A 115,343-nucleotide genomic window follows, 5' to 3' on the forward strand; every position below is an offset into this window, starting at 1 on the left:
CAATGCTGGGAAAGCCATAATAGCCACCTTCCTCAGCTCCTAGCGTGAAGCCAGGGAAGTTACCGGCTGCAAAAGCAGGTGAGCTCTCAAACCAGCCCACAACTTTGCGGATCGCCTTGATTGGCAAATGCACAAAAGGCGCTAACTCTCCAAACCAGGCTCCGGCACTAAGGATAGCTGACGCTCCGTGATAATCGCCGTTTGTTGTATGAACTGTTACACTGCTTTCGCGGGCGGTGATGTTTACTACCGAAGTGTTCGTCAACAGTTCCGCACCCTGTCCAAGGGCAAGCTGGCGGTAGGCGGTGATACAGCGCTCGCTGTACAAATACCCGGCATCTGGTTCATACATTGCTGCGAATGTTTCCGGAATGTTCAATCCCGGCCAGCGCCGCCGGATCTCTCCGGCATCCAGTTGCTGGACCTGCACCTTCCGTTTCTTTGCTTCCGCGAGACGACCGCTGAAGGAATACACTGTACTATCTGCGAGATTCAAAACGCCCGAGCGGACAAGCAATTCTATTCCGCTCAACTGCTCGGCTTCTTGCCATAAATGATCTGCCCGTAGAGCCAAATCAATGTAGGCGGGATCACCACTGTAAGCATGCCGGATCAGCCGCGTTTCCCCGTGATGGCTTCCCTGTGTATGTGGAGGATCAAAGGCATCAATTAGCAGCGTCTTCACTCCGCGCTTCGCAAGATAGTAACCGGCACTCATGCCCATCGAGCCTGCGCCGACGATAATTACATCGTAACTGTTATGTTCAGCTATAATTCTGCACCTCCATCGGGACTGTACTGCACTAGGGATCGTACAGCTACATCCGCAAGGAAACGTGCTGCCACAGGGAGTGCACGTTCATCCAGATTGAAGGCCGGATGATGCCATTCCTGGCTTCCTTCAGTACCTACAAAAACGAACAGTCCGGGTACCACGCGCTGATAGAATGCGAAATCCTCTCCAGCCAGAGAAAGCTCTGGCTGAATCGCTCGGTAGCCAAGAGCTTCGACCGATTCAACTCCAAGCGCTGCTAGGGAGGGATCGTTGATAACCGGAGGTGGCCCTTCTATCCAGCGAACGGTAGCTTCTGCTCCAAGAGCCGCTGCTACACCGACCGCCACTTCTTGAAACCGCTCCAGCACTTTGCTGCGCACCGTTTCATCAAAGGTGCGGATCGTCCCTTCAAGCACCGCTTTTTCGGGGATAATGTTCCATGAATTGCCGCTGTGAATCTGCGTCACACTGACCACCGCACTCTGCAGAGGACTGACATTGCGACTTACAATGGACTGGAATGCCGTCACAATATGCGAAGCCGCTACAATCGGGTCTATGCCAGCTTCCGGAACGGCAGCATGAGAACTGCCACCCTGCACTTCAATCACAAACCCGTCAGCTGCTGCCATTAAAGGACCACCCTTAATACCGATGGTTCCGACTGGCAGGTCTGGCTTGTTATGCAGCCCGATCACTGCCCGGACGTCTTCTAGTGCCCCGCTAGCAATGATTCGTTGTGCACCCTGCGCCTTCTCCTCGGCTGGTTGGAATAACAGGCGCACCGTTCCCTGTAATTGCTGCTCTCGCTGTTTCAATTGATAGGCGGCACCAATCAAGGCAGCCGTATGGAAATCATGCCCGCAGGCATGCATTTTGCCGGAATATAATGAAGCGAAGGATACTCCGCTTTCCTCCTGGATTGGCAAGGCATCAATATCTGCGCGCAGTGCGATGACCGAACCGGGCTTTTTGCCGCCAATCTCTGCGATCACGCCGGTAGACAGACCGTATTCTACGATCCTGACTCCTGCCCGCTCCAGCAGGGAAATAATATATTCTGTTGTGCCATATTCTTCATTGGACAGTTCCGGGTGCCGGTGCAGATGACGGCGTATCCCGATTAATTCTTCTTCAAGCGCTTCCGCACTCAACTCTTTAGCTTTACTTGTCATATACAGTCACCCTCCTTTACACGATTTCCTGTGTGATACCGAGCCCGCCCGCTTTATGCCTCTGCAGCCACTTCAGCGATTGCTTCGCTCAGTAGCTCAAAGGATCGGAGCCGTTTGTCAAAGGGCTGTACATTCGTCGTTATGATGAACTCCTCGACACCGGACGCCTCTGAAAGTTCCAACAACTGTTCACGGACAGATGATTTTGTTCCCTTGGTAATCTCCGGTTCCAGCTCTTCAATCGTGTAGGCTTCATTGCTCTGGCGGGCAAATTCCTCCGCCTGTTCCAAGGTCCCTACTGTCAGCTTCTTCCCGCTCGCCAGTTGAATCCGGATCAGCTTATGCGCACCTGCCAGTTCTTTCGCTCCCTCCTCAGTCTCAGCCACCACTAACGCTAAAGCGATAATCGCTTGCGGTTGTCTGCCCTGTGAAGAAGCGAAACCGCTGCGGTAAGCACGAATGGCATCTAGCGCTACCGCCTTATCGCTGTTAATAAACAGGGAGAATACGTACGGTAACCCCAGTTCAGCGGCAATTTCCGCGCTGCTTACACTCGCGCCAAGGACATACAACTCAGGAGGAATACCAGGAAGGGGACCTGCCTTCAACCCTGCCAGCGGATGGTTTTCTTCGAGGCGGTTATGTACATATTTTTCCAGCTCGATGATTTTATCCGTCAGGTCTGGGGTTTCAGCTTTTCCCTGCTGTAGTGCCTGTGTGCTACGTGGGAGTCCACCGGGAGCACGTCCCACACCGAGATCCACTCGTCCAGGAGCCAGTGTGGACAGCACATTGAAGTTCTCCGCTACCTTATATGGGCTGTAATGCTGGAGCATGATGCCACCGGAGCCAATGCGGATTCGCTCTGTTTTAGCCAGAAGATGTGAGATAAGTACTTCCGGGGAAGAGCCGGCTACCTGCTCGGAGTCATGATGCTCCGAAACCCAGAACCGGTGGAATCCAAGCTCTTCGGACAATTGTGCCAGCTTGATCGTATGCTGGAATGCTTCCTCCGGCGTTTCTCCCGGATAGATCGGACTTTGATCAAGTACGCTGATTGTAATAGCCATTGTTTTTCCTCCTATATGGAATAGTTAAATTCAGGTGTGATCCGCTTCAGGAACTGCTTCGTTCTTTCTTCGCGCGGATGGTTAAACAGCTCTGCCGGAGTCCCTTCTTCAACAATGACGCCTCCGTCCATAAAAACCACATGATTCGCCACATCGCGAGCAAAGCCCATTTCATGAGTCACCACAATCATTGTGATGCCTTCCTTGGCAATTTTACGGATGACGGCCAGCACCTCACCCACTAACTCTGGGTCCAACGCCGATGTGGGTTCGTCGAACAATATAACCTCCGGCTCGAGCGCCAAGGCACGGGCAATGCCAACCCGCTGCTGCTGGCCTCCGGACAGCTGACTTGGATAGGCGTCCAGCTTGCTGCCAAGACCAACCTTTTCAAGCAGGGCAATACTCCGATTTTTCGCTTCGTCCTTCGGAAGCTTTTTGACAATCAGCAGTCCCTCCATCACGTTTTCCAGCGCAGTTTTATGGCGGAATAAATTGTACTGCTGGAACACCATTGCCGTTTTTTGCCGGAGCAGATGAATCTCCTTTTTGCGGGGATGTTTGCAGTTCACTTTGAAATCGCCGATGGCGATCTCTCCGCTGCTTGGCTTCTCCAGATAATTTACACAGCGTAAAAGTGTCGTTTTTCCTGAGCCGCTGGGACCGAGAATGACGACAACTTCACCCTTCGTCACCGTTAAATCTATATTATTGAGCACCTGATTCCGACCAAATGACTTCGAAATTTGCGCAAGCTTGATCATGCTACTCCACCTCGATTGTACAGATTAATTCTTTTTTCAATCAGCGACGTCACGCGTTCGATTAGGAACGTAAGTCCCCAGAAAATCAGTGCTGCCGCCAGATAAGCCTCAAAAAACTTCCAGTTCGTTGAAGCTACAATTTGCGCCTTAGCATTGATATCCACCACCGAAACGGTAAAAGCAAGGGTAGATCCATGCAGCATACCAATTACCGAATTTGACAGATTAGGCAGACTCGCCGCCAGCGCCTGAGGAAAAACAATCCGCCGCAGTGCCTGGGGCGTGGTCATTCCGATAGAATGGGCCGCTTCCAGCTGACCGCGATCCACAGCAAGCAGACCGGAACGGACGACTTCGGACATATAGGCTCCCGCTGTAATCGAGAACGAAATATAGGCAAAACCGATCATCGGAATGGCTACCGACCTGAAGCTCCAGCCGAACTGCACTGCCAGACCATCGATTAACACGGGAAGTCCAAAATAGATAAGCAAAAGATGCGTCAGCATGGGTGTCCCGCGGATGAACGTAACATAACCGACAGCCAGCGGATACAGCAGCGGAATTCTGTATATCCGGATCAACGCTACAGCCACACCAATCACAAATCCAATGAGTACTGAGACAGCAGTAATAGATAAGGTCACAGGAATTGCACTTAAAATTTGCACCAGAGCAGTCCAGATAAAAGATGGGTCCAGCTTCATAATCCGCTACCTCCTTTACCCGGTCCAAGTTCAGCAATGATGCGGCGGTAGGACCAGCTTTTGTTGATTTTGAACGTTTTTTTCTCCGGTGTATTCCGTTTCTCATGCCGCAGCAGCCGGCGTTCTGCTATAAGCAGCAGTTTCTCGATTGTAAAGCTAATGACCAGATAGATTAGCGCAAGCGCGATATACGTTTCAATAAAGTGCTGAGTTAAGCTGCCTAGCGTCTGTGCTTTACCTGACATTTCCATCACCCCAAGAGTAAAGGCCAATGACGTATCTTTCAGTAGAGCAATCACCAGATTGGAGAATACAGGAACTGCGATTCCGAGCGCCTGCGGCAGCACGATTCGCGTAAAGGCTTGAAACCCCGTCATCCCTGTAGCATAAGCAGCCTCTACCTGCCCCTTATCCACCGCCATTACAGAAGCCCGGATCATTTCGGACATGTATGCCCCCGTATGCAGCCCGTAAGTAAGAATCACAAAAACAAGCACCGGAGTCCGGGTCATATCGACATGAACCAGCTTCATAATTTCGGGCAGACCATAATAAAACAAGAAGAGCTGGATAAGAATCGGAGTTCCCCGAAAAAAAGAAATATAGATTTCGGAGATGGTTTTTAACACAGGCACTTTATAAAGTCTTGGCAGAGCTACGAGAAAGCCGACAAGAATTCCTGTCAGTAGAGAACAGGCGACAATCAGAAGCGTGGTGCTTAAAGTCCCTAGTAACTTAGGCAAAAACGAAAATACAAAGCTGATATCAAACTGTGCGCCCATATATCCCCCCCCTTCCCGTGCTCACCGGCTCAATCATTTCACCGAATCCGCTGTAACATCCGCACCCAACCATTCCGTACTAAGCTTGCCTAGTGTGCCGTCTGTCTTCAGCTCTTTAATCGCACTGTCAATCGCATCTGACAGCTTTTGTGAATCGGCATCATCCTTACGGAAAACATAGAGAATGTCCGCGGAGGATAGCTCGTCGCCCGTAGCTTTTAGCTGACTCTGCGGATCAATGATCGGCAGGACAAAATCTGCAGCCAGCGTAGCGTCCACACGCCCAGTACTAATCTGTGCGACGGTATCATTCGCTGCACCATTCTGATACACGATATCAATCGCATTGTCATTCTCTTTATTGTAGTTCTCGAGTATTTGTGCTTGTGCACTCGTTGCACCTACAAGCACCTTTTTCCCTTTGAGATCATCAAGCGATTGGATTGAATTATTATCCTTTGCCACTACAATGCGGTTTCTCCAGTGGGCATAGGCTTCTTTGTTAAAAGAGTATTTCAGCTCCCGTTCCGGATTTTTCTCCATGACATGGGCGACCAAATCGATTTTTTTGGTTTCCAGGCTCAGCAGCAGATTGCTGAAATCCATGGTTTGAAATTCGAATTCATATTCTGGCAGCTGCTTATCGATTTCTTTGAGCAGTTCCACATCAAATCCGGTGAGTTTACCATTCTCATCTATGAAGCAGACTTTCGGAAAAGCAGTACCCGTGCCCACAATGATCTTAGTTACCTTTGCCGAATCCTTTGCCGGTGCCGCAGCTTCTGCTGCATTTCCATTCTGATTGCTGCTAGCGCTGTTACTGTTGTTTCCGCAGCCAGCAATCGCCAGTGTCAATACCGATGCAAATACTAGTGAAATGGACTTTTTCATTGTTTTATCCCCTTTAAATGAACTGTGGTTTGTCTGTAAGTGTTTTTTTCATCAGATACATAATGCCGTCACCGTTCTGCTGATCCAGTTCTAAAAAACGTTCGTACCCCCGGCGTTCATACATTTGAACCAACCACGGATGTTTCTTCGCCGTTGCCAGCGTGACTGCAGCCGAACCTAACTGACCAGCAATAATGTTCTCTTCCACCCAATCCAAAAGTTTTCCACCATAACCTCTGTTACTATAATCTGGATGGGCAGCAAACCATTTGATAAAAGGCAATGGGCTAATCTTCTTAATCTCTTCTTCCTTTGAAAGGGTTATGGTCGCAACTATCGTTCCGTCAACTTCAAGCACATAACACTCATTCGTAGCTATATTGTCTTCAATAAGCGCAAGTCGGCTGTGGCCGCCGGCCAATGCAGCCCGAGTTCACGAATCAGCTGATAGGCACGATATGTAACATCTAGCAATTGCTCCGCATCCTTCAGTTCTGCCAGCCTGTATACCTCACTCATCACATGCCCTCCAGCCTTTCGAAAAGTAACTTTATAATCCCTATCGAAATAGTCGTGATTATATGCAATTAACTTTATCACTGCATGTGTCCATGCGCTAATAGAGTTTTTTAATACATCTATACAATTAGTCGATCTCCCACTTTTCCAAACCCGAGTTCAAGCAGGGTTTCGATGAATTCTGCGTTCTCTCCATTTAGCGAAATCAGGCTGGTTCGCAAGGAGATACCTTCCGTCTCCGCAATATCCACCCGGATCAGTGACCCAACTGCCACTTCCTCCTGCACACTGAGGGCGGGAAGGAAACAGATGCCTGCTTTTTTCAATACCAGCTTTTTGGCTGTCTCCAGGTTATCTACCTGATATTCAATCTTCGGTGGTTGTTCCATACTCTCAAATACACGATGCAGCCGCATCCAATCCAAAGATCCGCATTCAAAAAAAACCAACGTTTCCTGGCGGATATCCTCCAGTGAAGCCCGCTGTGCTTTAGCAAAGCGGTGTCCCTCATGTACATACAGTGAGATGGGGTCCTCGCAGAAAGGAAAGGTTTGAATTGCCGGATTAACGACCTTACGGATAAAAGCCAAATCAAGCTCCTTCGATTTTAACTTTTCAGTCAATACTTCCGTAGAAGCTGTCATCAGCTTGATTGTGATATGAGGATATCTGCGCTTTAAATGAAGCATCAGATGGGGCATTAAATAATTGGAAACCGAGACCGTACTGCCGATTCTCAGTTCATTTGGAATGTGCCCCTTAGCCTGAACCTGATATTTTCCGTTCTGATAAATCTGGAGAATCTGCTGGGCATAGGGTAGAAACTGTTTACCTTTATCCGTCAGGTTAATCTGCTTCCCCAACCGATCAAACACTTTGCAATCCAGTTCCCTTTCTAGCGATTGGATCCGGGCCGTTACTGTCGGCTGTGAGATATATAGGACTTCGGCCGCCTTATTGAAGCTTCCATAATGATTGATGTAGACAAAGGCCTCAATATTTTCAATGTTCATCCCTAATCCCCCTATGCTTTTATTAATTTTACTATTCCGATGAAAAAACAATGAATTATAGCGATGCTTACCTATAGATTTTGTTTATATCTTAGTCATCGCCCTATTTTTTGTCAACTATTAATTCCGTGTAAATCAATCGGATTTTGAATCAAACATTATGTTTATTTCATATAGAACTTTTCTATTCCTATATCAGAATTATAAAAACCCTCTTATTCAACTGGGAATTATCATATATAATAATTTCATTCGAATGAACATAACATTTGTCTGAAAGGGGATAGCAAAAACATGTCACAAAAGATCATTATCCGTGAAGCTGAGAATAAAGATTGTAATGCTATCGCCGAAGTGCTGTTAGATGCATACCATCAATATTCGAAGATCATGCCTGAGCCGTTGTGGCTGGAGTATCGGAAATCGCTTCTTGATTCCGTTCATGGTGATACCCCGCTCGTACGGATCATCGCAGAAATCGACAAGAAAATCGTTGGTAGCGCACTCTTGTTCAGCTCCTCGGAAACGGCTTACGGGAAACCGGAGCTAGGGATTCACTCCCCTATCCTACGTCTGCTAGCCGTATCTCCATCCGCTCGTGGTCTTGGCGTTGCAACCCTTCTGATTCGCGATGCTGCACGGAGATCACTACAGTTGGGTGCCACCACCTTGAACCTGCACACCTCGGAAATGATGTCTTCAGCCATCAAACTGTACCAGCGCTTAGGCTTTAATCGTGCGTATGAGACTGATCTTATGAATGGCGAAACCCTGGTTCAAGGCTTCCGACTAGACCTGCTGTCCTCCGTTCATTCTACAGCGGGACAAATATAGAATTCGAGAATTCTTAAATATTTGTCTTTTAAATATAAAAAGAAGCCTCGGAAAGCTTACCCAATGATCTTGTGTGATCGTTACGGTGAACTCCCGAGGCTTCTTTATTTTTCTTTTTTATAAGTAATTTCTTTAAAACTCACAGTGATTTTTCCCGTATTATCGGCATCGCCCATTCGAAGATCTGTAGTAACGGTAGCACGGGAAGGGATGGACGAAAAGCTTGCCCCCTTCTGCTTCTTTTTTACATCATAGAGATAATAAGAAACATCCTTAACATTAAGCCCTACATTATCCTTGTGTATAAGTTCTACAGTATAGGATTTTATCACGGCTACATTAGCGTCCATCCACCCCACAACTTCAATAGCTGTATCTTCATGGTTGCCTTCAGTCTTAATGGAGCCGATGGAATGACCATCCTGATTATAAAAATTAATTTTTTGTGCAGCTATTTTCAGATAATCGATATCGATGTCAAGAATTCGGTTTTCGTTGATCTCTGCTGAATCCATCCAGGCAATCGTACCCGCGGGGTTCCACTTTATTTTCTCAGAAGGCACATATTGCTCTAGTGGTAACGGAACAGTACGAAGAGAAACTCCTTTATTATCGTAAAAGGTTAATTCGCCGCTCTCATCATCATGTACAAATCTTTTAAAAGTTGGTGAGAGGAACAGGGATGGCGCCCCGGTCGTCGAATGTGGGATTACGCGATATTTCAGAAGATGGACATCGTCCTTTCCTGTTTTCAGATCAAAGATCCATACATTGCCGAGATAACTCTGCATAAACAATTTTTGCTCATCAGCTTTCCATTGAAATTTATAAATGTAATCATAATCATCAGAAAGCGGCCAGAAGTTTTCCCGAAGTCGTTCAATCTTTCCTGTAAGAACATTATATGAGGACAAATGATATTGCCCTGCTTTTTTCGTCACATCCGATTCCAGAAATAATAGATGATCCTCATCCAGCGGGATTAGCATATTATAGTTGCTCATAAAAGCATTATTCCAGCGATTATTGGAATCGTTGAGCTCGTCGCTCCATTTCACCTTTACCTCATCCGTAGCAGGATCATGGGCTAATACAGCGTTGACAGCATTATGGTCGCCATAGAAAAGATGAATGGTATGATAAGAGATCCCTTGCAGTTCAACTACTTCTCCACCGTTTAATAGATAGTTATTTTCGGATAGGCCAATCGGTTTGGCCACCAGATCTCCAATAGAGTTCCGTTCTGTATTAAACTCCAAACCATTAAATTTTGCTTCCGACAACAGAATCTTTTTTAACTCGGCAGTTGATTCCTTAGTAAGTGTGTAGCCTGTATCCGTTTCGTTCACATTCATTAACATGCCCTGCTCGCTTGTCTCGTTAATCCATAAATGAAAGGCATATTTATTATTATCTGAAATTAGAACGATATAGTAGTTAGGCGTTGCGGTATTTAAATTCCCTGGTATTTGTTCAGCGGTACGGATGGCTCGGACGAAAATATCTATGGTTTCATGATCTGTGTATTCATCCTTTATGTTAGCATTCACTGAACCATGTGCTAGAGAGTTTGCTAATGTGATTCGCTTGATGGTCTCATCTATCTTTAGATTATCTGATTCTACTTGTTGTTCATTTGATTGAAATAAGGTAAGCAAAGCAGTCTTATCCGTTTCTGATAACTTGTAATGCCCATTTACTCCTGATTTGGTGAAAAGACCATTATTATTGCCCATAATCCAGAATGAGAATTTTTCGTTTTCTTTATTCTTCAATTCAACAATAGCCTCATAATCAGGTGCTGCAATATCAAGCTTCGCGTTGTCATACTCAGCAGTATGTATAGCTTTATTGAAACGTTCTATTAGCTTTTGGTCCGTTATGGTTATTAATCCGCCGCTATCATTATGGATTGTAATGGAGTCCACAGAACTCAGATCGATTAGCGTTTGATTCCCTTTATCTTTATTCCCTGTATTGACACATCCAACAAAGATTATTGAAATAACTGCTAAAAGGGCTAGTAAATTCAACTTTTTCATATAGGCTCCCCCTTCTTATTCTCTCTTCTTTGACGCCGGATAGAGGATAAAGTTGCAAAAAATGAGATTTTACACCTATTTAAAAAGATCTAATTAAGCCATATCTAGCCTGTAGCCATTGGATCAGATTCTTGGCCTGAGCAAAGTTACAGTGTTTGTAGCGATAAAAAAAGCCACCGCACAGGCCTGTTCTCCTGTAAGGCAGCTTCTTCTTTATCTCAATATATCTCTTACAGCACTCGTCAGTACACCAATAACTTCTTGCTCGGAGGCCAGCGGAGAATCTCCTTCTACTGTGTGGGCTAGCATTCCGGCCGTGGCCGCAAAGGCTACAGTATGCTGAGGATCAAAACCTTCCAGCTCACCATGAATTATACCACTGGCATAAGCATCTCCAGCCCCGACTCTATCAAGCACCGGAAAGCTTAAGGTCTCGGAATATGCGAAGCGACCGGCTTTGAAGATATAACCGCGCAATGAATGGCGGTTATCATCATGAATGGACCGATGCGTTCCTGCTACCGTACTTAGACTGTAGCGTGAAGCTACTGTGGGAATCAGCTCCTGAAGTTGTTCTTCTCTTGAAGTTCCTTCGGGCTTCATACCAAGGATTAGCATTGCGTCTTTTTCATTCATCAGCACGATGTCGGCCATATGCAGCATGTCTTCGTAATGGGAGCGCGCCAGCTCATAGCCTCTCTCCCCCCAGAGCGATGGGCGGTAATTGCAGTCAAAAACGACTAGACCACCGTGTTGCTTAACCGTTTTTGCATAAGTTTTCATCGCTTTTCGCACATCATCGTTCATTGCCAGTGTTATCCCGCAGAAATGAACAGCATCCGCGAGGTCTGCCAGCTCTGCGAATGGATAAGTACCCGGAGGAGCAGTATTGAAGCTGCTCTCCGGGCGACCGGAATAAGTCACTCGGGAGGGTCGAGCCCCGAATCCGTTTTCAAGAAAGTACATCCCTATACTTGAGCCCCCGCGTTGGATATGCTCCGGCTGGATGCCCAGTCGCCGAAGATAGGCTGTTGCTGCGTCACCAATAGGATTCGCAGGCAGTCTGGACACCAAAGTCCCCCGATGTCCGTATCGGGACAATGCGGACAGTACATTGACTCCGGTGCCGGAGAACGAATACTTCAGCAGGTTACCCTGAGATAACAGTTCAAAGCCCGGTACCTGTAGCCGCATCATTATTTCACCAAAAGCGGCGATATGTTTAGGCATATTGATCCGCCAGCTTTTTCATCGTCCGATACAGCTGTTGTATGTCCGCCACTCTCGTTCTTCCGCTCTGCGGATCGATGATCGATGTATAGACATGGGGAATCACCTGCGGCACTCCCGCTTCCAATATAATAGACAAGATCTCTTCAAAGTTGTCCAGATCGATACCGCCGGTCGGCTCCAGCGCAAAACCCTCTTCCGCACAGGCTTTGGCCACAGCGATTAGCTCCGCTTTACGGCTCAGCCCCTGCATCGGAAAATACTTTAAAGCATTTCCGCCCATATCCCGAACCAATGCAATCGCCGCATTTACGGGAATTACAGCGGGTACAGATTGTGCCGCACTGGCCGGGCCGGTGGAGATATTCACAAAACCAGGTTGTCCCGTTGGTGCGATCATGCTGTTAATCCAACTATCTTTCGCTCCAAGGTTAGCACGGGTCGCACCAACTGCTGGGAATACCTGATTAATGTGGCTGCCAGCATAGGATTTGACAATCTCTGCAACAACAGCAGCTTGCCGATTATCACCCGCACCTAGTCCTATTGATACCGCACCGTCAATTTCCCGCCCATATGCCTCCATCGCCTGCACGGCTTCTTCTACCGTTGCATAGTCTTTGGACAATACACCGACCAGTACATAACCTTCGGCAGCAGCAAACACCTCTTTGGCATTTTCTATATCCTTAGCCAATACGTTTAAGGCCACCCGACCTTTATAGAACCGCTTGTTAATTTCAGACATTGCTTGCCCCTCCTGTCAATTCCCTTATCCTCGCTGTAATCATTTCTATGTCATCACCCATTAGCGGACGCGGGTCAATATCAAAATAACCTTGCCTTACCCCATAGTCTCTAGTGTAAATAGCCACTTCACCTTGTTGAAGCTGCTGGGACAGCTCAAGTGCTGTTATTGCGCACTGATTCGGGTCCACATGGATGCGTCCACGGTAAATCGCCCGGCCTGCTTCATCCTGCACGATAGTTACCCGAATTCCGGGAAGCCCATCGAGCGGCATCAGCAATTGGAGCGTAGCTTTTTCCTTTTCGCTTGTATCCTGTTTGTGAGCATATTCATCCAACGCTTGCATCAGGCCGAAGGATGTTTCCTTACCAACCTTCATGCTGCGTCCAATGCCGTGAAGCTGCACTTTTAACCATTCAATATAAAGACGTTTTCCCGCCACAAGTCCGGATGTTGGACCTTCTATGGCTTTGGAGCCACTATAAATGACCAGATCGGATATTTGCACGTATTTCTGCAGATCCTCTTCCGCTGCAGCATCTACAATAAGCGGGACGTTATGAGTTTGAGCCACAGCCCAAGCTTCCTCTACAGAGATCATATTCTTCTGAACGGCATGATGAGATTTGACATACAAGATAGCCGCAGTCTGATCCGAGATCGCAGCAGCCAAATGCTCCGCCCGTCCTTCATTGGCATAACCTGCTTCCACCACTTTACCGCCGCCGAGATAAACCATGGTTTCCACTGGTGCACCGTATTGTACGTTATGACCTTTTAACATCACAATTTCATTTCTAAAAATGCTATCCTGATGGAGCCGTAGACTTGTACGAATATTACCGCGGGTTACCAGCGCCGCCACGGATAAAGCAATTCCACTGGAAGCCGAGTTCACGATCACCGCTGCTTCAGAACCTGTATGACGTGCAACATAATCCCCCGCTTTATCCACCAAATCGGCGATTTCCACATAACTCTGTCCGCCTTGACGCATAGCTTCCATCACCGTATCGGTCGGTGCCGATACCCCGAGGATGCTCATCCGGCCGCTTGCATTAATAACTCTTTTCAGGCCGTATTTCGCATTCCATGTATTTGTCACCTATGATCACTCCTATTGCTTGAATGGTTTGCTGTGCTACCCGGCGTTCCCCCTCAGAATCTACCAGTTCAATCTTCTTATCCGTCACACGAAAAAGGGTCAGATTCGCCTTGTTATTGATCCGAATCTCCCCAAGTTCCGGGCGTCCCAGCCACTGGGCTGCTCTGCTTGTCACCCGTGCAATTGTATCTTCAAGGGAATATCCCAGTGCAAAGAATTTGTTCAACAGATTCGCCATTGAGTAGACGGGACCATTGATACGGTTGCCTCTGTATATGTCTGTGCTGATCGTATCCGGATCAATACCGTTTTGTTTGGCCGCCTCGGCCACAGCGAACGAGAAGCTAGCCGTACCATGTCCCACATCCAAGTGAACTCCACGCTCAATAGCATCTCTCAGCACTTGGAGCGGTCGATTCTCCTTATCGAACAAATTGTTGCTTTTACCATTTAGATAATGGGTTATCACGTCGTTGCGTTGAAGTAGCGGTAAAACCTCACGGATATCCGGCGGTGCGGAGCCTATATGTACCATCAGCGGCAGCCCGGTCTTTTCCGAAAGCTCCAGTGCATGTTGAAGCGGTTGAATGCCATTGTCACCCACTACGCTTTTGCTGATTCTGGCCTTCAAGCCTACGATAAATTCAGGATAAGCAACTACCGCCTGAAGCACCTTTTCATGATCAATCCACTCTAGTTGGGACAACTCGTCAATTCGCATCAGGCCAATCTTTGAAATGTTAAGAAAAGCAAGCAGTTGCGTTGCCGACTTTTTCCCCGCCTCTGCCAGTTCACCAATACGCTCCGCTCCGCAGCTACCTGCGTCCACGAGCGTAGTCACGCCACATTTGATTCCGATTTCATCGATCTCGTCTCCATACGGATTCAATTCTGCAAACGCATGTACATGCAAGTCGATCCAGCCGCTAGAGACATACGCCCCATTGGCTTCCACGACCTTGAAACCATGGTCTTCGGCGGTGCCTCCGGGAACAATCTGGACTACGTTGCCATCAGCTATGACAATGTCCACTTCCGCTCCATTCAGGACTTTCGCCCGGCGGAGGAGCAAACGTTCTGCTGTCATCGTCACACCTTCTTTCCAAATTCAGAACATTACCGTCCTAGGTCTTTCCCGCACAATCTATAACACAAACAGTCCCAATGGATGTAGGATCTTTTTTCACAGGGACTGTTTGGATGAACTATTTATTCTTTATCACTACCGTGTTCAGACCCGAAAACCCTTTAAAAAATTCACAGCCTGGCGGATATCTTCCTCCGGATTAGTGCCAACTTCCCGTTCTATGGTCAGGAATCCTGTATAACCGATGTCGTTCAGTGCTTGCAGATAGTTGTTCCAATCAACAGAACCCGCTCCGAGCGGAACTTCACGGAATGCCGAGCCGGTCTCGGCCATTTCAGCGATTTTCTCATGGTCTAATGCTGGTGCTTCATAACCATATTGACCGTAAACATCGCGTGGATCGATATCGGCAAGCTTGAGACCATCTTTAGCATGGGTGTGTACAATGTAGTCTTTTAGAGTATGAACACCTTGCACCGGATCATCACCAGTCACCATGACCATATTGGCCGGATCAAAATTAACGGAAACCCCTCTGGAACCCAGACCGTCGAGGAACGTCTTCAGACGTGCAGCGGGTTCTGGCCCAGTCTCAATCGCAAAATAAGAATTCATCTCATGTGCATATCTGCTAAGTTCCTCACAGGCAATGTGCATGGTTTCATAGATTTTACTGGCAGGGTTAGAAGGAACAATACCGATATGTGTAGTTACGATATCTGTACCTAGCTCCTTGGCCAGCTCCATAATGCGCTTGGACTTTTCAATTTTGGCACGGTTCTGGGCAGGGTCCTGAAAGCCATGTCCGCCTAAATCTCCAACGAGGGCAGAGATTTCTAAACCCAGCGATGCAATGTAATCCTTCCATTCACGGCGTGCTGACTGAGAGAGAGTAGCGGGATCAAATTCGCCTTGTACCGCATAAATCTGAACTCCATCTGCCCCAGCTTCTTTTGCCTTGCGCAATCCCTCTTTCACTCCAACCTGAAAGCTGTCTACGATAACACCGATTTTATTAGTGATAATTGGTTTAACCATGGCATAATCCTCCAGTATAATGAATTAGATTTGGTTCCAAACCCGCTTGATGTATTCCAGCCCCAGTCTTGTTCCCTTACGGCACTCTTCCATTCCCTCAAATTCTACAGAGATATATCCATCGTAACCGCTTTCCTTAACGATTCGAATTACACTCGGCATATCGATGTCTCCTTGACCAACGATGGCACCTCTCAACCAGTTCCCACCGGAGGATTGGAACCAACCTTCGCCAGGCTGGCGGTCTTGCGGACGAATATAGAAATCTTTGAAATGCACCATTGAAGCAAGCTTGATGTTGTTAGGTACAGCTATTAGCGGGTTCTCATCTGCGCACAGGAAGTTCCCAATGTCGAGTGTTGTACGGAAGTTGTCTCTACCCACCGCATGAACCAGCGCCTGTACACGATCGCTGTGCTGAATAAAGTATCCATGATTCTCCACACTGGTCGTAATGCCTAAACCTGCGGCATAATCGGCAATTTCTCGGCAGGCTTCAGCCAAACGTGGAAGCTCTTCCAAAAAATGCGTGATGGATAGATCGTTTGAGGAGGCTACATCATGCCGCATCCGCTGAATGCCTAATGCCGCGCACACGTCTACTTCCCGCTTTACCCGCTCGACTTCCCGCTGCATTTCCGCTGTCTCCAGCCCGGCAAAGTTCGCCCCGATAGCATAATTGGATAACTCTAGTCCACGACCCGCTGCTGTTCGTACAATCTGATCAATTAGCTCAGGATTTTCAACCAAATTGATACCCAAAGGTACAATCTCCGCATGTTCTGCGCCCAGATCGGCGATCGTCTCAATGACTCCTTCAAGCGTGAGCTCACCCGTTGAAAAAGCCGAATGCAAACTGTAAGTGCTGATTCCTAACTTCATAGTTTCACCTCTTCACCTTTGGCTGCGGATTCATAGATCGCGCCGAGTATCTTCATGATTGTAACGCCGTCTTGCACAGGACTAATTGGTGTAGAGCCGGTACTGATGTTGCTCGCAAAATGATTAATTTCATTCTGGAATGCACTGTTGAACTCAAACCCCTTATTATCGGTCTGCGGATAGGTATTGACGATCGTATCCGCCTGTTCTTTAACAATGACTATCTCAGGATCAATTTCAAAACCACCCTTGTCACCATACAGGCGTACCGAACGCTCGTCTTCTTTGGCATGCAGTGTAAAGCTGACATCGACCATTAGCGAAGCTCCATTCTCAAAGCGAATCAGTGCATTCGCTAAATCTTCCACCGTATTGTTCGCTGCGTCGTAATCGGCGGCTTTATAGAATGAGAGATTCTTAATATTAGAACGATTGCCGAGCTTCCGGTAGGTATTAGCACTTACCGATACTGGATTCGGACGGCCCATCAAATACCAGCATAGATCAATCACATGGACACCAATATCGATCAGCGGTCCGCCGCCGGAGCGTTCAATATCACTGAACCAGCCGCCGGGATTGCCTAGTCTCCGGAACGTCGTTGCTTTTGCATAATAGATTTCGCCGAATTCTCCTTGTTCCACCAACGTCTGAAGGAGCTGGGCATTGGAGTCATAACGTCGTACAAAGCCTACTTGCAAAATCTTGCCGCTCTTTTCCACTGCTTGCTGTACCTGAAGCGCTTCTTCAACCGTACGGCAAAGCGGCTTTTCCACAAGCACATGCTTGCCTGCCTCAAGCGCCGCGATGCTGATCTCGGCATGAGAGTTGTTCCATGTGCAGATGCTTACTGCATCTATTTCGGAATTGGCCAGTAATTCACGGTAATCCGTGTATACTTTCTCGACGTTATATTCTGTAGCCACTTCGCGTGCACGTTCTTCATTCAGATCACATACCGCATATATGGTTGTCTGCGGATTATTCCGATAAGCACTTAAGTGCATGCCGGAGATAGAGCCCGTACCTATTACGCCAATTTTGATCTTATCCATTAACACTCGCTCCTTTATTTTGCATAGGTTATGATTCGTATTATAATGATTTCAACCCTAAACACCATGCAGAGCCTTGCGGTTTCATTTGTACAATTGTGCTATAGGAGGTGCAGTCTATAAATGTTGGACTATGATAAACATCTACAGGAACCCATGGACATGCCGGATCCCGAGTTTCCGATTAAAGTACATACCCAGCGTTTCAACCAAGAAGGAGTTATGTTGTTCCCACATCATTGGCATGAGCATCTTGAGTTTATATTTATTGAAAGTGGTGAGGCTGTTTTTGAGTGCGGACGAACACCGATCAACGTTCGGGCTGGCGATTTAGTTGCTGTGAACAGCAACGAGCTGCATTATGGGGTAAGCGCTTCTTCTGATTTATTGTATTATGCGATTATTGCAGATACTTCTTTGCTGCATAGTGCGGTAAGCGACGCTGCCGAAACCAAGTTCATCGCCCCGATTCAGCGGAACCAGCTGCTGTTACGTAACCATATCCGGGGGGATCAGCATATTACTGACTGTGCTTTGGCGATTATTCGGGAACTGGAACGTCGCGAATTTGGTTACGAGCTGGCTGTCAAGTCCGAGCTATACCGCCTGTTAACGCTGTTGTTGCGCAGACATATCGTCACCGTACTCTCACAAGCTGAGCAAGAGAGGCGTATTCAGACCGTTGAACGCTTCGCACCTGTTTTGCGTTATATCGATACCCATTACCAGGAACCGATTCAAGTTGACGAACTTGCGGCGCTAACGGGGCTAAGCCGCTTCCATTTCAGCCGTCTCTTTAAGGAACTAACTGGGCATACGATATCGGAATATGTAAATGCTGTCCGTTTAGACCGTGCAGATTATTTGCTCCGCCATACCCAGCTAACGATTTCTGAAATCGCTACCACTACCGGCTTCAGCGATATCTACTATTTCAGCCGCACCTTCAAAAAGCATAAAAAAGTAACCCCTAGCAGTGTGAGGGGATTCTAGTTAGAGTGAACAAAGGACTGCCTCTTGGCAGTCCTTTGTTAGTGTATACAGCGTTCCTCTAGTTAAACTATTATTGCCACACAAGCTGTCCCTTTCTTATTTTTGCTGCATAGATGATTTGGCCTGTATGATAATGGACTTCTCTCACCATCGCTATCATGAGATTAAGAGCAGTGGTCTCGTTATTTACTTGGCTATATGTAAGTGGTGGCAAATTAAGAAAGGGTTGTGACATCAATAACTCCGGGTTAGATTGGAGCCGTTCAAGATATTGGATAATAATATCAAAAGCATCCCTGGTCATGGTTATAGCTTGTTCTTTAGTCATTTCTAGACCTCTTTCAAACTCCCTCTCTCTATCTCTTGTATCAGGAATATCTAAAAGAATGGTTTCAATTCGTGAGTGTACTGCCCCGCTAATATGAGCAACCAAATTTGCAATACTGTTACTTTCCACGGTTGGGGACCATGTAATATCCTCTTGGGTACATTGCTCGATTGCTTGGAGCGTCCATTTCTTTTCCGATCTAAATTTAACCAACATACTTTCAATTAACTCAATGGCGATATCCATTGCTAACCTCCTATTGATATAACCTATGTAAATTTTACCAAACTCATCTCTACTGTCAAATGAAATCCAGTACCAATGCTATTTTTATGCCACAATGTTTTGTTACATTCTTATCCGAGCTCCTGAGTAGAGTTAATTGATAACGTTTGTTGGCCTTAAAAGAAGGAGTTGGTATATCACACTGGATCATTCAGATTAGTACAAAAGAGACTGATGAGATTATCTACTATTTTTAGAAAAAGGAGATACGAAATGAAACTTAAAAAATGGATTGCCCCTATCCTCACATGTTCTCTGATGAGCCTCTCTTTCGCTACAGGATCTGCAAGTGCAGCAACTAACAGCGAGTATAGCTTGAAATTCAATGCGACTAACTATACTACAAAGACCATAACGGTGGATGGTCAATCCGTCACTTATCGGGCATATGAGAATATCGTTTATGTAAAGAACCCTGTAGATATTAATTATGAAACTATGAACGTCTATGTCCCTGAGGAATACTTCCAGGGTAAGTCGATCGGTAGTTACACCGCCGATACCGCACCTATCTTCTTCCCAAACCAGGTTGGCGGGTATATGCCTGCTCAGCCAGGTAGTACTGAAACAGGTAAAGGAATGGGTATGGGGGCAGGTCCACAGAACGGCGCTCCGAAAACAGACAAGGAATCCGCAGCAGCCCCAGGCGCCGATACAGGAACGGAATTGAATAAACCCGCTGCGGGTAAAGACGAAAACGCAGGAACACCTTCATCTGAATCTCCCAGTGCTATCGCAGTTGCCCTGTCCAAAGGTTATGTGGTCGCATCTCCAGGCGCTCGCGGTAGAACTACAAAGGACGAAAAAGGTGTTTACACTGGTAAGGCACCCGCAGCTATCGTAGATCTGAAGGCGGCTGTCCGCTACCTTCGCTTTAACGACGACATTATGCCTGGTGACGCCGAGAAGATCATCTCTAACGGCACAAGTGCTGGCGGCGCGCTCTCCGCATTACTGGGTGCTACCGGCAACAATGCGGAATATGAGCCTTATTTGGAAGCGATCGGAGCAGCTGATGAGCGTGACGACGTTTTTGCCGTTTCGGCCTACACGCCGATTACGAATCTAGATAACGCAGATGCAGCTTATGAGTGGCAATTCAACGGAATTAACACTTATGAAAAACTTGATTTCTCCGGAAATACGGATTTTAACATGGAAAGAACGTTGGTAGAAGGAACATTGACGGAGGATCAGATTCAGGTATCTAACGAACTGGAAGCTATGTTCCCTGAATACGTCAATAGTCTAGGACTTACGAATACTGACGGAACAGCTTTGAAGATGGATGCGGACGGCAATGGCACCTTTAAAGATTACATCAAAGCTTTTGTGATCGCTTCAGCGCAAAAAGCGTTAAAATCGGGTACAGATCTGTCCGACAAAACCTGGATCACCATTGAAAATGGCACTGTTACGGATATCGACTATGATCAATATCTCGCATACTTGGGCAGAATGAAACTGCCTGGAGCCTTTGACGGTTTAGACCTGAGCAATGGTGAAAACGATCTATTCGGCACAGCGAATGTCGCTGCCCAGCATTTTACTCAGTTCGGTTTGGAGCATGATATAGCGGGGGGAACACTTGCTGACCAGAATCTAGTGAAAATGATGAATCCAATGAACTATATCAGCACTGAGGGAACAACCACTACAAATAATTGGCGGATTCGGATGGGAACCAAGGATAGTGATACCTCCCTCGCTGTTTCTACTATATTGGCAACAGAGCTTGAGAACAAAGGTTCAAACGTTGACTTTGCAATGGCTTGGGATATTCCACACAGCGGAGATTACGATCTGGATGAGCTTTTTGCTTGGGCGGACAAGGTTAGTGCTACTTCACCAAAAGCATCCGCAGCTGCCATTCCTTCCAAATCATCATTGTTGGTGAATAGTAACAAGATATCTGTTAACGCGTACAATATCGACGGCAGCAACTATTTTAAATTACGGGACATTGCTATGGTTGTAAACAACACTACACAACAGTTTGAAGTGACATCGGATGAAAATACAAATACTTTAAACATTACATCTGACAAAACGTACACTCCGACGGGCATTGAACTTTCAGCATCTGTAAATACTAGTTCAAAGACCGGTGTTATGACAGCCACTAAGATAACTTTGAACGGACAAGAAATTTCAGTAACGGGCTATAATATCGGCGGTAGTGAGTATTTTAAGCTGAGGGATATTGCAAAATCACTTGATTTTAATTTGGAATGGGATGCTGGAACGCACACCATAAGTATAGATACTTCTAACATCTATAAGGACAGTAATAAATAATAGAACAGTAACTTATTCTGGTTACAAGAGGCCGATCCTTCAATCGGTCTCTTTCCATTCCATGTAGAATGCGATTATTTCCCTCACGAACATGCAGTCTTCCTTGCTCCTTTTAGACAATTTACATACAATAAGGTCCAAGATATCGGAATAAAGGTGGTAGCTATGCAGGGTAAAGTGAACATACTAATTTGTGATGACAATATAGCTGTACATGAGAGCATATCTGCTTATTTACAGGCGGAAAATATGGAATATGAATCCGTATACAATGGTGAGGAAGTTCTTTACAAATTGGAAGATCAGCATTTTGATCTCATAATTCTAGATATTATGCTGCCTGGACTTTTTGGGACAGAGGTCTGCCGTAAGATTCGCTTGACTAGTAACGTCCCGATTATAATGCTGAGCGCAAAAGGTGAGGAAACTGACCGCATATTAGGCTTGGAAATTGGTGCAGATGACTATATTACAAAACCGTTCTCCCCCCGGGAGGTCGTTACAAGAGTAAAAACCATTTTAAAACGCACTCATTACACCTTTCCAAGTGAAGACGCCATCCTGACGCTGGGAGAAATGAAGATTGACCGAAATGCTTTTAATATCAAAATTAATGGATCACGAATGGAATTTACACCTAAAGAGATCGAATTGCTTATCTATTTTACAGTTAATAAAAACAAGGTGCTTTCAAGAGAACAAATCTTAAATAAGGTCTGGGGTTATGATTATTTCGGTGATACAAGAGCCGTTGATAATCTCATTAAAAGAATGAGAAAAAAACTGCCTGAAAAGAATTTGGGATTTGAAATCAAGTCTGTTTATGGGATGGGCTACAAAATGGAGACTTCCACATGAAAAAAGTAACTTCCAACAAAAAAGTGATATATCTGGCCATCCTCTTTTGTTTCATTTTAGGACAACTTGGAGGAACCTTGATTATTAAACAGCTTTTTTTGAATTATAAATTAAAAGATATGCTGCCTCAGGCCTCTGCTATAGCTGCTGAAATGGCACAAAATGAGATGAGCATTCGAGGTTTTAAACCGTATCTTATGAAGGTGTATGATTTAGAGGGAAATGACCTTTCACCTGGTGACGAAAATAAGCATCTTTTTTTCAATGTTACATCGGAAGAATTCAAGGATGCCCTTATAGATTATATTCCCGAAGTAATTAAGTACAATAAATTCGCTGCGATTAAAAATATTAATGGGTTTCCGAGTAAATCCATTGTCGTAGGCGCACCTATTATTCAGGATAAACAAGCGGTCGGAGTCGTCTTTTTATTAGAACCTGGCAGTGAATTTCAGGCGGTATTGAATGGCTTCTATTACGTTTTTACAGGTACCCTTTTGTTAGGCACACTAATAATCAGCTTCTTTATATCCTCCTATCTAAAGGAGATGAAGCAGCTTGAAAAGACTCGTCGGGATTATATAGCGAATATTAGCCATGAGCTGAAATCTCCCATTGCCTCTATCAGAGCTTTAACGGAGACGCTGGCAGATGGAATGATTCAAGATGAAGAAAAAACAAATAAATACTATGGAATTATTTTATCCGAATGTGCGCGCTTGCAACGATTAATTTATGATGTACTGGAATTATCAAGAATGCAAAATAAAAAAGAAACTTGGAATAAAGAAAAAATAGATACTCAGGAATTAGTCATGCTTATTGAGTCTAAATACTCTTTCTTGTCCGATGAAATGGGCATTGTATTTGAGATTACAGATAACGCCAGAAACCTTCCAGATGTTTTTTCTAATAAAGATAAAGTGTTGCAATTAGTCAATATTTTGATGGATAACGCCATGAAATACGTTCAGGAGGATGGGAAAATAACTTTTGATGCTATTGTGCATTCGAGGGTTGTAACTGTGCAGATATCAGACAATGGACCCGGCATTGCAAAAGAGCACCTCCCTTATATCTTTGAAAGATTTTACAAAAGTGAACAGTCCCATAATGAAAAAGGAAGTGGTCTTGGGCTTGCTATCGCCGAGGAAATTGTAAATGGTCTGGGAGAAAAAATATCGGTTACAAGCAAACCGGGAAAAGGAACGGCTTTTCAATTTACCATTAGACGGTTCAAATAATAACTCTCTCATTTAACACCAAGAAGGTCAGGTAAGGGTATTTCCCTCTACTGACCTTCTTATATTTTATTAATTGTGTAAAAGAAACTATCTTCCATCTTATGGGTATAATTAACATAAAGCTCTATAGGAGGGAAAATCATTGAGAAAAATAAGGAAGCTGATTCTTTTAGGATTTTGCATCATGATTTTACCGGGAACCGTGATTTATGCTGCAGCTGGCTCATCTGAAGTATCATTATATTTGAATAATGTGCTTCAAAAACAGCCCGCAATATTGTCCGAAGGTTCGATTTCCTTGACGACTGAACAGTTGTCTAAAGATTTATTTGCACTATTCGCCTTGGATGAATCAGGTAAAACCGTTCGAATCTACAAGCCTAATATAAACATGGTTATGCTCGATAATAACGGAGAGATTTTTGGTAAAGTAAAAAGCCCGTCACGTTTTGCATTTTCGACTCTATTACAGGTGGATCATTTAAAAACAGAAATTTCAGATATTAAGGTTGTGATCACCGATCCTGCGGATAAAACAGAAACCATTGATGCTCAACAAATTAAGAACAGCGAAGAAAACTTTTGGTTCAAAACCAATGAGTATACATATTCCTTTACTACAAAGGGCACCTACACTATTCAAGTATTTTTTAAAGATGTGGCTTCGAAAAAGTGGTTTCCTGTCTCCGAAATCGATATATTTGGCATTTGAATTCCAGTTATAAGGGACTCCGCTCATTCTATTCTTATCGCGATATTACCAAATTGTTCTCCCTGCTGCATTCGGTGAAAGGCTTGAACTGTGTCTTGTAAAGGATACACTCGATCAATGATAGGTCGAATCGAATGGTGTTCCATAAACTGAAGCATATCCGCAAACTCTTCACTACTTCCCATTGAACTACCTATGATACTAATTTGCGGGAAAAATATGGCTCGCGTCGGGATTTCGATTCGATCTCCTGAGCTTGCACCAAACGTAACAATACGTCCATTGGGTTTAATAATATCAAAGTAATGTGGGAACGTCGCAGGCCCAATGCTGTCGAGGATGAGATGAACGGTGTCTCCTTTCATGCTTTCCTTCCAGTTGCTATGACTGTCAAACGCATGATCAGCTCCATGAGCGAGTGCAGCTTGTCTTTTCGTTTCACTGCGTGAAGTGACACTGATACGTGCACCCACCGCTGAAGCCATCATCATGGCATAAGTCGCAACCCCACCACCAATACCAGGTATAAGAACATGTTCACCTTTCTTTAAGCGGCCTCTAGTGAATAGCGCCCGATAGGCTGTTAAGGCAGATAAGGGCAGCACGCCGGCTTCTTCCCATGACAGGTAAGCTGGCTTGCTGATGGCATTTTGCGCAGGAATGATGATTGACTCAGCGAATGTGCCTTCTGAAGGTCCCCCTACAATAGCTGGAACGTTTGAAACATTATCGGTATGTTCCCATCCGATGCACGGATTAATGATGACATCTTCACCTACATTATGATCAAGCACACCTTCACCTATTGCTTCAATTCTCCCCGCACCATCAGAACCAATAATCAAAGGAACATCCTGTTTTGTTCTGGCATCCATGATAAACAAGTCCCTGTGGTTTAGCCCTGCAGCCTTTAACCTAACCTTCACTTCTCCAATCCCCGGTCTTTTATCCATAATCTCTTTATAGTTCAAGCCCTTCAGGCCACCTTCTCCAGCATGTATAATGGCTTTCATCATCTAAGCCCCTTCCTCAAGTTGTTATTAATGAATCTATAATAAATTTTACATAGTGGGTGTAATCCAGTAAAATGATCAAAACTGAAGGTGACTATCATAAATCATCATACCAAGAAGGTGCAAAGGAAATGGAAAGTGGAGATTTGAGAATATTTCAAGCGGTTGCTCGCGAGGGTAGCATAACGAAGGCTGCTCAAGTCTTGAATTATGTCCAATCAAATGTGACGAACCGGATTCAGTATCTAGAAGCTCAGCTGAAAATCCCCCTATTTCGTCGATCCAATCGAGGGATGACGTTAACGCCGGCAGGTGAGAACTTACTGGTATATACAGACAAAATATTATTACTAATGGACGAGGCTGTGATAACCACACAATACTCTGAGCACCCTGCTGGTCCGCTCCGTTTAGGTTCCATCGAAACAACAGCGGCTACTCATCTAACGCCTCTGCTAACCGAATATCACTTACGATATCCCGAGGTTAATCTATCGCTTATAACGGGAGAAACGCATAAACTCTTACAAAAGGTGCTTGATTACCAACTAGATGGAGCCTTTGTTTATGGGCCCATTGACCAGCCTGATATAGAACATGTTGTTGCTTTCGAAGAGGAGCTGGTGCTTATCTCACAACCAGGTAAGAGCGATATGCGCGAATTGCTTACAAAGCCAATGTTGTTTTTCGACGTTGGATGTACACATCGCGCCAAAGCTGAGAGTTTCCTAAATGAAAGCGGGATGAGCTCTTATAAGATTATGGAATACGGAACGTTAGATGTAATTCTAAGTGGGGTTACCGCTGGACTCGGCGTGTCTATGCTGCCCCAATCTTCGATTTCCAAGGCTGAAGAGGCGGGAGTAATTACTTCCCACCGTCTGCCTGAAGGATATCGAGATTTGCAGGTATGGTTTGTGTATCGCCGGAACGCGGTTTTTTCTAGTGCTTTGTCAAAACTAATCCAAATGATCGAAGAAATATAGCAAACATACATATTGGGGTTTGGTTATATTCGAGCGCAAAGCTTGTTTATTAATCAAACCCTTTTCAGCTTTTTCCGATTATACTTGGTATGTCTTGTTCCCCTCTACTCACCACGAATTACTCGAAAACCTTGATCAGGACCCATACCATTCGCTTCGAACTTTCCCCGAAAAGAAATCTCGTTGTTGCTGATACCGCCGATCCACCCGCCACCCTTTACAACCCGGAAAGAACCGCTCTTACTATCTATATCTCCGTACCAGTTCCAACACCATTCCCTTACATTCCCTGACATATCGTAAAGACCTAGCTCATTAGGTTTTTTGCCACCGATAGATTTTGTTTTGTTGTGGTTGTTTTCTATGATCGGCCAGTTCCAATCTCCTGATAAGTATTTGTCTCCAGCATTTTGCCAATACCATGCTACTTCATCTGCTTTATTGCTTCCACTGTAGGTGTAACTTTTGCTCAACTGTCCTCCACTTGCAGCATATTCCCACTCTGCTTCAGTAGGCAATCGGTAACCATTAGCTCCTGCATTGAGCGTTACTGTCCATTTTAAATTATCGTTATCACTCTTATTATTCGGATCTTTTTTATTTTTATCTATATTGTAATAGGGTTTGAACCCCTCTTTTATACTTCTTTTATTACAGTAATCTATTACGTCATACCAATTAACCATTTCTACTGGCAAGTTGTCGCCTTTGAATGCTGAAGGGTTGCTTCCCATTATTTCAACCCACTCTTTCTGAGTCACTTCATATTGGCCGATATAGAAATTTGATATAGTTGTACTTTTGTAGTTGGAATTTGTGTTAATGAAAGTCCCGCCTTTGACTAATACATAAGTATCCTTATGTTCAGGCTTTTCTTGCGAACAAGCGCTGATAACAACTACTATTAAAAGAGAAATTAATAGTTTTCTCATGGATATATCTCCTTTCCAACCACTGGTATGTAGTTAAGTATCATTGTTGAATGATCTAGAATGATCTAAGGCTGCCGGCTGTGGACCGACAACCTTAGCAATGATAGTGATTAATAGTTATTTTAATAAGCTGGAGATGCCTGAGCTGGTCCGATGCTCAAGTTACCATACTGTTACGTTTGAGCTCCCGCTACTTTGATATCCTTCTGTCGCTAACACCTGATAAGACCAACTGCTGCCCAGATTCATTCCGTAACTTTTCCAAGCATTAACGTGGTTGGCAAAAGTGATCGCAACATTGCTTCCAGTTGCTCGCTTGGATTGTCTTACACTCCAAAACTGTGTGAAGGTTGCCGTACCATCAATAGAAGGGGCGTTCGTTCTCGTAGTCGTATATATATCATATGTGCCTCCATCACTGGTCACGGTACCTTTATAGGTTCCAGTAGGTCTATAAGTGCCCCAGCTATCAACGACGTAATATTCTATGAGGGAGTTTCTCGTCCACCCATAAAGAGTTAAATACCCATTCCCGGATGGTGCCCAGACGCCTGCATTGTAGTTTATTGTCCTAGATGGAGATCCAGTATTCCAACCTTTACCAACAACAAAGTTACCAGTATTTGACCATGTAACACTGTAATTCCCACCAGATCCATTAGTAGCATTTACTGTCCCGCCACCATCGGTCCAATTTTGCCAATAGTCTGTCGCTGCACTCGAGGTTGCTGCAAACAAGCTGAAACTCATTGTAGCTGCCATAATTACAGTCACGATTTTCTTGTTAAATTTAAACATAATCTACCTCCTGAAATTTTTTGTCACTACATACCTACATACTGCTTGTCTGTATTTCTAGTAGTCGAAGCAATTCCTTATTGGGGCAGATTCGCAACACCACTTCCTTCCATATATATTAATGTAAGCGATTTCATAGAAAATCTTATCATAGATCGTTTACTATTTAATCTCTTCAAATTAAAGATTTTACCCTAAAAAGTATTGTTCTTTTGGGATACCTTATTCACTGGATTTTTGTATCTGCCACAATTACAATCCAGTATTTTTTAGTAACACGTTCATAAACCAAGGCTTAATCAGTGGTAAGACTACTGCTGGTTGCATAGCTTTTGTATGGTCCATCTCGGCTCCCGTAAGGATTTCAACATCCCAACCTAAATCAGCCAGCGTCTCCTTATTTCTTTTTAACAACCCGACGATGTCAACGGTAACGTTCCCGAAATTTTCACCGTAAACGATCCTATCATTTCCACCTGCAAAAGCTAGTTTAGGGAGACTAAGCAAATGTTGAATACTGCGATCATCAAAGGCTGTAAGGCTCTGATATAGAGTGACAAATTGTGCTGTAACACGGGTATCTATGGTAACCTTTATATTGTCCCAATCCATTTCGTTTGGACTCTCCGGTCCTGCTGGGCTTTCCACAGGATCATTTTGGTTACTCAAAGCTTGTGTATGTGTTTTATGGGTCACAACCCTCATTTCTTGATAGGGGCCATTATAGGGTGGAAAACCTCCCATTACCAAACTCTCCAAGCGATCTGTTCTTATAGCCATTTGCAATCCAATCAACGCAAGCCAGGAATAACCGTAGTAACTAAAGCTTGTAACATTCATTTCATCCGCAATGTGGAGAAGATCCTTCACAATATGATCTGCTGTTAGATTTTCCTCTGGATATTGAAATAGATGACCTTCATAATCGAAATAAAGCACTTGAAAAGTGTCCGCTAATCCTTCAACAAAATGTTTACCTAATTCGGGATCTACTCCCCACAGCTTTAAGTTTTCTGCTTCCTGATTGTACACAGATTTTTTAGCGATGGGTAACATGAGGGTTGGGCAATCTGGAAGTCCTGCCATACCTACTTCTATTTCTGATTGATTTGCTAATTGTATTATCTTTTTCAATGAACTCACTCCTTTATGTTCTATAAAAGTATCATATAACATTCATGCAATCTTTCGGTTTATCCCTCTACCTCCCTTGATATATCTACCTAAATTCGATTTAATATTGTTGTAGCACTTGAAGGTTCAACTTTAATGTTTTGGGGTGATGATGTTTATGGAAGAGATATATACACCTACACTGATAGCTAAGCAATTAAATGTGAGTACCACTACTTTAAGGAGATACGAAGATCAAGGCTTAATTCCAGATGTACCAAGGACCGCCAGCAACCGCAGATGTTACACTTCCATCCATGTGCAAGCTTTTATTACCATTCGGGCATTATTGCAGGGATATGAAATTCCGGTTGTGTACGATGTGATGAGGAAGATAAAAGGCCAGCAGATGGAGTCTGCTCTTTGGGCAATCAATCAAGAGCAACATAATACCCAAGTGGAAAAAGAAAGGTTAGAGGAAGTCTTACGCATGTTTCGGGATGTTGATTTATCTAAATACAAAGATTTAACTGTATCAGATTCAATGACGATTGGTGAAGTTGCACAAATGGCAGGAGTTAATCCATCAGCTATTCGGCATTGGGAACAAGAAGGGCTAATCTCTTCGAATAGGAACAAAGATAATGGCTACAGAGTCTTCACTTTAACGGAATTAAGAAAAATTATTCTTATCAGCAGTTTAAGGAAAACTGTTTATTATATCGAGAATATGAAACAGCTTTTGAATGAAATAGAAACACATAACTACAAAAAAGTGGAGATATCCTTTCAGCTTGCCTTACAAAAATTGAATTCTCAATTAATGAAGCAATTTTTCGCGATAGCTGAACTTACAAACTATGTGAAATTGTATAAAAGTAATGCCGAGTAACATATTGATCATAGAAAATGGACTACCTTGCGGTAGCCCTTTTGTGCCTATTTGAACTTGATGTCAACAATCTTCCCGCTTTCCACAAAACCAATATTTCGATAAACCTTATTCGAGTCAGGATTCTTTAAATCAGCATAAAGCATGGGCACTAAATTCTCCGATAAAAGAACGGAACATAACTCTGCTACTAGTGCACTTGCATAACCCTTTTTCCGGCAAGAAGGTGGTGTGTATACCGCATTTAATCTGGAATATCTTGCCGACCTATGTGCAATGTACGCCATCGATACAGGTTTATCGTCTACAAACCATATATACAAGTCCCCTGTCTCAATCATCCTCTTGGCATCTAGAATTTTAGCTTCTGGGTTCACCCTAACCCCATAAGCCCCCTCTGAGAAACCCGCCAAAAACTCTGCTACAATGGCCAGGTTTTTTCTCGTTGCTTGTTGCATTGTACCCTTTACGTTCAACGGTTTCTTTGGATCTGTACAGAAATAAGATTCTATAGTCATCGTGGACTCATATTGAAGATGATTTGCCTGAGAATACAGCTGTGCAAAACGTTCTGTTGTTTTTGGTTCTCCAGATACTCCCGGTAATGTAGTCTCTTTAAGAAATTCTATAAGTTCTTCGTAGAGAACGGCCTTCTTATCCTCGACAATATCCTTAGAACTCCAAAGCCATGCGTTATGTCCCGTTGACTAGGCATAAATCATTGTTTCATCAGAATCTTTTAAGCAAGTAGAACTCTTCGACTCGCAAATAAGGTGAATCAGGTTGTATTGAACCTCATCAGCAATAAATATATCCTGGCTAAGTATTCGATCGGAGACATTGATTTTTTGAAACATTGTTACTCCTCCTTATTTATTTATAAGAACGCAAAAAACTCCGTCCCATTAGGGACGGAGTAGATTCCGCGTTACCACCCTGATTGGTGTATTTATGAATACACCCTCTCTGCTGCCATCGTCCAACAACGATGCTTCTTTGTAACGGCAGAATCCCGGGCCCGCCTACTATGATTTCGGGAGCCAGCTCTGAGGCGATTGTTCGATTCGGGTGTCCTCTGCCTCGCACCAACCGGCAGTTCTCTGATCGACATATCCGGATTTACTTGTCCTCTTCGTCGCATTTGATTGCAATGTAATTAGATACAATATAAAGTAATAGGGATTTTATGTCAATAAAAAATATGTAAGTTGGCGACGTTAAACAATTATTATTCACTGCGAAAAAAGACTAAACACCAAATTGTCTTAAATGATGGTCTAGATGTTTATAAATCCCTTTACCCCATTGCTCCGGAGTGAATTTTCCGAAAAAAGGATGTGGATGGGATGAACAATTCTCCGGACCGTTACTTTGAAAAGTTATAATCTTTTGTTTCAGTATTTCTTTTTCTTTTCCAAAATCTCTATCATCTAAAATAAGTATGGTCGGAATTGTTGACATATTATGTGGTACTGGCTTGTCATTGTAAAAAATAGATTTCACAAACCCTCCTATTAATATTCCTAGCCAACTTCTAGGAGGAAAGGAGTTTCCATTTGCGATGTCTTGAAATGCTGAACAGTGAGCCAACATTTGAGAAACATTCATTTTTCCCCACTGTGGGTTTGAATTAGGACTTAAATTCTCGATACGGCTCAGTATTTCCGCTGTATGTAATTTGTTATATATATTTTCCATAAACACACTTCCATTACGTTTTTTGGGTTTTCGATTTTTTCATTATTAGTTCTGGTGATCCATATATCACGATAAGCTATTGTATTCATGATTGCATCATAATAATTTTACAGTATACTGCCGATCTAATATTCGCCATTTCCATTATTCTATCCTTTATTCACTATCATGTCCTTTAACGTAATAAAGCTATCCATCATGGAGGTAGCTCCTCGTCATAAACTGTCTTTAAATATCGTTTCCCGTCAGTTCAACAACCTACGGATTTCTGCAATACAGAAATACTTTCCTTTAGGAACGCCCTATTCTTTTCAATCCCTCTATTTTTACACCAGACAACAGCACCAAAAGCATCGTAAAAATCATAAAAGGGTAGTATTGTTTCCAAATCCATTGGAGGACGAATTGTTGAATATCCCTCTTTATACGAAATTCTACTTTGAGGATTCACTTCCCAAACATATCGGTTAATTTTTGTGAAATCAATTTCAGAGGATCCACCCCGTGCACTCTCAAAATCAATAATTCCAACAACCATATTATTATTTGTTAGTATATTACCTTGTCGAAAATCCATATGAACAACACACGGGCCATCAGGAGGAGGTAAAACTGAGAAAGCACCCTCAAAGTAATTAATACATTTTTCGAAAAGTCCTCTCTCAAGGACTTCCTTGCAAGGTTCTATAAATTTTTCAAAGCTATTTCTTATATAAAGTCTCCAATTGTTCTGATTGAAAAATTGAAAACCGTCTAATCCTTCCACACCATATCCCGGCATTTTAACTTCATGCAGCTTTGCGTGAAGTACTCCAATTTGAAATGCTAATTCATCGTCAATAGCACCTGTACATGGTATACCTTTAATCTCAGATAAAAGTAATGCACCAGAAATTAAGTCATCCCCACTCCAGAAGTCTAACACCTTTGGAACCGGTAATACCTCCCTCAACAGTTCAAGCATACGATATTCGCGATATAGTTTATCCCTGTTATAAGGGATCTTCGCATACAGCGTTTCTCCATTAGTAAGATTCAGCTTGTATACTTGTGAACTAAAGGACTCAGGAACATTATCTATACTTAATACATTAAGGTTAAATCTTTTTATGATTGTTTCTACTAAATTCAATTCGCACCTCACATGTTTTGAATGAATAGTAATTAGTTCAGCTATCTTATTCTTAATTTTATTGAACTATCCTAACCATTAGTGTAATAAAATTACACTTAGCCCTTTTTCCTTCTTGCTCTCAGGTAAATGACCGAAATCACTACTAGTCCTATTGCAATTACAATATACAAATCAATATCCTGCTCAAACATTAACCACATCTTGTATTCTAGGTGTACTTGCTGTTTGGGTCGAAGTCCTTCACCGAATAGTTCTGTTGCTTGGTTAAGGTTATTCATCTCAATTGTTGAACTGCATGGACTACTGCTTGATTCGCCATCCACTTCACTAATGTATATTAAGTATTTATTACCTTCCTTAAAATCAAAACCCCAAGTGTAGTCTGTTCTCACAATAATTTGAGAGTCAACTTCAGTTTTCCAACTTCGTTCAACATCCACTAATATATATCTGATTTTCTCTTTTGGCCCCGTAAATCCTTCTTGTTTCAAATCGACCTTTATTTGTTTTACTTCACCGTAAATTGCTCCACCGTAGACCTCTAGGGCTTCTTGGGGACTTCCTAACTCGACACAGGATAAAGCTTTAGCATCTTGTCCATTTGCAATAAAGAATGCGAATGTGAATAAACATATTAACGTGATTAAACGAAGTTTCAATTTACCACCTACTCTTATGATTTTATTACATAACTTCTTTATTGACATAAGTTATAGGTGAAATGTTGCACTAATTTTCCAATTCCTTCAATGAAATAGGGAGTACACCTCGACGGTATGCTCCCTATTTGGGTTGACAATAGTATTTCGTTGGCCGTGGATGCAGTGCAAGCGCCGCACCCCAGAATATAGAAGTTAAAGTTCTTTCTGGGAGCTGAAAGCTTTGAAGAAATATTCCCCACGGATTTGACAACTTTATTCCCTAATACATTTACAATTAGATGTAGAACTGAGCTTTTATAAAAAAACGCACCTGTTAGCTCAATAGCAATAATCTGCAACTCCTTACTTCTCCCAAAGCTCGATCAGTCGACCTTCTGGGTCTTCAATCCAAATAAACTTTCCAAATTCACTAATCTCTATTTTCTTTGCAAGAGGTACACCAATCTGTTCAAAATGCTTAATCGTCTCATTTAGATCATACACTTGGAAATTTAACATCACTTGTTGTTCTATTGGAAAATAACTGTCATCCTCGGTAAAGAAAGAAAAAATAGTCTCATTTCCCACTTGAGGTTTTATCACAGTCCCATTCCAATTCTCAATGTCAAGCTTCAACACCTCACTGTACCACTTTTTTGTAGCTTCAAGATTTTTAGTTCTCCAGAATATTCCTCCGAAACCTTTAATCATCGTATCTACACTCCTGTCTGCATTGAAGTTTCTAATAATATACCCTTTAGGATTAAGGAGAATCCACCGTTAACCTCCAGTCATTACACTGAAGGTTAGTACTAACGGGGTATTCAAAATCACATACACAATAAACGAGAAGCCTAGCTTATGAAAAATGATATTGGAAGCAGGAGTGAAGTGTATCGGACCCTATAGTCGCTATTAACCATAATTCGGCTCATTTGAGAACCTATCGGACTCTATAGTCGCTATTGGCTCGAAAAGCCCTCATATCGCGCATGTTTGGAACAAATAACGCCTCTGGGGTCCGAAACACTTCTTAAAAGTCAAAATTCAGCCGAATAGCTGCATCTGAGTCCGATCGCTCATGGTGAAGAGAGCGTGTGGGAATACAATACGCACAACAAGCAGCATAGTCGCACATCCGGTATCACAGACGCCAAACCAGCAGCCAAATAGCACATCCGGTAATCCAGACGCCCAACAGAGAAGCACCAATCAAGTATCCGAGTGTTCGTGTGTTCGAGTGTTCGTGTATTCGTGTGTTCGTATGTTCGTGTGTTCGAGTGTTCGTGTATTCGAGTACGCAAATGTTCAAGGAGATACATCATGCATCTTCCATGTGGAGAACATTCCTCTTAGCCCCACGCAGTGTCCGTTGCTCATTACTTCTCCTTCTTATGTAAATAATCTTCATTTTAGATTCTAGATTAGAATTATTTGCTATAATGATCTCATGAAAAATAAAACTATCCTAAACAAATTAGCTATCATTCTACTTTTTATAAGCATTCTCTTTGGCCTACGCTGCATTTGGTTGAGTGTATTTAAGGTTTCCAACACTGTACCCGTGATTAACAATGGGGTACTGGATTTACGCGGCCAGGATCTGGAGCAGGCTAACTTATTCAGGCTGGATGGTGAATGGAGCTTCTATCCTTCGCAATTCGTTTCTTCGAAGACTTCTACTCTACCAAAGCTATCCCACTCGCTTCAAGTTCCTGGAAATTGGAGCCATGTTATGGGAAGCGATAAGAATTCTTCTTATGGTTATGGTACGTATCGTTTGCGAATTTTGGTAGACCCGCTTCAGCAACCTGTCTCTTTCTGGATCAAACAAATTTATTCCGCTTCCAGTGTGGAGATTAACGGCACTCCTATTCTCAATAATGGGGTAATAGCTCTTGATGCCGATACATATGTACCCAAAACCACCTCATATACAGCAGCTTATTTTTCAAAAAACACCACAGTGATAGATGTATTTATTCACGTAGCTAACTTTGATCACCCCTATAAGGGCGGTATAAAAGGCCCTATTTTCTTTGGCTCTCAGGAACTCATTGACCGGACATACTTTTACACTGTCGGATTTCAAATGCTTACAGCAATTATCTTACTACTGCATGGGCTTTATGCCTGTATTCTGTACTTATTTAATCCTAAAGAACGTGCTCTGTTTCTTGTAGGATTAATGACCTTATCTGTAGCTGTAATCCTTTTAGCTCGAAATGACAACTTAGTGCTTTCATTACTGCCGATTAATTATACTTGGTCCTTAAAAATCCGTTTGATCGCCTTCTTATGGCAAAACCTTTTTATTCTGCTTGTTTTCAGGAAATTCACCTCAGGTACCAAAGTCAACAAGTGGTTACGTGCTTACACATGGTGTCTTTTCCTTTATACCTTGTTTATATTTATTGTCCCTGCTTATTTAGTCAGCACATCCATTCATTTGGGAATCATTCAAGTGTTCCAGTATATTCCCTTCATTTGGTTGCTCTATAGCTTAGGGCGCTTATTGTTCAAAAAGCAAGATGATAAAGATGTTGTTTTTCTGCTGTTATCAGGTGCGGCGATCGTTTCTAATTTGTTATGGAATTTGTGGGATAGTAACGGACACTATTCAATTGTCTATTATCCTTTGGATATTATCGCAGCCATCGTGGGCTTCTCAGCTTATTGGTTTAAAAAGTATTTTCAAAATGCTAAAGAGAACATGGAACTAAATGAGCAGCTGAAAAAAGCAGACAAACTTAAGGACCAGTTTCTCGCTAATACCTCACATGAGCTGCGTACACCGCTTCACGGAATCATGAATATCGCGCAAAATATTGTCACAAAAGAAAAGGACAGACTTTACGAAAGTAGCCGTCAAGATATGGAACTGCTGATTACAATCAGCCGCCGTATGTCTCATATGCTTGGTGATCTACTGGATGTGGTCCGTCTTCAGGAGCATCGTGTTATTTTACAACAGGAACCTATTTCGGTTCAATCGGTAGTTCCCGGTGTGATTAGTATGCTTCAATATATGATTGAAGGTAAGCCAGTCCAGCTATCTATGGATATCCCGGAAGCTATGCCGCCAGTTCTTGCGGACGAGAAAAGACTGGTGCAGGTTTTATTAAATCTGGTGCACAACGCGCTCAAATACACCGAAGCAGGACTTGTAGCTGTTAAGGCTGAGGAACAGGACGGACAGGTTCTTATCTATGTGACAGATACCGGAGTAGGCATGACTGAAGAGACTATGGAACGGATATTTCTACCCTATGAGCAAGGCCCTCACGGAATAAATGACGGGCGTGGAATTGGGCTGGGATTAAGCATATGCCGGCAGCTGGTAGAACTGCATGGGAGCAGCCTAAGCATTCAATCTGAGCTTGGTAAAGGTTCAACTTTTAGTTTCACACTCTCTCTTGCCGATTCTTACAGCGAACAGATAATAAGACAGACGGAACCTACAGTTTCGTATATGGCAGATGAGATTCATAGACAGATGGCTGAGTGGGGAATTTCCGAACACCAGCCAAGTAATCACTCTGAAAAAATTCCGCCGCTTTTTACAGAGATGAAGGTAAATATTCTGGTGGTAGATGATGATCCTGTCAATCTGAATGTACTAAAGGGTATTCTTGAAACCGAACCTTATATCATAACTACCGTGAACTCAGCCCATGAAGCATTGGAATTGTTGGATAAAAGGAACTGGGACTTACTTATTGGCGATGTTATGATGCCACAGATGTCGGGATACGAATTAACACAGAAGGTTCGTACTCGTTACTCCTTATATGAGCTCCCGATTCTACTGCTTACTGCCCGTAGTCAGCCTGAGGATATTTATACTGGATTTTTGTCCGGTGCCAATGATTATGTCACAAAACCTGTAGATGCAGTGGAGCTTAAATACCGTATTCGGGCTTTAACTGCGATGAAGCTATCCTTCAATGAACGGGTGCGGATAGAAGCAGCCTATCTACAAGCACAGATACAACCGCATTTTTTATTCAATACATTGAACTCTATTGCCGCACTCAGTGATTTGGATACTAAAAAAATGCAGGAGCTCATTGGTGCGTTTACTTCTTTTTTAAGAATCAGTTTTGACTTTTTAAATATCGGAGAGCTCGTGAACCTCTCCCATGAACTGGAATTGGTAGAATCTTATCTGTATATTGAACAGACTCGATTTGCAGAAAGGATATCTGTTGTCTGGAAGGTAGATCCGAATATTGACATCCTAATTCCTCCTCTATCCATCCAACCGTTGGTAGAAAATGCTGTTAAGCACGGTATACTTAAGCGCCAACAGGGTGGGACTGTTGAAATACGTATTATCCGTCTGCACAACGCTGTAAAGATTGAGGTGGAGGATAATGGGCAAGGTATGGATTCCGGGACCCTCTCTTTACTGCTGAAGCCAATGATGGAAGGCAAAGGTGGCATCGGGCTGGCCAACACCCATCGGAGGTTAAGTCAATTATATGGTCAAGGTCTCTCGATCCAGAGTAAGCCTGGAGAAGGCACCTTGGTATCCTTTGTTATACCAGAGGACAATGATAACTTTTCAAGCAAAAAAGCCGCTCCATAAGGAGTGGCTTTTTTGTATCGTTATCTATATCCTTTTAGAGTAAGCTTAAAAAATAGTCGGCACCATTCCCCCATCCATGCGAATTGGAGAACCTTTAAATGCAGAGGCATAAGGACTGCATACAAATGCTGCTAGTCTGCCTATTTCAAAAGGTTTAATAAATCGTTGTATTTCAGATTGAGGAAGATTTGTAGTCATGAATTTTCTTTCTTTTTCTGAAAAAGTCATATCTTCATTGGAGTATATCCCATCGATAATTTGATGCACATTTTCAGAAAGTGTTGGTCCTGGCATAATTGTATTGACTGTAACTTCAGTTCCTATCGTTAACTTAGATAAGCTTTTTGACAATGATAATAACATTGATTTGGTCATTGCATATTGAGGCATTTGGCCTGAAGGCATAATGGCTTCTTCACTAGCAATAAAGAGAATGCGGCCATAATCTTTTTGTAACATTTTAGGTAAATAGAATTTTGTTAATCCATTCGCAGCAAGGACATTAGTACGGAAGTATTTTTCGAATATTTCGTCGTCAACGTCCTCATATTTCATAATTTCATAGATACCCATATTATTAACTAAAATATCTATATTAGGGTATTTTTCGAATAAGGCTTCTCTTTGTTCAATATTCACAATATCCGCTGTAGCATTTTGTGGAGAGGTAGCCGGGAAATTTGACTTTATTTCATTTACAGTTTGTTCTACCTGATCATAATTCCGTCCATTAATCAGTACATTAACTCCTTCTTTAGCAAGTTCAAAGGCGATTGCTTTGCCAATACCTTTTGTTGATCCTGTAATTAAAGCTGTTTTATTATTTAATCCCATATCCATATTACATTTCTCCTTTTATCACGGCGTGCTGAGTAGTTGTCATTTTAAGAACAGTCCTGTGTGCCGGCTAGGATTATATTATCGTACCGGGGTTGTTCAGTAACTAGCGGATTGCGCCAAAGTTCTTGTTTAACACGCCAATGATAAATCTCTGAAAATACTGTCTTTATGAAGAGGGTACCGAGTTTAAACCTAAATGTTCAGTACGCCAATTTGAAGGAGTATCACCTTCCCAAAGACGGAAGGCACGGTAGAACGAGTTCTGGTCTTCATATCCAATCAAGAAAGCTACTTCTTTAATATCAAGCGATGGATCTGCCAGATACTCTCGTGCTTGCTCATGTCTAGCTTGTGTCAGCAATTGCTTGAAGCTTGTGTTTTCTTCAGTAAGCCTGCGTTGCAACGTACGGTCACTCATACTTAATGCCTTCGCAACAGCTTGAATGTCAGGGCGTCCTCCGCTGAAGCTGCGTTTCATGATCCATTTGACCCTCTCGGTTATAGAGCGAGTGCCCTTCTGTTCAGCAAGCGTCCGGTCCAAAACGGGAGTCAGAATCTCCAGCAGCTCTTCGTTGTACGAGATAAAAGGCCGATCCAAATCATTTCGACGCAACGTCAAACGATTATATTGAGCACCTATCTGAATTCGGCAGCCGAAATAAGCTTCAAGAATCTTTACATTTCCTATAGGCTGTGAAAACTCGACAAGCTGTGCTGTCAAAGGTAGACCTGTGCCTCGCCGCCCAAGCTCTAGAAGAAATACCAAAGTGAGGCCGAGCAGCAGCGGTGGACCAAAATGCCCGGGATGCTGCCATTCCAATTCGATTGTACATAGCTCGCCTTCTTCGGTAAAACGCAAGCTTTCAGGAGGGCACATTTGTTTGTATCGTACCATTCGCTTAAGAGCATCGCGATAGTCCTTAGCATGGTATGTTGCTAAGACCGTAGGCGGATATTGTGTAGTTTCAAAGACGGTTGCAAGCTTAATGATTCCTTCGGCTGTATCCCCAATGAGATCGGAATATGCCTGCCAGACTGCGAAATATTGGGCGGTGGTGACTTCTGACTCTGTGATCTGGCTAAGTGGAAGATTTGCTTTGCTGGCTACATCTTGTGCAGTTATTCCTAATTGACTTAATCCAGCCCAAAATCCTGGTGGGATTTTAATTTGATCAGAGGTATGAGACTTCATACATATGGACCTCCTTTATTAAGAACTCCAGCACGCTTGGGCAAGCAGCTCGAACGAATGTAACCGTTTCTCATAATCTGGAATCATGGTAACGATAATGAATTCATTAACTCCATACAAAAGAGATAACCGTTCCAACTTACCTTTAACACTTTCCGGAGTACCTACCAGCAGCTTGCGTTCCAAGGGCTCAGACTTCGCTTCGGCAGAACCTTCTTGTTGGAATAATGTCGTACCAGATGAGGCCAATCGCTCTGCCTCTTCCTCAGTCTCGGCGCAAATGACGCCAACAGCAACCATGGCCTGCGGTTCAGGAGAAAGTGAAGAAGGAGTAAAGGTTTCACGGTAAGCCTGCAAAACCTCCTCCCCTGCTACATCGCTCATGAACTGGCCGAACACATAACCTGCTCCAAACTCGGCAGCATATGCCGCGCTTTTCTTGTTTGTACCCAGCAGCCATAGCTCTGGAGATACGGGAGGGACCGGACGGGCGGTTATTGAACGTCTTTCATAGGAATAGTTACCCTGCAATAATTCAGTGACGCCTTTAAGCAGTTCTGGCATTTTCCAAACATTTTCGAGAAAATTGCCACTCAGTGCTAAACTTACTTCAGCAGTACCGCCGGGAGCTCTGCCTAATCCAAGGTCGATGCGTCCCGGGTACAAACTGGCCAACAAATGAAATGCTTCCACCACCTTTAGCGGCTTATAATGTGGCAGCAATAAAGCGCCTGAGCCAAGGCGAATGTGTGCTGTTTTCGCTCCAATATGCGATAAAAGCACCTCCGTAGAGGTACATGCTAATCCTGGCATATCATGATGTTCAGCAACCCAATAACGAGTATATCCCAGTCTTTCTGCTGTCTGAGCCAGCTTCACTGCTTGTCCCAATGCGATACTAGCATCCACCGTATTAAAAACAGGTACAAGATCTAATACACTAAGCTTAATGGATGTTCTTGTCATGATTAAGTCCTACTCGAGGGTTTCGGTAAAATTCGATCATATCGATAAAAATAAGCTTGTAATCAACTGTCACCGCAGCCAGATCATACATTCGGCCATGGCCGTCTTCTTTGGAGGCAAAAACAACATCGTGCCGCAGCTTGTCCATAATCATTTTGCCGATGAACTGATGCTCGTATTCCGCGTACTTCTTTTTGAAAGCTTCATTAAATTCCCACACCTCTTGGTAAGACCGCTCTAGCATTGCGTTTACCAAAGTCAGCTCGTTGCCCTCTTTTTGTACAGCCACGTAATAATTTCCGCGCTCATCCTTGATCAAATCCTTATATAACTCAACGTTCAAAGTTAACGTCTCCTCTCTGATTACCTAGGACTCAATTTTATAGGCTTGCAGTCAGCACCGTTGGCTCTGTCGTGATTTCTACGTTTCCTGCAACGGCTCTGGAGATCATGCAGGAGCCTTCTGCTTTATGGGCAATTCGGATGGTTTTATCGATATCGTCCTGTGACGCATCTTTGGTAAGGGTGATTAGGGGTGAATGTTTGATGGCTTCATATGTAAAAATGTTATTCGTTACATCGACCGTCGCCTCTGAGGTTAACGTCAGCTCTGAAGTCGTAAGCCCTGCCCGCTCCAGCATTGCTGCAAGTGTAATGAGATAACAGGTTGCTGCTGCTCCCAAAAGCATCTCATCCGGATTCGTTCCTACTCCGGGTCCTCCCATTTCCTTCGGAATGGAAATTTGAGTCTTAAGCTGTCCAGCTTCAATAGTTCCGTCACTGTTACGGCCACCGTTCCATACGGCGTTCAATATAAATGGGTGCTTCATTTTTATATATCCTCCCTAGCTTGATATTGCATGCTATATTTTTCATCGAATACTTTACATGCTAACATAGAAGAATGTGGTGAACAAACAGGCTTAGGCCTACTATTCATGAAACTTATCTATAAATTAAAATTCAGGAGGTTCTACCATCATGATAAACGACACGGATATCAAACATCTTAAGCGTTGTATTGAACTTGCCCAATTTGCACTCGAAGCTGGGGACGAACCCTTTGGTTCCGTCCTTGTATCAGCAAGTGACGAAGTGCTGGCGGAAGACCGCAACCATGTAGGTAGCGGTGACCATACTCAGCATCCCGAATTCGCTTTAGCCCGCTGGGCAGCTCAGAATATGACACTGGAAGAACGTAAGCAGGCAACAGTGTATACCTCCGGAGAACATTGCCCTATGTGTGCAGCGGCACACGGGTGGGTTCATTTAGGACGAATTGTATATGCCAGTTCCTCGAAGCAATTATCGGCGTGGTTAAATGATATGGGAATTGCAGCATCACCCGTCCGTAATTTAAGTATTCAAGAGGTTATTCACGATGCGTTCGTAGATGGTCCTGTACCTGATCTTGCAGAACAAGTACGGGAGCTTCATCTACAATTTCACGAGAAAAGACTTCATTAGTATGACGAAACAAAAATAATTGATTTTTCCGTAAAAAAAGAACCTTTGTATAAAGGTTCTTAGGCTGTCGAGAAAGTCTCGACAGCTTTATTTATGTCCAGAAAAGGGTGATTTCACATCCCTTTACCTTTTATTATTCTTAATTACTTCGCTAAAGCGGTCAGGGAAATTTGTATGTACACCATCTACACCCCAAATTACGGCTTTATCCATATTCACTTGATAATTCACAGTATATGGAAACACCTTTAGCCCTGAATTTTTTGCCTGCGCGACATATGCCGCATTTATTTTTTGAAAGTTAGGACTTATGCCTACCGCATAAGTTTTTAATCTATTCACATAGGATTCTGATATTTTATAAACAGGGAAATCATACCATACAATTTGATAAAGAGGGACTGCTGGATTTATGGAATGGAATCTACGCAAACTCGCTTCACTAAATGAATGAATAGCAACATGAGCCGACAGATCATAATTTAAGATTTCTTCGTTTAACAATGCCTCGATGTTCGAATTCGACGTGGGATCTTTAATCTCAATCATATAGTCCACTTCTTTTCCGAACCTTTCAAATACCTCTTTTAGTGTCGGAATACGTAAATCTACATATTTATCTCTAGCGAACATGGGATATTGTTCATTAAACCATGAACCCGCGTCTAATTTTGAGATCTGCTCTAAAGTAAAATCCTTTACATACCCTTTAGCATTCGTGGTACGATTTACGGTCCCATCGTGAATAACAACAGGAACATGATCTTTTGTTAACTGAATGTCTAACTCGATATAATCGGTCTTCATATCAATGGCTAGCTCGAATGCAGGTATTGTATTCTCAGGAGCATATCCTGAAGCACCACGGTGAGCGATGGTATATACTTTATCCGCAGGCATGATAATTTCCTTTACTTTAATGCGAATCCAGGGGGAATAAGCATACAAAGAGGTGAACAATAAGATTAATAAAAGCACATGTATACCTATAAAGTAGATTCTGGAATTTTGAATTTTTTGCATTAAGCTGACCTCATCTTTTTAAAAATATAATGTAGAATACTTGGTGTCTTTCGCTCTAACATTCATTCTTGTGTAAAATTATGATTTATATTCCCTTATGTTAATCTCACCTCATCGTATTTGTAAGGTCAAAGTTTGGAGATTTCTATTGTACCAGATTATCTAGAGAAAATATTGTGAGGCAGCATAAATGGAAAAGGGTCTGCAAGGTCAAGAAAGCAACATCTAAACTTTGTGGGGTATAAACTATAGTTGCTATATATACAGAGTCCTAAAGTTCTTATACCATTAACTTTGTAAGCGATTAACTTTATAGGAGGAAATGACTTGATAAAGCCAGTGCAACCCAATGAACCTCTCGTAACTCATATTTATACTGCGGACCCTTCTGCTCATGTATTTGAAGGCAAGATTTATATTTATCCCTCTCATGACCTGGATCACGATATGATCTCCAATGACAACGGTGACCAATATAATATGGAGGATTACCATGTTCTGTCTATTGATGGAGATGGCTCCCCTTGTATCGACCACGGTGAAGTGCTTCATGTGAAGGATGTCCCATGGGCTAAACAGCAAATGTGGGCTCCGGATGCAGCATACAAAAACAATACCTACTATTTGTTTTTCCCAGCCCGAGACCATGACGATATTTTCCGAATTGGGGTTGCAACCTCAGCGTCACCTTCCGGACCCTTTACACCTGAACCGAACTACATTCCCGGCAGTTATAGCATTGATCCCGCTGTTTTCGTTGATGATAGTGGCAAATCATATATATACTTTGGGGGTCTTTGGGGCGGTCAACTTGAAAAATGGCAAACCGGCTCATTTGTTGCGGATGCCGAGGGACCGGCTGAAACGGCACCTGCTCTAGGACCTATCGTAGCAGAGCTGAGCGAGGACATGCTGAGCTTTGAAGGTGAGCCTAGAGAAATATCCATCGTCGATACGAACGGAAATCCGATTCTTGCTGGAGATGAAGAGAGAAGATATTTTGAAGGTCCTTGGGTTCATAAATATAACGGTTATTATTATCTTTCTTATTCCACGGGTACTACCCATAATATTGTATACGCTATCAGTAAAGATCCGCTTGGGCCTTTTGTATATCAAGGAAAAATACTTACACCCGTCCTGGGCTGGACAACACACCATTCTATTGTTCAGTTTAAAGAGAAATGGTATTTATTTTATCATGATAGTTCTTTATCTGGTGGTGCTGACAACAAGCGTTCTGTAAAATATACGGAGCTGGAATACAACGATGATGGCACCATTCAAACCATCCATCCTTAGTTTTTATTGAAATGGAGTGCATGCTGTAGTGCATAGGAGGGGAAATATCATGCCAATAACACAACAAGGTGCTTTTTATACGGGGAAATATCGCAATTTATTTAAAGAGCTCGGCTTTTCTGAAGATGAAATCAACGCTAAACTCGAAGAAACTTGGAGTGATTTGTTTTACGGAGATCCGAACGTACGAATCTACTATCCGCTGGACGAGGATAAAAGCTATATTCTGGATACAGGTAATCTGGATGTTAGGTCTAAAGGAATGTCCTACGGGATGATGATGGCTGTTCAAATGAATAAAAAAGATGAGTTTGATCGTTTATGGAACTTCTCTAAGACGTTTATGCAGCACAAAGAAGGCCGTTATGCCGATTACTTTGCTTGGCACTGCAAGCCTGACGGTACAAGAATTTCTCAAGGACCCGCACCGGACGGGGAAGAGTTTTTCGCCATGGCTTTGTTTTTTGCCTCAAAACGTTGGGGGAACGGTCCGGCACCTTATAATTATTCCGAGCAGGCTCGAATAATATTGCGTGCTTGTGTACATAAAACTGAAACAGGCGCTGGTGACTCAATGTGGGACGCGGAAACGAAACTGATTAAATTCGTACCGGAATCCACCTTCAGTGATCCATCTTACCATCTCCCCCATTTCTATGATTTGTTCGCTTTGTGGGCTGATGCAGGTGACCACATGTTTTGGCGAGAAGCGGCGGAAGCCAGCCGCTCATATCTACACACTACATGTAATCCTATAACTGGTCTCGCTCCCGAATATGCTAATTTTAACGGCACCCCGGCAGAACCCCAGCCTCATGGTGATTTCAGTCATTTTTTCAGTGATGCTTACCGGGTTGCGGCTAATATCGGTTTGGACTGGGCATGGTTCCAAAAGGACAGCTGGCAGGTCGATCAATGTAACCAGATTCAAGCTTTTTTTAGGAATATCGAAGTTTCCAATTACCGGAGGTATACCATTGAGGGACAGGCATTCGACGAACCGGCGCTGCATCCGGTAGGCCTTTTGGCGACCAACGCTATGGCTTCGCTTGCTTCGGATGGCCCGGAGGCAGAGCATTTTGTCCGTTTGTTTTGGGATACACCTTTGCGAACTGGACAACGTCGTTATTATGATAACTGTCTGTACTTCTTTAGTTTACTGGCCCTAAGTGGAAAGTATCGCATTTATTGAAGTAAATCGAACAAAACAATAGGACTCCATTCCTCAAAAAGCCGAGGAATGGAGTCCTATTAATCGTAATAAAGCTTTGCCATTATTTAATAACTACATATTCCAAGTTCACAAGTTTTGCGTAAGCAATAATTTGGTCTGTTGTAAGAGTTAATGAAACAACGGTGTGGTGACCGCCACCATTTTCGATCCAAGCTTTAACTCCGTCTTGGAAGTTTGGTTTAACATTCCAAAGCACACGAGCTACTGGAAGGTTTGGAGCTGGAACAGTTGGTTCAAAAGCAGTCACTTCATTAATCAAAAGTTTGTAATGCGTACCGAAGTCAGCCATGGAAACCACTACACCGTCTCCTGCTTTGCCGTCAAATACTAAACGGGCTGGATCGTCTTTACCACCAATACCTAGTGGTGACACGATGATTTTTGGTTTGTTGCTTGCCAAAGTTGGATCTACTTCAAGCATATGGGATTGAAGAATAGATTCTTGTCCAACTGTCAATTCATAAGTGTAATCTTCCATAAAGCCAGTCGATTGGTTATGGCTCATCACTTTAAGCAAGCGGTCGAGAGCTGCAGTCTTCCAGTCTCCTTCTCCAGCAAAACCATATCCTTGTGCCATCAAACGTTGAACAGCAAGTCCTGGAAGTTGTTTCATTCCATGTAAATCTTCGAAGTTTGAGGTGAAGGCATTGTAGCCACCTTGATCAAGGAAACGTTTGATAGCAATTTCATAGCTTGCTTGAACTCTTACGCTAGCTTCCCAAGCTTCTTTGCTGTTAGTGCCATAGTCGAATTCATACAGCTCTGCATATTCAGCAAACAAACCATCGATTTCTTCTTCTTTAACTTCATTAATGACTTGAACCAGGTCACCAATACCAAAGTAGTCTACCGTCCAGCCAAATTGAATTTGGGCTTCAACTTTATCTCCTTCAGTTACACCAACGTTACGCATGTTGTCACCAAAACGAGCAACTTTGATATTGAAGCTTTCGTTATAAGCAACGGCTACGTCCATCCATTCTGCAATTTGCTTTTGAACTTCAGGGCGTTCCCAATAGCCTACAACCACTTTGTTTTGTTTGTTCAAACGGGCGTTAATAAAACCATATTCACGGTCACCATGAGCTGCTTGGTTCAAGTTCATGAAGTCCATATCAATTGTTGCCCATGGAATACTTTCATTATATTGCGTAGCTAGATGAAGCAAAGGTTTTTGCAGCATTTTTGTTCCGCGGATCCACATTTTTGCAGGTGAGAAAGTATGCATCCAAGTGATGACACCGGCAACTTCGTCACGGTAGTTAACTTCTTTCATAATGTTGGTAATTTTATCTGCGCTGACAGCCAAATCCTGCAATACTAGTGGGTAAGGCAAAACTCCGCTTTTATTCAAAGCATCTGTCATCGTTTGTGCGTGCGCTTTAACTTCAGCCAATGCTTCTTCCCCATAAAGATGTTGCGAACCTACGACAAACCAAAATTCTTTTGCTACTGCTGTTGACATATTCATCCTCTTTTCATCATTTTGTGGTTTGATTATTTTTGACCGTAATAAGCGTCTTTCCCATGTTTGCGCAAGTAATGTTTATCTAGAATACGTTGTGGCAATTCTTCCGCAAAATGGTTCAACTCTCTAGCAAATAAATTCATTTTTGATACTTCATCCAACACTACGCTGTTCATTACAGCGGATTTTGCATTTTTCCCCCAAGTAAAGGGTCCGTGGCCTTTAAGCAAAACACCGGGAACCGCCATAATATCTATCCCGCGTTGTTCAAAGGTTTCGATGATTACATTACCTGTTTCCGCTTCGTAACCCCGATCGATTTCCTCTTGCGTCAAGAAACGCGCACAAGGAATGGAGCCATAGAATGTATCAGCGTGCGTAGTTCCCATTACAGGAACGTCAAGTCCTGCTTGTGCCCAGATAGTCGCCCAAGTGGAATGTGTATGCACGATTCCGCCAATTTCGGAGTAATGTTTATAAAGTACTGCGTGAGTAGGGGTATCGGAGGAAGGTCTCATCTCCCCTTCAACCACATTGCCATCCAGATCAACAACTACCATATCGCTGGCTTTCATTGTTTCATAATCTACACCACTAGGTTTGATTACGAATAATCCACTTTCGCGATCAATTGCACTCACATTTCCCCATGTATACTTGATTAGTCCATGTTTCGGCAATTCCAGATTGGCTTGAAAAACCTCTTCTTTAAGTTGTTCTAACATCTTGGTCCCTCCATTTTCAGACTAAATTATCAACAGCGGATTGCTCAATCGCCAGACCTTTTTTATAACGTTCGATAAAGGTTTCAAAACCTTTAATGTCGGTTGCATCGGGATGAATTTCTTCTCCCTTTACATCTTTGAACACTTTTTGATCGAGGAAGTCTTCCAAGCTTTCTTCCTGATTTTTGTTCATCATGTAGGAGGCAAGAATAGCCATTCCCCATGCGCCGCCTTCTCCAGCTGTCGACATTACGGAAACAGGAACATTCAGTGAAGCTGCCATCATTCTTTGGCCAACAACCGGAGTCTTAAATATACCGCCGTGTCCTAAAATACTATCTATGGCTACATTCTCTTCTTTCGTCAAAATGTCCATTCCAATTTTCAAAGCACCAAAGGCGCTGAACAAATGTGTACGCATAAAGTTAGCCAGATTAAATTTGCTCTCAGGCGAACGTACAAATAACGGACGACCTTCTTCTAACCCCGTAATGTTCTCACCCGAGAAATAACCGTAACTGAGCAATCCACCGGCATCTGGGTCTGCTTCCAAAGCTTTATTCAGCAGTACGCTGTACAATTTGTCAGCTTCGGCTTTTTGCCCCATCGCTTCATAGAATTCACGGAATAATCCGAGCCAGGCATTAAGGTCACTTGAACAGTTATTAGCATGAACCATACCTACTGGACTTCCGTCTGGCGTAGTCACCATATCGATTTCCGGATAAACCTTGGAAAGCTCTTTTTCCAATACGATCATGGCAAAAACAGAGGTTCCTACGGAGACATTCCCGGTACGTTTTCTTACACTATTGGTAGCAACCATACCGGTTCCTGCATCCCCTTCTGGAGGACTAAGCGGAATCCCAGCTTGTAATTGCAATGATGGATCCAGAATTTTGGCTCCTGCTTCGGTTAATAGACCCGCTTGCTCACCGGCAACACACACCTTAGGAAGAAGGTTGCTGGTCTTCAGCGAATAACCTTTGCCAGCAATAAGCTCATCAAACTGTTGTATCATAGATTCATTATAATTTCCTATGGATTCATCAATCGGGAACATACCTGAAGCATCTCCAACACCAAGTGCTTTGTTGCCGGTCAATAACCAATGAATGTATCCTGCTAACGTTGTAACAAACCGAATCTGCGGCACATGTTCTTCTTTGTTTAAGATCGCCTGATAAAGATGAGCAATACTCCAACGTTCAGGAATATTGAATTTAAATACATCTGTCAGTTCTTTGGCTGCCTTACCCGTTGTTGCATTACGCCAAGTCCGGAACGGAACGAGCAATTGATCCTGGTCGTCAAAAGCCATATATCCATGCATCATTGCAGAAAACCCGATTGAACCAACGGTTTGGAGGGTGATTCCGTAATTTTGTTGAACTTCTTGCTTCATCTCACGATAAGCATCTTGTAGACCTTTGATAATATCTTCTAGGCTGTACGTCCAAAAGCCGTCTTTCAACTGATTTTCCCATTCATAACTTCCAGAAGCGATCGTTTGAAAACTATGATCAATAAGTACTGCTTTAATACGCGTGGATCCAAATTCAATCCCTAGCGAAGTTTCTCCCTTATTGATTGCTTCTTCGATGCTTAATCGATTCGATATCACGTTGGTCACCTCTCTGACAGCGCTTTTTTAATATAAAAGAATTCGCTTTCTTAATTGACAGCTTTAGTATAAATTTTTGTACGTACATTTGTCAATAAAATAGTTATATATACATACAAATATGGAGAAGATAATAATTTAACTCCGGACTTAGTTTGTTTATGATGATCTAAAGGTACGAAATATTTACATTTTTTCATAAAAAAAGAGCCCCTTTATATTTAATTCGTAGTCATGCTATAATTTGTACATACAACTTAACGAAATTTACGAATTATAAAGCGAACAAGTATGGAAAGAGGAATTACATGAAACCAAAGTATCAAGTGATTATAGAGGATATAAAAAGCAAGATCCTTTCAGGAGATTACAATGTAGGCGAACAAATTCCTACGGAGTCTGCCTTGCAGTCCTTGTACGAGGTTAGCAGACAGACTGTTAGAAAAGCCATTTTAGAGCTATCCAACGAAGGATTCCTCCGTAGCGAAAAAGGTTCTGGCACGTATGTCAGCAACCAATATCGCACAAAGACCGGCGGGAGTTCCCATAAGAAGACGATCGGTGTAATTACGACCTATATCTCTGACTACATCTTCCCTTCTATTATCCGGGGGATTGAAAGCCGAATGAATGAGGATAACTATTCACTACTATTGGCTAGTACCAATAACGATGTTGCGCAAGAAAAAAAAGCTCTCGAAATGATGTTGTCCTACGGCGTAGATGGTTTAATTATTGAACCTACGAAAAGTAATCTGTATAATCCCAATATTGCGTATTATCTGTCGTTTAAGGAGCAAGATATTCCACTCATTATGATTAATGCTTTTTATGAGGAAATAGAGCTCCCCTTCCTTTGTCTTGACGATGTGCAGTCCAGTTATCTGGCAACAAAAGAATTGATTTCCAAAGGCCACTCTCAAATTGGACTTATCGCAAAAATGGATGATTTACAGGGCAAATATCGAATGAAGGGCTATATCAAAGCTCTCGAAGAAGCTAAATTACGGTTTTATCCAGAGCAAATATTTTCGTTCAACACCGAGACCAAACAAACCTTAGCTACGAACTTGAAGGATTTCCTAAATAAAAATAGAGATACCCTCTCTGCGATTGTCTGCTACAACGACGAGGTTGGTCTGGAAGTGGTCAATGCTTGCAGACAGCTAGACATTTCTATACCAGAGGAATTATCAATTATTGGCCAGGACAACTCCTATATTGCCCAAAATGCAAACATCAAACTGACCACTTTAACACATCCCCAAGAAACTATGGGCCGTGATGCAGCGGATTGGGTCATTAAAAAATTACAAGGAAAAAAGGATCTTCCCAACAATACTTATTATCAACCTGTGTTAATTGAAGGAGAAACAGTAGTCGAGAGATAGAATAAATTCTGAGGGATTTTGCGTTTATCTTCATATGTAAATGTAATAACCCACCAGTCGTGACTGGTGGGTTATTTGCAACTGTTATCTCCGTATTCTTTAAAGGTTCGATTCGTGTTTTGAAGTCATCAGTACAGAAGAAGCAAACTGTTTCACAAGCTTGCCGGGATTGATCCCGTATTTCTCCCGAAACACCTCCGAGAAGTGACTTGAGTTGGAATAACCCACAGCACAGGATGTCTCATTAACGTTCAAATCACCTTGCTGCAATAGGTGTAGAGCCTTCTCCAGCCTTATATCCCGCAAATAGCCGAATACAGTTGTTCCGAACATTTCTTTAAAGCCAGATTTTAATTTGTTATCATTCATGCCAATCAATCGGGAGAGCTCCAACAGGCTTGGCGGATCTATCATCCGTTGCATCATGATGTCCCGCGCTTCACTAATTTTTGTCATGTCGCTTTTCGACAGCTTTGTTGTCCCAGAAGTACCTTCTGTTAGAATCGATTGAAAGCCCAACGACAAAAGCTCTAATGTACTACATTCGATCTCCAGATTTTTGGTGCTGCGGTTTTGAAGAGCTGCCAGCATTCGCTCAAGCACGATAGCAGTAGACGGCTGCATCGTTTCCTGAAAAACACGAAAAGATGCTTGGCCAAGAATGCGGTCAAAATCAGCGGATCTCCCACCCCCGCCTTCTTCCATGAAGTGATGGAAAGTCGAAACAGGAATACCTATGCCTAACATCAGATAAGATTCATTCCCCTGAAACTCAAATTGAGAGCCAACTTCATTCATGAGTTGTAGCGTACAGCTTCCCGGAACAAACTCATACTGGACACCATCAACAGAGACTTCTCTTTTCCCTTGCAAACAATAATTAAGCTCAACCATTGCTGTTTTGGTTACGAGAGGCACGCTGTAATCCTGGCGAAAGGTAAAATCGGATACCACCACATTGATATCAAAGCGTGGGACGAATCGACGAACGAACCCTTCTCCCCTTTGCGAATGTAGTGCCATGTGCTCTGTACGATCTCTATTCTGCCGCGGCAGCTCAAGCCCATCGAAAAAAAGATTGAAATTGTGATGATAATCTATTCCAGTCATTGCTACCGCTCTCCGTTCAAGTTTTATAATATTGAGAATAATTCTCATTATTATAAAGGATCCTCTCTTTTTTGACCCGCTTGAATATGGTGTTATCTGGATACGCCATCTAGGAAACACTAACATTTCTTTTACTTAATTTCTTAAATACCGAGTATTCCTTATTGGACTTAATAAAACTTAATATCTTTGCGGCACATTCTATTGAATTCATCTCTTCCGTATTTACTTCGAGGTCATATTCATCAAAGCAATATACTTTGCTAAACTGTGAAGCTGCTAGTCCAATCTTTCTATCTCCTCTTGTTTGCTCTCTTCTTATGAGTTCTTCTTTCGAGCATATTACACCTATAAATAACGTAGGCTGATCGAAAAATTGATCAAGAAACACATTAAACCTCTTATCATTGTCGATTACGGTATCTACTATTACATTAAAACCCATTTCTATTAACAATTTAATTGTCGAGCGGTACACTGAGAATATGGAATCATCTAATATTTGGGAAACGACTTGATGATCTATTTCTCTTGGAGGTTCATCTGGAAATTTATTATTAATAAAATCATTGTAATTATTAAAAAAATCATCAATTGATAAATGATAAAAAGGAATCTCTTTCTGTTTTATCAGTTCAGTCGATATGGAGGTCTTTCCGGAACTTGAAGTTCCATTTAGAAAAACTAATATCCCTTGCTTCAATTTAATCATCCCTTCAAATAATACTCATTGCAACTCAGAGAATATTCGAGAAAAGATTAAATTATCCTTTACTGTTTGATATGTTCCTTGATTTGTTCGGCTATTTGCTCCAACAATGCTTCTTTTCCTAAAGCAAAGAAAGCCTCATTATAATTTTGTCTGCTTGTCATGCGATATATATTATTCGATTTTGCAGCTTTCAGATTACTCCAGACCTTGCTTTGGTCAAGAACATTCTGGTCATTATCGGATAATAAAATGATATGGTCTGGATTAAAGGTAGACAGTGCTTCTAGACTTGTCACTTTCCCTCCCCATGGATCTGGCTCCGGTGTACCTGGCGCGAGGGGTAATCCTAGATCATTAAAAATCATATCCGCAATACCTGTGCGGGAATAGATGCGTATTTCTTTCTCTGTAGCTTCGATTACCGCAAACGTCTCTTCCTTGGTTATCTCAGTGATTTGATCATGTAGTAGTAGAGCACGTTGATCATAGACCTTCAACCACGTTTCCATTTCCGCTTTCTTATCAAGTACCTCCGCAACAAATGCAAATCGCTCTCTAAAAGCGTTAAAGCCATAAGGCACCCTCACTGTTGGAGCAATCATATTTAGTTGATCATAGATTTTTTCTTGGGTAGGTCCTGCCAGTATCAAATCAGGGCTTGCTGCAATGATCGCTTCTAAGTTGACTTCCGTCTGAAACCATCCAGCGGGAGTTACATCAGGCAGTTCTTTTTTGAGAATAGGAGTGATTTCTAATGAATTAGCCATATCCGTATTCCCAGTAATAACAGGTTTATATCCAAGCACCAGAAGTTCTTCCGTTGAGCCGGATACATCGGCAATTCTAACCGGATTCACCGGTATTACAACATCTCCTTTAGCATCCTTGAGGGTACGTGTTTCGGTCGAATTAGTAGCGACGGGTTCTGAATTTACCACAGGTTGAGAATTTTCTACCTTAGCCTCCTGACCTGAATTCCCACACCCGTACAGCATCACCATCATGATTAAGGCGATTCCGACAAAAGAGATTCGTTTTAAACTGAACATTTTTTCCAACCCTCTCCAATCTATTGATAATCATTCTCACTTCTAGCAAGTCCGATCATACACTCTGCTAATAGGATAGAACTACCGGCAGAGGGATTGAATAACGGTTTGGCGGATATTTATTTAATTTTTATCGTTTTTTAATTACTTCTGAAGGATTAATTCCATACTGCTTCCGAAAAGCTTCGGCAAAATGACTAAAGTTGTTGTAACCTACCATCGTCGCCGTTTGGCTGACACTAATTTCCCCGGTACTTATGATTTCCCATGCTTTTTCTAAACGTTTGTTCCGTAAATATGCAAATACAGTTGTTCCGTACTCTTCCTTAAATCCAACTTTTAATTTGTATTCGTTAATGCCTGCCAGCTTGGACAATTCGATTAGCGAAGGTGGGTTTGCCATGTGGTCAAGGATGATATCCCTGGCTTTCCGAATGTTTTCTCGGTCACTACGTGATAAATGCAAACTCCGTTTAGTATGTTTCTGCTCAAAAAGAAATGCGTCAAAATATACAGATAGGAGTTCTAATGCCTTCCCCTCTACGTACAACCGGCGCATGGAGGTATGATATGGACAGTCTCTCAATTGCACCAATAATCGGGTGGTTTCTGGAAGAATAGGCATACGGAACATTCGAAAAGCACGTGAATCTAACAGCCCGGATAAGCTGCGAGCATGTGAAGAGCCTTGATCCGCCATCCATGAATCGAATAGTGTAACCGGTACACCTATGGACAATAAACGGATAGGTTCAGCACTGCGATAGTGAAATTCCGCTTGGAAATCCTGCATGAACTGCAATGAACAACTATCGGGCATTAACTCATGGCTGGTATCTGTTACATGAACTTCCCCGCTTCCCTGCAGACAAAAGCTTAACTCAATCATCGCCGCTTCGGATTGAACCCGAACTAGGCGATCATCAGCAAAACGGTAATCACTATCAACAATTTCGATCCCGGAGGGTGTGATCACTCTATCGACGTATCCTTGGGTACTGGATTGTGCAAAATGTTTCCTCTCTGTAGTGCCCCTCATAGACGGAGCCTCAAACAAAGCATCGAAATACCCGTTATAGATGTTATGAATAGATGAACTTGTCATTCTGTTATACACTCAGCAGGTAAGCTGCACTCCGTAATCCCAATATTATGTTTTATCATGAGCAGATCACCTTTTCTCTTCTATTAAATGATAACGATTATCATTTAGATCATTATATGCGAGATATTGGATAACCTGCAATGTACAGTTTTTAAGGATCTCTTATCTCCGCCTCCTCAGTAAAGCGGTAGCACTTCTTGTGTCAGCCTTATAAAGAGATCGCTGAGTGTTTAGGTTGCATATAAAATACAAATAACCCCTCATCCTAAGGGATAAGGGGAAGTTATGATATCATCTAATTTTTAATTAATTCTACTTCCTTCATTGGAGCCTTTGTCTTACGGAGCATCATCCAGATCCCCCCCAGACAAAATAAAACACTACATCCCATGCCAAACAACGCGCTGGCGTTTAATGCCTGAGGTGAGCCTTTCATTGTAAGCACAGCCATTTGAGTGACAACAATGGAGACTAAGGCATCAGTAAAGCTAATCATTTTTAATGTTGATATAATGGGATTTTTGAGATGACGGTTAACAATATTTCCATGAATGGCAAAACCAAGTTTTGTAAAAGCGATCAGTGCTACCAGATATACAATGTAACCTTCATAAACCAAAGCGTCTCCGACTAGATAAATCCGCAGGCAGACCAACAGATATGAAACCCCTAGAAGACAAAGAAAAACACCGCCACGCTTATAAACATAAAGCTCCATGGAATACCTTTGCTGTGCTGAACTGACTTTTTTAGCTAATGTATATTTATGAAGCACCTGTCCTTTGGCTATACAAAGGATCAGATAATAAAGTGCATTTGTGATGAACCATCCGGACAATAGATATAACCCAAGAATTAACTTGCCTATACCAATAAAAGCATCGATGACTAAGGAAGCAGCGTTGAACATGGCGGTTCGATCTTGCGGATTTCCGAAGTACCGAACTAAGATTGCCTTAATATATATCATCCTTTCAAGAAAACCTTCATATCTCATTTTATGTTTCTAAGGGGACAATAGTATCATACTTGACTCAACCCAGCAATAAAGCAATTAAAGTTCTGATTTATGATATATTAGAAAAGGTTGTGCAAATTGGCAAGAGGAAATAGCAACAGCAATTGTTAATGGAGGCAGGTCGTATATGTTTAGAAAATTAACAGCAGCAGAGTTAGATGTTATATTAAGCTCGATTAATAAGGAACAGCATTTTTTATATTATTCATACCTTACTTTTCGCAGACAAAACACAGTGCATTACGGTCAGTATTCTGACCAGGGCGAGTTGCTTGGAGTATTAGCCTTTTTAAGTGGCCTTCCGTTTAATGCTTTTTCTGTATATCCAGTTCAGCAATCCTTTTGTCTCAGTTCAATGTTGGCGTTCATGAAAGATGAATTACATCTACATAACCATGCGGTGGGTAGCTTTATTATTAACGAAGAAGAGCTGCAGGTCTTTGCTTCTCAGCTTGAGTTCTACAGCCCTCCCCAAAAATTACTTCTAATGAAACATATTCATGAAGATGTTCTACCAACAGCGGACAAACATGTTATGCACTTAGGGCCTGCTCATTTCCAGCGAATTGAAGCAAAGATGAACGAGCTGCAAACCATGGCTTTTTCAAAAGAAGAATTACAGAATCCGTTCTATGGTGTGATGGCACAAGACGAGCTGATTGCTGTAGGAGGATACCATATATATAGTGAGGATTACGTTGAACTAGGAAATATCGGAACAGATGTGGCCTGGAGAAGAAATGGTTATGGTAAAAAAGTCTGTGCAGAGCTAACACGCCAAGGACATGCCATTTCAGCTAACGTATATTTGAATGTTTTTGAGGAGAATGTAGGAGCCATTTCTCTATATCAATCGCTGGGATATGAACTCATTTGCCAACAATACATCGTTGAATTTGTTATTTAAATTAAAAACGTACTGCAGCTAATGCAGTACGTTTTTTCTATCTAAACCTCTTACGCCGTAGGCATATTCTTCGTAGAAGAATAGATTAAAGCATCTCTCAAAATGTAAATGTATTGGCTGCGCCCATCATCACAATAATCATACAATTCACCATGGCTCCCAGCCATATTTTTCCTGTGCACTTAAAGAGGTAACGCGAAATATAAGCTGCAATAAAAAGCTGGAAAACGAGAGGGAAAAGGACTAGTATTCTGAGCCAATCTTGATTTTGCCAAAAAGTTACGCCTGTTGAAAATAACGTTCCGTATTGTACCCCAATGAGCACTAGAATTCCAAGCACACCGCCTGTCCCGCTAATGAGCAGATCCCTCCATTCTTTCTGCCCTTCAACTGGGGTGGTAGAGTTCACGGCAATTGACTGTGCAACATAAAATATAAAGAAGAAAAGCATATAACGTAAGCCAATTAATAATTGATTCGGAGTGAATACTTTAATTGCCAGTACCCATAAGCGGAAGTCTGTCTGAAAGAAATAATCTGCAAATGCAACCAAAGCATAGAATCCAGTGAATATACATACAGCAAGTGCAAAAGTCTTCAGCAGTTCTTTCAAATTTGTTTTTATTCCCCAGCTTTCAGAGTGCTCATTATAATTTTTTCCTGATAAACGAGTGGTTAACCAGAATAACAATAGACCCACAAGGCCGTTAAAGATTGCCCAGATTAAAATAAAGTTCATGGCGGTTTGTGGAAATAAACTACGAGGCTGAAGGATATTCTGTCCAGCTATAATACTCCAGCGACTGATCGGAAGGTATGATATTGCCGAAATTACCCAGCTCATTATCCAAGAACCCCAAAAAAGAAATTTGCTTTTTCTGGTCTTAGGATCCGGTAACTTGGCAGGAGTAGGTTGAATTAGACTATTGAAACAAGGAAGCTTGAGGAGCAATACCGCAAAGGGGACAATAAATAAAAAGGATCCTAACAAGCCGATAAAGTTAAAGATCTCTTTCCATAACCATAATTGGTTGCCGGAAGATAACGGATTATTGATTTGAAACGCTTTCGTAAAAAAGTCTGCTAAATAACCAGTGCTCGCCACCGAAAAGTGTTGCCAAGGGTGGATCTCCGCTGGATTGTACACGACGCGCAAGGTTTGATCAGCTGCATTACCGTAATATTTGCCGATTTCCACAGCGTTTATCTTTTGATTCTCCGGCATTACTGAATTTATAGCAGCTAGTGATTCTGGGGCATCGCCAGAAAGATCGGCATTCCCTCTCGCAAATCCGGAGCCGCCTTCATCATATTTGCCTACATTGATGCCTACATTGGCATGGATGTTTTGAAAAGTCTCATCGGTAGACTGTTCGACCTGAGAAACAATGAAAGCGGATGCAACTTTATTCAAAGCATCAGCCTTGGCTTGTTCACTTACCGTAATAACTACGCCCTCTTCCGAAGAGGGATCTTTCGCCGCTTCGAGCTCCGCCAAATAAAGTTGGCCATAATACTGGAGTGTACTCCAGGTAATCATTCCACCCATAGAATGACCACTTATGCCGATTTTTGTAGAGTCTACATAATCAAGACTGGATGATGCATATTCCACTAGAGGAATCATCCCATTATTCTCTGACATTATCGTTGGGAAAAATGGCATATCAGGAGAGCTCGAGCCTCCATGCCATAAGAAATCCATTGCAATCACAGCAATTCCCCGACGGGAAAGTTCGATTGCGGTACTATCCTGCATCTCTTTATTATTTAAAAAACCGTGACTAGTAATGACGAGTGGAACTTTATGCTCTGCATTTGCTGAGACAGGCCTGAACAGGTTTCCCTCTATCCAAGTACCATTATCGGACGGAATCTTAAACTTACTAATCTGGACCTTGCCGTAATCTGTTTGCAAGAAAGAAGCTCCCACACAGCTGATCAAAACCATGGATAAAGCGACACATAAAAATTTCAATGCTAATCTCGTAGACAGAAACTTTTTCATCTGGTCTCCCCCCCAAAAAAGTATCAAATGTGTAACACAAAATGGGCAAAAAAAATAACCTGAATCCGAAAAATTCATTAGTAGACCCCATGAGTAGATATCCCTCGGATTCAGGTTTATGTGTAGTTCTTATTTCATTGCTTTTGCCAGCTCTGTGAAAATAACCCCCAGCGCATGAGCACCCGCATCTGGATAACCGATGCTGCGTTCCCCCACTGTGCCGGCTCTTCCCATACGGGCAACGATTTCTATAGTATTTTTAGAACCTTGGACAGCTGCTTCCGCTGCTTTATTTGCCGCCACTTTGATATCGTCGCCTTGTTCTGCACTTTGGGTCCAGGCATCTGCAAACGGTACAAGCGCATCAATCAATGTCTTGTCTCCGACGACAGCCCCTCTGCCAAAAGATCTTTCACCCGTATCTTGAATCCCTTTGACAACAGCCTGCATCATATCAGCAAACTCCTGAATGGTCAGCTCTTCCTTCTGCTGAACATTTTTGCTCGCTGCGCGGAAGCCTGATCCCCAGATCGGTCCGGATGCTCCGCCGCAATATTCCATAATGACCATGGAGCAGGCGTCAAGGAACTCACCGATATTAGTGAGATGATGAGCTAAAATATCTTCCCACTCGACTTTCAGCTGTTTAAAGCCCTTAGCTACACTCATCCCGAAATCGCCGTCTCCAGCGTAGGAGTCAAGCTCACAGAACGGAACTTCATTCTCGATAATAACCTGGCTCATTTGATCGAGCAGATAGACGATATTTTGTAAAGTAAACCGATTGTTCTTAATCACCGCTGCAGCAGCATCCGTATTATTCTTAAAGGATACATTGCTGTCTGCTTTCTCTTCTTGGATTACTTCAGTATAGTTCACAGGCTCAAAAGGGCCTTTAATCGACAAGGCTGGTGTATCACAAGGCGCAGATAACCATTTCTTCAGTGTCTCATCCAGCTTCATTATCGTCACCGATGCACCTGCCATGTCAATGCTGGTCATGTAGTTACCAACAAACACTTTAAACACTTGCTTATTCTTAGCGGTTAATTCGCGGATGACAGAATTGTTCAGCAAATATAACTCTTGCAGCGGGGCGCCGCCAAAACCATTAATTAATACGGCTACTTCCTCCTGCTTCTGATCATTCATTTGGAAGTTGTCTAGCAAAGAGGTAACCATTCGCTGTGCTAATTCATCTGCGGGTACAATTTTCTCCCTGCGTATTCCAGGTTCTCCATGGATGCCAACCCCGTATTCCATCTCGTTCTCTTCAATATGAAATGTCGGAGTACCTTTGGCAGGCACGGTACAAGAGGTATAGGCGAAGCCTATGCTGCGCACATGATCAATTGCATGTTGCGCCGCTTCTTTCACTTCCGCTAAGGACAATCCAGCTTCTGCTGCTGCTCCGGCTACCTTATGAACAAGCACTGTTCCGGCTACGCCTCTTCTCCCTACTGTATAAAGGCTGTCTTCAACGGCAATATCGTCGTCTACTTTGACATAATCCACTTCGATACCGTCTTCAGTTGCTAGATGGGCCGCATTTTTAAAGTTCATGATGTCACCGCTATAATTCTTGATAATAAGCAGCGAACCTTTGGTGCTTGCTGTGCGGCGAATCGCTTGATAAACCTGAATTTGGGATGGAGAAGCAAACACATCACCGCATACAGCTGCATCCAGCATCCCGGTTCCTACAAACCCGGCATGAGCCGGCTCATGTCCGCTTCCGCCACCACTGATCAGGGTAACTTTACTTTGATTGATCTCTTTCTTAGAAATCACTTTGAATTTAGGATCGAAATCCAGCTCGGGATGCGCCAAGACAAGCCCGTTACACATTTCCCTAACCAGAGTCTCCGGCTTGTTTATTATTTTTTTCATCTTAAAGCTCCTTACTTGATTTATATTGACGGCCTAATTGATCGGCTGCCATAATTGCTGATGCAACCGCATCCTCCGTAATTGGGAACGGCATCGAATGGATAGATTCCTCAGCAATGCAAGCTTTTTTAGCAACCTCAAGCAGTTCCTCATAGGTTACATGCTCAACACCAATATCCGCTAAGCATACTGGGAGGCCAATCGAAAGACAGAAGTCCAACACTTCTTTTAATTCAGTCCGGTCTGCATTTTCAAGAACCAATTGAGCAATCGTGCTGAAGGCAACCTTTTCACCATGATAATAATGATGAGTTCCTTCCAAAGCAGTTAACCCATTATGAATCGCATGAATCGCTGCCAAACCACCACTTTCAAACCCAAGACCCGATAAAAGAATATTCGTCTCAATTATATTCTCCAAAGCTGGGGTTACGATATTCAGATCGCAAGCTTGCTTCGCCTTGAATCCATTCTCAAGCAATGTCTCATAGCAGAGCTTCGCAAGTCCCAACGCTGTTACTGTTCCTTTAGCTTCACCGCAAACCCCTTCACGAACTCCGCAAGGTAAACCTGCATTCACATTGGAGTAAGAATTTGCAGTAGCTCTTGCTTCAAAATAGGTTGAAAGTGCATCTCCCATACCTGCCACAAGAAATCTTGTAGGTGCATTGGCAATAACTGTTGTATCAATCATGACTACACTCGGGCTTTGCTTGAAATAAGCATAATCATCGAATTCACCTTCCGGAGTATAGAGCACCGCTGAGTGGCTTGTCGGAGCATCAGTTGCTGCTATCGTTGGAACGATAATCAGCGCTTCTCCTTCAGCTACACATTTTGCCGTATCAATCGCCTTACCTCCACCCAAGCCAATCGTACATGAACATTGATGTTCTTTGGCTAGCGCTTGTAATCTGGCGACTTCTTGTCTTGAGCATTCCCCGTGGAAGCCGCTTTCAACAAGAGTTATATTAAATTTCTGTTTAGTTGACTCCAGTTTGTCTTTCACACGTGTTACATCATCTGGATGGGCAATTAACAAAGCAGAATCACCAAATGTTTTTACGAAGTAACCTAAGTTCAATAATTCATTCTCACCTTGTACATATTTCGTCGGACTGATAAATGCTCTTCTCATTTTTCGTTCCTCCTCAGTTGTTTATAGTTATCATTATAGATTGCTCTAATTTAAGAAACATGAAACAATAAAAGCTTATTAAAGCGTTTTCTTATCGTATTTTTTTGTCATAATCGTGAAAAATCGAACTTTCATGTCATTGTGTTGAATTATTCTGTATAATGTTCATTAAGATTCTATAACTTACATAGGAGAATTTTGTGATGTCAAAATCCCGGTTCAATCTAGAAGAAATTATTGATTTGAAGAAATGGGAAAAGCTCCAGGATTCCTTATCTCTTGTAACCAAAATGGCTATTCTTACTGTTGATTACAAGGGTGTTCCCGTGACCAAGCACAGCTATTGCCAGCCATTCTGTCAAGGTGTGCGCCAGGACTCCCATCTCTCTCAATATTGTCAAAAATGTGATGCCCGCGCTGGGATTGAAGCGGTTCGCCAGAACAAACCGTTTATTTATTTATGTCATTTCAATATTATAGATATCGCGATTCCGATCATTATAGATAATCAATATCTAGGTGCAATTATGGCCGGACAGCTCAAGCTTCGTGAACCTGACGTGCCACAACTGGAGCAAATTGTCTCTCGCCCTCCGAATGTGGAGACGAACATGAAATTTAAAGCACTCAAAGAGGATTACCAGGCACTGCCTGTTTTATCCTACGATGAAGTAACAAAGTGTGTTGAGCTGCTGCTGCAGTTAAGTACCTATATCGTGGAGGAAGCCATTCAAAAGCATACTACTGTGGATTTGTACAAAAAGGTTCTGACCACCAATATAGAAGAACCCGCTTCTGCTGAAGCAATGGACGAGTCAGACCGTACGTATCGAAAAATCCAATCCATACAGCAGGAGTTATCCGGGGCCTTGATCGAGACCAAATTAAAGAATGGTGTACAAAAGTTCGTCTCAGTAAATTCTGTGCTTCAGCCTGCTTTTAATTACATTTATGCTCACAAAAATGAGAATTTCAGCCTCAAAGAGATGGCTAAGCTTTGTCATATCAGCCCCAGTTATTTCAGCCGTATTTTCACTAAAGAAACTGGAGAGAATTTCTCCATCTTCATTGCCAGACTCAAGATTGAATGGGCTAAGCAACTGCTGGAATCCACGGATTCCCCGATCAATCAAGTCAGTGATGATTTGGGCTTTTGCGACACGGGCTATTTCATTAAAACCTTCAAAAAATACGAGAACCTCACCCCGGCTGTATATCGGAATATGTATATGAGGCGATCAGCAAAAGAAACCCTCCGTTAATAAAATTAACGAAGGGTTAGTTTCTCATTCCCACCAATGCTTCATTTCACTAAATCCTACATCCCATAACTTCACATTCCCTTTAAGGATAAAGGTTATTTCTTTTACGGTAACTAATGCCGTATTGTTGAGTTCAGCTTGGGAACTATATTGTTCACTGGATTGAAGGATCATGTTACCATCAGCTATAATCATTAGTTCACTGCTAGAATTTTCATTTTGCGGGAATCCAAAGCTGAAATATAACCATACCTCTTTTTTATCACCCAAAGTATAGGTGTATTTTTTAATTTCTTCACCTTCACTGCTGTACAAATTCATTTTTGGTATTATATTTTCACCTGCGATAGTGAAACTGGGAAGATTATGCGTGATAGGCATGCTTCCCGTAAGCTTTTCCAACGTTTGTAATCCCTGCACAGGTCTTTCACTTTTCTTCAGAGTTAAATCAATAATCTCAGAGATTCCCATGATTCCAACCAATAGCACAACAACAGATAATGCCGAAGTAAAAAGTGATCTCCTGGTGATTTCCGGGGAAAATCCAATCTTATATGCACAAAATCCGATCATTGCCCCTAACGTATTGGAGATGACATCGGCTACATCAAAGGAACCCAAAAAAGTTAAAGCTTGAAGACTTTCCAGCATAAAAATTGTTAAGATAAACAAACAAATAAACTTCTTAAAATGTGTACGATACAGCAAAGGGAATAATACGCTAAAAGGAATAAAAGCAGCGATGTTCCCAAAGTCATAAACCCAAGAAAAGGATAGGTCAAAGAGATCAGGAAAAAGAAGCGGAACACTTTCTGGAATCAACATAAACGTATATTCATACTGGCTTGTTGCATGCTCTACTCTATTGAAAGCAAAAAACAAAAAATATAAGATCAACAGTGTATATAAAATAGTTCCTATAATAAGAATCTTTCGTAATTTCACTCCCATAATAACTTCACAATTCCCTCCATATGTCGATGGAAATAGTATATCTCTCCAAAGTGACATTCCCGTGACACTGAAGGTGACGATTTAGTCATTCAAAGATTATATCGACAAAAAGTCATCACCCTTAATTTAAGGTCGATGACTTTTGGTTACATAAATTATCTATTCGAGACTAGTTTCCAGTGCTGGCCAGCAGAACCTGTATTATTTGCTTGAATAATATTTGCCCCCTCTGTCGTCGAACCCTGATCTACTGCCAGAGCTTTTCCACTATTACGATTAATAATATTGTAAAAATCACCTGAGGACTCCAAAGTCCACTGCTGGTCATTCGATCCGTTATCATTCCATTGTACACTTTGAGCACCGTTAGCTAATGAACCTCCTAAAATGCCCAGGTTTTTACGACTATTAGTATTGACCAGCTTCGTATAGCCATCAGCTGTGCTGACTACAAACCAATTTTGGTCATGGGATGAAATTCCGCTGGTCCACTGAACCGCCTTCCCTCCATCCGCCATCGAACCTTGATAGATACCCAACACTTTACCACTGTTCTCATTAACCATTCGATAACTGTCCACCATAATATGTCCTTCATCTGGAACCAACTCCCACAGCTGATCAGTGCTGCCTGCATCAGTCTGCTGTATAACTTGGGTACCCTCTTCAGTAGAACCCTGCGCTATACCTAACGTCTGACCACTGTTACGGTTAACAATCTTGTAGTAGTTACCAGAGGCTTGTAAAGTCCACTGCTGGTCATCGGAATGGTTTTCAGTCCATAAAACGGCTTTAGCTCCTTCTGTTGTTGATCCTTCTAATATACCGGCGACCTTTCCACTCTTTGCATTCACAATGGATTTGTAACCGTTAGGAGCATAACCACTTTCCGCTGTGGAAATGAGCCAATATTGATCCAAAGAATTAGTCCCGCTGCTCCATTGGACGAGCGGATTGCCATTCGCAGTTCCACCTTCCAATACACCTAAAGCCTTCCCACTCTTCACATTAATTAATTTGTAGTAACCTACGGACATATCGCCATATTTCACCGTGTTTTTCCCACTAAAAAATCCGGCTTGAGGGATAAATAAGCGGCCATTGCTAAGCGGCAGTAGTTGGCGGTTATACCCTGCATCTACGGGCGGATTATATGGAACCCAGCTTCCGGATGCATCCACTCTAGAAGAGTTGATCAGCACTTCTTTTTTCCCTGCAACGTTTAATACGAGTCTCCCATCTCCCAAAGCAGAAATATAGGGACTTCCTCCGTACCCTACAAGAGATCCTACTTCAGTTGGATTCCAGCTCTCAGGATCTGCTGAAATTTTCAAATAATTGGGCACGCCCGGGTATCCGACCATCTCATAGGTCATTGCGTAATTACCATTGCCCAGCTTAGCGATTGTAGGCATTCCTGGACGTAATTTACTGTCTGCAAATGCCACATCAACTACCACAGGTCCCCAGTTCGTACCCTCCAACGTAGTCTGATGAACTAACTTCTGGGCATGGGCAGGATCACGTTCATCTGAATAATAAACAATGAGTTTGTTGTTGTGAACCAAAAAGAAAGGCTCCCAAATGGGATCATAACCAATATCGTTTCGTCCACCTTCAGCAATGGTGCTTACATATGTCCATGTTCTACCTAAATCATTGCTTTTATATAATTCCAACTTGGTAGCTGCTTTGTTGCTTGGCACAGAATTTCCTGCAAGAAGCATAGTACCTGCAGGCATGTTACCTATAGATTGGGGGAGTTCAAACAATTCAGGGCAATTTAACATTCCCCAACCGTTTTGAGTATCCTCCACTTCTCCAACCTGATTCCAAGTGACACCATTATCAACGCTTTCATAAATAGGGAAAACAGGGGTGGTATTAGAGGTTTGTTCAAATGTAGCATACATTTTATTATTGTTGATGCCACTATATTTAAGCTGGATTGCCCTAGGTGATAAAGCCCCATAGGATGGTGAATCTGCTGGTGGTACATATAAGACATTAGGACCGAAAGCGTTTACAATATTGCCGTCAAAGCTAATCCCTGTGCCAACCACTGTCACTAAAACCAACAAAAAAGACAAAACCTTCCTCAGTTCTCTTCTCAAAAGTAATTTCTCCTTTACTCTGGTTTTTTTAAACGAATACAGCTTCAATATAATTAATAAACGGATAAATGAGAATGTAATATCTCGACCGGATCATGCAATATGATTACACAAATAGACTCTCATCTTCGATTTCAAGTTTTGAAATTAGAAGAGGCAGATGAACAACCTTTGATAATCAAAAGTTGTTCATCTGCCTCTTAACTTGTTAGGAATCTACTTTTTCTTCTTGATGTGGTATCTTTTCATTGTGATAAAGGACGAATTCGTATTTATTCCCCGTTAGTTGATCATTATAAAATACAATTTTACGGTTCAGTATATCCAAGTTTTGTTGCAATGCCTTAATTTCTTGTTCCACTTGTTGCTTACGCTGTTCAAGTAAATTTTTCCGTTCAGGAATTGTCTCGTCCCCCATAGCCCGCCACTCGGTATATTGCTTCAATTCTGCCATCGTCATTCCTGAATCTTTTAAATGAAGCAAAAATTGAACCCAACCTATATCCTGATCTGTATATTCGCGTAAATTATTGTCACTTCGATGTGGAGTAAGTAAGCCTTCCATTTCATAATATCTGAGAGTGCTCTTGTTAACACCGACGATTTCTGCAAATTCTCCAATGGAATAAGGCATGATCCCCACCTCCATTTCTAATTTTGTTTCTATTCAAAGGATATACTTAAATTAATAAAAAACCAAATGTCGGAGTATGAATCCATTTTTATGGCTTGCCTTAAAGTGTACTTTAAGGTCTATACTTCATTTTGAAGCAGTTAATCATCGATGAAAGGGATGTTCTTATATGGCTGAAAAACAAACAGCAGGACGAGACTTGTTAGGAGAATTCGCTCCGAAATTTGCTGAACTGAACGATGATATCTTATTCGGTGAAGTGTGGTCAAGAGAGAAAGAATTATCTGCACGTGACCGCAGCATGATTACAGTTTCAGCATTAATATCAGGAGGAAACTTTGAACAATTAACTCCACATCTGCATAAAGCAAAGGCAAACGGAGTCACAAAAGATGAAGTAGCGGAAATCATCACGCACCTTTCGTTTTATGTAGGGTGGCCTAAAGCATGGTCGGCATTTAATATTGCTAAAGAAATTTATAAAAATTAAACGAAAGAGGTTTTTATTATGGCTAATGAGCAACTAAGCAACAGTACTATCTTTCCACTCGGACAAAAGGTTGAAGCTAATTTTATAGGTGATGCATACTTGCAGATGATTTATACTGATGCGACACCTTTGAATGCGCCTATTGGGAACGTAACCTTTGCCCCGGGAGCTCGCAATAACTGGCACTTCCATAAAATCGGACAAGTATTATTAGTTACCGGTGGTGAGGGTTGGTATCAAGAAGAAGGCAAACCCGCTCAATTCCTCCAAAGCGGGGATGTTGTGAATATTCCAGCGAACGTAAAACATTGGCATGGTGCTACAAAAGACAGTTGGTTTGTCCACTTAGCCATTTCACCCGGAGAAACAGAATGGTTAGAACCTGTTGATGGTGAGCTTTATAATCAATTATAAAAAAACGCATCGAGTCTATAGACTCGATGCGTTTCTTTTCTATATCGTCTTTTTAAGAAAACTAAACTTTATTGCTCAAGAAATTGGTAAACTGCCATCATCTCTTGTTTATTCAACTCACGAATACGATTGAAAATTGGAATATCAGCAACAGCTTCAATATTTAAGCTTTCAGAAATAACGTCACTTACTTTACCCGTTAGCCAAGTTTGAACATCTATACCTTCAACGACTTCCTTACGTCCTTCATCATTGATTCCACTCGCATAACAACTCACACAGGGAATAGTTAATTTATATACACCATCATGAAGTCCATCTTCCGAGATAACTTTTTTTCCTTTACAGAATGGACAGGGATGGCTTGCTTTAACCTTATTAATTAAGGTGACGATTTTTTTGTAACCAAACGCTTCATAGACATAAGTCAGCTTTTTATATTTTCCATTAGTGAAATACTTATCTATGATATTTTCTCTTGTTTCGTGGATATTGGCAAAATCACAGATCGTAATCCGGTTTTTCATGCTGATGGTTTCGATACTGCCGCTAATGCTGTCCCAGAATGGCAGGGCATTTTGTAACACCATTTCATATTGCGCAAAACTTCCTAACTCTAGTTCAAGCATTTTTAGAGCGACTTGTGTTTCCCTAGGTAATAGAGAGACCTCTTCTGTCAAAACCATATCGCCGCCCACGATGGCTTTCATTTTTTCTAGTACCTGTAATTCGCCAACAGTACTAATAACTTGATCAAGGGGCATCCCAATAATCTCACGAATATCAGTGTCGCCGTATTTAAGCTTTTTATGATGATTTAATACCGTTCCTTGACAAATTGGACAGGTAATCATTTTTTTGGATGCTTTAATATGCTCTTTAATAATCGATTTCGAGATAACCATATAGTTCCCGATAATGGTATTAAAGCCATCCCAAGTTCTCGAGGCTTTAGCTGCTTTATCATAGAAGGACTTTTCCCAATACCCGTATAAAAAGGTGTGTTTTTCAGCTTCTGTCATCTCATTATAACTTTTGCTAATATCCTGTCCGAGCTCATTCTTTAACTCATCAAAGATGAATTTTATTTTTGGTAATTGATAGAATTTCAGAATCTCCATCGCATCTGGATGTAATGAACCGTCCCAAAAGGGTACGTTCTTGTCCTGAAGAACAATATCAAAGTCAAATTCTTCAATCATACGGCGGCCCTTACAGCTTGGACAATGATTGTCTGATTGATAGAAATCAAAGCTTTTTGTATCTTTATTAGTGGGATGCGCTGCCACAATATGGTTGATCAAGCCACCCATTTCATAAAGGAAAGTAAACTGACTATACAAGTGTCGTTCCAGATCAATGGCGATGACAGGCGCAATCGTATCCGATTCATATTCACCATAAATCAGGCGGGCCATGGAGGATAAGCTTTTTAAGATGCCACCTTTATAGATGTTCTCTGCATTTTTAAAATAGGGGATCTGACTTTCTTTTAAATAGTCAATTCCATTTTGTAGCTGGAGTGTTGAAGAAATGTGCGCAGGTGCCAAACTATCAGCAGGATTTTGTTGACGATAATAATCATCATGACTGAGAACATCAAGATGCTCCACAGGTGCAAGCTGTCTTTTGCCAAAATCAACGATAAAATCAGAGTTCTCTAACATATAAGAATTATGTTCAATCATGATTATGGAGACAGATTCATCCTGCAGAATGTCCCTAATGCTGTCAATGAATTGATTTAAAATATTTTGTGATAAACCTTTGGAAGGCTCGTCAAAAATAAAAAGTGTATGTGGATTTCTTGAGCCCGCAAACAGCTCAGAAACTAAATGGACACATTGAAATTCACCCGTGGATAAGGACTGTGTTTTTCGCTCCAACGTCAAATAACCAAGTCCAAGCTTGATCAATAAGCTTAGTCTTTTATGAGCAATGTCCTCATTTGGCAGTTCAACAATAATATCTTCAATCGAGCGCTCAAAAATATCATCAATATCCTCACTGTACTTTGTGAGTTTCCTTTTAATATCAAGAAAAGTGGCAACGGTCGAGCGACTGGTAATCGACTGATTTCGATCTTGCCCTACGATCACCAGCTTATCTTTGGAATAACGCTTTAGAAAATCTTTGACCATACATTCATTAACCAGTGTAGATTTACCACATCCGGACTCACCTGTAAAAGTTACCAGTCTATTTTGAGGAATCTGAATTTGGGCCATTTGAATATTACGACAATAAAGATCATGAAATTGATAATATTCTGCAGGTGCTGCCTGATTTAGTTCTCTATTGATGGGCTCAGGACGTGGTGATTCTTCAACAATTTTCCCGCCATATTTGCCACTGCCAGGTCCAAAGAACAAGTGTTTATCCGCTGTGTCCAGCACGGTGTCAGAATGGTCAATGAGCCAAATTTGATTTTTATATCCCAACTGTTTAATCTCCGCTAAAATCTTCAATAGGGTTTGGTGATCGAGACCCACGGAGATTTCATCAATGATAATCACGGTATTTTCACTTGTTGCCATGAATTCTGCCAAGTAAAGTCGTGTTAATTCTCCGCCTGATAATGTACCCATAATACGATTTAATGTTAAATAACCAATATTCATATTGATTATATTTTTCAGAATTTGTTGTTTACCTTCACTTATTTTTAGAATATCTGCCTGTGATAAAATGGTCTCTATACTTAAGTCGTTTAGATCAGAAATACTCTTTGCTTGATCCAATAATTCAATTTTATATTGTTCAGCTGCTTGATTATAGCGTTTCCCCTGACACTTTTTACACTCGACATTTTTTGTAGTTCCACGACCCTTACAATCAGGACACCAACCCATTTCATTATTAAATGAAAAAACCTCTGGAGAGAGATTATATTGCTCAGCAAGAGTGACACGGATTTCAGTAAACACACCTGTATGTGTTCCAATGGTTGACCGAGGATTTGAAGATATGGATGATCTACCAAGAAAAAGAACAAGTGGCATTGCTTCCATTTTGATCGCACTGAAATTAGTCTCCATAATATTGGGGAATAAATACTGGTATTCAGCTTTTGGCAGTAAGGAAACGAGACGTTTTTTTGATTCTTCCCCAATCGTTTGACAAAAAGTTGTTTTACCAGATCCAGACAAACCAGCAATTCCTAACGACTCATCAACTGGCAGTACCGTTTCTAATCTGTTAATATTGTTCGCAATTAATTGATTTATTTTCATAGTAAGCTCATCTCATCTCCATTCTCTTCATCTAGTATTGCCATGATTTATTCCATTAAAAAGGGCACTTTCCTTGTTCCAGAAAAGCGCCCTATTCTTGAAATTATAATTCTGCTAATACCTTTTCGAGCTGACCACCCATATTTGTCCAAGCATATTTAGCACCTTCGATGGCTCCTTGGCGGGCTTTCGTCTCTTCACTAAATCCTGATTGATCTAAATGGAGATTAACCTTCCCCTCTGAATCTTGACTCAAAGTCCAAGTAACAGTTGTACTTTCTCCCGCACTATTCCAAGTATAAGATAACGTATGCGGCTCATCCACGACGAGTACTTCGCTATCTACAATTCCATCCCACCATTCATTTGGCTCAGCACGGAATTGAAATTTATGACCAACGACGGGTTTAAAATCATTACTCCAGATCCATTTCGCAAGCGTATCCGAATCCGTTAAAGCATTCCATACCTTCTCGATCGAACTTGTAAATTGAAAATCTAATGATACATCTGGTTTCATAGTTATTCCTCCAATATAAGTTTTAATTTATCAATTCTTTGTTTCCAGAATCCTTCATAAAAAGATACCCAATCTTGAATTTCTTTCAAAGGATTGGCATTCAACCGATACCTCGTCTCTCTGCCAACCTTTCGAGCAATTACGAGACCAGCATCTTTAAGTATATTTAAATGCTTCGAAACGGCTGTACGACCCATTTCAAAATGAATCGTTATCTCATACAGAGGTAATTCATCAACATCAGCCAGAATTTGAAGAAGTTTTCGTCTTGTTGGATCCGCAACAGCGTCATAAACATCTCTCACTTGACTATTGTCGCTCACAACCACCCCCACCTTTTCCGTAATATTTCCTGTAATGTCACCTAGTATCCATCATTATTAATTAATAGGACACCATTTGGTGTCTAATTGATTATAAGACACCAAATGGTCACATGTCAACAATTCAGTAAAAAAAGCATTACCAAAAGCGAGTCCAGCATAGGACTGCTTTTGATAATGCCTCCAGATAAATCATTTCGTTGTACGCTTTAATAATTAATCTAATTGTTCTCCATTAGTAGCGATAACATTTTTGTACCAATAAAATGATTTTTTCTTTATACGACGTTTTGTACCTCTGCCCATATCATCTTGGTCCACATAAATGTAACCATAACGTTTGGACATTTGATTTGTTCCTGCACTCACCATATCTATGCAACCCCAGCTTGTGTAGCCCATTACATCTACACCATCTGCAATGGCTTCTTTTATTTGCTTAATATGTTCTTTTAAATAATCAATTCGGTAATCATCCTCTATAACATCGCCTTCTTGTAATACGTCTAAGGCACCTAGGCCATTCTCTGCAACAAGTACCGGCTTTTGATAGAGGTCATACAATTGGTTTATTGCAGTTCGTAAACCCTTAGGATCAATCTGCCAACCCCAATCACTCGATGGTAAATAAGGATTTTTCACTCCGCCTGTAAGCAAATTCCCTTCTGCGCCTTCTATCTTTTCTGGATGTGCACTGACTGCACCAGACATATAGTAGCTAAAGGATACATAATCCACTGGATAGTCTTTCATGATTTGTTCATCCTCGGGCTCTGTTTTCAAAACTATATTTTTTTCTGCAAACATTCGAGCGGTATAAGCCGGATAGTAACCTCTCGCTTGAACATCAGTAAAGAATAAAGAGGTACGTTGTTTATCAACTGTGGCTTGAACGTCGTCAGGATCACAGCTATAAGGAACAAGAAGTTGATAACTAACCATACATCCAACCATTGCTTGAGGATTACTTTCTTTACACGCTTTGGTTGCAAGTGCACTTGCGACAAATTGATGATGCGCTCCTTGAAACATTGCTTGTTCAATATTCGGGTGATTTTCTTCGATAACCCCTAAACTTACATATTGGTGGTGTACTACACAGTTAATTTCATTAAAAGTCATCCAATATTTCACTTTATACTTGTATCTTTCAGCTACAGTGGTTGCATAGCGAACAAAGAAATCTATAACTTTCCGGTTCACCCAACCTCCATACTTAGTTGTTAGATGAAGTGGCATTTCATAATGGGATAAAGTAACAATAGGCTCAATTCCATATTTGTTCAATTCATCAAACACACGATCATAAAATGCAAGACCTTCTTCATTAGGGATTAATTCATCCCCATTTGGAAAAATACGAGTCCAAGCAATGGACATACGGAAGGCTTTAAAACCCATTTCGGCCAATAAAGCAATATCTTCTTTATAGTGGTGATAAAAATCCACCCCATGTCTTTTGGGATAATACTTTTCACTTGCGGGATCTTGTGCTTCTTCTATTTGTTTATGAGTCATGAGGTGCCACTGGTCAGACCAGTTTTTTTTAGGGGTGTTTTCGTCAAAAATATATACATCTGCTAGAGAAAGCCCTTTACCGCCAACATTACTTGCTCCTTCTAGTTGATTGGCAGCTGCTGCTCCTCCCCATAAAAAGTTTTCTGGAAATGTCGTTTTCAATTCAAACATGTGTAAACCCTCCTTGTTGTTAAATAAAACATATGCTACGGATTAAACCTGTTGGATAAGGGCATCTTGTTCTTCTTTATATTTTTGATTATCCATTATTCTAAAGAACGGATAGTAAATAATAAACGCTACTGCAAACAGTACAATTTGTAAGATCATTCCCGAGATACTACCTGTCATCAAATATCCGCCGATAATTAATGGCATTGTTCCCGGTGGCAGTACACCTATTGGCAACGCTACTAATCCAAAATCCATGGAGAGATAGGTTATCAAAACAGTAACAATCGGTGTTATAAGAAATGGGATTAACATCATTGGGTTTAATACGATAGGCATCCCAAAGATTAACGGCTCATTGATATTAAATAGTCCTGGTCCAATCGTCAGTCGACCCATTTGTTTCAGCTGTTTGCTCTTCGCAAAGAATAACATAGCAATCGTTAGTCCTAGAGTTGCACCAGATCCACCGATAAAGATAAGATATCTGAATTCTGCTGTAACAATATTATGGACGGGTGAACCCGCTGCGTAGGCTGCAGCATTTTCTGAGGTCAATTGCAACCAGATAGGCAACATGACAGAACCTACAATGGTGGAACCATGTAATCCGATTGCCCATAATAAGTTGATTAACAAGAACACAACAATTGTTCCCGCTAAGCTTGTTCCAACAGTGGTTAATGGTTGTTGAAGAAGCTTGGCAACAATGGTATGCACGTTATCAAAACCAGTAAAGTTCTCAACAAGTAGGCGAACTCCCCAGACACTCACGATAACAAAGAAACCAGGAATAATCGCTGTAAAGGATTTAGCAACTGTTGGCGGCACACCATCCGGCATTTTAATAACTATATTTTTTTGTACGATTCTGCGATATATTTCTGTTGCGAAGATTGCGGTTAACAATCCTACAAATAAACCTTGACTCGAAAAATAATTCACGTTCATTGCTTTTGTGACAACATCATCTACTGTGAAAGAAGTTGATGGAGTGACTACAAAATATGAACATAATGCCACAGCCCCTGAAGAAAGCGGATCCACTTTATAGCTCTCTGCTAGTCTGTATCCCACGGCAAATGTTGCAACTAATGCGACAAGGTTAAATGTACCATTGTACGGATATAGTAAGGCTGTTTTGATATTTGGATGGGCGACCAAGAAATCTAAATAGGCTGGAATTGGCAGGTTTGCTAAGATTAAAAAAATGGAACCGATAATAATAAACGGGATAGTTAAAACCATTGCATCGCGAAGCGCTTGTAAATGCCGCTGACCAGAGATTTTACCTGCAACTGGCATTACCTTATCTTCTAAAAATTTCGTTATTTTATCCATAGTTTCTTGCACGCTCCCGAAGAAGTATTTTCTTATTGCGATGCCACTTCTTTTTGATCCTATTTTGAAAGCTTATAAAGTTCAATGATTTCCGTAACAAGTAAAGAAATGGTCTCTACACTCATTAGTTGGTCTTCAGCATGCATAAGGATCAGTGAGAATTGAAGCTGTTCGCCATTTGCTTCTCTTTTGATTAATGATTTATGCATTTTATGACCTTCTCTAAAAAATTGCTTTGATTCTTCTAATTTTTCTTGTGCCTCTTTAAATTCTCCCTCTTTGGCTGCGTAAAGCGCCTCCATTACTAAGCTTTTAGCTGCGCCTACATTACTGATAATGTTAAAAGCCACAGTATAGTATTCCTCTTTCACTTCATCTACCATTTCTCTCTACTCCTCTCTTATCTCTATTTACTTTCAATTAATTGCAAGGCTTGTTCAAGTACTTTTTCACCGTTCATCATTCCGTAATTCAACATATCAATAGCTTCTATAGGAATGTTTTTATCTGCTAATCTTGTTTCTAATTGCTTTTTCATATATTTCACCTGAGGTCCTAACAATAAGACATCAACCTTTTTCTCTTGCAAAGTAATATCAATTTCAGATGCTGATTTAGCAAAAACATCGACATCCAACCCTTTTTCTTCAACAACCTTCTGCATTTTTGTTACTAAAAGGCTTGTACTCATTCCTGCTGAACACACTAACATAATTGTATTCATATTGACTTCCCCCTAAAATTATCATTTATTGAACACCTTTAGTGTAAACTTAAATCGCTTTCTTTTTAAGCTAACCTTTTTCCAAATCAACAGGAAACGGTTACATTGCAAATAGTAAGGCAGTACCTAATTTCTCACTCACTCTAGTTTAGTAATTGTATAATTTCTTCCACAGAGTCCTTAGCAAGGATCTGCACAACAATCTCTTTATCCTCTATCAATGATCCTAGCTTTTTATACATTTTATCTAGGTCGACATTGTTTCCTTCTTTAATGTTTAATAAACAAATTAATTGCACCATTTGCTTATCATTCCAACGAATAGGACGTTTTAACGTACAGATTGTCCAAAAGGTTTCCGAGGTAACAGGAAGTGAAGGATGTGGAACAGCGACAAGATTTCCAAAACTAGTGGGTGCATAGGACTCTCTTTCAACTACTAAGGATTCATAATGCTCTGGTACAAGTCCTTGTTTTGTTAGCTCATTGCTTAAAAAATGAATCACACTTTCCTTTGTGGTAAATTCTTTTTTCACGAATACTCTAGATGCGTCAAGGTAAGAATGAGTTTCTGCCACCTGTTCTGAAGACAGTAAGACGTCCTTGATTCTTTTGAGGTCTTTAGCTTCTAGAAAGGTATTTACAACATAGACGGGAATACCTATATCTTCATTGATCGGAACTGTACTGATAATAAAATCAATCGAGGATAGGTCCGTTTCTGCTAATTTGTAAAAACTAATTGTGTCTACAATCTGCAATAGATTCTCAAATGAATTGATCAATCGGTAATAAAGTAATTTGGCACTTCCAACACCAGACGCACATACAAGAATAACTCGTTTTATTTTTTTGTTTTTATTTTTCATTCTTTCTAAAGCAACCCCAATGTGCAAAGCAATGTAAGCAACTTCATGTTCTCCAACTTCTAAATCCAAATAGTAATTAATACATTTACTCGCAATAAGTGCTCCTTCGAATGCGGCTGGAAAACTCGTCTTAATATCATTTAACAGAGGATTTCTAAAATTCATGTTGTATCTTAATCTATTCATCGCAGGCCTAATGTGAAGGGTCAGGGCTTGAATAAATTCATGGTCATGGCCAAAATCCCAATTCAACTCAGTTTGTAAACTTTTCAAAATACAGCTGACAATGGAGTCCACTTCATCGAACTTACTGTACTCCGTTAGATTTTCTTTCGGCAGCAATTTTGTTCCAACCAAATGGATGATAATATAATTAATCTCTGAATCGGAAAAGAGCAGATCCGTGAAATCTTCTATGTCTTTAACAATTTCATGGGCAACAATTTTTTCAAAAGGATACTCTTCCATAAGATTTACCGACGGTTGTTCGATTAAAAATCCCTCTTCGATACGTTTACAAGCTATTATTAAGTGAATAGCGAGGTTTTCCAAGGAAATATCTGAAATCTCAATTTTGTATTTATTTACTTTGCCGATGATTATTTCTTTGATTTTCGTGTATACCTCTTTGTCAAACAAAGTAAAGTTATCGAAAGTTGGATCGGAGTTATCTTCTCTTTTGTATAAAAAATTAGACAAACATATTCGTTTCTTAAATTCATCGCCCTCTATAAACAGGCCATAATGAGGCCGATTAACTAAATTCAGGTTGTATTTTTCCAGTATCTTACGCACTTCTTTTAGATCGTTTTGGATTGTCGATTTAGATACAAACATCTCATCTTCAATAGTGGCTAACTTGATATACTTATTTTCTAATAAAAACCGACTCAACAAATAAAGAACCCTATTATCTTGTTCAGAAAAGTCTACTGTAGAAGGATTGATTTTATCATTAGTTAACTCATTTAATTTTTGGGAAAATATATCTTTATCGAAGACTCTTACAACGAAGCCCTTCCCACGAATTAACTCTATTTTTAGTCCTACTATGGCGGATATATTTTGTAACTCTTTCAAATCATTACGGATCGTTCGATCGCTAACATTCAGTTCCTTAGAAATCCATGCAGCTGTGACAGGTTGATTAGAATTAATTAAGTATAAAAGTATTTCTTTTTGCCGTTTTGAAAACAATTGTATCCCTCTTTCTTATCCAGAGTATGAATATGAGCTAATATTAACTGAAGCATACATTTACATACATTTGCTCATTTTTTTATATCGGTTACAATATCACTTCCTAAGAAAATTTGATAGTGTTCTTACAGTAACATACGAAACAGGCGTCCTCATTTAAGAAGACACCTGTTTAAATTTCAGCTTCGTTTGACGAGTCATGGCAAGAAATTTGCGGGTTAACTCAACTTCTGCTGCAGTATAATTGCTAGCTCTTCTGCTGAATCCCACACAATAGGACGAATATCCTTAAGCTGTACAAAAAGTTTATCCGCCTCAATACTGTTTACGGTCCATAGTACGGGTATGTTTAAACCAAGTGCATATCCCGCTGAAAAATACACCTCTGGGGATTGCCCCGTTAAATCTGCGATAATCAGTTTGCTTTCTGCGATTTGATCCAACTCGTATTTTTCGCCGTTTTGAGTTTTCGTATGTGTTAATAAGCGCGGCAGGAAACCACACTGTTCTATTTTGGGCAATAACTTCTCCAGCCATGTTGTAGACAAATTTTCTTCATCCGACACGAGCACGAGACAAGGTTTTAGTTTTTTACCTCCAGCGCTTTCCGCAGCTTCATTCCAGCCGGTTTCAGTAAGCTTAAAGGTCATGCCTTCCCTGATCAGAAGCTGATCACTTATCAACTTGTCTATGATGTATACCAGCTCTTGCAGATTGGGAGAATACGTCAAGTTATAGCTGCTAGAGAGGGGTTGAATGACAACCGCTTCCCCCGGGCCTTCAGAATGTCTATATAAATATTGCAGTAGACGGTTTCCTTTATCTTCAATGCTCACAGGTATTTTGGGTGAATTTACAATGGACTCTAAATCATCAGCAGATATAGTGATCTTTTCATCACAATCAGTCAGCTCACGTATGTAAGCAGATACTACATGAAGCATGTCGCGTTTCTTTTGATGCGGGAGCGAATTAATGGGTTCGTAGCTGTCTCTACGTAGACTATAAAACCCGCCTGGTGAACAAGAACAGCCTATATATCTATCGTTATCGCCTTCTGGTTCAATGGAAACAATCTCATCACAGAACAAACAGTGTTTCTTAATCATGACAACTCTTCACCTCTTATTAAGTGTTAGCCTCTACCTTACCAAGATTTTTTTGAAAAGTAGACAAGAAGATATTTCCTGTAGCAGGTTATCCCATGGCGTAAACGTAATATTTCGAGGCTCGAATGTAGATTTTATTCAATAAAAAACCGACATAATCATCAGCTAAAAAACTGAATCTTAGGTCGGTTAATATAGGCTTGGAGCCGGCATTTAGGATTGAGATAAACCTTCTATAACTTTATCAATATTCCATTTGATCATCTTAATGTATGTGTCGCCCTCTTCGCCTTTCTTAGCTAAAGAATCGGTGAAAATCTTAGAGTGTATCGGTACTCCCGTTTCATTTGCGATAGTTTCCATTGTTTTTGGATTTACGCTAGTTTCCAGAAATAATGCAGGCACTTGATTTTCATCAATGATCTTAATTATGTTTTTCATTTGTTCAGGCGTTCCTTGACTATCCGTATTGATCTCCCAGATAAAAGCTGATTCAAATCCGTAAGCTTTGGAAAAATATTTGAATGCTCCTTCGCTGGTAACAAGGATACGTTTCTCTTGTGGAATTTTTTCGACCGCTTCTTTTGCATATTGATCCAATTCATTCAGTTTCTTAACATATTCCGATTGATTATTAAGATAAAATTCTTTGTTGTCGGGATCTTTTTCGATTACACGTTTTGTGATGATATCTACATATTTTATTGAATTCTGAATATCCAGCCAGGCATGAGGATCTACCTGTGTTTCTTTTCCTTTTTCTGTTAGGTACATTGGAGATACTTCATCTGAGACTGCAAAAGCAACATCCTTTTTATTAGTCACATCTAGAAGATCTTGAAACCACCCCTTACCTGTTTCTAGGTTCAAACCGTTATAAAACACTAAATCTGCGCTAGAAACCTTACTTGTATCCTTGGGTAATGGATCGTACATATGCGGATCTGTTCCGATGGGTACCATACTGTAAACTTCAGCTTTCTCCCCTACAATGTTTTCGGTCATATCAGCGATAATGGAGTACGTTGCAACAATCTGCAGCTTATCATGGTCTGCATCTCCTTCACTAATCTTTGAGCATGCGGTAAGAAGTACGATAAACATTGTCAAAGAGAGTATTTTTATGGTCTTCATCCTTGTTTCAACCCTTTCCTGAAAAAATTATTTTTGGGTGAGATTATAAATGAAATTCCGAACATGCTTACGCCGACCAGAACAATCGTGGCACTTGTAGGTAAATTGAATTTAAAGCTTACAATTACACCTATAATCCCTGATACAGCGCCAATTGTAGAAGCCAGGATAATCATGTGGAACAGCTTATTCGTCCAGAGATAGGATGTAGCAGCCGGAATAACCAGCATTGCAATCACAAGCACAATTCCTACTTGAGATAACGAAGATACGGTAACCACAGATAGGAGCATCATCAATAAATAATGATAGAACCCTGTTTTTAACCCATAGGCTTTGGAAACAACCGGATCAAACGAACTCATTAAAAGCTCTTTATATAGCAATGAAATGATGGCAATAACAACAATCATAATAATAAAGGATTGCATTAACTCCGACTGTGGGACGGCCAGAATATTACCAAACAGAATGTGAGTTAGATCAAGCCCGCTTTTGGCAAAAGTAATTAGGACGATACCTAGCGCAAAAAATGAGCTGAGAATAATGCCGATAGAGGTGTCACTTTTAATATTGCTGCGACTTGTAATAAATTGAATGAGAACCGCTGCTAATAGTCCAAATAGTGAAGCTCCAAGAAGAATGTTGATGCCTAAGATATAAGATAACGCCACCCCGGGTAACACCGCATGTGATAACGCATCTCCCATTAATGACATCTTTCTAAGTACAATAAAGCTTCCTAAAACCCCTGATACAATTCCAAGAATGATAGCAGATAATCCCGCGTTAAGTGCATATATCGGAATGTTTAATACTCCTGAGAAATAATCAATCATGATCTGTCGCCCCCATCCCTTTGATCACCAGATTACCTAAGGAGGCACCATAGGCGCTGAGGATATTCTCTGGCGTAAAGGTGTCTTTAACGTCACCAAAAGCAATTAATTTCTTATTGAGAATGATGACTTTGTCAAAATATTCTTCGACCTCATGCAAATCGTGATGAACGATGAGTATGGTTTTTCCTTCTTCGCGAAGTTGTTTTAGCAGCTTTACAATGATTTTCTCACTGACTAAATCTATGCCTACAAAAGGTTCATCTAAAAAAAATACATTTGCTTGTTGTGCAAGTGCCCTGGCGATAAAAACTCTTTGGAGTTGTCCCCCGGACAGATTGCTGATTTGTTTATTCGCAAGATCACTTATATCCACCATCGCCATACATTCCTCGACTCTTTGCCGCTCTGTTTTTCCGGGAGTCTGGAAGATTCGCAAATTAGGGTAAGTTCCAGTCAGCACTGTATCCCTTACCGTGATTGGAAAAGAAAGATCAATGTCATTCTTTTGCGGCACATATGCGATCTTCCGTTTGTACTCAGAAACATCTTTTCCCTCCACCATAACTGATCCTGTTCTCTTCTTTATCACCTCTAACAATGACTTGATGAATGTAGATTTCCCCGCACCATTTGGTCCGATAATTCCGATTGTATACCCAAAGGGGATATCAATATTTACATTTTCTAGTGCAGAATTACCGAAATAATCTACGTTTAGGTTTCTGATTTCAATCATAAAAAAACTCCTTATCTCTGTTAAGTTCATATGTAGCACTGTTCTGTTCATCCTGTTAATTTATTTCCCGATAGAAACAATGATTCCTTTGATCCAATTTGTTTCCCTAGGTAAACTTTTATTCTTATATACAATATATTTACCCGAGGGCAATATGTCAACAACATTCCTTAAATCAACAAAAAAAAAGAACCCAAGTGATTTGAGTTCTTTTGCATTATTTCAATATAAAAATCTCATAGTTGCAGTAGTTTTAAACATCTAGGCTGCATCAAATAACCCCCTGTAATACGCTCTGCCTGCAATTGAATCGTATATTCTCCTGCCGTGGGGAAATACAGCTCACCTACTTGAAAGCTTTGAAAATTACTAACCCCATCAGTAGAATGAACTTTAGCTTGTAAAATTTGATCCGCTGCCTTGATGAGGTAGACTCCGCCACCACCATTCTCTCCTTCTTCGCTGCGATATTCGATACTAACCTGAAATCTTACCGGACCTAATGTCCGGACATGCCAAATTGCGGTATCCTCTCTATCCTTCCAGTCCAACAGATTATCATGGTCTTTTTTTCCTGTATCGTAACGGAGGGTTGGACCAACGATCTCACTTTCAAATACCCCTAATTCTTGTAAGGTATCTTCTCCAAATTCCAATAATCGGATTGGATTACCTTCTACAGGTTCTGCACAGACAATTGCGATGACCAGCGGCATGTTGTTAGAATTTTCGGCAAAGTTCGGTAAGCTGGGGAGTTCGACTTCCAGATCCTGCTCAGATAGCTTTGTGAAAATCAGCTCCTCCCCTCCATCTAAAGCAAATACCTTTTGAACAGCGGTCTTCAGACCGGGGACGATTAGCTTATTTCTCTTCTTAAGATCGAAAACATGCAGATATAATGTGTTTCCTTTCAGAGTGCATCTGCCCCATGACGGTTTGGCTGTGGGCGATTCTCCAGCACCGTAAATGCTATCCCCATTGGTATTTAACCAATCTCCTACATCAAGCAAAATGGATTCGGATACCGGATCCCATTCCCCTGTTGCTGTTGGGCCGATATTGATTACCAGATTTCCATTTTTACTTACAACATCGATGATCTGGCGGATGATAGTTACAGGGGATTTCCAATGGTGATCGGATCTCTTATACCCCCATGAGTCGTTTAACGTAATAATATTCTCCCAGTACTTACCAAGGTTACGAGTCGTAAGTTGATTATCAGATGTATTTGAATAATCTCCAAGTGGTGCTTTCCATACTCTGCTATTGACCAAACATTCTGGCTGAATTGCATGAACCGCCGCCAAAAACGCTTCTCCTTGCTCACGGGTCAGTTTGCCTCCGCAATCAAACCACATTAAACCAACTTTGCCGTAGTCCGTCAGCAGCTCACGGACTTGAGGGATTGATTTGCTGTGCAAATATCGTTCAAAGCGGGTGCGTTTATCGGTATCATTTATCCACGTTTGAACGTCATCGTAAGCGCCGATATTCAGTGGATAATCCCAGGTATTCCCTTGAGAGTCTGGATCATGCCAATCCATCGCATGAGAGTAGTAAATTCCGAGTACCATTTTTTCCGCACGACATGCCTCCATTAGTTCCCGAAGGGGATCACGGCCCAATGAGGTGTGCTTGACGATCGAATATTCGGATACACTTGAGTCATACATCGCGAAGCCGTCGTGATGTTTAGCTGTAAAGATGATATATTTTAGGCCAGCACGCTTGGCAGTCCGTACCCACTTCATTGCATCAAAAGCTGATGGATTGAACGCTGCGGCCATTTCCTCATATTCAGCCACTGGGATCTTCGCGCGTAGCATAATATGCTCACTGTAAGAAGCTTGTATTTCTTTTCCCTTCCATTCACCCGCAGGCAGGGCATAAGGGCCCCAGTGAATAAACAAGCCGAGCCTGGCTTCCTGCCACCATTCCATACGCCGAGCCTGCTCGTTATCTATCGGAGTTTCGACCGACTGTATACTATACGGATCATCGAGAAGGTTTTCTGTTGTTTTTCCGTTCCTTACCATAACTGAAGAACGGCTCCGCGGAGTTTAGATACAGCCTCGACGAAGAAATAATCGCCATAGATCAGTGGCGTATCAATGTGCACACCCCCTGGAAGATTGGATGTTCCAGAAAGAATCAAACCCTCCTCTTCCGGAATGTCCCAAGTCCCATAATTCTCATAAAGTGAGCGAACGATTTGTTCTGCGGCTCGCAGGTAAAAAGAGGCTTCCGCCTGTGGTACGATCTTTGCCAGCTCAATCAAGCCACATGCCGCACATGCACCAGCAGAGGTATCACGCGGCTTTTCGCCTGCATCAGGTGCCCTGAAATCCCAGTGAGGTACATGATCCTCCGGAAGATTAGCTAAGAAGAAGTGCGCAGCTCTTTTAGCTCCCGTTAGAAACTTATTATCTCCGGTATAGTGAAAAGACAAAGTAAGACCGTAAATCATCCATGCGCTGCCCCGTGCCCAAGCGGATTCTTCCGCATAACCTTGGCCGGCCATAGCGCCGATTTTTTCGCCTGATTCCGGGTTGAACTCCAGAATATGATAACTTGATCCATCCGGACGTAAAAAATGCTCAACTACCGTTTCCGCATGCGCAGCGGCGATATGCCGGAAACGCGGATCCTCTGTAACTTCCGATGCCCAGTATAGTAAGGGCAGATTCATTACAGTATCAATGATGGACCATCCCGCCCGGTTTATCTTCTCCGTGTCATGCCAGGCTCTGATAAATGACCCTTTCAGGTTAAAGCGGCTGGCCAGTTGAGCAGCAGCCATCAACCCGCGCTGCTTGGAGCGTTCATTACCAGTCACTCGGTAATTGGCCAAAGCTGAGAGTGTCCATATAAAACCAGCATCATGATGTACGGTAAGGGCATAAAGAGGTTCATCCAATTTCTCTTCAATTTGCTCGGCGATTTCTTGCAGCGCCGGTTGATTACCTTCTGCGGCAATCTCCCATAAAATACCCGGCCAGAACCCTGCTGTCCACCACGATGGACGCATGTTGTCGTATACTCCGCTCACGGAAGCATGCGGAAAACTAACACCAATTCGCTTACTAGTCTTTTCCACTTTATTTACAATTTGTTGCCAAGCGCCATCCGCCCATTCCAGAGTAGACTCCGAAATTACCAGTTCGCGAGTTTGTTGAGTTGGTATTACTTCACTCATTTTAGTTCCTCCTGTAAACACTGATGATATTTATGAAATTTAATTTCTTAAAGCGTTGTCCGTAGTGGAATTACCATATTCCAAGTGTGCTTCGCATTTCGAAACCCTCCCGGTCCATCTGCTACTGCAGCGAATAAATGGGTAGGGACCCCTTCTTGAAATAATAGGAACGGACGTTCAAAGCTTCCCATCCACTGCTCTGTGCCGTCCTCCCAGAGTACCCGCCGGGAATACGATTGCGTTGAATCAGCCAGCTGCCAGTCGGTTCCATCCGTAGATGATGCAAATATCCCACCGTGCTTTTCTCCACATATCCGGCCATCCATATCCTTGGCGATCATTTGGTACCTGTCCGTGGTCCGCCAGATAAATGGATCTTCAATATGAGACCGCTCTGGTGGAAACAGCGGTGCGTTGTTAATTACTTTATATGGCCCTTCGTCCTTAGATGAACCGGCAATGCCAAGCGTCATCTGTCCATAGGAATTGCCCTCATATTTGCGAGCTTTATATACCAATAGCAAGGAGCCATCTTCGCGGATACAAGGAGCCGGATTGGATGTGAGAAAGCTGTCGAACCTGCCCGGACGTGTAGGCAGAATAGGTGCGTCCATCCTTATCCATGGTCCGAATACACTGTCGGCTATAGCTAAGCCAACACGTTTGTTGGCACGAGCGGCAATCACCCGATAGTCGTCAAGTTCCACTGTTTCATTAGGCTGCGGCTCAGCGAATGGATGAGTGGAACCCATATAATACAACAGATACTTATCACCATAACGAAGGATATGCGGATTATGGGTGCTTCGTCCGTCCCAGTATTCCGCTCCCCTTGCGGGTAGTACGGTTTCTTCGTACGTATAGGGTCCTTCCGCGTTATCGGCAGACGCGCGGACAATTTCTGAGCGGAGTAACCATCCCGGATGCATCGGCAGCCACTTCGGCCAACGGGATGCAAATAAATGAAAACGCCCATCCTCGCCACGCACAGCTGATCCACACCACACCCACCAATCCTCCATGCGGAACCCTCCGTTCAAAGGAGCAGGCAACATTCGGTCCATCAATGAAAAAGTCATTTTCTCCCTCCACGGCTTATTGCTTTACATCTGTTAGTCCATAACGTTTAGCAGCACTCCCATGTAGCCATTCCGCAGCAATATTCAGCGCCTCCTCCCGGCTGATCCAGCCTTCCGCTATTTGACTTTCCAAAAATCGCGCAAGTATTTTTTTAACGATCAGCAGCTTGCCATATGTCCATTCGATACAGCGCGCATCCGAGACAATGAGCGAACACTTGAGCGGGGCGAGTGCCTCCAACCGATACTGCATGCTCTGCAAATAGGTACTGGGTCTGAAGTTATACCACCACATCCCACCTACATGAACGTTAGGGAAATTCCATGCAGCCTGCACAATATCCAGGTTATTTAATTCTGAAGCCACCACCAGCTCAAACGGAATGGAATACCGTTCAAACAAACCATACAGTTTAACAATCCGTAGCGGATCGTTAACTGGCGCAGCCGATGTATTACACCATCTGCGTTCGACGCCGAGAAACAGCTGCAAGAACATTCCTCTTACTTGCAGTTCCGAACAGATATGATGAAGGAGCAGCATCATGATTTCATCCGGTTCAGTTACGCTGCTAAGATTGTAAACATCATGAGCATTGGCTTCAAAGGCTGGCAACGTAGTCATGATTCCCGGACAGCCCATCGTCTGATATGAGTGCAACTGCTCGCTAATAAACTTTTTCGCTTGAGTATAAGCCGCTTCCCGGCTGGGATCAGAGGCATCTGCAATATTCTTTGCCAGCTCAGGCAGCCAGGAGTCAATTCGAGGAATCAGTAGAGCATTTTCTCTCATGTGTGCAAAGTTGGCATGCTCCGGACGGTTTACAATAAACCGCTGCACATGCAGACGGTCAGCTACGTTTTGCGCCCAGCCGGGATCGTTACTTTGCTGTTTAACCGTTATATCCGCTTTGAACACCGACTCTGAATCAGTGATGGAGATACCGTACAAATCTTTCATGATTGCTGTAAAAGCACGATTCATCATCGTATTACGGGAAGCGTGGTAAGCTCTAACAAAAGAGTCAGTCCGTTTCTCTTTCGAAAGTTGGTCCGCATCCGCCGGATATCCTGCTGACTGAAGCTCTTGGTTCAACCAGAAATAATCGGCTATTTCCCAGAAGTCAGCCGCGTTTAGCTTATCGCCGACGAGATGGGTATGTGTATCGATTACAGGCATACGCATGATTTCATCACACAAAGCAGTTTGACTCATCATACTCCCTCCTAACTGGCAGGAAGCCCTTCGAATGAAGAGGCTTCCTGAGAATCTTTCTATTTCCGGCTTTGCTGATTAAGGATTCCCTCATTATTTTTGTAGCGTTCTGTTGCTTCTTTTAAGATTTCTTCGCCGCCCTTTTGCTTATATTCCTCGATGACTTTTGGGAAATCGCTAATCGGTTCTTTGCCATAAATCATTTTGACCATATGGTCTATGATCAGTTTTGGTGCCTGATCGGGACGTTTGGAGGCAAGATCAGGGAACTTGCTGAAAGACTCCAGATCAGGTACAAATCCGATGCCCCCTAAGCCTTCTTTACTCAGAGTTTCATCCAATGCTTTCAAAACATCTTTACCACCCGTAAGCAGCTCAGTTCGTTCGCGGTTGATTGTTCCGTCCCCTACCCAGCGCAGCTGTGTGCGGAATTTCTCTTCATCTTGGGCAGCCTTGTTCTCTGGCAGCTTATAATCAACTTTTCCGTCTTTTACCGTGTAATTCTCGCCTTCAATCCCAAAGCTATAGAAATTACTGGCTTCCGGGGTCTGCATCCATTCAAACATTTGGATAATCCGGGCAGCCTTTTCTTTACTGACTTTATTGTTGATATACAGTGAGGTATTGACCGAACTATACAAGCCGTATCCTTTTTGTCCATGGTCACCGGTTGGCGACGAGATAATATCCACTTTCGCTTCCGGATTGGACGCGGCGATCTGGGTCCGGAAATCCAGGAGATTCTGCGCATTAGCTGTCCAGATCCCTGCATTGCCTGCAGCAATATTTTCACCATACTGTGCCGTTTGGATTGTCGCAAAATCCTTCTGAATGAGGCCTTCGTCATACATCGTTTTGTATACGTTCAGTGCTTTTTCCATATTCGCGGAATTATAAAATTTGGGTACGATCTCTCCATTGTCCTCTGTAAACTGATAGCCAAGCGCGTCATATGCACCAAATGCGATATCTGCATACTTGAAGTTCTCACGCATCTGATAAGGAGCGCTCACACCGAGTTTCTTAAAAGCCCGCAGCACATTCAAGAAATCCTCAATCGTTACAGGTACCGGAAGGCCAGTTTTCTCCAATAAATCAGTTCGGATAAAGGTAGCACGTCGAGACGGATTGCTGAGCCAAGTCGGAATGCCATATATTTTTCCATCGTAGCTGACTTCATCCCATGCTTCCTGCGGGACAACCTTCATCAGGTTGGGCGCATTCTCCTTCAGCAGATCATCCAGCGGCATAAAAACACCAGCCTGAACCGACCCAGCCATCGATTTATCCGTAGCCCCTCCGACATTTTGAACCACATCCGGGATATCACCGCCGGCAAACATAACAGCCATTTTGGAATCAAAGTCCTTCAAAGGAATTAACTTAATGTCTAAATCGACATTCGCCCGTTTCTCTAACTCCTTGACCCACTTATCGGTGTTAATGTCTTTAGAACTTTCCGTGTAAGCGTTTCCGCTTGTGTTTAACGAAATACTAAATTTAAGCGGTTTTGATTCGCCTGCTGCATCGACGTTACCGTCCGATGTTTCATTGCTTCCGCATCCTGCGACGAGACTTGAGACAAGCGCCGTGGATAGGATCAGACTAACCCATTTTTTCATCTGGATAATCCCCCTTATTAGTATAAAAAGGTATTTGGTTTACCTGTACCCATCATAAAGCTGTATCAACAGCACTCCCATGGGGTGGATTAATGTGGGATGTGTTTTTTTGTGATCGGTTATCGTTTTAAAAAAAGGCCATCCCCAAAAGTCCGCGGCTCGGACCTCAGGACAGCCTTTTGATCCTCTTTCTCTTCGGCGATTAGCACCTATGCATTAAGTACTTGATGTTCCTTCCTTCCGGAAATCGGCATTCTCATGATCATGCGTGTTCCGCATTCTGGACTGCTTTCTACGTCAACGCCGAATTCTTCTCCGAAGACAAGCTGAATCCGGCGATGAACATTTTGCACACCGATGCCGCCTGGGCTTCCTTTCCCTTCCTCCACATCGGCGAGTCGATTTTCACTCAGTTTGAGGCGAAGTTCTTCAAGCCGCTCCGGGGTCATCCCGCTGCCATTATCCGTAATGCTGACCCAGAAGATATCGCCATCCTCTCCAGCATCAATCGTAATTGTGTGATAATCTTCAACACCATAACGAAAGGCGTGCTGGAACACATTTTCCACAAGTGGCTGTAAGGTCAAGCGGACCATTTTGCGCAGAAGCATTTCAGGCTTTATCCGCACATCGATTTCAAACGGCCTTCCGATCCGGTGATTGATAATGACCATATAATGGATGACATGCTTCAGCTCATTTGCTACGGTTATCTCTTCAAGATTGGTGCGCACCGAATAATGCAGCATGTAGGACAGGGCTCCGACAATTTCTGATATTTCATCTGAATCCTGAATTACTGCATAGCAGACCACCGTTTCGAGCGTATTGTATAAAAAATGAGGGTTGATTTGCAGCTGTAAGGATTGGAATTCGGCCTTCTGCCGCTCAGCTTCCATTTCCTTGTTCTTCAGTTCTGACTGATACACGGTGTCCACAAGCTCTGACAGGCGGGTTACCATCAGATTGTAACGAACGATAAGCCCAGTGACCTCATCCTGGCTTTTCGGAAGGGAGATTAATTCCCAATTTCCTTTTTCGGTCTGGCTCATTCCTTTCATCAGTATACGGATGGGTGTAGTAACGGACTTACCAAATCGGCTTGCCAGAAACAGCGCTATCATAAATGTCAAAATCGCGACAACAATAATATAATTCCGGATGGTAATTAGCGGCTTTTGCAGCTGAGTGTCTGGGATGGATACAACCAGATGCCAACCGGAATATTCCGCATTACGGCTGATATAAGATTTTTCCACGCCCTCTGCCGAGCTGCGGAACATCGCCTCTCCTGCTTGCTCAATTTGCTTGCCAAGACTATCGGGAATCAACGTCCCTACTTTGTTTTGATCGTTATGATATTGAATCCTGCCTTCGCCATCTACAATAAAAAAATAGCTTTCGGGACCAAGATCGATTCCTTTCCATAACGTAGAGAGCTCCTCTGCTTTGACTTCGATGCCTACAAATCCTTTCATCTCTGGTGACTGAAGACCGCGAATGCTGCGGATTAAGGTCAACATCGGCGTTTGATCCCCACGGATACTGTAATTGATTACATTCAACTGTCCACTGACATCTGTATGTTCTTTGAAATACCGGATCTGTCTAGCGGTGTCTTCCTGTGTAAAAGATGGCGCTGAACCGCCATTATAATAATAAAGCGCATTCCCGGAATACCCGATAATATATAAGGCTTCAATCTCGGGATTGCGAATCCATACAGGTTCAACAATAGCATCGCGTATATCGGTCGTGTAGCGGTAATTTTCATATTCCTCACGGTCTGCTGATAGATCAATATATCTTTTAACTCTCAAATCCGTTAGTAGCGCCACGGTCGACCGTTGATAGGATGAAATATAGAGATTGGTATGATGAACTGCATTATTTACGATCTGAATCATTTGGTTTTCAGTGCTTGACTGCAATTGCTTGGCAGAAATGCTGTAAAAGGAAATCCCCAGCGCTGACAGGGAAAGTAAGATGACAATGGTAAAATAAAATAGCAGCTTCCGGCTGAGGGTTGCTCTCATTATTCAATGCCAAACGAAGCACGGTATTCCGAAGGTGATACACCCACGAGATTTTTAAATGTCTTCGTAAGATGAGGATAATCCTCGTAACCTACATGAATCGAGATGTCACTGATTGTCATGGTGGGTACGGCAAGAAGTCTGTGCGCTTCCTCCATTCGTCTCCGGATCCGATAGTGTACGAAGGTTTCCCCCGTCATTTTTTTGAATAATGCGCTGAAGTAGGTGCGGGCAAGTCCCACCCGTTTGGCTACTTCTTCTAACGATACATCCTCAGCCAGATGTTTATCAATGAAAGCTTTTGCTTCTTCAACCGGGTCCTTATAGTTGCCTTTGCGAGTAAGCTGCAGCTCCGCAAGTATACCGTTTATTATCGCGACAAATGCTAACATCGTTTCTTTTTTCGTATTGGCGGCTTTCACATCTCCACAGCACCGGGACGGAGGCTTCCAGCCTCGGCGTTCCAAGCGATCTACGATCATTTGCAGACAATCATTCAGCACTGCATCCATGCTAAAGACGTTCAATCCTTCAAATAAACCCGATGTTTCTCTTTCATCAAGCAGACGGTTTGTCTCATCACGTTGCAGCAGCCAGATGTGTTGTTCCAGCTGTTCGGCCCAATCCACGTATTTATGAACAGGAATAATGCTGCCTGTCATGCCGGATATCAGTTCTCTCAGCATATCATGCACATCCTGCTGGAGAACCGGCTTCAGTAAATACCGTTTAACGCCATAGGCCATTGCTCGTTGTGCATATTGAAAGTCATTGTACCCGGAAATGACTGCCACCTGGACATGACTGTAATCACGGTGAATTCGTTCACATAAATCAAGGCCATCCATCCGCTTCATGCGCAAATCTGTCAGCACTAAATGCGGTTCTAGCTTTTGGATAGTTTCTAAGGCTGCTTCGCCGTCGTCGGCTGTATAAATCGCGGTGAATGAGACCGGATAACGCTGGACCATCTTCACCAATCCTTTTTGAATGACAGGCTCATCTTCTACAATCAATACTCGCACTTGTATCAAATCCCTTCCGGAATGGAATCAGAATCAGTTGTCTTGTGGTATGAAATTGATTTGAAGTTGCGATTATTGGCAACGCTTCCATTTTTGAGTTTGGATTATATCTTACCATATTTTGATAAGCAGATGGCTGTTTCTTTTAAAGGATGATGCAAGCTGATTGATTTAAGACTTAATAGATCCGATTAACATCCCTTTGATAAAATACTTTTGCAGAAACGGATACACGATAATAATCGGTATGACGGAGACGACAATAACTGCCATTTGCACACCTGCCGGAGATACTTCATTTACGTTTTCTAATAAGCTGCCCGCTTGCCCAAGGTCGTTACTCAGTACGATTTCCCGAAGCCGCAGCTGAAGTGGATAAAGCGCTCGTGTATTGATAAAATACAACGCCGATGAATAAGAATTCCAATGGGATACCGCGTAAAACAAGCCCATAGTTGCCATAACTGGTTTGGACAAAGGAAGGATGACGCTCCACATCGTGCGCAGCTCTCCCGCTCCATCCATTCGCGCGCTGTCTATCAGCTCAGTAGGCAGGGCTGAGAAAAAAGAACGCATGATGAACAGGTTATATGCACTGATGGCCGATGGGATGATTAATACCCATAAAGAGTCGATCAAGTGCAAGTTTTTGATGACCATATAGTTCGGTATGAGCGGAGCGTGAAATATCATCGTAATTAGGATTAAAATCAGAACTCCTTTGCGCATCGAATATTCGGATCTGGATAAAGGATAGGCCAGTGATGCAGTTAAAATCAGATTAATAAGCGTTCCGACAACTGTAATAAATATACTTACCATGAAAGCTCTCCAGATGGAGGTATCCCCAAGAATAACTTGATAATTCATAAGCGTCCAATCTACAGGGAATAGCTTAACCTCGCCTGCATTAATGGCATGAGTGCTGCTAAATGATTTGGCGAGCACATGCAGCAGAGGGAAGACCATCAAGCACCCGACCAGCATCAGAAATATATAGTTGAAAACGTCAAATAGGCGACCTTTATTTTTCATTTACTCTTCGACTCCTTTCTAGTAAAGTCCATCCCCTGATGCTTTTTTACTAAGCGTATTCCCGATCATGACTAGCAACAGTCCGACGACCGATTTAAAGAGGCCTATAGCTGTTGTATAGCTGTATTGCTGATCAATAAGACCCACTCGGTATATATAAGTATCGAGAATATCTCCATTGGTCTCATTAAGCGAATTGATAAATACAAACACTCGCTCAAAGCCAAAATCAAGGAAGTTACCGATATGAAGCAGGAACATAATCATGATAGTGGGCAAGATCGTCGGGATCGTTATAGATAAGGTTTGTTTCCAACGATTTGCTCCGTCAATCCGAGCCGCTTCGTACAGCTCAGGATTCACAGCAGCGAGTGCGGCTAAATAAACAATAGTTCCCCATCCACTGTCTTTCCATATGCCTGTTCCAACCAGGATGGTACGAATATACGAGTCCTCGCCCAGAAAATAAACGGAGTCGAGCCCAAAAGTATTTAAGATCTGGTTCACGATACCTGTCGTTGGGGACAAAATGCCAATCATAATCCCCCCAATAATGACCCATGAGAGAAAATGGGGCAAATAAACGACGGTCTGCAAAATCCGTTTATAGAAAGCTTTTCTCACTTCATTAAGAAGGAGGGCGAATATTATGGGAACCGGAAACGCAAAGACCATATCATATAGGCCGATCAGGATAGTATTTTCAAGAATTCTCAAAAACTCTGGATAGGTGAACATCCGCCGGAACTGATCAAGGCCAACCCACGGACTGCCTGTAAAACCTTTGAATATGTTGTAGTTTTGAAAGGCCATGATGGATCCCGCCAAGGGTAAGTATTTAAATACGATAAAAAAAATAATGCCCGGAAGTGAAATGAGATACAGCGCTTTATATTTGCGCAAATTGGTCATTCGTCTTTGGAATGGGGAAAGATCTGGCCTGCTCGCTGGCAATGCGGCTGGCACTTGTTGTGGCATAAATATCGCTCCTTTGGTTGCAGTTTGGATTTTGTTGTATGGCTAATGTTAATCCAATATCCAGGTCTTCAAAATGGAGATTTTTCGGCTTGCCTGTGTTTTATTACGATTGACTATTGTGCACGAATCTTGCGGGACTTCCCTGCAACCGAAGAAAAAGTATATTCGAAGCCCTGACCATTGCTAATAAGAAATTGTTCTGGCAGATCGAGCGGAACGGCAGACCAAATTCGATATTCAGCGGTAACCGTAGAGTGAACCGTCGCTTCATCAAGCTTTCCTTGGCTCCAAGAAAGATCAACGGTAAAACCACCTCTTGCTCTCATCCCCCTTATGCTGCCTGAAGACCACTCCTTAGGAAGGGCAGGTAATAGTCGAAGTTCTCCTCGTTGGGATTGCAGCAGCATTTCTGCTACCCCAGCTGCTCCACCAAAGTTTCCGTCTATTTGAAAGGGTGGATGGCAGTCTAAAAGATTCGAATACGTGGAGGAGGTTAACAGTTTAATTAAATGCTCATAGGCTTCCGCACCCATACCGAGACGGGCATAAAAATTGACGATCCATGCCCTGCTCCAGCCGGTATGACCTCCACCTCCGTCAAGGCGGCGTTCAAGCGTTCGCCGGGCTGCTGCGGCAAGCTCAGGGGTGTGCCTCATGTCAATCTGTTCCCCCGGATGTAATGCGAACAACTGAGAAATATGCCGGTGACCTGCGTCTTGCTCTTCGTAGTCAAACAGCCATTCCTTAATCTGTCCATGACTGCCCACACTCGGCTGTGGAATGTGTTCAAGCGTCTCATGTAGTTCAGAGAGAAACATTGTATCTTCTTCTCCGATAATTAATGCCGCTTCTGAACAGGCGGATAGCAATGTATATGCGATTTGCAAATCCATGGATGGTCCCATACAGAGGCTGCCGTTGCTTCCGTCCGAAAGTAGGAAGCGGTTTTCCGGGGAGACAGAAGGCCCAGTAATTCGTAAGCCACCTTCCTCTACCATGTAATCAAGCAGAAAAATCGCTGCTTCCTTCATCACTGGATAGGCCCTTTCCTTGAGAAAAGAAAGGTTCAGTCCAAACCGGTAGTGTTCCCACAAATGAAGGCATAACCAAGCAGCACCCATTGGCCAGACCGTGCAGGTAATTAGGATGCCTTCTGGTCGGGTTTCCGCCCATAAGTTAGTGTTATGATGAGCAACAAAACCGCGACAGCCATACATTTCTTTTGCCGTTTCTTGACCGTTCAACTGCATCCGTTCGATCAGATCAAACAGCGGTTCATGGCATTCAGCCATATTTAGGACTTCGGCAGGCCAGTAATTCATCTGGAGGTTAATATTAATTGTATATTTTGATTCCCATGGCGGGGTAAAGCTATTATTCCATATGCCTTGCAGATTAGCAGGCAACGTACCTGGTCGAGAACTGGAAAGCAGTAAGTAGCGCCCATACTGTACATATAGTGCAACTAGTCCCGGATCACCAGACTCATTGGGATTGCTTCTTTCATCTTTTGCTTGCTGTAACCGCTGTAATCGCTTATCGGTAGGAAGCTCAGCGTACAGGTCTCCACCCCTAGTTAAATCGATTGAAAATCGAGCAAACCGGGACTTGTATTCCTCCTTATGCTGCTTTATTAGAGTTGCAAAAGACTGAGCCGTAGCTTGATCCAATTGCTCTAGACAGGCTTTTTCAGGTTGATCTACGCGGAAGGTACTCTGCGCTGCCAGCATAAGGGTGACGGAGTCTGCCCCCTCAATAGAGATGAAATCCCCGATGAGCCTCTGGCGGCCTCCTTGTTGAACTGCCCTTAGTGCTGTGCAAAAGCGAACGCCATCCGCTCCGCATTCCCCATTCATTAAAACTGTGTTTGCAGGACCAGTGCTACAGCCGGTATCGAACGGACGACGCATAAGATTCGCAGCCAACGTGATCTTGCCAAGTCTGTCAGCTGTCAATCGGACTACCAATACACCGTCCGGTTCACTTATAAAATATTGCCTGTAATAGCGAACCCCGCCACAACGGTACGATACCGTAACGACCGCTTGCTCCAAGTCGAGCTCCCGCTCATAATCTTCTATAACCTCACTGGAATCCAGAAACTTTAAAATCAAATCTCCAAGTGGCTGGTACGGCTGCTCATATTTTGGTGAAGCAGTCACAGCCATTCGTGCCAAATGTTCTGCCTCCGCCTGCCTGCCGTCTTTCAGCATTTGCCGAATCTCTGTTAAATATGGCTGAGCTGCAGGATTAGCTGCACGTCCAGGGCCGCCGTACCAAATTGAATCTTCGTTAAGCTGGATTTTATCTTGGCCGATCATACCGGACACCATTGCCCCGAGGCGCCCATTTCCTATGGGAAGAGCCTCATTCCAATTTGACGCCGGGTTTGTATACCATAATCGAAGACGTTCTGATTCCTGCTTGGTTGCCGGTAATGCCACCTCTTGTTTCGCTCGTCTTCTTTCACTCAACTCTTGTTCACCTGGCCTTTCCTATTTTCAGGTCATATCATTCGTCAGTAACTCTACTTCCTATGCTACTCTTGATCCTGATGTCTCTCCATGGCATAGATTGTTAGGGGTTGTGTTTTTTTATGATCCAAACTAAAAAGGATGCGGAAAATTCCGCACCCTACTGTAAATTATTTTTTTATAATACTGAGCGCATTTCGACCTAAACGTTCCGTCAGCTGCTGTTTGTAGAGACTATTAATGACGACATGTTGACCGCAACTGCACCAATATCCATCTTCACGGGGCCGGGAATCATAATCGTTAGGAACCAGTCCGGGTACCTTGCTACCAACATGGCCAATGGCGTAATTTTGAGCAGTTGGTGGCCGCTGTAAAGTGAGCTCTCCGTGTGTATTCCAAGTCACATAATTCGCACCTGCCCAACCATGTCCGCTGCCTAACCACGCCCTATCCCGAATAGAGATGGGAGCTTTGATATTATCGAACAGGCCTCCGACTGACCAGCGATGATGAGGTTCACTGGTGTTATAATTTTTAACAGCTTCTCCATCCAGAAATACATTCGGCCCCGGTACCCAGCTATCGACGGTGAACGCATGCCGCGCCGTCTCTGTATAAATACGTTGAGCGAGATTTAGCTGGCCCATCTGATGTATGACATAACGGCGACCCCCAGTAACCACACTGATCATATCGTACATTTGACAGTCCTGAACCGTAATCCATTTGGAACAACGCTTCATTTGAACGAGAGAATAGGACAGATGGTAACCTCTCACCTCTCGAACCCAGCCATTCTTCACACTGTTGAACACGACGAAGCGTTCAGCATGTTTTTCGTCCGCATAATAAGAATCTGTTGTATCGTTATCCATCTTAATATCTATAATACTTGGGTCAAAATCGGACTCTACCCTCATTTTCTCTACCCCCACCTGCTGAATGCGGGCATGGTCTGTATATTTATAGATCTCTCCGCCGCCCCACTGACGTTCGATAGCATTCGCTAATGGGGCATCGACCGTAATCGTATTACCTACAATAGCAGTGATGACTCGGTCAAAATCCAGATTGAACGGTGACCATTGGGTTACGGTTCCACCCGGGCGCTTATAGATGTTATCCATACCAATTTCGTGAATCCAGTTTTTATTACCTATTCTGCGGACTATGATCTGATCGCCTACACGGTAAGCACTCCCGTCTTCTACATGGAAAGAACGCGAGCCTGAGGGTACATACAAATCTGAAATCATCTGCTTCGAGTTGCTGTCCAGCATAAGATCTGCATTTTCACCAATTTCAATTAGATTTCGCAGTTTCGCTCCGGTACCATAAAGAATAGTGCCCTCTTTGTCCTGACCTTCACCGCGAAGGACGATCCCGCTTGCTTTAATGAACAACGTGCCTCCGACTTCATATCTGCCTTTTTTCAAAAGGACTGCCCCGCGGAAGCCGTTCTTATCGAGCGGGAGCATAGCCAACTGGTCAATTGCCACCTGAATACGGTCCGTCGCGTCTCCGTCCAAGGGTAGAACGGTCGACTTAACGGGAATATTCGGGATCTCAACACCACCACCCCTATAACCCGCATTAGAAAAGTCCAAGATCCGATTACCTCGATAATCACCGATATACATCATCATTCCATCGTTACCAAGGAAAGCGATTGTGCTCTGTCCCGCGGGGATGCTCTTTGGATCCAGCACGGTAAAATAATATGAGTCATACTGAGGAGCTTTTCCGTCCTGCTTGAGGGTCATTCGCAGTTCATAAGTACCCAGTAGATCAGCCGTGCCTAACGGTGTCCATTCCATTAACGAGTCTTTAACCATAGAAGTCTCAGGCAACTCAGTCACCAGTTTCGTTCTATCAAAAATCAATTCACCGGCAACCCTTCCGTTAACACACGGTGTGAAGGAAACCGTCGGGTACACCTGACTTGGATTGAGGATGGCTGGTTGGCCAATTTCAGTATTCATGTGCGTATGCTTCAATGTGGAATTAATAATAAAGAGTTCATCTCCTTTTCTATATTCACTCTCACATATCGGATACATATTACCTTGGCTTAAGAAGAATTAACATGTCATTTTTATCGATTGGAATGTGTTTTCTTATTCACCTATTTATGCAAACCCTTGCACCCGCATGGTGCTGAGCAACGATTAAGCCAAACTAAAGACAAGTTTCTAAAGGCACTAAATGGTAGATGAAAGTTTAGCTTAGGTAAAAAAAAGGCGCGATCCCCAAGGGTATCACGCTTTTTATCTAGCTTAGATTTCCTATAACTGGGTGTGGCACATAAGGCTCTTCCAGACTCGCTATTTCACTTGGCTCCAGCTTCACTGATACCGCTGCAACGGCGTCCTCCAGATGATTTGCTTTGGTTGCACCAATGATAGGCGATGTTACTTGCTCTTTTTGCAGAACCCAAGCAAGCGCTACTTGGGCACGTGGAATCCCGCGCTTTGCCGCAATTTCGGCAACTACCTCAACAACCTTGCGGTCAGCCTCAGCCATTTTTGCATAAAATGCCTTTCCGACTTCGTCTATCTCTGAACGAGCTGTTTGTTCATTCCAATCACGGGTTAGTCGACCTTTAGCAAGCGGACTCCATGGGATCACACCGATTCCTTCTTCCCGGCAAAGAGGCAACATTTCCCGTTCTTCTTCCCTGTAGAGTAGATTCAAGTAATTTTGCATAGAGACAAATTTAGTCCAACCGTTACGCTCAGCAACATGCTGTGCCTGCAAGAACTGCCAAGCATACATAGAGGACGCTCCAATATATCTAACTTTACCTGCCTTTACTACGTCATGAAGGGCCTCCATGGTCTCTTCGATAGGAGTGTCATTATCCCAACGATGGATCTGGTATAGGTCCACATAATCTGTGCCCAGCCGTTTTAGACTGTTGTCTATTTCGGTCATAATCGCTTTGCGTGAAAGTCCTGCTCCATTTGGTCCCTGATGCATCCGGAAAAACACCTTTGTAGCAATGACTACCTCATCGCGGCGAGCGAATTCTTTTAAGGCACGTCCGACAATTTCTTCGCTTGTTCCGTCAGAGTATACATTAGCCGTATCAAAGAAGTTGATGCCAAGCTCCAGTGCTCTTTTAATAAAGGGTCTGCTCTGCTCCTCATTTAGCGACCACGGAGCCATTCCACGTTCAGGTACTCCGTAACTCATACAACCAAGACAAATTCTAGATACATCCAAACCAGTACGACCAAGTTTTGTATATTCCATTAGTTTGTGTCTCCTTTAGATTTTGGGTTTGTTTACTCCTAAACTGCGGCGAATTTCCATATCTGGTGACTCGGCCAATTTAACAACTAATGCAGCCACACTTTTTCGCGACACTTCTCTCCCTTTAAAAGGTTCACCTTTCTGAGTTGTTTCGTAGTCTATCTCGTCTTTATAGGTAAACCATCCAGGTCTCAGAATTGTATAGTTAAGATTTGAAGCTTCAATAATTTCTGCAGATTTACGATATGGATCCAATATACTGCTGTACTTCTCTCCTGGAACTTCATCGTAAATGCCCATTGAGCTGATAAAAATCAAACGTTTAAGACCAGTGGTGTTCATTACTTCAACGATAGTCTTAGACATTTTCTCCAAATTACCTGCCAGATTAGCATAAACAACATCTTGCCCGATCATCGCTTCTTTTAATTGCTCACTATCCAACACATCTCCTTCAACTACTCGAGCACGGCTGGATGTTATATGGCTTAATCTGTCCGAGTTACGGAGATAAAGTGTTAAGCGGGCATCGGTTTCGTTCAAAAACAAATCAATCGCATGTCGTGCAATTCCGCCATTAGCGCCTATGATCAAAACATTGCTCAATTTCAAAACCCCTTTCTTAGTTCTAATTATGCGATAAATGAAGTGAACGCCGTTATCTCAATTATCTTAAATGATTGCCTATTCCTCTCACTATCACTAACACAAAAGATGTTTTTACTTTATAATTGAATAAGAACAAAACATTAGGAGGAGCACATGTCTAAAGAATTACTAGAGCGGAAAGAAGAACTCGCCAGATTGATTGAACATCATTCGAGCCAGGATGGAGTATATGAGACCGCTATCCCCTCATTGTTTGTGATTCGTAACTCCAATATGACCGAGCCAGTATACAGAGTATACAAACCTTCTTTATGTTTCATTGCGCAGGGAACAAAGGAGATCTTATTGGCCAAGGAGCGTTTTGAGTATGGTCCCGCAAATTATCTAATATCATCAATGAATTTACCCGTTATCGGTCAGATTATAAAAGCTTCTCCCAACGCACCCTATTTAAGCTTTAAGCTAGAATTCACGCAGAGTCAGATTTTGAAAGTACTAAATGATTCCGAATTTAAACTCGCTCCGAAAGAAAATGCTAAGCGAGCTATGTATGTCGGGCAGATAGAGTTATCACTATTGGATGCGATCCTGAGATTGGTACGTTTGCTGGATGATCCCAAGGACATTCCGTTTTTGGCTCCGATTTATACTGATGAAATTCTATACCGACTTCTGCATGGACCCTATGGAGTTACACTCGCTCAAATTGCGATGGAAGGTAGCAGCACCTACCGCATTCGGGAGGCCATCGAACAGATTATCGAGAACTGTGATAAACCTTTGCGGATTGAAGAGCTTGCTGAAACAGCCAATATGAGTATTTCTTCGTTCCATAGACACTTCAAAGAGGTAACTGCCATGAGTCCTATTCAGTTTCAAAAGCATCTGCGCTTACAGGAAGCTCGCCGCCTTTTATTATCTGAATCAGCGGATGCAGCGGATGTCGCGTTCCGTGTTGGCTATGAAAGTGCATCACAATTCAGCCGCGAATATTCTCGGATGTTTGGTTCACCCCCTAGAGCAGACATCAAGCGTTTAAAGGAAGATATGCTCATTGGATAAAAGCGAACGTGTTCTTCATTCACAATATGGAACTATCCGCTAAAGACCAACATGTATAGGTAACCTTTGCGCACACGCTGATTCTATCGGGCTGGTCCTATCAGGTTTATCCTATCAGGTTTATCCTATCTGCTGATCACTATCGGACCCAGGGGACCTTAAACGCTGTATTATCTCACATTTGGGATGCTAAAGGACCGCATAGCCGCTATTGGCTCAAAAAACACTCAATATGAATCTATTTCGAAGTAATAGCTGCACTGGGGTCCGAAACTATGCTTAAAAAGTGATAAATACGCAAATAACGTCCTCTGAGTCCTTAAGCCTAAGAGGTTGATAAATACAAGCTGAGGCAGACAACCAACGACGACAAAAAAACAACAACCAAAAAACACAAAGCAGCGATTCATCCATACTTGGAGAATCGCTGCTTTGTGTTTTTCACAAGCTAACACTGCTTTTTCTGACGATCACGTAGCCGACCGCCTTTTATTTCTTTTGATAGCTAAACCAATCATAATAAGCAGTTGTTCCATAAGGAGAGTAGTTATACATGCCGAAGAATACTCCAGTAAATCCGCCTGCGACTTCAGTAGATATCAAGTGTGTCTCGGCTTCGCCAAGCAGATGCCATATTTGATCCACACCTCGATAGTAAAATATATATTTTTCAGGTAATGCCTGGATTCTCAATTCTACCCCTGTTCCTTCGAAAGCCGAAGAATATGCCACATCACTTATGCTCCCTACCTGTCTGCGCAGCGCAATAACATTTTTACCTTCCATCTGCGTTAGTCCAATTGCGTAGTGATACTTCTGATCCATAAAAACTACAAGACCAGCTTCGTCACCCTCAAGAGGGCTAAATTCCATTTTGGTGGTAACTTCACAATTCAAATGCCGCTGTCTACAGCCAATAAAAGCAGGCGTACCCTTCTCATTTAATCTCACATCTGATCCACGTAAAGCTAGCCACCCTCCCCGTTCCTGCAATGACCAATCCACCTTATTAGCATTACGAATGAAATTCCAGCTCATTCTTAGGTCAGATTGATCAAAATCGTCGGTTTCAGGCTCTTCTTCCCACGGCATTGGTGAGGGCAGGTCAGCTTCCATTTCTAAACCAACCACTCCGTTATCACCAATCATTGGCCACCCCTCCTCCGTCCACTGAACCGGAGCCAAATATGTCTCTCTGCCAAGATGATGACGGTAAGGATAGCCTACTGGTCGAATCCCCAGAAATACCGCCCACCAGCTACCATCCTGTGCTTCAACTAAATCGGCATGCCCTGTAGCTTGAATGGGGTAATCTGAACTTCGATGTGTCAAAATGGGATTGTGAGGAGACGATTCATAAGGCCCATATGGCGATCTACTTCTTGCAATAGTCTCCATATGTCCATATTCTGTCCCACCTTCCGCACACATCAAATAGTAGTAATCGTTTATTTTGTAAAGATGTGGACCCTCAGGGAATTTCCCTCCGCTGCCAGTCCAGATCAAGCGTGTATCGCTAAGCTTTTGACCCGTTTCAATATCAATCTCACATTGGTAGATCCCCATCCCTTGCTCGGAGCCTGTGCTTGTGAAATAAACCTTTCCATCGTCAAAAAACAAGGAGGGATCAATGCCTTCTTGCTCCACATAAAGTGGATTGGACCATTCGCCTGCCGGGTCATCCGCCCAAACGTAGAAATGACCTCCGCTATCCTGATTTGTCGTAACCATATAAAAACGACCGTTATAATAACGAAGAGTCGGCGCCCAAACACCTCCGGACACCACGGATTCATCAAATTGAAGCTGATTCTCACGAGTCAAACAGTACCCAAGCTGCTTCCAATGCACCAAATCCTTGCTGTGCCAAATGGGTATTCCTGGAGAATAGGCAAATGAACTGTTTACCAGATAATAATCCTCGTCTACTCTGCAAATGCTTGGATCTGGATAAAACCCCGGGATAATCGGATTGTTATATTTCATGTAATATTCTCCTTCTCTATCTTAATCACTGAAACCTATGTCAAGGATTATACTGCTTCAACTGGATAGAAAGCCTTGATTATTCGGTCCTAAAATAGCATGATATAGACATTCATCTAGACAAGCTTTTGGAGGGTAACGAGTTGAGTGAATTTTATTTAAAATGGTTTACATCTGATCGTCAATTTCCATTTTTTATTCAATACGGCTATCACGACGAAGACACCGATCTACATAGACATGCGGACTTTTCAGAGCTCGTAATTGTAATGAGTGGCACAGCTACACATATTGTTAATACTGAGGAGTCTTTTATCAAAAAGGGAAATGTGTTTGTAATTAATGGTTCGACCCCGCATGCTTTTAAAGATCCTCAGGATTTCAAGATCTGCAATGTTATGTTTCAGCCTGAATTGCTATCGACGGCCGGAGCGGATTTGCGGACATCCAACGGCTTTCAAGCCTTATTTGTGTTGGAACCCCTGTATCGTTATAAACATTCCTACACAAGCAAACTCAGCTTGCCGATTCCTAACCTGGAGTATGTCTCTTTTCTCATTGCGGGTATGATTGAAGAATATCACAACAAGCTACAGGGTTATCAGACCATGCTGGGCTCCAAGTTTATGGAACTGGTCGTCTATTTGTCCAGACATTATGACCCACAGGAAAAAGGGATTCAGGGGAACCATCTGATGCATTTGGCGAATGCACTCTCATATATGGAAGATCGTTATCTTGAGCCGTTAACACTGGATCAGATCGCCAAACATTCGGACATATCAGTCAGACACTTAAACCGGATCTTTCGCTCCTACTATCAGACAACCCCGATCGCTTATCTTCATCGTTTACGTCTGGAACGGGCTTGCGGGTTATTAAAGCATTCTAATCTCAGTATCACCCAAATCTCACATGAATGCGGGTTTACTGATAGTAATTATTTTACTCGCCAATTCACTAAAATCTATGGGATGTCACCCAAGGTCTATAGGAACAAGCTTTGAGTGTAAAAAAAGAACACCAGGCAGCGATTCTCCTATTATTGGAAAATTACTCCCTGGTGTTTTTGAATTAATGCGCATTACCTGATCAGATTATGGGCAAGTGAATATAAACAGACTAATGGTCGCTAATCGCTTTTAACAAACCTTGAACTTGAGGCGATCGGAAGTTCCTCTCCGCATTCTTCTAGCTCTACGTCTTAATCGAATCTGGGAGATAACTGCATTCTATACACTTATTCCGTACGCAGAAAGAACCTTCATACTTTAACTGCACTTTATACAACTAAAAACATCCAAACCTACCTAATGGGTAGAAAATCAAGGAAATAGATGTACGAAGTACACTTATATCCCCGAGCTGAGTGATTTGAAGGAATATAGCTGTACAAAATACAGTTAAACGTTGGTAAACATCGCTGACTTCGGCTCTACGGGATTATCCTCCCCCATTGATTTTTTATTAATTAAAACCAACGATGGAATGTGGTACATAAGGCTCCTCTAAAAACGCAATTTCTTCAGAGGTTAAAGTAATGGATAACGCACCTACGGCATCTTCGATATGCGATGTTTTTGTAGCTCCGATGATAGGTGCTGTAACTGGTTCTTTTTGAAGCAACCAAGCAAGAGCGATATGAATCCGTTGAACACCGTGTTTTTCGGCGATTGTCGCAACTCGCTCCACGACTAATTGATCGGTATCGGCAGTTCCATCATATTTAGATTTTTGAATCTGATCAGTTTCTGAACGATGAGTTGATACCGCCCAGTCTCGCGTAAGTCTTCCTGATGCAAGGGGACTATAGGGAATAACACCAATATTCTCTTCCTTACAAAGCGGCAACATCTCTCGTTCTTCTTCACGATAGATAAGATTGAGATGATTTTGCATAGATACAAATCGGGTCCAACCGTTTTTCTCCGCTACATATAACGCTTTTTGAAACTGCCAAGCATACATTGCTGAGGCACCTATGTATCTTGCCTTACCAGCCTTCACTACATCATGAAGAGCTTCCATCGTTTCTTCGATAGGTGTGTGATAATCCCAGCGATGAATCTGATATAGATCTACATAATCTGTTCCCAACCTCTTGAGACTCTTATCAATCTCACTCATAATTGCTTTCCGGGATAATCCTGCTCCGTTCGGACCTTCATGCATACGGTTAAAGACTTTAGTTGCTAAAACAATCTCGTCTCGATTGGCATAATCCTTAAGCGCTCGTCCAACGATTTCTTCACTCGTTCCATCGGAGTATACATTCGCTGTATCAAAAAAATTAATACCCAGGTCAAGCGCTTTTTTTATGATAACACGGCTCTGCTTCTCATCAAGCACCCATTGATGGATCCAACGTTCGGCAACGCCAAAGCTCATACAACCTAAACACAGTTGGGATACGTCCAGCCCCGTTTTTCCAAGTTTTGTATACTTCATTTATCTCGAATCCACACTTTCCAATTAAATTGTAATATCCTAATGCCCTGTCTTAAAGGGGTACATATTAATTCATAAAACAGCTCCAACGCATACCGATGAAAAGGAACTGGGGAATAGTTAACACTTCCAGCAGTACATTGCACCTAATCGATGATTTAAACGGCGTTTGAATAAACTGAATTTATATTCAATCCTAGTCCATGTCAAGCCTATTAATCAAGTAATAACAGCATTTGAATCAAATCTTGTTCATCCGCCTCTTTCCGTGTAAGTCTGTGTCCGAAGATTCTTCATTTCATAAAATAGCTTAATAAGTTTTCTGCGCTTCTACTTGGGAATATGAGGTGACATGATGTTATTTTCTGCACAAGGGGTACCACCCCAAGGATATTACCAAAGCATCTGGGACTTTACTTCCCACAACGAAAACAGTACAAAGGAAGCTGGGAATGTCGTTCCTTTTGACTTCGGACGGGCGGCTGAGTTCAGAGCGCCTAAAAGCATTGAAACGAGTATTGCTCCAGCACTAACACCTTATTGTTTGAAGCCCTTTGGCGGATACGTTGCCACCATTTCCAGAGGGAAGGTATGGGGAGAATCTGGTGCTGTTCTAACACCAGAAGGGAAATTGATCTTTGATCTTTCCCAAGAATATGACGCCAAGCAATATAGGATGCTTGAAGCAGATGAGCACCCAGTGTTTCACCGGTGGAATGATCCGCAGCTTCAACATTTTGCCGGGACCGCGGCGGTGTTAACCTTTTGCGGAGCCCATAACTATTTTCATTGGATGTATGATGTGCTTCCTAGATTAGCGATGCTTCAATCGAGCGGAATCACTTACTCCACTATTATCATGAATCCAAATCCGTATGGACCCTTTGTGGAACAAACGTGGGCCATGCTTGGGATATCCGAGTCATTGGTGATCCGGACGAATTCAGAAGCATATGTTCAGGCTGACCGGCTACTCGTCCCTTCCTTAATGATGAATTCACATTATCCTCCTTGGACCACGGATACACTGCGGAGATTTTTGTTACCGCATAGAGAAACAACACTAGTCACTCCGGAACGTTTTTATATTTCACGAAAAAAAGCTAGCTCAAGACGGTTGGTTAATGAAGATGAAGTCATCTGCTGCCTTGAAAAATATAATATCGTACCGATTTGTCTAGAGGACTGGACGGTTGCCCAGCAAATCCAATTATTCGCCTCAGCAAAAGTAATCGTAGGTCCACATGGTGCTGGACTCGCTAATCTGGCTTTTTGCCAGCCTGGAACACAGGTCATTGAAATTTTCCATGCCCAGCATGTTGTTCCAACCTATTGGATGATCAGCAACCATAATAATCTCGAATATTATATGGTGTACGGGCAAGGTGTTCCCGATCCTGCGATTCGTTTTCCAGGACTGGAGGACATCTATGTGAACGTAGATCGTCTGAAACAAACGATGCATCTGGCAGGCTTGGAATGAGAAGATTACTTACTACTTTCTCGAATTCAAAAAGCGCAAAGCATATTTTGCTTTGCGCTTTTTGAAGAAACATAGATTTAATCACGCCGTGTTACATACTTCAACCATAGCCCATCATCCGCAAGTTTTTCTACACTTCTTAAGCTAAAATTTGCTGGGGGCTGTTGTTTCATAGATGCATCCATTTCAAATAAGGTCACAGAATTAGCGGCACCATCTGCGATGGGAACTATAACCAGGTTCAACTCATCAATTAAATCTTCATTCATGAAAGACCCGTTTAAAACGCCCCCAGCATCAATTCATCGATTGAGAATAATTGAGTACTTCAATAATATGATCCTCTGTTCTATTGTGACTTCCTTCTGAAATTCAAAACTCAAGATGCGCTTAAAAAGGCTGTTATTGTAAAGGTGCTGCTTATTTCCGAAATCGTTTCTTAAGCTTTCTTCTCGATGAGTTTAGACATGAAGTAACTACCACCGAAGGCATAAACGAAGGGTTACATGAAGAGGTTATTATTAGTTTTGTTGCATCGGCTTATGCAGGGGTAGTGGAATGGTGGTTCAAGAATGAAAGACCTGTGACCTATCAAGTCTTGGCTGAACAACTCGGAACGTTATTAGAGAGGAATTTATAAAAAAAAGCGGCGATTCTCCTATAATAGGTGAATCGCCGCTCTTTTTTATCGGGCATTAATTACGGCAATAGATTACACATCTTTTTAAAGACAGTAAGATTTCTCTGGTTCAGGTAGACATGCCTTCCGGGATGTACACCATAGAGCAAATGCAGAGTAATCTTTTCTTCGATGTTGGAAGTACTAGATATATCCGGGAGAAAAACGGCTCGGAGATTTATACGGACAGCAAACGAAGCCTTCAGGTGGACCAGGGTAAGAACTGGATGAGCTATAGCGACCCTGCGGCTCTTCCAGCTGGAGAAAGTACCCCTGCCAAGGATGCTTTGGAAGCTGTAGAATTTGTGAACCAGCATGGCGGATGGAATGGGACTTAACGTACTTCGGACCCAGATGACGTTATTTGGTAGTTTTCAGCTCTTGAAACAGGGCTTCGGACCTCAAGGACGTTATTCCTTAGAAAGTGACTTATATTTTGTGTTTTTCATGCCAATAGCTGCAGTGGGGTCCTTTAATCTTCTGAAAATCAGAAAATCTTGCCTTTAAGGTCAGAGGAGTCCGATAAAAGCATCTACTTACAAATGTTATCAGTTCAAGTAAAGATTCTTTTAAATCGCTCGTTTGAACTGGGTATTGTACAGCTCGTAATAAACACCTTGCAGCGCAAGAAGCTCTTTATGACTGCCTTGCTCGGCAATTCCGCCACCCTGAATAACGAGTATACGATCAGCATCCTGGATGGTACTAAGCCTATGGGCGATCACAAAGCTTGTTCGTCCCTTCATTAGCTTTTCCATCGCCTGTTGAATATGCATTTCCGTACGCGTATCCACACTGCTGGTTGCCTCATCTAGGATCAAAATAGCTGGATCAGCTAGAATGGCGCGGGCAATCGTTAAAAGCTGACGCTGGCCGTGGCTCAAATTACTGCCTTCCGCATGGAGAATAGTCTCATATCCATGCGGCAGTCTATTGATAAAGGCGTCTGCATTGGCCAATCTTGCCGCTTCCTCTACCTCTTGGTCAGTCGCATCAAGACGGCCAAAGCGAATATTTTCCCGAATCGTTCCCGAGAATACATGCGCGTCCTGCAATACCATTCCCAATTGACTACGAAGTGCATTTTTATCCAGCTCTCCAATATCGCGGCCATCAATGAATATGGAGCCGCCGCTCAAATCATAGAATCTGATCAGCAAGTTGACAATGGTCGTTTTTCCAGCACCCGTTGGGCCGACAAGCGCAATTTTCTCTCCGGGTTTTGCTTCAAACGTAACCCCACTCAGAATTGGTGAATCCGGCTTGTAAGCAAATGAAACGTCCTTGAAAACAACGTTCCCTTTTAACCTTGGCAGATCGTCACTTTGTTCATCACCGTCACCGTATTCGGATGGCATATCCATAACTTCAAACACACGCTCCGCACCAGCAATTGCCGACTGAATTAGATTGTACTGGTTAGCAAGATCGGAGATCGGTCGTCCGAACTGTTTGGAATACGTAAGGAAGCTAACGATTACGCCAACCGTAGCCATATTATGAAAAGCCATCCAGCCACCCACCCCGGCAATGATCGCAAATCCAAGGTTATTAATCATGTTCATAACCGGTCCCACTAATCCGGAAACAATTTGTGCCTTAATGCCGACTTTATTCAACTCTCCACTGATTTTGCGGAACCGTTTCACTTCTGTCTCTTCCCTGCTGTATTGTTTGACTACTTTTTGTCCGCTGATGGTTTCTTCGATAAATCCACCCAACTCACCTAGATGGCGTTGCTGATTTTTAAAATAAGTTCGACTTAAACCTATGATTTTACGGCTGGACAATAACACAAGAGGGATCGTTATCAGTGAAACTACGGTCAACGGAACGTTCATCATTAACATGATCACTAGTGAACCGCTTAGGGTGATCAAACTGTTTAATAACTGGGTCACACTCTGATTAAGTGTACTGGATACGCTCTCTATGTCGTTGGTTGCCCGGCTCATTAGTTCTCCGTTAGCTTGCGTGTCAAAAAACTTAATCGGTAGCTGTTGATATTTGCTGAACAGATCACGACGCAGCTCAAACACGGTATTCTGTGAGACGGATGTCATAACATAGGCTTGCACCCAAGCAACCACACTGCTTAGCCCATAAATACCTATTAGGAGTAGACAAAAACGAATAAGACCCTGATAATCGTGAGGAATTACCGCAGTATCAATCGCTTTACCGATTAGATAAGGCCCAATCAACGAAAGAATTGCATTTAACACAGTAAATACATACACAATGATTAACCCGAACCGCTGGCGGTTCAAATACATCCAGATGCGTTTGAGTGTTCCCGCTTGATTCTTAGCACGTACGATTGGCACAGCTCCGCCCCGTCCGGGGCCAGATCCAGGCCCAGATCCAGGTCCGAATCCGCCTGATCGATTAAAAGGAGTGGTGTTCATGCCATTATTAAGCTTTGACATAAGGCACCTCCTCTCCCTTCATCTGTGATCTCCAGATATCTCTGTATATTTCACTGCTGTTCATAAGCCCATCATGTGTACCTTGTACAGCAATTCGGCCGTTTTCTAATACCAGAATACGATCAGCATCAATTACAGAGGTGACACGCTGAGCTATCAAAATATTCGTGCTGCTGCGCAGCCGTGTTTTTAACATCTGCCGGATTCGTGATTCTGTCGCTGCATCGAGCGCGCTAGTGCTGTCATCCATAATGAGGATTGTTGGCTGAATTAAAAGTGCCCGTGCAATCGAAAGCCGCTGCTTTTGCCCACCGGACAGGTTAATGCCACGCTGGCCGAGCTCTGTATCGTAACCCTGTGGAAGTTCTAAAATGAAACTGTGAGCTTCAGCGGCTATTGCTGCTTCTTCCACTTCCTCATCTGTGGCATCCGGTCTGCCGTATCGGATATTATCGCGGATAGTACCGCTGAACAGAATAGCCTGCTGCATAACATATCCGATTCTGCTACGCAAATCTTCCAGAGCAATCATACGAGTGTCGGAGCCATCAATTGTAATGGATCCAGAGGACACTTCGTAAAACCGGGGAATGAGGCTGACCAATGATGATTTACCAGTACCGGTGGCACCAAGAATGGCCACTGTTTCTCCTGGCTCCGCAGTGAAATTAATATCGTCTAACACTAGATTTTCATCCGAAGGATCATAAGCAAAAGATACATTGTCAAATACAATCCGACCGTTGTGTATGGCATCTTTTTTAGCGTTGGCAACTTCTTTAATCTCACTAATGGTGGAAAATACTTCATTCTCCCGATCGGCAGAAACCTTGGCTCGTGAGAAGAAGGTCAACATATTGCTTAACATCAGCATTGACATCAACAATTGGGTTATATAGTTAATAAAAGCGATCAGCTGACCAACTGGCAGCCCACCGTTCCAGCTTTGCACTCCCCCAAACCATAGTACAGCAACAATACTGGCATTTAGTACAAGCATCATTAGCGGCATATTTAATGACATTAACCGTACCGCTTTTATCGCAATTTCTGTATAATCCTTGTTAGCTGTATTAAAGCGTTTCTGTTCATGGTTAGCGCGGACGAATGCTTTGACTACACGAATGCCTGATAAATTTTCCTGCAACACTGTGTTCACACCGTCTAATTTGACCTGCATTTTCTGAAACAAAGGAAAAGAAAGTCGGATTAACCCATACAATATTAAACTCAAGAGTGGCACGGCAACGGCTAGGATGAGGGTCAGCATAGGACTAATCCGAATCGCCATCACCAAGCTTCCGACTAATAGCAAGGGAGATCGAATACTCCGCAAAATCATTTGCACAAAGGTTTGCAGCTGTACCACATCATTTGTTAATCGTGTAATCAGTGAGCCCGTCTTCAATTGATCCAGGTTCTTATTAGAAAATTTCTGAATATGTTCAAACAAGCTAATCCGCAAATCATTTCCGAAGTTTTGAGAAGCAATACTCGAAAAAATAGTGCAGCCCACCCCACCAATTAGACCGATAAACGCTACACCAAGCATGATCAGTCCGGTCGAGAAAATATGAGACAAGTCTTTTGTCATGACACCCTTATCCACAATGCTCGCCATGAGCGTGGGCTGCAGTAAATCCATAGTTACTTCGACCAGCATCAGCAATGGTGCCAACACACACCACACCCAATATGGCCTCAAATAATGCTTAAGCTTCCACATTCCGCCACCTTCAATTGTTTAAGATAAATACGTGATTTTAGAACTAATCGGTGTTCTGGGTTTCGCATTCGGCACTTCCTCCGGATACCCCATTCCAAATATCCCAATAACATCGTAATTTTCTTGAACACTAAGAATCTCACGATTATGAGGCAAAGCCCCCAGCGAAGCCCAATACGTACCTACACCTGCTTCATGTGCAGCTAATAAGAAATTTTGTACGAAACAAGCAGCAGCCATAACATTCTCATCGCGTTCAAACGCAGTTGCGGCAGGCTTAGACAGAACTGCAAAAACAACAGGTGCGTTGCCAAAATCCGTCTTATGCTTTAATTTCGCTCTAGTATTGGGTCCGATGAAAAGAAGCTCCCAAGGTTCGGTCATACGATGATTAGGAGCGTAACTTGCAGCCTCCAGCCATGAATGTAACTCCTCTTCACGAATTGGAGTCTGTTTGAATTGTTTTGTACTTCTACGGGTTTTAATGAGCTCAGTTATTTTCATCTTTTTCTTTACTCTCCTCTTTATTAACATTTGATGTTGTATCTTCTGGAGCGATCTCATGAATCTGAAAGATTTGTTTAAACTCTTCAATGATCGCTTCCGTTGCTTTTAATTCACCGCTAACCACTTGTTTAATCGATTCAAGCTCAGGCTGATTTAACTGCCGCTGTAATGTAGCCCGGTTAACCATAAGCTTATCTAAAAAAGCGATGGCTCTGCCACGGCGAAAAGTTTGAGCACTTTTAGGATGTGGATCCATTGATTCCGTCATCCCATGTTTCATAAAGCCACGATCTCTGTGTTCGCCACGTCCCTCACGATCTCTGTGCTCTCCATGCTCCCTATGACCGCCACGTTTGCCGACATGTCCTTCACGCATTTTATTTCCTCCTTTTACGGTGTATACATTTGTATACACGCTCTTCATGTATACAAATGTATACGATAGAAACCATTTCTGTCAAGATCATTTTTCCATTTTGTAACATCATTATTGCTTACTTTATATCTAAAAAAACAATAAAAAACCCGCATAAAGTGCGGGCTTAAAGAGGAAAATTATCAAATTCAACGGAGAGATTTATAGGAAAAAGCTATTTTTCTTATACTCCTGAACGGATACTCCCATTACTTTTTTAAAACAGTTACTGAAGTAAAATGGATCTTTAATGCCGACCTTTTCAGCAATTTGATAAGCTTTCCAATCCGTTTCATTCAGAAGCTTCACCGCTTTTTCCATTCTGCACTTGAGAAGATAATCCGTAAAGCTAATCCCTGTGTCCTGCTTAAAGATCCGGCTAAAGTAACTGGAATTCATGTGGAATTTATTCGATACATAGGATAAAGACATCTCCGGAATGTGCATCTCCTGTTGAATAAAATCTTTAACTTCATGGATAATATTATTAGTTTTTTTGCTTCGTGCCTGGATTACTTGAGAGGTTACCTTCTCTGTGAGTTCAAGTAATGTCTGTTGCATGTCTGGCAGGCTATCGAGCTCAAAAATCCTTTTATATGGCGAAATATCGAAAGAAAGATTATTATCTAGTATAACTCCCATTTCAGCGAGTGAATTGATTAATGTGGAGACAAATTGGGCGGAAACCAGCCTAGCTCGTTCCACAGAAAAAGCCTCGGACTTCTCCAAATCCTGAAACATTTTCTCAATGGATTGCACAGCCTTGTCTAAGACACCAGCTTTTACAAAAAACAAAATTTCCTCAATTTCAATCGTCTTAACTTCCCAGGATCGGCCCCCGAAATGAATTTCATCATTAAAAAAATAGATAGCGTTACTGCCCTTTAACTTACCATATCTAACTGCCTCCAGCGCCTCTTTATAGGATTCTTTGATCCTATTGAAATCCGTACAGGTACTACCTACGCCAATGTAAGCTTTACATCCTAGCTTTTCATGGAGCGATTGGGCCAGCCACTCTCCAATCTTCGTAAGATTCTGATTATCTTTTCTATTAAGAAGGACAATCCGTTGACTGTTATCAAAAAAAACTTCGATTCCCTCATACTCTTCAAGCGCGTAATCAATAAACCTCTTACAACGCAAAGACTGTAGGATTCGTTGTTCCTCCCCTTCTTCTAAGGGAATTTGAAGTTCAATAAGCATGATTGAAAACAAGCTGTTCGCTGATTCAGGAAAAAAGTAATGGAATCGGCTATCCAACTGATCGGGGTCCCAGAGGCCTGATAGCAAATCATTTAGAAATTTTTCTTTTAGTTGAACGGCGTTTTCATTTAACTGTCGGTTCAGCTCCTGATATTCGTTCCACCGCTCTGTCTCTTCCCGGATTTTTCCATGAAGATCTACCGCAACTCTTCGTACCTCCTCGGCTTGGAGCGGCTTCAAGATAAAATTTTGCACTCCAATGTCCAGGCTTCTTTTTGCATATTCGAATTCGGGATGTGCAGTGATGATCACAATTTTGACTAGCGGATACCTTTCTTTTATCAACCGGCTTAATTCCAGTCCATCCATAAAAGGCATACTGATATCTGTAAATACTACATCCGGTTTCATGGTTTCGATCAGATCTAACGCTTCGCTTCCATTCGAGGCCTCACCTACGAATCTGTAACCAACTGCTTGCCAATCTATAATGATGGGAACAATTTTTCTCGCATTAATTTCATCATCCACAATAATGGCTCTGAGCAGTTCAAGCTCCATGACTATTCCCCTCCTCAAGCGGTAGTTCCAATTCAATCCGAGTTCCTTCTCCCGGTGCACTGACCAAACTACAATTCATGTCCGCCCCATAGTACAGCTTCAAACGCATCAAAGTACCGCGCAACCCAAAACTGGACTCATTTTGCCCATAGGGCTCAGCTTGCATTTCCCGACGTTTGTCTTCATTCATCCCCACACCATCATCTTCCACGACTAGCTTCAGTCGATTCCCCTGAATACGGGCAAGGATGCGAATCTTACCACACTCCCCTAAAGGGCGAATACCATGATAAAGCGCATTTTCTACAAGCGGCTGAAG

General features: G+C 42.5%; 103 protein-coding genes, 2 pseudogenes and 1 other annotated feature (2 of these 106 running past the window's edge). Of the genes and pseudogenes, 22 read left to right on the forward strand and 83 right to left on the reverse strand.

All coding sequences use genetic code 11. The annotated features are described in order from the left end of the window. The 10 genes from solA to MHI15_RS21885 all read right to left on the reverse strand — a co-directional run. Positions 1–772, reverse strand: partial view of an N-methyl-L-tryptophan oxidase gene (solA, locus tag MHI15_RS21840; RefSeq protein ID WP_341164997.1) — the 5' portion only. 401 nt of this gene lie to the left of the window's left edge; the window shows 772 of its 1,173 coding nt (coding positions 1–772); it begins with the start codon at positions 770–772; its stop codon lies beyond the left edge, outside the window. After that, positions 769–1,950 carry an amidohydrolase gene (locus MHI15_RS21845; protein WP_341164861.1) on the reverse strand — a complete coding sequence of 394 codons (1,182 nt, stop codon included), beginning with the start codon at positions 1,948–1,950 and terminating at the stop codon, positions 769–771. Before MHI15_RS21845 ends, solA begins: the two co-directional genes overlap by 4 nt. Positions 1,951–2,003: 53 nt before the next feature. After that, on the reverse strand, positions 2,004–3,020 hold the full coding sequence (locus MHI15_RS21850) for an LLM class flavin-dependent oxidoreductase (RefSeq protein ID WP_076125550.1): 1,017 nt from the start codon (positions 3,018–3,020) through the stop codon (positions 2,004–2,006). Positions 3,021–3,031: 11 nt separating this feature from the next. Beyond that, positions 3,032–3,784, reverse strand: a complete 753-nt coding sequence (locus MHI15_RS21855) for an amino acid ABC transporter ATP-binding protein (RefSeq protein WP_076125552.1) — start codon at positions 3,782–3,784, stop codon at positions 3,032–3,034. After that, the gene (locus tag MHI15_RS21860; RefSeq protein ID WP_076125553.1) at positions 3,781–4,491 is read right to left on the reverse strand and encodes an amino acid ABC transporter permease; all 711 of its coding nucleotides are present in this window, start codon (positions 4,489–4,491) and stop codon (positions 3,781–3,783) included. Before MHI15_RS21860 ends, MHI15_RS21855 begins: the two co-directional genes overlap by 4 nt. After that, a complete protein-coding gene (locus tag MHI15_RS21865; protein WP_076218974.1) occupies positions 4,488–5,273 on the reverse strand; it encodes an amino acid ABC transporter permease in 786 nt (261 codons plus the stop codon). Before MHI15_RS21865 ends, MHI15_RS21860 begins: the two co-directional genes overlap by 4 nt. A 33-nt stretch (positions 5,274–5,306) precedes the next feature. Continuing rightward, positions 5,307–6,164, reverse strand: a complete 858-nt coding sequence (locus MHI15_RS21870; RefSeq protein WP_076125557.1) for a transporter substrate-binding domain-containing protein — start codon at positions 6,162–6,164, stop codon at positions 5,307–5,309. Between the two features lie 13 nt (positions 6,165–6,177). Further along, entirely contained in the window at positions 6,178–6,522 is a 345-nt protein-coding gene (locus tag MHI15_RS21875; protein WP_341164862.1) for a GNAT family N-acetyltransferase, read from the reverse strand. A gap of 17 nt (positions 6,523–6,539) precedes the next feature. Then, a complete protein-coding gene (locus MHI15_RS21880) occupies positions 6,540–6,683 on the reverse strand; it encodes a hypothetical protein (RefSeq protein ID WP_341164863.1) in 144 nt (47 codons plus the stop codon). 119 nt (positions 6,684–6,802) lie between these two features. Beyond that, on the reverse strand, positions 6,803–7,696 hold the full coding sequence (locus MHI15_RS21885) for a LysR family transcriptional regulator (RefSeq protein ID WP_341164864.1): 894 nt from the start codon (positions 7,694–7,696) through the stop codon (positions 6,803–6,805). Positions 7,697–7,990: 294 nt separating this feature from the next. Here MHI15_RS21885 and MHI15_RS21890 point away from each other — a divergent pair, with 294 nt between their 5' ends. Next, positions 7,991–8,530: a GNAT family N-acetyltransferase gene (locus MHI15_RS21890; RefSeq protein WP_341164865.1), complete on the forward strand. Its 540-nt coding sequence runs from the start codon at positions 7,991–7,993 to the stop codon at positions 8,528–8,530. Between the two features lie 104 nt (positions 8,531–8,634). On the opposite strand, the gene MHI15_RS21895 is transcribed toward MHI15_RS21890, so the two are convergent. The 8 genes from MHI15_RS21895 to MHI15_RS21930 form a co-directional block, all read right to left on the reverse strand. Then, positions 8,635–10,572, reverse strand: coding sequence for a hypothetical protein (locus MHI15_RS21895; protein ID WP_341164866.1), 1,938 nt, complete (start codon positions 10,570–10,572; stop codon positions 8,635–8,637). Positions 10,573–10,785: 213 nt separating this feature from the next. Further along, entirely contained in the window at positions 10,786–11,802 is a 1,017-nt protein-coding gene (locus MHI15_RS21900) for a sugar kinase (protein ID WP_341164867.1), read from the reverse strand. Beyond that, a complete protein-coding gene (gene dagF / locus MHI15_RS21905) occupies positions 11,795–12,550 on the reverse strand; it encodes a 2-dehydro-3-deoxy-phosphogluconate aldolase (RefSeq protein ID WP_076184626.1) in 756 nt (251 codons plus the stop codon). Before dagF ends, MHI15_RS21900 begins: the two co-directional genes overlap by 8 nt. After that, entirely contained in the window at positions 12,543–13,595 is a 1,053-nt protein-coding gene (locus tag MHI15_RS21910; protein ID WP_282579774.1) for a DgaE family pyridoxal phosphate-dependent ammonia lyase, read from the reverse strand. Before MHI15_RS21910 ends, dagF begins: the two co-directional genes overlap by 8 nt. Positions 13,596–13,608: 13 nt before the next feature. Then, positions 13,609–14,742 carry an amidohydrolase/deacetylase family metallohydrolase gene (locus MHI15_RS21915; RefSeq protein ID WP_341164868.1) on the reverse strand — a complete coding sequence of 378 codons (1,134 nt, stop codon included), beginning with the start codon at positions 14,740–14,742 and terminating at the stop codon, positions 13,609–13,611. Positions 14,743–14,886: 144 nt separating this feature from the next. Further along, entirely contained in the window at positions 14,887–15,780 is an 894-nt protein-coding gene (locus MHI15_RS21920; protein WP_036677301.1) for a sugar phosphate isomerase/epimerase family protein, read from the reverse strand. A gap of 24 nt (positions 15,781–15,804) precedes the next feature. Further along, on the reverse strand, positions 15,805–16,662 hold the full coding sequence (locus MHI15_RS21925) for a sugar phosphate isomerase/epimerase family protein (protein WP_076125572.1): 858 nt from the start codon (positions 16,660–16,662) through the stop codon (positions 15,805–15,807). Next, on the reverse strand, positions 16,659–17,717 hold the full coding sequence (locus tag MHI15_RS21930) for a Gfo/Idh/MocA family protein (RefSeq protein WP_076125574.1): 1,059 nt from the start codon (positions 17,715–17,717) through the stop codon (positions 16,659–16,661). Before MHI15_RS21930 ends, MHI15_RS21925 begins: the two co-directional genes overlap by 4 nt. 123 nt (positions 17,718–17,840) lie before the next feature. Here MHI15_RS21930 and MHI15_RS21935 point away from each other — a divergent pair, with 123 nt between their 5' ends. Continuing rightward, positions 17,841–18,710: a helix-turn-helix domain-containing protein gene (locus MHI15_RS21935; protein WP_036677307.1), complete on the forward strand. Its 870-nt coding sequence runs from the start codon at positions 17,841–17,843 to the stop codon at positions 18,708–18,710. Between the two features lie 70 nt (positions 18,711–18,780). Here the strand turns inward: MHI15_RS21935 and MHI15_RS21940 are convergent, their stop codons facing one another. Continuing rightward, complete coding sequence (locus MHI15_RS21940; RefSeq protein ID WP_036677310.1) at positions 18,781–19,284, reverse strand: DUF1572 family protein; 504 nt, start codon at positions 19,282–19,284, stop codon at positions 18,781–18,783. Between the two features lie 252 nt (positions 19,285–19,536). On the opposite strand from MHI15_RS21940, the gene MHI15_RS21945 reads away from it, so the two are divergent. The 4 genes from MHI15_RS21945 to MHI15_RS21960 all read left to right on the forward strand — a co-directional run bounded on the left by MHI15_RS21945 (position 19,537) and on the right by MHI15_RS21960 (position 24,435). After that, the gene (locus MHI15_RS21945; RefSeq protein ID WP_341164869.1) at positions 19,537–21,621 is read left to right on the forward strand and encodes a subtype B tannase; all 2,085 of its coding nucleotides are present in this window, start codon (positions 19,537–19,539) and stop codon (positions 21,619–21,621) included. A 165-nt stretch (positions 21,622–21,786) separates the two neighbouring features. Then, complete coding sequence (locus tag MHI15_RS21950; protein WP_341164870.1) at positions 21,787–22,479, forward strand: response regulator transcription factor; 693 nt, start codon at positions 21,787–21,789, stop codon at positions 22,477–22,479. Then, positions 22,476–23,723, forward strand: a complete 1,248-nt coding sequence (locus MHI15_RS21955) for a sensor histidine kinase (RefSeq protein WP_076190352.1) — start codon at positions 22,476–22,478, stop codon at positions 23,721–23,723. The genes MHI15_RS21950 and MHI15_RS21955 overlap by 4 nt, the downstream gene beginning before the upstream one ends. Before the next feature lie 184 nt (positions 23,724–23,907). Then, positions 23,908–24,435, forward strand: a complete 528-nt coding sequence (locus MHI15_RS21960) for a hypothetical protein (protein ID WP_341164871.1) — start codon at positions 23,908–23,910, stop codon at positions 24,433–24,435. A gap of 23 nt (positions 24,436–24,458) precedes the next feature. Here the strand turns inward: MHI15_RS21960 and MHI15_RS21965 are convergent, their stop codons facing one another. After that, on the reverse strand, positions 24,459–25,448 hold the full coding sequence (locus MHI15_RS21965) for a zinc-binding dehydrogenase (RefSeq protein ID WP_076307893.1): 990 nt from the start codon (positions 25,446–25,448) through the stop codon (positions 24,459–24,461). Positions 25,449–25,579: 131 nt separating this feature from the next. Here MHI15_RS21965 and MHI15_RS21970 point away from each other — a divergent pair, with 131 nt between their 5' ends. Further along, the gene (locus MHI15_RS21970; protein WP_076278547.1) at positions 25,580–26,434 is read left to right on the forward strand and encodes a LysR family transcriptional regulator; all 855 of its coding nucleotides are present in this window, start codon (positions 25,580–25,582) and stop codon (positions 26,432–26,434) included. 104 nt (positions 26,435–26,538) lie between these two features. Here the strand turns inward: MHI15_RS21970 and MHI15_RS21975 are convergent, their stop codons facing one another. The 3 genes from MHI15_RS21975 to MHI15_RS21985 all read right to left on the reverse strand — a co-directional run bounded on the left by MHI15_RS21975 (position 26,539) and on the right by MHI15_RS21985 (position 29,298). Further along, complete coding sequence (locus MHI15_RS21975; RefSeq protein WP_076125583.1) at positions 26,539–27,366, reverse strand: formylglycine-generating enzyme family protein; 828 nt, start codon at positions 27,364–27,366, stop codon at positions 26,539–26,541. Positions 27,367–27,528: 162 nt separating this feature from the next. Continuing rightward, a complete protein-coding gene (locus tag MHI15_RS21980) occupies positions 27,529–28,164 on the reverse strand; it encodes a glycoside hydrolase family 11 protein (RefSeq protein WP_076190353.1) in 636 nt (211 codons plus the stop codon). Positions 28,165–28,416: 252 nt separating this feature from the next. Then, positions 28,417–29,298: an alpha/beta fold hydrolase gene (locus MHI15_RS21985; protein WP_341164872.1), complete on the reverse strand. Its 882-nt coding sequence runs from the start codon at positions 29,296–29,298 to the stop codon at positions 28,417–28,419. 157 nt (positions 29,299–29,455) lie between these two features. On the opposite strand from MHI15_RS21985, the gene MHI15_RS21990 reads away from it, so the two are divergent. Then, positions 29,456–30,169, forward strand: coding sequence for a MerR family DNA-binding transcriptional regulator (locus MHI15_RS21990; protein WP_076125585.1), 714 nt, complete (start codon positions 29,456–29,458; stop codon positions 30,167–30,169). Between the two features lie 47 nt (positions 30,170–30,216). Here MHI15_RS21990 and MHI15_RS21995 read toward each other — a convergent pair whose 3' ends face one another. The 6 genes from MHI15_RS21995 to MHI15_RS22020 form a co-directional block, all read right to left on the reverse strand. Then, positions 30,217–30,687 (reverse strand): GNAT family N-acetyltransferase, encoded by a 471-nt coding sequence (locus MHI15_RS21995; protein ID WP_341164873.1) that lies wholly within the window; start codon positions 30,685–30,687, stop codon positions 30,217–30,219. Between the two features lie 189 nt (positions 30,688–30,876). Continuing rightward, on the reverse strand, positions 30,877–31,026 hold the full coding sequence (locus MHI15_RS22000) for a hypothetical protein (protein ID WP_341164874.1): 150 nt from the start codon (positions 31,024–31,026) through the stop codon (positions 30,877–30,879). Between the two features lie 47 nt (positions 31,027–31,073). Continuing rightward, positions 31,074–31,314, reverse strand: a binding site (T-box leader). A 103-nt stretch (positions 31,315–31,417) separates the two neighbouring features. Continuing rightward, on the reverse strand, positions 31,418–31,867 hold the full coding sequence (locus MHI15_RS22005; RefSeq protein WP_076125859.1) for a DUF1569 domain-containing protein: 450 nt from the start codon (positions 31,865–31,867) through the stop codon (positions 31,418–31,420). Between the two features lie 250 nt (positions 31,868–32,117). Then, positions 32,118–32,999, reverse strand: a complete 882-nt coding sequence (locus MHI15_RS22010; RefSeq protein ID WP_341164875.1) for a phosphotransferase family protein — start codon at positions 32,997–32,999, stop codon at positions 32,118–32,120. 98 nt (positions 33,000–33,097) lie between these two features. Continuing rightward, positions 33,098–33,709, reverse strand: coding sequence for a hypothetical protein (locus MHI15_RS22015; RefSeq protein ID WP_076184613.1), 612 nt, complete (start codon positions 33,707–33,709; stop codon positions 33,098–33,100). A gap of 297 nt (positions 33,710–34,006) precedes the next feature. Then, positions 34,007–34,354: a VOC family protein gene (locus MHI15_RS22020; protein WP_076190357.1), complete on the reverse strand. Its 348-nt coding sequence runs from the start codon at positions 34,352–34,354 to the stop codon at positions 34,007–34,009. Between the two features lie 739 nt (positions 34,355–35,093). On the opposite strand from MHI15_RS22020, the gene MHI15_RS22025 reads away from it, so the two are divergent. Continuing rightward, complete coding sequence (locus MHI15_RS22025; RefSeq protein ID WP_341164876.1) at positions 35,094–38,234, forward strand: ATP-binding response regulator; 3,141 nt, start codon at positions 35,094–35,096, stop codon at positions 38,232–38,234. A 45-nt stretch (positions 38,235–38,279) separates the two neighbouring features. Here MHI15_RS22025 and MHI15_RS22030 read toward each other — a convergent pair whose 3' ends face one another. The 5 genes from MHI15_RS22030 to MHI15_RS22050 all read right to left on the reverse strand — a co-directional run bounded on the left by MHI15_RS22030 (position 38,280) and on the right by MHI15_RS22050 (position 42,062). Beyond that, positions 38,280–39,074, reverse strand: coding sequence for an SDR family NAD(P)-dependent oxidoreductase (locus MHI15_RS22030; protein ID WP_076125594.1), 795 nt, complete (start codon positions 39,072–39,074; stop codon positions 38,280–38,282). Between the two features lie 166 nt (positions 39,075–39,240). After that, positions 39,241–40,266 carry an AraC family transcriptional regulator gene (locus tag MHI15_RS22035; protein WP_341164877.1) on the reverse strand — a complete coding sequence of 342 codons (1,026 nt, stop codon included), beginning with the start codon at positions 40,264–40,266 and terminating at the stop codon, positions 39,241–39,243. A gap of 18 nt (positions 40,267–40,284) precedes the next feature. Beyond that, the gene (locus tag MHI15_RS22040; protein WP_341164878.1) at positions 40,285–41,232 is read right to left on the reverse strand and encodes an LLM class flavin-dependent oxidoreductase; all 948 of its coding nucleotides are present in this window, start codon (positions 41,230–41,232) and stop codon (positions 40,285–40,287) included. Next, complete coding sequence (locus tag MHI15_RS22045) at positions 41,213–41,575, reverse strand: hypothetical protein (RefSeq protein ID WP_076303749.1); 363 nt, start codon at positions 41,573–41,575, stop codon at positions 41,213–41,215. The genes MHI15_RS22040 and MHI15_RS22045 overlap by 20 nt, the downstream gene beginning before the upstream one ends. A gap of 37 nt (positions 41,576–41,612) precedes the next feature. Next, positions 41,613–42,062, reverse strand: a complete 450-nt coding sequence (locus MHI15_RS22050; RefSeq protein WP_038571065.1) for an OsmC family protein — start codon at positions 42,060–42,062, stop codon at positions 41,613–41,615. Positions 42,063–42,213: 151 nt separating this feature from the next. On the opposite strand from MHI15_RS22050, the gene MHI15_RS22055 reads away from it, so the two are divergent. Next, positions 42,214–42,699, forward strand: coding sequence for a nucleoside deaminase (locus MHI15_RS22055; protein WP_076278476.1), 486 nt, complete (start codon positions 42,214–42,216; stop codon positions 42,697–42,699). A 123-nt stretch (positions 42,700–42,822) separates the two neighbouring features. Here the strand turns inward: MHI15_RS22055 and MHI15_RS22060 are convergent, their stop codons facing one another. Then, entirely contained in the window at positions 42,823–43,722 is a 900-nt protein-coding gene (locus MHI15_RS22060) for a glycerophosphodiester phosphodiesterase (protein WP_052097044.1), read from the reverse strand. 327 nt (positions 43,723–44,049) lie between these two features. Between MHI15_RS22060 and MHI15_RS22065 the strand changes: the two genes are divergently transcribed. Beyond that, positions 44,050–45,024 carry a glycoside hydrolase family 43 protein gene (locus tag MHI15_RS22065; protein WP_312148516.1) on the forward strand — a complete coding sequence of 325 codons (975 nt, stop codon included), beginning with the start codon at positions 44,050–44,052 and terminating at the stop codon, positions 45,022–45,024. Between the two features lie 49 nt (positions 45,025–45,073). After that, on the forward strand, positions 45,074–46,216 hold the full coding sequence (locus tag MHI15_RS22070; RefSeq protein WP_341164879.1) for a glycosyl hydrolase family 8: 1,143 nt from the start codon (positions 45,074–45,076) through the stop codon (positions 46,214–46,216). Positions 46,217–46,298: 82 nt separating this feature from the next. Here MHI15_RS22070 and araA read toward each other — a convergent pair whose 3' ends face one another. The 3 genes from araA to MHI15_RS22085 are packed head-to-tail and all read right to left on the reverse strand — an operon-like array spanning position 46,299 to position 50,075. Next, on the reverse strand, positions 46,299–47,723 hold the full coding sequence (gene araA / locus MHI15_RS22075; RefSeq protein WP_038571054.1) for an L-arabinose isomerase: 1,425 nt from the start codon (positions 47,721–47,723) through the stop codon (positions 46,299–46,301). Between the two features lie 32 nt (positions 47,724–47,755). Next, positions 47,756–48,451: an L-ribulose-5-phosphate 4-epimerase gene (locus MHI15_RS22080; protein WP_036677359.1), complete on the reverse strand. Its 696-nt coding sequence runs from the start codon at positions 48,449–48,451 to the stop codon at positions 47,756–47,758. Between the two features lie 16 nt (positions 48,452–48,467). Continuing rightward, positions 48,468–50,075, reverse strand: coding sequence for a xylulokinase (locus tag MHI15_RS22085; protein WP_340394317.1), 1,608 nt, complete (start codon positions 50,073–50,075; stop codon positions 48,468–48,470). 308 nt (positions 50,076–50,383) lie between these two features. Here MHI15_RS22085 and MHI15_RS22090 point away from each other — a divergent pair, with 308 nt between their 5' ends. Further along, entirely contained in the window at positions 50,384–51,466 is a 1,083-nt protein-coding gene (locus tag MHI15_RS22090; protein WP_076125610.1) for a GntR family transcriptional regulator, read from the forward strand. Between the two features lie 99 nt (positions 51,467–51,565). Here MHI15_RS22090 and MHI15_RS22095 read toward each other — a convergent pair whose 3' ends face one another. The 5 genes from MHI15_RS22095 to MHI15_RS22115 all read right to left on the reverse strand — a co-directional run bounded on the left by MHI15_RS22095 (position 51,566) and on the right by MHI15_RS22115 (position 56,439). After that, positions 51,566–52,624, reverse strand: a complete 1,059-nt coding sequence (locus MHI15_RS22095; RefSeq protein WP_341164880.1) for a helix-turn-helix transcriptional regulator — start codon at positions 52,622–52,624, stop codon at positions 51,566–51,568. A 61-nt stretch (positions 52,625–52,685) separates the two neighbouring features. Beyond that, a complete protein-coding gene (locus MHI15_RS22100; RefSeq protein WP_076125614.1) occupies positions 52,686–53,279 on the reverse strand; it encodes a chloramphenicol phosphotransferase CPT family protein in 594 nt (197 codons plus the stop codon). A 68-nt stretch (positions 53,280–53,347) separates the two neighbouring features. Further along, positions 53,348–54,337 carry an ABC transporter substrate-binding protein gene (locus MHI15_RS22105; RefSeq protein WP_341086611.1) on the reverse strand — a complete coding sequence of 330 codons (990 nt, stop codon included), beginning with the start codon at positions 54,335–54,337 and terminating at the stop codon, positions 53,348–53,350. Positions 54,338–54,467: 130 nt separating this feature from the next. Next, positions 54,468–55,442, reverse strand: coding sequence for a helix-turn-helix transcriptional regulator (locus MHI15_RS22110; RefSeq protein WP_076125617.1), 975 nt, complete (start codon positions 55,440–55,442; stop codon positions 54,468–54,470). Positions 55,443–55,737: 295 nt separating this feature from the next. After that, a complete protein-coding gene (locus MHI15_RS22115; protein ID WP_076125619.1) occupies positions 55,738–56,439 on the reverse strand; it encodes a hypothetical protein in 702 nt (233 codons plus the stop codon). 148 nt (positions 56,440–56,587) lie between these two features. Between MHI15_RS22115 and MHI15_RS22120 the strand changes: the two genes are divergently transcribed. Beyond that, the gene (locus MHI15_RS22120) at positions 56,588–57,367 is read left to right on the forward strand and encodes a GNAT family N-acetyltransferase (RefSeq protein ID WP_076218126.1); all 780 of its coding nucleotides are present in this window, start codon (positions 56,588–56,590) and stop codon (positions 57,365–57,367) included. Between the two features lie 97 nt (positions 57,368–57,464). Here the strand turns inward: MHI15_RS22120 and MHI15_RS22125 are convergent, their stop codons facing one another. From MHI15_RS22125 to MHI15_RS22135, 3 genes are read right to left on the reverse strand one after another with little or no spacing between them, the layout of a single operon-like run. Beyond that, positions 57,465–59,453 (reverse strand): alpha/beta hydrolase, encoded by a 1,989-nt coding sequence (locus tag MHI15_RS22125; protein WP_341164881.1) that lies wholly within the window; start codon positions 59,451–59,453, stop codon positions 57,465–57,467. A 51-nt stretch (positions 59,454–59,504) separates the two neighbouring features. Then, positions 59,505–61,265, reverse strand: coding sequence for a dihydroxyacetone kinase subunit DhaK (gene dhaK / locus MHI15_RS22130; RefSeq protein ID WP_341164882.1), 1,761 nt, complete (start codon positions 61,263–61,265; stop codon positions 59,505–59,507). 1 nt (position 61,266) lies between these two features. Continuing rightward, entirely contained in the window at positions 61,267–62,403 is a 1,137-nt protein-coding gene (locus tag MHI15_RS22135; RefSeq protein ID WP_076280637.1) for a glycerol dehydrogenase, read from the reverse strand. A 203-nt stretch (positions 62,404–62,606) separates the two neighbouring features. Between MHI15_RS22135 and MHI15_RS22140 the strand changes: the two genes are divergently transcribed. Then, positions 62,607–63,665, forward strand: coding sequence for a PocR ligand-binding domain-containing protein (locus MHI15_RS22140; protein WP_076217596.1), 1,059 nt, complete (start codon positions 62,607–62,609; stop codon positions 63,663–63,665). Between the two features lie 24 nt (positions 63,666–63,689). Here the strand turns inward: MHI15_RS22140 and MHI15_RS22145 are convergent, their stop codons facing one another. The 3 genes from MHI15_RS22145 to MHI15_RS22155 form a co-directional block, all read right to left on the reverse strand. Beyond that, entirely contained in the window at positions 63,690–64,676 is a 987-nt protein-coding gene (locus MHI15_RS22145; protein ID WP_341164883.1) for a VanZ family protein, read from the reverse strand. Positions 64,677–64,774: 98 nt separating this feature from the next. Next, a complete protein-coding gene (locus MHI15_RS22150) occupies positions 64,775–66,733 on the reverse strand; it encodes an RICIN domain-containing protein (protein WP_341164884.1) in 1,959 nt (652 codons plus the stop codon). A gap of 208 nt (positions 66,734–66,941) precedes the next feature. Beyond that, positions 66,942–67,367: a MerR family transcriptional regulator gene (locus tag MHI15_RS22155; RefSeq protein WP_076184593.1), complete on the reverse strand. Its 426-nt coding sequence runs from the start codon at positions 67,365–67,367 to the stop codon at positions 66,942–66,944. A 169-nt stretch (positions 67,368–67,536) separates the two neighbouring features. On the opposite strand from MHI15_RS22155, the gene MHI15_RS22160 reads away from it, so the two are divergent. Together MHI15_RS22160 and MHI15_RS22165 are read left to right on the forward strand one after the other, a co-directional pair. Further along, entirely contained in the window at positions 67,537–67,857 is a 321-nt protein-coding gene (locus MHI15_RS22160) for a carboxymuconolactone decarboxylase family protein (protein WP_076276521.1), read from the forward strand. 18 nt (positions 67,858–67,875) lie between these two features. Beyond that, positions 67,876–68,271: a cupin domain-containing protein gene (locus MHI15_RS22165; RefSeq protein ID WP_076217591.1), complete on the forward strand. Its 396-nt coding sequence runs from the start codon at positions 67,876–67,878 to the stop codon at positions 68,269–68,271. 68 nt (positions 68,272–68,339) lie between these two features. Here MHI15_RS22165 and MHI15_RS22170 read toward each other — a convergent pair whose 3' ends face one another. The 25 genes from MHI15_RS22170 to MHI15_RS22290 form a co-directional block, all read right to left on the reverse strand. After that, the gene (locus tag MHI15_RS22170) at positions 68,340–71,504 is read right to left on the reverse strand and encodes an ATP-binding cassette domain-containing protein (protein WP_341164885.1); all 3,165 of its coding nucleotides are present in this window, start codon (positions 71,502–71,504) and stop codon (positions 68,340–68,342) included. A gap of 103 nt (positions 71,505–71,607) precedes the next feature. Then, on the reverse strand, positions 71,608–72,024 hold the full coding sequence (locus tag MHI15_RS22175) for an SRPBCC family protein (RefSeq protein WP_076125634.1): 417 nt from the start codon (positions 72,022–72,024) through the stop codon (positions 71,608–71,610). A 2-nt stretch (positions 72,025–72,026) separates the two neighbouring features. Next, positions 72,027–72,347 carry an ArsR/SmtB family transcription factor gene (locus MHI15_RS22180; protein WP_038571021.1) on the reverse strand — a complete coding sequence of 107 codons (321 nt, stop codon included), beginning with the start codon at positions 72,345–72,347 and terminating at the stop codon, positions 72,027–72,029. A 216-nt stretch (positions 72,348–72,563) separates the two neighbouring features. Next, complete coding sequence (locus MHI15_RS22185) at positions 72,564–74,036, reverse strand: glycoside hydrolase family 1 protein (protein WP_341164886.1); 1,473 nt, start codon at positions 74,034–74,036, stop codon at positions 72,564–72,566. Between the two features lie 42 nt (positions 74,037–74,078). After that, on the reverse strand, positions 74,079–75,377 hold the full coding sequence (celB, locus tag MHI15_RS22190) for a PTS cellobiose transporter subunit IIC (protein WP_038571015.1): 1,299 nt from the start codon (positions 75,375–75,377) through the stop codon (positions 74,079–74,081). 59 nt (positions 75,378–75,436) lie between these two features. Beyond that, on the reverse strand, positions 75,437–75,760 hold the full coding sequence (locus tag MHI15_RS22195; RefSeq protein WP_051490993.1) for a PTS lactose/cellobiose transporter subunit IIA: 324 nt from the start codon (positions 75,758–75,760) through the stop codon (positions 75,437–75,439). 23 nt (positions 75,761–75,783) lie between these two features. Beyond that, entirely contained in the window at positions 75,784–76,101 is a 318-nt protein-coding gene (locus tag MHI15_RS22200; protein ID WP_036677859.1) for a PTS sugar transporter subunit IIB, read from the reverse strand. Positions 76,102–76,244: 143 nt separating this feature from the next. Beyond that, on the reverse strand, positions 76,245–78,167 hold the full coding sequence (locus tag MHI15_RS22205) for a BglG family transcription antiterminator (RefSeq protein ID WP_341164887.1): 1,923 nt from the start codon (positions 78,165–78,167) through the stop codon (positions 76,245–76,247). A 221-nt stretch (positions 78,168–78,388) separates the two neighbouring features. After that, a complete protein-coding gene (locus MHI15_RS22210) occupies positions 78,389–79,279 on the reverse strand; it encodes a hypothetical protein (RefSeq protein WP_036677862.1) in 891 nt (296 codons plus the stop codon). A 213-nt stretch (positions 79,280–79,492) separates the two neighbouring features. Further along, positions 79,493–80,413, reverse strand: coding sequence for a metal ABC transporter substrate-binding protein (locus MHI15_RS22215; protein ID WP_036677864.1), 921 nt, complete (start codon positions 80,411–80,413; stop codon positions 79,493–79,495). After that, the gene (locus MHI15_RS22220) at positions 80,410–81,252 is read right to left on the reverse strand and encodes a metal ABC transporter permease (RefSeq protein ID WP_036677866.1); all 843 of its coding nucleotides are present in this window, start codon (positions 81,250–81,252) and stop codon (positions 80,410–80,412) included. Before MHI15_RS22220 ends, MHI15_RS22215 begins: the two co-directional genes overlap by 4 nt. Continuing rightward, positions 81,245–81,988, reverse strand: coding sequence for a metal ABC transporter ATP-binding protein (locus tag MHI15_RS22225; protein ID WP_341164998.1), 744 nt, complete (start codon positions 81,986–81,988; stop codon positions 81,245–81,247). The genes MHI15_RS22220 and MHI15_RS22225 overlap by 8 nt, the downstream gene beginning before the upstream one ends. Positions 81,989–82,227: 239 nt before the next feature. Continuing rightward, positions 82,228–84,030 (reverse strand): alpha-L-fucosidase, encoded by a 1,803-nt coding sequence (locus tag MHI15_RS22230; RefSeq protein WP_341164888.1) that lies wholly within the window; start codon positions 84,028–84,030, stop codon positions 82,228–82,230. After that, a complete protein-coding gene (locus tag MHI15_RS22235) occupies positions 84,024–85,190 on the reverse strand; it encodes a glycoside hydrolase family 88 protein (protein ID WP_341164889.1) in 1,167 nt (388 codons plus the stop codon). Before MHI15_RS22235 ends, MHI15_RS22230 begins: the two co-directional genes overlap by 7 nt. Positions 85,191–85,237: 47 nt before the next feature. Further along, positions 85,238–86,269 (reverse strand): glycoside hydrolase family protein, encoded by a 1,032-nt coding sequence (locus MHI15_RS22240; RefSeq protein ID WP_175623536.1) that lies wholly within the window; start codon positions 86,267–86,269, stop codon positions 85,238–85,240. Positions 86,270–86,285: 16 nt separating this feature from the next. Continuing rightward, positions 86,286–87,485 carry a glucuronate isomerase gene (locus tag MHI15_RS22245; RefSeq protein WP_256718969.1) on the reverse strand — a complete coding sequence of 400 codons (1,200 nt, stop codon included), beginning with the start codon at positions 87,483–87,485 and terminating at the stop codon, positions 86,286–86,288. Positions 87,486–87,544: 59 nt separating this feature from the next. Continuing rightward, a complete protein-coding gene (locus tag MHI15_RS22250) occupies positions 87,545–89,107 on the reverse strand; it encodes an extracellular solute-binding protein (protein WP_341164890.1) in 1,563 nt (520 codons plus the stop codon). A 209-nt stretch (positions 89,108–89,316) separates the two neighbouring features. Then, the gene (locus MHI15_RS22255; RefSeq protein WP_076125645.1) at positions 89,317–91,143 is read right to left on the reverse strand and encodes a cache domain-containing sensor histidine kinase; all 1,827 of its coding nucleotides are present in this window, start codon (positions 91,141–91,143) and stop codon (positions 89,317–89,319) included. Then, a complete protein-coding gene (locus tag MHI15_RS22260) occupies positions 91,143–92,168 on the reverse strand; it encodes a response regulator transcription factor (RefSeq protein WP_341164999.1) in 1,026 nt (341 codons plus the stop codon). The genes MHI15_RS22255 and MHI15_RS22260 overlap by 1 nt, the downstream gene beginning before the upstream one ends. 171 nt (positions 92,169–92,339) lie before the next feature. Continuing rightward, on the reverse strand, positions 92,340–93,203 hold the full coding sequence (locus tag MHI15_RS22265; protein WP_076125649.1) for a carbohydrate ABC transporter permease: 864 nt from the start codon (positions 93,201–93,203) through the stop codon (positions 92,340–92,342). Positions 93,204–93,221: 18 nt separating this feature from the next. Next, positions 93,222–94,115, reverse strand: coding sequence for an ABC transporter permease (locus MHI15_RS22270; protein WP_076190487.1), 894 nt, complete (start codon positions 94,113–94,115; stop codon positions 93,222–93,224). 179 nt (positions 94,116–94,294) lie between these two features. Then, the gene (locus MHI15_RS22275; protein ID WP_341164891.1) at positions 94,295–96,655 is read right to left on the reverse strand and encodes a glycoside hydrolase family 95 protein; all 2,361 of its coding nucleotides are present in this window, start codon (positions 96,653–96,655) and stop codon (positions 94,295–94,297) included. Positions 96,656–96,825: 170 nt separating this feature from the next. Continuing rightward, entirely contained in the window at positions 96,826–98,640 is a 1,815-nt protein-coding gene (locus MHI15_RS22280; RefSeq protein ID WP_341164892.1) for a hypothetical protein, read from the reverse strand. Positions 98,641–98,929: 289 nt separating this feature from the next. After that, positions 98,930–99,913, reverse strand: coding sequence for an aldo/keto reductase (locus tag MHI15_RS22285; protein ID WP_076184577.1), 984 nt, complete (start codon positions 99,911–99,913; stop codon positions 98,930–98,932). Positions 99,914–99,928: 15 nt separating this feature from the next. Further along, on the reverse strand, positions 99,929–100,519 hold the full coding sequence (locus tag MHI15_RS22290) for an SDR family oxidoreductase (RefSeq protein WP_341164893.1): 591 nt from the start codon (positions 100,517–100,519) through the stop codon (positions 99,929–99,931). Between the two features lie 156 nt (positions 100,520–100,675). Here MHI15_RS22290 and MHI15_RS22295 point away from each other — a divergent pair, with 156 nt between their 5' ends. Further along, positions 100,676–101,584, forward strand: coding sequence for an AraC family transcriptional regulator (locus MHI15_RS22295; RefSeq protein WP_341164894.1), 909 nt, complete (start codon positions 100,676–100,678; stop codon positions 101,582–101,584). 489 nt (positions 101,585–102,073) lie between these two features. Here the strand turns inward: MHI15_RS22295 and MHI15_RS22300 are convergent, their stop codons facing one another. Then, positions 102,074–103,570, reverse strand: coding sequence for a glycoside hydrolase family 43 protein (locus tag MHI15_RS22300; RefSeq protein ID WP_341164895.1), 1,497 nt, complete (start codon positions 103,568–103,570; stop codon positions 102,074–102,076). 143 nt (positions 103,571–103,713) lie between these two features. Between MHI15_RS22300 and MHI15_RS22305 the strand changes: the two genes are divergently transcribed. Then, the gene (locus MHI15_RS22305) at positions 103,714–104,577 is read left to right on the forward strand and encodes an AraC family transcriptional regulator (RefSeq protein ID WP_341164896.1); all 864 of its coding nucleotides are present in this window, start codon (positions 103,714–103,716) and stop codon (positions 104,575–104,577) included. 460 nt (positions 104,578–105,037) lie between these two features. On the opposite strand, the gene MHI15_RS22310 is transcribed toward MHI15_RS22305, so the two are convergent. Then, complete coding sequence (locus MHI15_RS22310) at positions 105,038–106,018, reverse strand: aldo/keto reductase (protein WP_076217572.1); 981 nt, start codon at positions 106,016–106,018, stop codon at positions 105,038–105,040. Positions 106,019–106,373: 355 nt separating this feature from the next. Between MHI15_RS22310 and MHI15_RS22315 the strand changes: the two genes are divergently transcribed. Further along, positions 106,374–107,501: a glycosyltransferase family 61 protein gene (locus tag MHI15_RS22315; protein WP_341164897.1), complete on the forward strand. Its 1,128-nt coding sequence runs from the start codon at positions 106,374–106,376 to the stop codon at positions 107,499–107,501. Positions 107,502–107,578: 77 nt separating this feature from the next. On the opposite strand, the gene MHI15_RS22320 is transcribed toward MHI15_RS22315, so the two are convergent. Continuing rightward, entirely contained in the window at positions 107,579–107,803 is a 225-nt protein-coding gene (locus MHI15_RS22320) for a dihydrofolate reductase family protein (RefSeq protein ID WP_341165000.1), read from the reverse strand. A gap of 116 nt (positions 107,804–107,919) precedes the next feature. On the opposite strand from MHI15_RS22320, the pseudogene MHI15_RS22325 reads away from it, so the two are divergent. Both MHI15_RS22325 and yycH read left to right on the forward strand, forming a co-directional pair. Beyond that, a pseudogene (locus MHI15_RS22325) lies at positions 107,920–108,141 on the forward strand (TetR-like C-terminal domain-containing protein); the annotation flags it as partial. A 116-nt stretch (positions 108,142–108,257) separates the two neighbouring features. Continuing rightward, positions 108,258–108,515: pseudogene (gene yycH, locus MHI15_RS22330) on the forward strand (two-component system activity regulator YycH); the annotation flags it as partial. A 234-nt stretch (positions 108,516–108,749) separates the two neighbouring features. Here the strand turns inward: yycH and MHI15_RS22335 are convergent. The 6 genes from MHI15_RS22335 to MHI15_RS22360 form a co-directional block, all read right to left on the reverse strand. Next, positions 108,750–110,609, reverse strand: coding sequence for an ABC transporter ATP-binding protein (locus tag MHI15_RS22335; protein WP_076125678.1), 1,860 nt, complete (start codon positions 110,607–110,609; stop codon positions 108,750–108,752). Next, the gene (locus MHI15_RS22340) at positions 110,596–112,335 is read right to left on the reverse strand and encodes an ABC transporter ATP-binding protein (RefSeq protein WP_076125680.1); all 1,740 of its coding nucleotides are present in this window, start codon (positions 112,333–112,335) and stop codon (positions 110,596–110,598) included. The genes MHI15_RS22335 and MHI15_RS22340 overlap by 14 nt, the downstream gene beginning before the upstream one ends. A gap of 18 nt (positions 112,336–112,353) precedes the next feature. Further along, positions 112,354–112,839 carry a nitroreductase family protein gene (locus tag MHI15_RS22345; protein WP_076184571.1) on the reverse strand — a complete coding sequence of 162 codons (486 nt, stop codon included), beginning with the start codon at positions 112,837–112,839 and terminating at the stop codon, positions 112,354–112,356. After that, a complete protein-coding gene (locus MHI15_RS22350) occupies positions 112,826–113,218 on the reverse strand; it encodes a hypothetical protein (protein WP_076217567.1) in 393 nt (130 codons plus the stop codon). The genes MHI15_RS22345 and MHI15_RS22350 overlap by 14 nt, the downstream gene beginning before the upstream one ends. A 201-nt stretch (positions 113,219–113,419) precedes the next feature. Continuing rightward, on the reverse strand, positions 113,420–115,024 hold the full coding sequence (locus tag MHI15_RS22355) for a response regulator (protein WP_341164898.1): 1,605 nt from the start codon (positions 115,022–115,024) through the stop codon (positions 113,420–113,422). Next, on the reverse strand, positions 115,014–115,343 hold the end of the coding sequence (locus tag MHI15_RS22360) for a cache domain-containing sensor histidine kinase (RefSeq protein WP_341164899.1). The gene runs 1,437 nt beyond the window's last position; 330 of the gene's 1,767 nt are visible here — the last part of the coding sequence; its start codon lies beyond the right edge, outside the window — the gene reads right to left on this strand; it ends in the stop codon at positions 115,014–115,016. The genes MHI15_RS22355 and MHI15_RS22360 overlap by 11 nt, the downstream gene beginning before the upstream one ends.

The organism is Paenibacillus sp. FSL H7-0918 (assembly GCF_038007025.1).
GTDB lineage: Bacteria > Bacillota > Bacilli > Paenibacillales > Paenibacillaceae > Paenibacillus_AQ > Paenibacillus_AQ odorifer.

What these genes read in the sequence shown, in the direction of transcription:
- dhaK (WP_341164882.1), bottom strand. Translation starts at nt 61,265, where the DNA reads ATGAAAAAAATAATAAACAAGCCGGAGACTCTGGTTAGGGAAATGTGT.
- MHI15_RS22170 (WP_341164885.1), bottom strand. Translation starts at nt 71,504, where the DNA reads ATGAAAATAAATCAATTAATTGCGAACAATATTAACAGATTAGAAACG.
- MHI15_RS22080 (WP_036677359.1), bottom strand. Translation starts at nt 48,451, where the DNA reads ATGTTAGAACAACTTAAAGAAGAGGTTTTTCAAGCCAATCTGGAATTG.
- MHI15_RS21870 (WP_076125557.1), bottom strand. Translation starts at nt 6,164, where the DNA reads ATGAAAAAGTCCATTTCACTAGTATTTGCATCGGTATTGACACTGGCG.
- MHI15_RS22120 (WP_076218126.1), top strand. Translation starts at nt 56,588, where the DNA reads ATGTTTAGAAAATTAACAGCAGCAGAGTTAGATGTTATATTAAGCTCG.
- MHI15_RS21940 (WP_036677310.1), bottom strand. Translation starts at nt 19,284, where the DNA reads ATGGATATCGCCATTGAGTTAATTGAAAGTATGTTGGTTAAATTTAGA.
- MHI15_RS21965 (WP_076307893.1), bottom strand. Translation starts at nt 25,448, where the DNA reads ATGAAAGCCATTATACATGCTGGAGAAGGTGGCCTGAAGGGCTTGAAC.
- MHI15_RS22135 (WP_076280637.1), bottom strand. Translation starts at nt 62,403, where the DNA reads ATGAGAAGAGCATTTATCAGTCCGACGAAATATGTACAAGGTGAGAAT.
- MHI15_RS21915 (WP_341164868.1), bottom strand. Translation starts at nt 14,742, where the DNA reads ATGACAGCAGAACGTTTGCTCCTCCGCCGGGCGAAAGTCCTGAATGGA.
- MHI15_RS21990 (WP_076125585.1), top strand. Translation starts at nt 29,456, where the DNA reads ATGGAAGAGATATATACACCTACACTGATAGCTAAGCAATTAAATGTG.
- MHI15_RS22050 (WP_038571065.1), bottom strand. Translation starts at nt 42,062, where the DNA reads ATGAAGCACCCATTTATATTGAACGCCGTATGGAACGGTGGCCGTAAC.
- MHI15_RS22155 (WP_076184593.1), bottom strand. Translation starts at nt 67,367, where the DNA reads ATGCCTTATTCCATTGGAGAATTTGCAGAAATCGTCGGTGTTAACAAG.
- MHI15_RS22115 (WP_076125619.1), bottom strand. Translation starts at nt 56,439, where the DNA reads ATGAGATATGAAGGTTTTCTTGAAAGGATGATATATATTAAGGCAATC.
- MHI15_RS22285 (WP_076184577.1), bottom strand. Translation starts at nt 99,913, where the DNA reads ATGGAATATACAAAACTTGGTCGTACTGGTTTGGATGTATCTAGAATT.
- MHI15_RS22160 (WP_076276521.1), top strand. Translation starts at nt 67,537, where the DNA reads ATGGCTGAAAAACAAACAGCAGGACGAGACTTGTTAGGAGAATTCGCT.
- MHI15_RS22195 (WP_051490993.1), bottom strand. Translation starts at nt 75,760, where the DNA reads ATGGTAGATGAAGTGAAAGAGGAATACTATACTGTGGCTTTTAACATT.
- MHI15_RS22355 (WP_341164898.1), bottom strand. Translation starts at nt 115,024, where the DNA reads ATGGAGCTTGAACTGCTCAGAGCCATTATTGTGGATGATGAAATTAAT.
- MHI15_RS22270 (WP_076190487.1), bottom strand. Translation starts at nt 94,115, where the DNA reads ATGACCAATTTGCGCAAATATAAAGCGCTGTATCTCATTTCACTTCCG.
- MHI15_RS21860 (WP_076125553.1), bottom strand. Translation starts at nt 4,491, where the DNA reads ATGAAGCTGGACCCATCTTTTATCTGGACTGCTCTGGTGCAAATTTTA.
- MHI15_RS21880 (WP_341164863.1), bottom strand. Translation starts at nt 6,683, where the DNA reads ATGAGTGAGGTATACAGGCTGGCAGAACTGAAGGATGCGGAGCAATTG.
- MHI15_RS21895 (WP_341164866.1), bottom strand. Translation starts at nt 10,572, where the DNA reads ATGAAAAAGTTGAATTTACTAGCCCTTTTAGCAGTTATTTCAATAATC.
- MHI15_RS22005 (WP_076125859.1), bottom strand. Translation starts at nt 31,867, where the DNA reads ATGGAAAATATATATAACAAATTACATACAGCGGAAATACTGAGCCGT.
- MHI15_RS22300 (WP_341164895.1), bottom strand. Translation starts at nt 103,570, where the DNA reads ATGAAATATAACAATCCGATTATCCCGGGGTTTTATCCAGATCCAAGC.
- MHI15_RS22295 (WP_341164894.1), top strand. Translation starts at nt 100,676, where the DNA reads ATGTCTAAAGAATTACTAGAGCGGAAAGAAGAACTCGCCAGATTGATT.
- araA (WP_038571054.1), bottom strand. Translation starts at nt 47,723, where the DNA reads ATGTCAACAGCAGTAGCAAAAGAATTTTGGTTTGTCGTAGGTTCGCAA.
- MHI15_RS22250 (WP_341164890.1), bottom strand. Translation starts at nt 89,107, where the DNA reads ATGAAAAAATGGGTTAGTCTGATCCTATCCACGGCGCTTGTCTCAAGT.
- celB (WP_038571015.1), bottom strand. Translation starts at nt 75,377, where the DNA reads ATGGATAAAATAACGAAATTTTTAGAAGATAAGGTAATGCCAGTTGCA.
- MHI15_RS22340 (WP_076125680.1), bottom strand. Translation starts at nt 112,335, where the DNA reads ATGTGGAAGCTTAAGCATTATTTGAGGCCATATTGGGTGTGGTGTGTG.
- MHI15_RS22060 (WP_052097044.1), bottom strand. Translation starts at nt 43,722, where the DNA reads ATGCAAAAAATTCAAAATTCCAGAATCTACTTTATAGGTATACATGTG.
- MHI15_RS21885 (WP_341164864.1), bottom strand. Translation starts at nt 7,696, where the DNA reads ATGAACATTGAAAATATTGAGGCCTTTGTCTACATCAATCATTATGGA.
- MHI15_RS22020 (WP_076190357.1), bottom strand. Translation starts at nt 34,354, where the DNA reads ATGATTAAAGGTTTCGGAGGAATATTCTGGAGAACTAAAAATCTTGAA.
- MHI15_RS22310 (WP_076217572.1), bottom strand. Translation starts at nt 106,018, where the DNA reads ATGAAGTATACAAAACTTGGAAAAACGGGGCTGGACGTATCCCAACTG.
- dagF (WP_076184626.1), bottom strand. Translation starts at nt 12,550, where the DNA reads ATGTCTGAAATTAACAAGCGGTTCTATAAAGGTCGGGTGGCCTTAAAC.
- MHI15_RS22040 (WP_341164878.1), bottom strand. Translation starts at nt 41,232, where the DNA reads ATGACAAGAACATCCATTAAGCTTAGTGTATTAGATCTTGTACCTGTT.
- MHI15_RS22345 (WP_076184571.1), bottom strand. Translation starts at nt 112,839, where the DNA reads ATGAAAATAACTGAGCTCATTAAAACCCGTAGAAGTACAAAACAATTC.
- MHI15_RS21935 (WP_036677307.1), top strand. Translation starts at nt 17,841, where the DNA reads ATGTTGGACTATGATAAACATCTACAGGAACCCATGGACATGCCGGAT.
- MHI15_RS21995 (WP_341164873.1), bottom strand. Translation starts at nt 30,687, where the DNA reads ATGACTATAGAATCTTATTTCTGTACAGATCCAAAGAAACCGTTGAAC.
- MHI15_RS21980 (WP_076190353.1), bottom strand. Translation starts at nt 28,164, where the DNA reads ATGTTTAAATTTAACAAGAAAATCGTGACTGTAATTATGGCAGCTACA.
- MHI15_RS22335 (WP_076125678.1), bottom strand. Translation starts at nt 110,609, where the DNA reads ATGTCAAAGCTTAATAATGGCATGAACACCACTCCTTTTAATCGATCA.
- MHI15_RS22200 (WP_036677859.1), bottom strand. Translation starts at nt 76,101, where the DNA reads ATGAATACAATTATGTTAGTGTGTTCAGCAGGAATGAGTACAAGCCTT.
- MHI15_RS21855 (WP_076125552.1), bottom strand. Translation starts at nt 3,784, where the DNA reads ATGATCAAGCTTGCGCAAATTTCGAAGTCATTTGGTCGGAATCAGGTG.
- MHI15_RS22035 (WP_341164877.1), bottom strand. Translation starts at nt 40,266, where the DNA reads ATGAAGTCTCATACCTCTGATCAAATTAAAATCCCACCAGGATTTTGG.
- MHI15_RS21955 (WP_076190352.1), top strand. Translation starts at nt 22,476, where the DNA reads ATGAAAAAAGTAACTTCCAACAAAAAAGTGATATATCTGGCCATCCTC.
- MHI15_RS21950 (WP_341164870.1), top strand. Translation starts at nt 21,787, where the DNA reads ATGCAGGGTAAAGTGAACATACTAATTTGTGATGACAATATAGCTGTA.
- MHI15_RS22070 (WP_341164879.1), top strand. Translation starts at nt 45,074, where the DNA reads ATGCCAATAACACAACAAGGTGCTTTTTATACGGGGAAATATCGCAAT.
- MHI15_RS21960 (WP_341164871.1), top strand. Translation starts at nt 23,908, where the DNA reads ATGATTTTACCGGGAACCGTGATTTATGCTGCAGCTGGCTCATCTGAA.
- MHI15_RS22140 (WP_076217596.1), top strand. Translation starts at nt 62,607, where the DNA reads ATGTCAAAATCCCGGTTCAATCTAGAAGAAATTATTGATTTGAAGAAA.
- MHI15_RS22095 (WP_341164880.1), bottom strand. Translation starts at nt 52,624, where the DNA reads ATGAGAATTATTCTCAATATTATAAAACTTGAACGGAGAGCGGTAGCA.
- MHI15_RS22265 (WP_076125649.1), bottom strand. Translation starts at nt 93,203, where the DNA reads ATGAAAAATAAAGGTCGCCTATTTGACGTTTTCAACTATATATTTCTG.
- MHI15_RS22255 (WP_076125645.1), bottom strand. Translation starts at nt 91,143, where the DNA reads ATGAGAGCAACCCTCAGCCGGAAGCTGCTATTTTATTTTACCATTGTC.
- MHI15_RS22230 (WP_341164888.1), bottom strand. Translation starts at nt 84,030, where the DNA reads ATGGTAAGGAACGGAAAAACAACAGAAAACCTTCTCGATGATCCGTAT.
- MHI15_RS22215 (WP_036677864.1), bottom strand. Translation starts at nt 80,413, where the DNA reads ATGAAGACCATAAAAATACTCTCTTTGACAATGTTTATCGTACTTCTT.
- MHI15_RS22245 (WP_256718969.1), bottom strand. Translation starts at nt 87,485, where the DNA reads ATGAGTCAAACTGCTTTGTGTGATGAAATCATGCGTATGCCTGTAATC.
- MHI15_RS21910 (WP_282579774.1), bottom strand. Translation starts at nt 13,595, where the DNA reads ATGAGCATCCTCGGGGTATCGGCACCGACCGATACGGTGATGGAAGCT.
- MHI15_RS21845 (WP_341164861.1), bottom strand. Translation starts at nt 1,950, where the DNA reads ATGACAAGTAAAGCTAAAGAGTTGAGTGCGGAAGCGCTTGAAGAAGAA.
- MHI15_RS22145 (WP_341164883.1), bottom strand. Translation starts at nt 64,676, where the DNA reads ATGTCACTTTGGAGAGATATACTATTTCCATCGACATATGGAGGGAAT.
- MHI15_RS21945 (WP_341164869.1), top strand. Translation starts at nt 19,537, where the DNA reads ATGAAACTTAAAAAATGGATTGCCCCTATCCTCACATGTTCTCTGATG.
- MHI15_RS22105 (WP_341086611.1), bottom strand. Translation starts at nt 54,337, where the DNA reads ATGTTCAGTTTAAAACGAATCTCTTTTGTCGGAATCGCCTTAATCATG.
- MHI15_RS21925 (WP_076125572.1), bottom strand. Translation starts at nt 16,662, where the DNA reads ATGAAGTTAGGAATCAGCACTTACAGTTTGCATTCGGCTTTTTCAACG.
- MHI15_RS22315 (WP_341164897.1), top strand. Translation starts at nt 106,374, where the DNA reads ATGTTATTTTCTGCACAAGGGGTACCACCCCAAGGATATTACCAAAGC.
- MHI15_RS21920 (WP_036677301.1), bottom strand. Translation starts at nt 15,780, where the DNA reads ATGGTTAAACCAATTATCACTAATAAAATCGGTGTTATCGTAGACAGC.
- MHI15_RS22210 (WP_036677862.1), bottom strand. Translation starts at nt 79,279, where the DNA reads ATGATTAAGAAACACTGTTTGTTCTGTGATGAGATTGTTTCCATTGAA.
- MHI15_RS21930 (WP_076125574.1), bottom strand. Translation starts at nt 17,717, where the DNA reads ATGGATAAGATCAAAATTGGCGTAATAGGTACGGGCTCTATCTCCGGC.
- MHI15_RS22185 (WP_341164886.1), bottom strand. Translation starts at nt 74,036, where the DNA reads ATGTTTGAATTGAAAACGACATTTCCAGAAAACTTTTTATGGGGAGGA.
- MHI15_RS21970 (WP_076278547.1), top strand. Translation starts at nt 25,580, where the DNA reads ATGGAAAGTGGAGATTTGAGAATATTTCAAGCGGTTGCTCGCGAGGGT.
- MHI15_RS22015 (WP_076184613.1), bottom strand. Translation starts at nt 33,709, where the DNA reads ATGTCAATAAAGAAGTTATGTAATAAAATCATAAGAGTAGGTGGTAAA.
- MHI15_RS22240 (WP_175623536.1), bottom strand. Translation starts at nt 86,269, where the DNA reads ATGACTTTTTCATTGATGGACCGAATGTTGCCTGCTCCTTTGAACGGA.
- MHI15_RS22055 (WP_076278476.1), top strand. Translation starts at nt 42,214, where the DNA reads ATGATAAACGACACGGATATCAAACATCTTAAGCGTTGTATTGAACTT.
- MHI15_RS21865 (WP_076218974.1), bottom strand. Translation starts at nt 5,273, where the DNA reads ATGGGCGCACAGTTTGATATCAGCTTTGTATTTTCGTTTTTGCCTAAG.
- MHI15_RS22025 (WP_341164876.1), top strand. Translation starts at nt 35,094, where the DNA reads ATGAAAAATAAAACTATCCTAAACAAATTAGCTATCATTCTACTTTTT.
- MHI15_RS22000 (WP_341164874.1), bottom strand. Translation starts at nt 31,026, where the DNA reads ATGTTTCAAAAAATCAATGTCTCCGATCGAATACTTAGCCAGGATATA.
- MHI15_RS22235 (WP_341164889.1), bottom strand. Translation starts at nt 85,190, where the DNA reads ATGAGTGAAGTAATACCAACTCAACAAACTCGCGAACTGGTAATTTCG.
- MHI15_RS21975 (WP_076125583.1), bottom strand. Translation starts at nt 27,366, where the DNA reads ATGAGAAAACTATTAATTTCTCTTTTAATAGTAGTTGTTATCAGCGCT.
- MHI15_RS21850 (WP_076125550.1), bottom strand. Translation starts at nt 3,020, where the DNA reads ATGGCTATTACAATCAGCGTACTTGATCAAAGTCCGATCTATCCGGGA.
- MHI15_RS22175 (WP_076125634.1), bottom strand. Translation starts at nt 72,024, where the DNA reads ATGAAACCAGATGTATCATTAGATTTTCAATTTACAAGTTCGATCGAG.
- MHI15_RS22030 (WP_076125594.1), bottom strand. Translation starts at nt 39,074, where the DNA reads ATGGATATGGGATTAAATAATAAAACAGCTTTAATTACAGGATCAACA.
- MHI15_RS22125 (WP_341164881.1), bottom strand. Translation starts at nt 59,453, where the DNA reads ATGAATTTTTCGGATTCAGGTTATTTTTTTTGCCCATTTTGTGTTACA.
- MHI15_RS22110 (WP_076125617.1), bottom strand. Translation starts at nt 55,442, where the DNA reads ATGACAAGTTCATCTATTCATAACATCTATAACGGGTATTTCGATGCT.
- MHI15_RS21890 (WP_341164865.1), top strand. Translation starts at nt 7,991, where the DNA reads ATGTCACAAAAGATCATTATCCGTGAAGCTGAGAATAAAGATTGTAAT.
- MHI15_RS22090 (WP_076125610.1), top strand. Translation starts at nt 50,384, where the DNA reads ATGAAACCAAAGTATCAAGTGATTATAGAGGATATAAAAAGCAAGATC.
- MHI15_RS22280 (WP_341164892.1), bottom strand. Translation starts at nt 98,640, where the DNA reads ATGAATACTGAAATTGGCCAACCAGCCATCCTCAATCCAAGTCAGGTG.
- MHI15_RS22350 (WP_076217567.1), bottom strand. Translation starts at nt 113,218, where the DNA reads ATGCGTGAAGGACATGTCGGCAAACGTGGCGGTCATAGGGAGCATGGA.
- MHI15_RS22220 (WP_036677866.1), bottom strand. Translation starts at nt 81,252, where the DNA reads ATGATTGATTATTTCTCAGGAGTATTAAACATTCCGATATATGCACTT.
- MHI15_RS21900 (WP_341164867.1), bottom strand. Translation starts at nt 11,802, where the DNA reads ATGCCTAAACATATCGCCGCTTTTGGTGAAATAATGATGCGGCTACAG.
- MHI15_RS22165 (WP_076217591.1), top strand. Translation starts at nt 67,876, where the DNA reads ATGGCTAATGAGCAACTAAGCAACAGTACTATCTTTCCACTCGGACAA.